Source organism: Bradyrhizobium sp. BRP23 (genome assembly GCF_020194135.1).
Classification (GTDB): Bacteria; Pseudomonadota; Alphaproteobacteria; order Rhizobiales; family Xanthobacteraceae; genus Bradyrhizobium; species Bradyrhizobium yuanmingense.
Map to the genome: position 1 here is coordinate 170050 of NZ_JADYVW010000009.1, position 112838 is coordinate 282887.

Genomic DNA, 112838 nt, shown 5'->3' on the forward strand with positions numbered 1-112838 from the left:
TCCTGACCGGTAACGGGCTGACCGTTTCTGAGGATTTGGCTCGCCGGTTCGTGACGGTCGAGTTCGACGCGCGCACCGAGGATCCGGAGCTGCGGCCCTTCTCAACGGACATCCGGCTTGAGGTGACGCAGCGGCGCACGGAGCTGCTGGCAGCGGCGCTTACGATCTGGCGCTGGGGTCGGACGGCGGGCGGCATCGAGCCGGGCTTGCCGATTGGGAGTTTCGCACAATGGGGCCGGTGGGTGCGCGATCCGCTGCTCGCTTTGGGCTGCCAGGATCCCGTCACCCGGATTGGTGAAGCAAAGCAGCGGGACGGACGCCGTCAGGTCCTGGCGGATGTGTTCGCGATCTGGTGGGACAAGCATCAGCATCATCCCGTGACTGTCCGCCAGCTGCATGACGAGGTTCGCCAGGCTTTGGATCCGCAAGGGCGCGGCCGCCAGTACCTCGCATCACAAGTCGAGAAGTTGTCGGGCACGCGCATGGCCGGCTTTGTCCTTACCCGGCAGGCAGCCGTCGGCAAGTGGGGCTCGGCTACGTATGCGCTCACGAAAACGGACAGCGCGGAAAACCATAGGGACCATAGGGGGCATAGGGACGCCCAGCTGCCGCGTGAGTTCGAGGTGGGCGCCGATACCGCCTATGCCCCCTATGGTCCCTATGCTTCTGGCGCCAACGCGACTTTGTTGGATTGCAATGCCGAAGTCTCGGAGTGTGCGCCGAACTCGGATGCAGTCGCTGATCGCCAGTCTGAGCCGGCAAGCTCGCATGGGTGGAGTGCGCGGTTATGAGCGCGGCGGAAGCTCTCAAGGCGGCCGTTGCCGCAGGCATTCGCCTAGTCCTCGACGGGGAGGATCTCTTGCTGACCGCAGCCGAGGCACCTCCGGATGAGGTGCTCAGCGCGCTTTCCCGCCACAAGCCTGAGATCGTCACGCTGCTGCGGTCGACCGATGACCGTTGGTCGGAGGTGGATTGGCTGGCCTTCTTCGACGAGCGGGCGGGCATCGCCGAGTTTGATGGTGGAATGGAGCGTCAGGATGCTGAGGCGCGCGCTCTTGAATGTTGCGTCGTCGAATGGCTAAACTGCAATCCGGTCTGCTCTCCGCCCGGACGGTGTCTGCACTGCGGCGGCGGCGAAGCCGTACTTGATGAACTGGTGCCATTCGGTACGGAGCCGAGTGGTCACGTCTGGTTGCATTCACGGTGCTGGGTAGCGTGGCATGGCAACCGGAAAGCTATGGCCGCCGCTGTTCTCTCGGCCATTCTGAGGGGCGGATGATGCGATAGCGGGAGCGACATCGATGCAAACAGGCATTATGAAGGACTCCGGGATTTGTTCGCGGGCTTCGTCGTGGCAATCAAGCTGGATCAGCTCCGCGTCGACGCCTTGGCCCTGGAGGCCTTCCCGGACGACTACTCGGACAGCACGTGGAGCAACTGGCGCCGCTGCCACCTCGATTGATTCAGCCTGCTGCTCTCGACCGTGCATCTGATCCGGCCCGCCACCTTGCAAAGGCTGACGTGGATCGCGATCAATTATGATCTCAAATTCGTGGGCGAGCGGCTGCTCGACGTATTCGGCGCGGCTTCGGCCCAGTCGGTTCCCCGGGAGACGTTGCCACCGCTGAACTCTTGCTCAAGATGTTGATCCAGGACGTTTCCGGCCGGTCCGAGGGTAGATCCATCGCACAGGACGATCGCACCCTGGTGAAGCGTTGGCTGCGCGAGACCGATCCGCTTCATAGCGCTCGAGATCAGGAATGCGGCTACGGGCCGTACCTGGGCGGGTACACCGCTTCGTAACTGCCTGGGAGATCGGCTTGAAGAGGGGCATTGCAGTAACCAGGACTGGGTGTCTCGCCGGTGAAGACGCAGCGTGCGCGCGCCACGGCGTGACCACGCATAACCACTGACAGGTGATGCATGCCGGAAGTTCAAGTGTCTGCTGGTAATCAGCATGTTCTGCTCCAAATGCCAGATGAGCCCGACTGCCACTTCGTTGCAGCGTGGCTGATAAAGGCAGCTGAGGCTCAGGCCTTCTGGTCTGAAATACTGGATAGACCGAACGGTGCGCATCGGCTGGGACTGCTTCATGCGGATGGCATTCCCAACCTCGCTGCCGCTGCCCTGGAACTCCTTGGCGAGCTTGAGCACCACCTTCACGTGGTTTCTCTCGATCTTTATCCTGACGAAAGCGGTATTTTTTACCGGGAGTTCGCGCTGCTCGTGCAGCTCGGCTTCTTCGCTCGCGAAGATCAAGGCTATCGGATTGCCTTGCCGGAACAGGTTGTCTTCGGGGCAGTTCTAACGGCTGCCCTGGAGGTAGCATCCGTCATGGGCGATATGGAAGAGGGCCTTGACCTGCTCCAGCCCGAGGTCGGGCTGACCACGCTATCCGGTGAGGAGGCCGAGACGTTGCGGGTCAGGCTTTTGGCGACGCGGCAGTTCAGCGCCGAAGGCCGGAGGTCGGGGCGCCTGCAGTGATTCAGCATTCCTGTAGTTTCAATGCAGATCTTGGCGTAAGATCAGCTGACTGTGAATTGCGATAGTGGCGGGATGCATGGGACGCCCAATCGGAAGTGTGAACAAGGAAAAGCCGTTCAACGACGCACTCCGGATTGCGTTGCGGAGTCGTCCCCTGGCGCTGCGCAGGGTGGCGGACCAGTTGCTGGACAAGGCGGAGCAGGGCAACCTCGCCTATATCCGGGAGCTCGTTGACAGGCTGGATGGCAAGGCTGTGCAGGTCGTCGATCGCCAGGACGTTCCCATTCATGAGCTCAGTGATGTCGAACTGTATCGCATCGCTGCCGGTGGCGGACTGAACCCGGACACGATGCTGCTGCTGCCGCCGGCAAAGGTTAGGCCGGACGATCCGAGCTGAGGCGGTTCTCGTCTGAGAAGTGCAGGCGACTGAGCAGCCTGATCACCTGAGTAGCCTGCCACTTGCCACCCTTCGGCGTCGTCACGCCTCGATCATTCAGGATTACTGAGATCCGCTTGGCGGGAAGATCCCGGAGCGGCTCAATAATTGACCGGAAATGCTCGGCATTCAGGTCTGCTTCCGCCTTGCGGGCTTGTCCGATTGAAGAATTGCCGAGCACCTGGCCGCGGGCCTTGGCGGCTGCCAGCGCCTCCCGAGTGCGCTGAGCGATCCTCTCGCGCTCTTTCTCGGCCACAGCAGCGTGGATGTGCAGCATGAACGGGTCCACGTCAGGCCCCAGTTCGGTGACGATGAAGGGGATACGCTGCACCATCAGGCCGCTGATGAAATGCACGTCGCGGCTCAACCGGTCCAGTTTTGCAATGACGATCGGGGCTGCACCTGACTTGCCACCGCGTCCAATCTTGCGAGCGTGCTTCATAGCTGCAGCGAGTTCGGGACGACGCTCCAACGCATCAGCGCCCTTGCCAGTCTCCACCTCGCGGTATTCAGCCTCGATGCTGTAGCCGTGCTGTCCGCAGAAGGATCGAATGGCGGATTGCTGTGCTTCGAGGCCCAAGCCACTACGACCTTGCTTCGGCTTCGACACACGAATGTAGGAAACGGCGGAGCGCATAGAATATTCATCCTCCCTGAATTTACAGACAGTCGAGCGTCTATCTGTAAACACAGAGAATCTAGCGAGCGATGTCGTATTCCGAATCCCCTACATTAGACTAATCGGAATTTTACGTGACGCTTAGTACGCGCACGAAAGCGCACGTTCATCATGCGTCGCCAAGTGATGAGACCGGGCTATATTTCCTGGCGGAGGGGGTGGGGAGGGAAAACTTGGTCTCCAAGCATGCTTACTTGCGGCTCGGTCCCATCGCCTCCACTTGCCGTAGCTTCATCGGGAGCCTCTCGCGAGATTATCGTTGTCCGAGCGTTCCACGTGAAATATCGCGCAACCGGTGCTTCCTCTGCGCCGTAGATACCGTTCGGCTCTCAATGCAATCGTTCTGGTCAGAGCGGCAGTCGTTCATTCTCAGGCAAGCGATGGTGTCGAAGAATATTCCTCGCTAAGCATCTCGGGTTTCGAGGTTGCCAAGTCCAGTCCGAGCGAACCAAGCCGGGGCGGGGCGGAATAACGCCCTTGGCCGTTGCTTCCATCGAGCCCGGTTGCCTTAGCGTCTGCTATTGACGGCAGACCAGACACTCGGCTGATTCACGTCCACAGCCGTTGTGACCCTTAGCGGACATCTAGGCGACGACCGCGATCACCGCCAGAAGCTGTGCAGGGTCCTTGCTGTGCGGCCCGAGAGCCGAACTCCTTTTGATTGCAACTTTTTCCCTATTGCAATGTTGGTGAGCTTGAGATGCCGCGGCGGCTCGCGGCTCCCAGCCCATCATTCTCTGGAGGAGGCATTGACATGAAGTGGGTTTACATCGCCGGCTTTCTGGCAGGGGCCATCGCTTTGAGCCCTGCTTCGGCGATGCCCGTCGCTAAGCCGGACGCCCTGGGTGCGACCCAAACTGGCACTATCGAGATCAAGGGCGGTCACGGACGCGGCGGTGGCCACGGATGGGGTCATCGCGGAGGTCGTGGTCATCATTACGGCTGGGGTCGAGGCCGCGGCCATCACTATGGCTGGCTGCACCGTCACCGCTGGTAAGACGGAGGCTTATGGTTGCAAAACTATCATTTGTTAACCATGAGCCGCCAAGTTGAGGCATGGACTCATCTCGCGATTCGAAGAAATCAGGCTCCGTGTGGACGCGCGAGGATTCGAGACTATTGACCCTGCTCGCGAGAAAAAGGGCCACTGCAGCCCGGGTCGCAAAGGTACTGGGGCGACGAGTTGGGGCAGTGCGTAGGCAAGCTCGCGCTCAAGGCATCCTTATCTACAAAAGTTAGGTTGGGCTGACCGCCCAGCGCGCCCATGCCCGAAGGGGGGCCCACGTCGCTTCGAGGGCTTATCAAAATGGCGACCAATGAGGAAATGCTGACAATCAGCGCTCTGTGTGGCGAGCTAGCAAAGATATTTTCGGGAGAAATCAGTGCCCGGAATCTGCCGCTTCTAAAAACAGAGCTGCTTGTCCGGCTCCGCGATCTCGCCCGGTCCTGGCCCGAACGCGATTTGCGGAACCCGCGTACTTGACTGCGTATCGCGAGAGCCTTGAGACCCTCAAGCTGCAGAAGCCGGACACTTCCTGAGCCCTTTCCCATGCAGAGCGATATAAACTTATGCCTTGGTATCTTTTGATACTTTGCACTCGGTAGAATATTGCTACTGTTTCCCGAACAGGGATGCAGGCAGTGGAACGGTTGAAGGATTCGCTGGGCCATCTAGAAGCCCCCATCTGCCCCAACTGCAACGTCGGCATGAGATGGTTTCGATCCGAACTGGTGCAAGATGATGCACAGTCGCTGATCGCTCACCTCTTCGTTTGCCCTAATTGCAAACGGGCTCAGCGGCAAGACACCATCGTTACGCCGGTTGGCGCCCCTCCCAAAAAGCTGTTGAGCCCGCGCTTACGGGTGGTTGGATGATTCAGCCACGGTGGTTTGCGCTGCTGGCCCGTAGTTGACCCGAACGGTGATGCTCGCTGAGGGCCGTTTCTGGACCCTGAGCGGACTTTGCCGCTTCATTCAAAACTGAGCGTTCGCCGACCTCAAACGTAGGCATATTTGGCCTACGCTCATGCGAATAGCAAGTCTTGGGCCGCGATTCATTCGCCGCTTGATCGTTCCTGCGGCTGCGTCTGAGCGTGCTCGTCCTCGACGGCGCGGAGCAGGGCGGCAAGGCTAGAATATTCCACGCCATCGCGGGTGTAGCGGTTGAGGCGCTCGACATAGCGGGCCGATCCGTCGGGCCTGCCGCGCCAGCTGAACAGCAGCACGGCGCTATTGTGTTGGCGCAGAACGTGGCCGGCGCCATTACCGAAATACTTGCACATGGCGTGGCGCTTCATGGCCGCGCCTCCAGCTTCGCCCAACGCGTCCATTCCCGGATGAGCGTCCGAGAGGGGAACGTTGCTATTGTAGGCGAAGAGAGATCCGGCCAAGGTGAACAGCTTCACACTTCACGGTTTTCTGACGCTATTCGCCTAGCGCATTTCGAGTTCGCTGATTGCCTGCGCTGTCTTTGATCCCGCTTTGAGCGATTTTAATGATTGTCTTCGCCACCAATTCCGTGAGCGGATCGTCACGATCCTTAACGCAGAGTGTGCGTAAGGTTTGCTCGTAAGCCTTTGTAATGCAGGCAATCTGCTTCGGTGCCAAATCGTCGGTTTGCAAATGCAGGTAGATGGCCATGTCTCGCCCTCCAGCACGCCTGAGGTCGCACGATATCATGGAACCGGCGCTTAGCGGGAGCTGGCCGTTATTCGTTCTATACGCAAAGTGGTATGCCCTACGAGAAGCCTAATCCACTTTTTAGAAATCAGTGGGAGCTTCCATCATGCAGGATCGATCCCCCCAGCGCCGTCGCATTCTCAAGGCCGGGCAAATTGTGTTCGGCTCACCGGCCGTTGATTGCATCGTTCGCGATATCTCCGCGACGGGTGCCCGCATCCAAGCGCGGGGCCCGCTTTGGTTTCCTGACAGCTTCGTGCTCGCGATAACCTCGGATGGCACTTCGAGGCGTTGCCATATTGTTTGGCGAAAGGACGGCCAGATCGGCGTAGCTTTCGACGAGTAAGGCGCCCTTCTGCTAGAGGCCCCTTGCTTCCGAATGTGGCCGATTGGCCCATCGCCGCCGCATCACACAGCCGAGGATATGTCGGCTGTCAGGGGTAGACCGCACCTAACGTAAACCGGGCCAAAACGTCGCGACTGACCCGGAGCGGACATGGCGTGATGACCGACAGAATCGTCTCAGCGCCATGACCACATAAAAAAGACCGATAAGGTAGGAGAAATTCTGCGCATTCAACGCTTCGGGGTGCGCCCGCGAATATGGTCAAAGCCTTGCTTGATTCCGGCGAAGCGCGCTTCGACCACCGGCTCAAATTCGAGGTCGGTGAAGATATAGGGCCAGTCGTTTTCGATGCCTTCGCGGACGAGTTCGCCGACATAGAGGGGGTCGATACCTTGAGCGACGCGTTCCCGGATCTGGTCGATCCGTTCGGCAATCGGGCCCGAAGTCGGCGGGGCACGGATTGCCCCGACGAAGCGCTTGGGGAGGTTGCGGCCTGAGTTCATGATTTGAGTGCGGACGTACCCAGGACACAGCACCGATACGCCAATTCCGCGGGGCGCGAGCTCTTGCCGCAGCCCCTCGGACAGCGCGACAACGCCATACTTTGAAACGTTGTATGCAGTGCTCGCTCCTGAAATGAGGCCTGCGAGCGACGCTGTGGAGACGATATGTCCGCCCTCGCCATGCTGCTCGATCAACGGCCCGAAGATCTCGATCCCCCAAATGGTAGCCATCAAGTTGACGCCCAAGGTCCAATTCCACGACGCATCGGTCCAGGTGCCGTAGGGCCCACCGCCGGCGACGCCTGCGTTATTGACGAGAATATGGACCTTGCCGTAGCGGGCGGTCGTGGCTTCTGCCGCAGCCGCGAGTTCGGCTTTGAGTGAGACGTCTGCCTTCACGCCGTCGACATCGACGTTAGTGAGCCGCAGTTGCTCGAGCGCTGCGGACAGCGCCGCCTCTTCGATATCGCAAAGCATCACTTTCGCCCCAGCCTGGGCGAAAGCGGTCGCGATCCCCAATCCAATGCCCGACGCTGCACCGGTCACGAATGCTGTCTTTCCCGCCAGTTCCTTCACGCGCATTCTCCTCCCGGCGAGCGGACACGCTCCCCTTACAACGCTAAGTTTTAGCTGAAGCTCACCGCACTTTCAACGAATCGGAAGCATGCGGGATGTTCGTTTTTGGAACGTGGCTGATCCCAGCCCAGACCGCAGCGACGTGCGCTCCCAAGAGACGAACCGACTAAGGGCGTGCGGGCTCCCCGAGGGCAGCCGTTGACCCATACCGGAAGTCGAGACCCGCTCGGATGTGTGAATCTGGTCGTCAACTCCGGCCAACCGGTCCACGCCGGATTAGGGGATCATCCCGCTCCCGATACCTCGCGGATCGATATCTCGGTTCGAAACAACGTGATCGATCTCGCCGCGCGTAGTGCCGATGTCTATCAACTCCCTATCACTTAGGCCGGACAAGGCGGAGCGCAATTTCAGACAATCGCGCCGCTCCTGAAAGGCATCCCGGTATTTCCGAATGAGACGAGAGGTGTAACGTGTCGATGCGGACGTCCTTTCCAGCCAGGTCGTGCTGTAGGTCGTGCTCATTGCGATGTCTCCCTCGGACGGTGTTTTCCACCCGCGCAGGGTGCCAGGAGATCGGCAGGCGTGCTTGACGCGCAGCTTACATTTTCCTCACCGGCAGCTTATTCTTGCCGTTTCCACCGTGGCTAAAGCGCTGACTTGTGACCGCGACCTCTGATCTAGGGAATTTTATAGCTTGCGTTATTTCTTCGAGGACTACGCATTGGATCCCGACCGTCGCGAGCTATCTCGCGGCGCCAATGTTGTCCCCGTGGCACCGCAGGTCTTTGACCTGCTAGAGTACCTTATCCGCAACCGGGAGCGCGTCGTCAGTAAAGACGACCTCATTAGTGCCATTTGGAATCGGCGCAGCGTGTCGGATGCAGCGTTGACGACCCGCCTCAATGTCGCCCGGAGCGCGGTTGGTGACACAGGGGAGGAACAGCGCCTCATCAAGACGTTGCCGCGGAAGGGCTTCCGTTTCATCGGGCCAGTGCGAGAAGAAGGGGGTGATAGCCGGGCAGTCACTGACAACAGGGTAAAACCAGAGAAACTTACACTCGCGCTCCCCGATAAACCCTCTATTGCCGTACTGCCGTTTGAGAACATGAGCGGCGATCCCGAGCAGGACTACTTTGCAGACGGAATGGTGGAAGAGATCACTACTGCTCTTTCGCGGTTCAAATGGTTGTTCGTGATCGCGCGCAATTCGAGCTTCACATTCAAAGGCAAAGCTGTAGACCTCAAGGAGGTCGGACGCAGGCTTGGCGTGCGCTATGTCCTTCAAGGATCTGTGCGCAAGGCGGCGGGGAAAGTTCGCATCGCAGGGCAGTTGATTGACGCGATTACAGCGGCGCACATCTGGGCGGACAGGTTCGAGCGCGACCTGACGGATGTTTTCGCTCTGCAGGACGAAGTCACGGTCGCGGTTATCTCAGCCATTCAGCCAAAGTTGCTTCAAACGGAAATAGGATTGGCGGTGCGGAGGCGACCGGAGAATCTCACCGCCTATGACTTCTATCTCCGTGCTATGCAGCAGTATTACCTGACAACCCGCGAAGGTTTGGCCGAGGCGATCAGGCTGGCGCATAGAGCTTTAAAGCTAGACCCTTGGTTCGGCTTTGTCGCGGCACTCGCAGCTACCTGTCACTTGCGAAACATCCTGTGGGGCTATGCAGTCGATCCTCAGTTCGACAGGAAGGAAGCAATTCGGCTTCTTCGTTGGGCTTTGAATATTGACGATGATGATCCAGATACGCTGGCGCTGGCTGCGGCGACATCAGCCTTCATGGTCGGCGACTGCGAAAGTGAGATTGAATTGGTTGACCGGGCGGTTGCGCTCAACCCAAATTCCTTTGTGGTATGGAGTTGCAGAGGCCAAGTCTACAGAATAGCAGGACTGTACGAGGAAGCGATCCGCAGCTTTGAACGGGCCATTCGCATGAGCCCGGTAGATCCGCGGCTACACCTGCTGTTTGCTGGGATGGGGAGTGCCCTTGTTGAGCTTCGTCGATTTGATGCGGCCATCGCCGCAGGGAAGAAGGCCCTTCGTCAGAACCCCTCCGATCTGGTGGCTTACCGCTATCTAGCATCCGCTTTTGCTCATCTCGGACGTGAGGCCGAGGCCCGTCAGGCGGCGGCGAATGTGCTTGCGGTTGATCCTGCCTTTACAATCTCAGCATTCATCGCGCGGGGCGGGCAGTCAAACGCGAAGCTGTTGGTCGAAGGACTTCGCAAGGCCGGGTTGCCAGAGTAAGCTCATGATCGCCTGTGCAGACGAGGTGATCGAGCGCGAGACGCAATGTGCAATTGGCCCGGGCGGACTGAGCGCCTGAGTGCACGATGTCTGCTTCCCGAACAGCTCTAGCAAGCTGCCTAAGTCAGCCTATGACCCGAATGCGAAGTTCAGGCGGCGTCCTCAGTTGTCGGCTTATCGGGCTAGACCGAGCAACCGGCCGACCTTCCAAACGGAGCTCATGACCCAACTCAGACATCGGCTCGGTGCGGCGAAGCTGATGCTGGACTAAGGGGTCGGCTCCGACGTTTGCATACTCATTGCCACTTCGGAAGCTAGTTCGGCGATAAGCCGCGATAAGTTTGCTTCAGCTTTTGGACGAGCTTCGCGCAGCCGCTTGCGAATCCGGTCCGCATCTGGGTCATGCGCGGCTACATCTGCCTGTCCAACGCCCGCGCCCGTCAGCCGATGTTCCGCCACCCATCGTTGAAGAGCCTTGTCCGCCGACCATCGGCGCCCGGCTTGCAACTCCTCAAGTGCACGTCGAACTAAGTCTTCCGGTGCGTTCGGCGATTTCATCGGCTTGCAAAGTTCATTCTTTGTCGTCTCATCGTCGTAGGCGGCTTCAATATGAGCGATGACCGCTGCGCTCAAGCAGAAAGCGCCGGAGCGCAACATTTGAATCGTGATCCGGTCACCGTCGAACACACGTACAGAAGGTCGAGTATCAAATGCCCTTGCAGTGCAATCCACATAGAGGCTGCCTGAGCAGCCTTCGATCGTCCCATGTTCGAGGATTACTGTCTGATGTTCGATCCTCAGCACGCGCCCCTTGCGCACAACGTCTTTGATGGAGCGCAGGGCTTCTACCTCAAGGCCCGAGATAGTCGCACCACGATACATGGTCGGTGTCACCGTTGTATCGATGCGGAAGATCCCGCCGGTTCGTTCCAGCCGCTCAAAAAAATCGGCTATGCATGTCGCTTCTGCTGCCGCTTCAAGTTGATTTGCTTGGCCGCCTGCCGTCTGCTTAAAAAACGCTTCGCCCGGCTGAACCCTGTCTCGGTTAATGAGCCACGAATCACGTGGCACGATCCAACGTATGCTTTCCGGCGTCGCGCCCATCTGGAGCAACCATACACCGACATCCATTGCCGTCTTGCCGCCGCCCAGAATGACATAGCTTTTGAAGTCCGGCGCAAACTTCGGAAGCACATTCGGGGTAACGAGCCTTACGCCGTCACAAAGCTCGAAGGAGGGAACGTGGGTCGATGGGACCTGGGTGTTTAGGAAGGTAGCGTCAACGAGTTTTTTGCGAAGCGTTACCTGCTGAATATCGCCGGAGAGTCGGCAGACAAACCGATTATCGCCTTGATATTCACACAACGGAAAATATTGAACGCGGCCCGAAGGCAGAAACCGTTCGTTCATTAGCCGGTCGTAATAACTGATGATCTGAGCGCCGGAGGCGAGTTCATAATAGCCCCTGTTTAAACCTGCCACATCTAGTCGACTGCTGCCGAGTGCACGGGAACCAACCCCGTAATAAGCTGACGGTTGATGAAGACGGACAAAAGGATACGCGTCGTTCCAGTGGCCCCCGGGCATGTGATGGCGGTCCACGATCACCATGTCCGCTTCAGTTTCGGTCAAAAGTTGGTCGGCGAAAGCCATGCCCAACGCGCCGCTGCCGATGATGAGGTAGTCGGTTGAAAGCATTTGTGCACCTGATGTTCGGCAGAGCCCGTTTTGGCCGCTAGTGCAGGATGTCCAATGCCCCACCACCTTGTCAGGTTCTGTTCCGAAACACCATACGTGAGTCCGCCTGTGGCCCGAATGCGAAGGGCCGACGCGGTCTGCCGGTGTCCGCTCAGCGGAGTATACCAGACCAGGTTTGCTCAGTTCGAGATCTTCTCATTTTGACCCATAGCGGACAATCAACCTTCCGGCACCCCGGCTAGGCGCAGACCCCTGTAAAATCGCTCGCGGCCGGCAAGGAAGGTCGGATTGTTACTGGGCGCGGTGTCGCGCAAGCGGCGGATGGTGAAGGTCGGATCAAGTGCTAGGGCTGCCTGCGCGGTTGCCTTCGCTTCATCCAGTTCGCCAATCCGCGTCAACGCGTCGGCGAGCCAGAAGTGCGAAAGCGGATTGTTTCGATTGGCCTCGATGCTTCGCCTTAACCAAACCACGGCTTCCTCGCCGGCACCCAAGTGCAATTTGGCTCCGCCAATGACGATCAGCCAACGGAAGGCTCTTATGTCACGAGGAGATAGCCGGAGCGCTTCAAGGATGTGCGCCTCGGCTTCCTCCGCCCGGCCGACGTATATTTTCGCCAGACCGATCCACGCGTGAGCCTCGGCCAGATTGCGGTCCAGTGCCAACGCTCGCTCGCATGCAGCAATGCCATGCGAGGCGCGATTTGTGTTGATCTCAACGAGACCGAGCTGCAGGTGCGCCATTGCGTGTTGTGGTGCCAACGACAAGGCCCTGCCCAACAGCGTTTCTGCCGCTGCGAGACGAGGGGCCGCGTCGTCCGTCATGAAATTCGCTGATAAAATCACGTCGACCTCCGCTCTGCCGACCAGGGCTTCCAAGCAGGCCGGATCGAGCGCCAGGGCACGTTCAAAGAAGCGCTGTGCTTGCGTGAGGTGCTCAGGGGTATGCCCCCGGTTGAAGATGGCTCTGCCTCGGAAATACAGATCTATCGCGTCCGGGTTTGCGGTGCTCTCGGCTCGCCGCGCCTCGGCTGCAATCAGTTCGGCATTCAGCGCGTTGGCCAGCCGAGATACGATTTCGTCCTGCAGGTCCAAAAGGTCGACGAAAAGCTTGTCGAACCGCTCTGCCCAAAGTTGGTTACCCGTTTCGGCGCTGACCAGCTGTACGTTGACGCGAAGCCGGCGACCGGCCCGCTGAACCGACCCCAGCAAGATATAGCGGACGTTCAATTCGCGTCCGATCTGTTTGAGATCGATCGGCTTGCCTTTGTAGGCAAATGCGGTGTGTCGGCCTATCACGAACGAACCGCTGATGCGCGACAGGTCCGTGTTCAGGCTCTCCGTCACGCCGTCGGCGAAATAGTCCTGCTCGCTGTCACCCCCAATGTTTGCGAAGGGCAGCACCACAATGGAAAGACGAGGTGCAGGGGCGAGGCGGGACGTGTCGGTACTGCCATGTGTAGCGGCAACCGCACGCCACTGATCTTCATGGACCGTGCCGACGAAGCGAAAACCCTTGCGCGGCAGTGTCTTGATCAAGTGCTGCTTTTCCCCGCTGTCGCCGATGGCGGTCCGGGCGGCATTGAGGCGGGTCGTCAACGCGGCATCCGAGACAATGCGGCCGTTCCAGATTGCGCTGATGATCTCGTCCTTGCTGACCACGCGTTCCCTGTTGCGGATCAGGTAATGGAGCAGGTCGAACACCTGCGGCGAGACGGGGATCAAGTCGGCGCCTCGACGCAGCTCGCGCCGCTCAGTGTTCGTTGCGCGGTGCAGTTCGCGCCGGTCGGTGTCCAGTGCGTAATCCTGAAAGAGATAACGCAAGCTGCCATTCCTTCTGGGGGGCTCTGAAGCCCTTGAGCACGAAGAATAAGCTGCCGGTAAGGAAAATGTAAGCCATCAGTTGAGCGCGCAGGCGCATCTTGCGGCAAGCAGTTCGGGGCGGACCCGAAGTGACGCTGCGGGACCGCCAGGACCGATTTTGACAAAAGGCCGACGCGGCAGACTTGCCCTGTTATTGTCACGAAGGCCCGCTCATTCTTGCCGCCAATCAAGTGAACCCTGATCCGAACCTAAACTGAATGTAAATTTGAGGGAGCCAATGGCAAAGGAGTTCGCGTACGGCGACGCGGCCGCGGTTGGGTATGATCGCGCGTTTGCACATGTGTCACGCCACTTTTTGCCGTTCCTTCTGAGTGCCGCACGTGTTGCGTCTGGCATGAAGGTACTCGACATCGCAACGGGCACTGGACTGGCAGCGGCAGAATCCTTGCTCGTAGTTGGACCAACAGGGCACGTCGTTGCGGCCGACGTATCGGAAGCCATGGTTGGACAGGCGCGGCAGCGCCTGAGCGCGGCGGCAAATATCACCTTCGCGGTGGAGGACGGCCAATCTCTCTCGTTCGCCGATAGCAGCTTCGATGCTTTGATTTGCAGTCTCGGGCTAATGTTCTTCCCTCATCCCTCGCGCGGATTGTCGGAGTTCTTGCGTGTCCTTCGGCCGGGCGGACGCGCAGCAGTTTCCGTTGCAACCGTGCCGGAACGAACCTACAACGGCAGCGTCAACACAGCTATCGCCAAGCACTCGCCAGCGATCCGCGAGGCAACGGCGAGGATGTTTTCATTGGGTGACCCGGCGCGTCTGCGACAGTTGTTCGAGAAGGCCGGATTCCAAAACATCGAATTGACGAGGCAGGCGCACCGGTTCAGTATGCCATCTTTCGACGCCTACTTTGGTCCGTATGAACGCGGCGACGGTCCGACTGGACAAGCCTATCTGACACTCCCTCAATCGGTGCGCGATATTGTTCGCCAGGAAACGCAACGCAGCCTCGGAGATAGAGGCGGGCCCGTAGAAATCGAGGTTCAATATCAGTTCGCAAGCGGCCAACGCCGCTGATGAAAGTGGTCGGCCGCTGCTGCCGTGCACATTCCGCGTGATGTCCGCACTTGGCCCTTGGCGGTCAACTCCTACAAGACCTCTCATGTCCGGTTATGAGGTACAATCCGACATTGTGATCTTTGCCGCTGGGCCATTAACTCTTGTGAATCCCAAGCCGCTCAGTGACGACTATATTTCAGAACGGCGTGGGTATTTGAATTGGTTGGGGGAGTGCTGCTGACCCTCTATGGCGGGAAAGTGGTCGCCTCCGTGAACAGTTTTGTTCGTGGAGTCAGTCATGTTGCTTTCAGAACGATTCAGTGAACGAACCATTTCCAATATGGATGTCGCATTGGAGCGAGCGTGTAGATTGATGCCGCTGGCGTTCGAAGGTCATCCAGCCCGAAAGTTCGTGGCGGAAAAGATCGTCGAGTGCGCCAACAAGCACACGCAGACGCTCGGCGGTTTGACCGAGGCGGGCAGGCGGGCGGTCGCCGAACTCGCCGCCGAAATCGTCGAAACGAATTGAGCTACTGCAAGACCTTCGGCAGCACGAGCACAATCTCGATTTCCTGCTTGAGGACGCGGCTGGCTATGTCTGCGATGAGCAGAGAGAAATCGTCCTCTATCGTAGCGGCGGCAGGTTCGTCCTTGGCGTAGACGTACAGCAGAGGACCTTCAACCTCGGCAAAACGAACACCGGCAAAAACGCGGTCAAACTCGTTTGCTCCAAGGATCGCAGCTACGCGAGCCTGAATGGCGAAATCCTGAATGTCAGTTAAGTTCATGCGAGCCAGATAGATACTATCGGTCGGGAAACAAGAGCGCTTCCAGTCACTTGGCACGACCATCTGTCCAGATGGAAAGCTGGTTTGGACGTCTTGGCAGAGCCACACACCCCAGTGCACTTCAGGAGGAATGGACGGCCGGGCCGCGTCAGCCAACCAGAACTTCCGTTTTGGCGGAGAGGGTGTTCGCGGTAGGGAACGCTCCCGGCTTGGTGTTCCCGAGCCGTTCGGCGGGCGTTCTCGTTGACGTTGAAAATACAACCGGGAATCGAGATCTCGGTTGCATGTGAGAACACGGTCGGAACGCCGCCTCAGCCCCGCGGTTGGAAAGTCGTGAGTAAGGTAGGTAAACTGCCCGCCGTTGGCCCCAACTTAACGGCGGGCTTTTTGTGAGTTGCGTAAGTGGTGAAGCGTACCAGGACGGCACCGGCAAAAAGGCCGCGTGCCGCTATTCCGGGCTTTATTAGCCCCCAGCTTGCGACCCTGAAGATGAAAGCACCTTCGGGGGCTCAATGGATTCACGAAGTCAAATACGACGGTTACCGTATCCAGCTCCACATCGACGGAGATATCCGAAAGGTCTTCACCCGCAACGGTCTCGACTGGACACATAAGTTCTCCGTCATTGCCGGTGCCTTCGAGATCGAAGGGCAGGCCATCGTTGACGGTGAGGTGGTCGTCATCCACGAGGACCGCACCAACTTCTCCGAGCTACAGGCAGACCTCGCCAGAGGCGAACAGGACCGCTTGCTGTTCTTCGCGTTCGACCTCCTGTGGCTCGATGAACAGGACTTGCGGAAGCTTTCGCAGCTTGCCCGCAAGGAGCTGCTGAAGGATCTGATCGAAAGCAATCAGCTCGAGGAGCCCATCCTCTACAGCGAGCACCATGGGGGTGACGGGCAGGCACTGTTCGAAGCCGCAAGGAAACTTAATTACGAAGGTATCGTCTCCAAGCGAGTTGACGCCCCATATCGGTCGGAGCGTGTGGAAGCTTGGCAGAAGGTCAAAGTCGTTCAGAAGGGAAAATTCCCCGTCGTCGGGTTCATCAAGGATCCAACCGGCGTCGCCGCTCTCTATCTCGGTAAGAAGGAAGGCAAAGAGCTTGTCTATATGGGCAAGGTCGGCACGGGCTGGAGCCGGACGACATCGCGCAAGATCAGAGATGTCCTCGATACTGTGGTGAGCCCGAAGCAGAAGCTCACCAAGCACATCAAAAAGCCGAAAGCCACCTGGGTCGAGCCGAAGTTCTACGCGGACATCGAATACAGAGACATCACGTCGGAGGGATTGCTACGCGCGAGTTCCTTCAAGGGATTGTCTCGAAAATAACTTATGTTCCTGAGCCTTCCGGTTGTGGACGTACAATCGTTCACGCAGCAGAAGGAAGGCCCGATGGGATTAAAGCACAGGCGATTTAAGCAGACGGATTCCTTGGAAAGCAGACTGGCACAGATTGCGGAGGATATGCGTGAACGAGCCGAGAAGGCACCCGGAGAGGAGCGGACTGACTTGCTCAAGCGCGCTTATAACGCAGATCAAGCAATTGAGCTGGAGCGGCGGCTTCGTGCGCATTTTAGGAACGCGGCCCAACGGGCAATGTTGGCCAAGTAGATCCTCCCTAACCTAAACTAGGCCTCCGCTGTCTCGGAGGCCTTTCCTTTGGGAGGACCTGGACAGAAAGTTCACTTTTGCACCAACCGAGCTCTTCAGGGAATTTGGCACAATCCCTCCTAGCGGTGCTGTTGTCGCGTCCGCTGGCCGGAACACACCGACGCCAAGATCGTTCTTCGCGTATGGCTACTTACGTCTTGGTTCTGATCGGAGCTTTTGCGATTGTGGCAGTAGCGAGCTATGCCGCGCTGAACTGGCCGACTTCTTGATTGCGGTGAACCCTCCGACCAGAGTGCATCTAAGCCGCTTCAGCCTCAAGCCTCTCCTGGCTACGCTTTTGATTGATCAGATTCAACAGATGCGCCGAGGCTCTGGCATCGCAGAGGGCCCGATGATGATTCTCGAGCTCGATCCCATAAATCTCGCAGAGCTTGCCCAGTCCGTAGGACTTGTGTCCCGGATAGCGGCGCCTCATTCCCGCGCAGGTGCAGAGCTTCGGAAACCTGAAGCGTCGCCCGATCCGCTCGAATTCGTAGGAGATGAAACCGTAATCGAAGCTGACGTTGTGGGCGACGAAGATGCCGTCCCCCATGAACTCCATGAAGCGGTCCGCCACTTCAGCGAACAGAGGTGCGTCCCGAACCATTTCGTTCGTGATGCCCGTCAGTTGAACGATCTTCGCCGGAATGGAACGTTGCGGGTTTAGGAGAGAGTGCCACTCGTCCACGACACGGTGGTTGCGGACCTTCACAGCGCCGATCTCAGTGATGCGGTCGCCGTTCGACCATGAGCCGGTCGTCTCGATGTCGACCACCACGTAATCCTGCTCAGGGTCAAATCGATAATCGACCCGGCCAATCTCCGCCTCGATGCCGGCTGCGCCGAGCTGGCGGAGGCGGGTCAGTTGGTTGCGGCGGATCACATCGCCCTCTGCCTTGACCTCCATGAAGGATGCCTTGCCGTCGCGCACAAGCATCAGGTCCGGGAAGCCGTCTCGCATCCCGCGGAAATCGTCGCACATGTTGCCCACGATGCTGGCGAGGCCGGCAGGATCGGATCCTTCGAGCAGCGCGCGCAGCGCCTCCACTTGCACGTGATCCCAGCTGAAGATCCCGTTGGGGCGGCCCCATCTCGCTGCCACGGTGCGGAGGATCAGCGGAAGGCCGGACCCGCACGCGATAGCTGCTAGTTTCTCGTCGATTATCGCCGCGAAAAGCCGACTGAAGCTGCGGTCCTTCAGGCAGTGCGGTAGCCAATCAAACCCGCTGGGCATGCGGGTGCTCTCGAACAGCTCGTCCCAGAAGAGCAGGCCGAATAGGGTGTGCCACAGCACGTTCTCGGTGAAGAAAACCTCGGTGCCGTCGCGCCGCAGCACGCCCGCGACGCCTGCTTCGGGATTGCCGCGATAGGTGTCGTCCACGGTGATCGTGCGGCCGGACCGCAAAAGTGCGGTGTAAAGGCCCGTACGCCTGCCGCCGAACTTACGGGCGTAGAAGTCGGTGGCGAAGAGATGTTCGCCATCGCTGGCGGGATCATCGATCATCCGCTGCAGCAGCGCTTCAGCCCCCGCCTTGTCGCCCATGTTGTAGAGCAGGCGAACCAAGCGCTCGTTGCAGTCCGGCGACGGACCGGCACGGTAGAGCTGCCGGGCGAGATCGTTCTCGCCCGCCTTCTCGAAGAAAAGCCCGGTCTGATGCGCGGCTCGACAGCGGAGATCGGCGGCGAACTGGGTCGGGCAGGGGGGACCGGCGAGCACGTCGATGGCGGCCCCTCTGTGGGCAGCCTCCGATCCATCCTCCAAGTTGGCCAGAACCTGGCTGTAATGGAACGAGGCCAGCGCCTCCTCGGCATCGGTGAAGCGCGCGCTGAACGAGGTCTCGCGGTTGGTGCGGAGGATTCCCAGGTCTCGCAGCGCGAAGTTCTTCAGATCGACCTCGGTCTTACCGAAGTAAAGGTAAAGGAGGAACTCGATCGGCCGCGTCCCGTCGAGCGCGATGAAGTTGCGGGCGCCGCAGTGCTGCGCGGCGACGGAAAAGGGTATGCGCTCCAGATAGTAGTCGATGAACTTCGGCTTCGACCAAGATTTCCGGACATCTCCTCGCCCGGCCGCCTGCGCGCCAGTAACGAGGATGTCCTTTGGCAGGCATGAGACGAAGGCCGCATAGTCGGCCTCGCCGAGCTCGCGAGCGTGACCGGCCGCAGTCAGGTCGGATGCCGCCCGCTCCACGTCATCGATCTCGGAATAGTTGAACAGCGAGCGATTGAATATGGCACCGCGCCTGTTAATCATGCGGACCAGCAGACATTGTGCATCTCTCGATAGGCCTTCGAACCGCGCTATGAAGGCGTGATGCTCCGGACCAAGCACGGGGGCGTACGTCCGCTGCACGAACCCCAGCATTTCGGCGAAGTGGTCGAGGTAATAGTAGACGGGCAGTTGGGGCAGTTTGGCCAAGCGGACCTTCGCGGCAGAATCGTTTGTTCTATTTCTGTTCTGACGCCGCCCTCAGAGTCAAGCGTCTCGACCGGCTAAGGATGACCAGAGCCGCCGACATCTGCCGTCGCCGGCCCCGCGTCTTCCTTCACGCCGCGCGCGACGATCTGCAGCGCGCCGTCTGGAAGCGGCCGTTGCAGTTCCAAGGCTTCATCCGCCGGAGCCGTCATCCAGATCTCGACCTCTTCGGGCGTCGTCAGGATCACTGGCATGGCCTTTGGGTGGACGGCGAAGACTTCGGCATTCGCCTCCGTTGTGAGGAACGCATAGAGGTCGTTGGTGGTCTCGCCTTCCTTGACCTTTCTGACCGAGGTCCAGTTTGTCCAGATGCCTGCGAAGCAGGCGAGGGGACGGCTCTCGTCGAGCGCAAACCAGATGTCGCCGCCCTCGGCCTTGTTGAACTCGCTGAATGAGTTGAAGGGCACCACGCAGCGGTTCTCCACGCCCAGCCAACGCGTCCAGTGCTTGCTCTTCACGTTGCGGATGTTCGTCGTGCCGCTGTCGGGCTCCATTCGGAGCAATTCCTTGAAATTGACGGTCTTGCGTTTGGCTTGCAGCTTCTCGGCACGCTTCTTGGTTGCGTCCATCAATGCTTTCGAAGATGACGGCATACCCCAGCGCGCGGTCGCGAGTTCGCGTCCGCTGGCGCCGGTGCGGATGATCGGCGCGTTGTAGTCAGGAAACACGCCCGGCATCGGCGCGAGGTTGCCGACGTACTGGTTGACCACGCGGAACAGCGCGCTGATGGCGGCCTGGTTCGTGGTGATCGAGTAGAGGTTGCACATCGTCAGGAAGCCTTTTTTCGTTCGCCGTGAGGGTGCTGCAGGTTGCGGATCGCCGGCCGGGCGCAGACCCACCAAGTCGGGCCGTCGCTTCTTGCCGAGAGTGCGCTGGCAGGGGCTGCAGTAGAGGTAGCTGCGCATCAGTGCGACCTGCCGATCGCGCGGCTGCACTACTAATGCGAGGTCGATCATCTCGGTGTGCTTGCAGTATTCGCAGCGTACCTCGAGCAACGGGAACCCGCCGGCGAGCGCCGCAGCAATCGTGGGGGAGGCGTGGTCGAGCTCACCAATGAAGAGGGCCGTGTTCCAGGCGGCGCAGTCGAGCGCGTAAGCTTTGGCACGGGCAGCATCGGCGGCCGCGTGGGCGGTCGCCGATTGCTCGAGCAGATGCGCGAAAGTGACCTCCGCCTTGTGAATCTCGCGGGCGTAGTGTTTGCGATCGCCTCCCGACATCGGCGGCGGCTTAATTATGCGGGCGGCAGACATGAGAAACACCATACGGTCGAGTCGATTGGACGGCCAGCCGCTGCAGCTTGGGGGGCCTATCACCGGAAACGCAACGGATAGGTCAATCTCGACATAAGATATTTTGATTTACCGAAATTGTCTTGTGGCGTCGGGCAAAACAGTGGTTCATAGGGTGCTGGTTCAATGCGGAAGCCAGCCCATGTCGAATGATCTTGATACGTCTGAGCTATCGAAGATTGCCAAGCTGAATGGCGATTTTCGAAGGAATTACGGCACACTGCTCGGAGCTTATTTATACCTGCGATCAATCAGCGCCGCCCGCGGCCGTTCCTAGCTTTGGGGTGGCCTTTTTTCGCTGGCGTGTTCTGCCGCGCTGACATGGCTGGCACGTCATGGTTGGCCGTCAATGTGGCCATGATCGCTTTGATCAAATCGCTCATACCCGCGCAGTAGACCCCGCGATGCCGAGCGAGGGCACCGGTTGAAAGCCAGACGTATCGGCCTGCCCGCAATTTGGGGGGCAACAAGACGTAATCTTCGATGGTCTTGTTGGTTACGTCTAGCCTCATCACTGCAAGCAGGCCCGAGGAGATGTGCCTGCGGTAGGCTTTCCACTGCGGTGCGTGATCTTGTCCTCGCGTGCGGAGCTGTCTTGCAACGAGAAATGAAACCAGGCGAGCGCCGTTGACATCGAGGGCTATGCCGTCCTGAGCAAGCTCGGGCTGAAGACCGGCATCGGCTCTGAGGACTTCGGCAAGTTCGTTCGCGTGCCTTGCTTGCTCGCTGGCCCAGTACTTCCGGGTATCCAGCCAGTCGCAATCTCGTGGTGAGACGTAGCCGATCTGCGAATAAGCGTTGCGTAGCGATCCAAAGTGCTTGACGTAAGACGAAGCATGGTTGAGCCCGAGCGTCGTGTTGATGATGCGGGAGTTGAGTTTCCCTCGTCGGCGAAGCACGACGCGGAGGCGCATCAGCATTTCGTCTTCCGGAATCTCGACGCGTCGCTCAGCGAGCAGTTTCTGAGCACGTGTGAAAATGTCTGGATCGATGATGGGCTCAATCGCAGCGGCCCCGCGGACCCAGGCATGAGAAGGGTTTTTGACGAGCTTTTGCCCTAGGCGGCGCGAGGTTCGATTATAGATGGTATTTCCGATGTAGTTTTCATTGCTGAGAATTGTCGGGATCATCCGATCGGTCCAAGGTCGATCATTATGGCTGCCGATGTTCGCGTCGTTGAGATCGCGCCGTATCTCGCTGTACGATCTCCTAGCATGGACGAATTGATCGAAGATGCACCGGATGACGGCGGCCTCCTCGGCCGAGCCTCGTCGCAGCCGAACACGATCTGATTGCAAAGCCTTATACTGGCCCTTGTTGAGCTCTGCCTTTGGGTGTTCGTTTTCGTCAACCATTATTCGGCGTAGGCCGTAGCCGACGGGAGCGCCGACGCGGTAGCCGAGGCCTGCGACCCGGCAAAGTCCGGTGTGCACCTTGACCCCGAGTTCTCGGCTCCATTCAGCGGCCATACCTCGCTTCATGTACTTGGCCATACCTGAAAGGAAGCTGCCGTCATTCTTGAAGATCTCCGCACAGTACTCGACGCGGACACCGTTCATCTTGCACAGGAACTCGTAATAGGCACTTTCGTCGGTGTCCTGGAAGCGTCCCCACCGGCTGACGTCATAGACGAGGATCTGATCGAAGTCGGCCTGACCTGATTCGACATCTTCGATGAGTTCGATGAGACCAGGCCGCCCTTTGATGCGCAGGCCGCTCCGCCCTTCATCGACATAGGTCCTTACAATTGTGAGGCCGTTAGCTTGTGCATAAGCGGCTATCGCGGCGAGCTGGTTCTTGATGGAATAACGTTGGAGGTCTCTCGACATCCGAACATATTGCGCGGCGCGCTTCGCCCGCACGCGCCGTGCCAGGTCGGTTCCTTTGCGCAGGACCAGCGAGTTGGCCATGGGTTCTCCCGAGTTAGGGAGTGCCGCGTCAAATAAACTACACTACTCGGCATGAAGGATTTCAAGACGAATTTGCCCGACGTTAGTCGGCGAAGATGCTATCGAGCAGGGCTGCCAGCCGGACTCCCGCCTTCTGAAGCTGTTCTTTCACGATGGGTTCGTTCGCAGAGAGGTATTCGGTGCTGATGGTCACGCTGCCCTCGGGCTGATCGCAGGAGGAGCCATGCATCACGCAATAGCCCGTCTTCGCGGCTTTCGAGATTGCAAACGACTCGTTGGCCCAATCACTGGGATCTGACGAAATCCACCTGGTTTTCATCGCAGGAGTAATGGCATCAATCAGGTCAGAAGCCGCGTCATCGACATCGGGCCCGACCGCGTGTGTCACAAGACAACTATCCCAGGTGCCGTGCAGATTGCCCGAGCACTCGCCGTTCACCCTTATATCGTTTCCTCCGCGGTCGTCCTCAAACGACACGTGGAGAGGCTGATGGATGTCGCCGACCCAGTGTCCAAGCGACTTTAGCGCAATAAGCCTGTCGGCCCGCTTGGCGTGCTTCGAGTTCACAACCTTGGAGTCGTTGAGGATGGCCGTGAGCACACATTCTGGAGCGTTCGGGCAGTTGTCTCCTGTGACCCCGTGCGCGTCGCGGGGCAGATTGATAAAGTGCTCTGTTCGGCGAATGCGCGGATGGTCGGGGAATACGCAGGAGGCGGAAAAGGTGTCGAACACCTTGTCCGCCTGGATCAGTTTCCGTATCGCTGCGCGCGTATCGGGCTGGGCGAGCCGGTAGGCAATCTCGCAAACGATCTTGTGGGCTTCGTCACCCCATGCCGAGGCGTGGGTGCAAAACGCGAGAAGGAAAACAGCAGCTAATGAAAATCGGCGCATGCCGATACCTCATGCCTGAGACAATATGGTCGGAGGTTATCACTTGAGGTTGTCGAGGAGAAGCGCGTCGCCCGGACAAAACCAGATGCCTCCGCGCCAACGTAAATTGAACGCCAGTTCAATTTAGTACTTCGCCAAATTCCTGAGGCTATAGGAGTTTGACGGTCACCTTCGCTTTACCTCCGTTGTTCGGGTAAAACGTGTCGCTGAGCCATGGCAGGCCGATCACTGCGTCGTTGACGTAGAGAAAAAGCTCACCGCTGCGTGCAGCCTTGAACGTTGCCTTGTACGTCTGCGGTGTGGTGTTCGGAAGCGGGAGGGGATCAAGGAAATACTCGTCCACGCCGGTCTCGCCCACCCGCGCGATGATGCGGTACCAGGGCCTGAACAGGATCCGGCGAAGGAAAATGGCGCTGCGAAACTTCCACCGGTTGGCAAGCTCGACCGTGGAGGTCCGAAAGCCAGCGGGTGTGGTCGGCCGCTCCGCATCGTTCCAAGGCTCGGTGACCGCGATCCTGATCTCATACGAGCGACCGGAAAAGACCTTCAGGCCTGTTGGCGCACAAATCGCAGATGTTGCGAAGTCCGCGCCGTCCTGGTCGATGCCCTTGTTGACCGGGATAAGCGTAGCCTCCGCCGTGCCCTTGCAGAATGCTCCCATCGAATCCGCGACGTTGAACAGGAAATGGCTCGCGACAGTCGCACCGAGCCAGACCATCACCACGACCAAAAATAGCGGCAGGATGTGCCGCTTCCCGACACGGAGAATAAACTGATAGAGCGGGTGGGTCCTGAACGCGTAAATGGCGTCGTGCATCAGGCCAGAGAGCGGCACCGGCGCCGCCCGATCCCGCCAGAGCAGGCGCATCCGGTCCTTGATTTTGGCGCTAAGGCTGCTGCCAAGAACCATAAGCAGGATCACGGCGGCGATGCCGCCGGCGAACCATTCAGGGTTCGCGGCGTACCAGTCCGTCCACCAATGGAGTGATTTCGGCAGGAAGGATTCGATGAACCGCACCAATTCGGAGACCATCCGGATTGGCGACTCGAACTCATGCTCCTTGATGCGGTCGTGGAACAGCCAGAACGCCGCAAGATGCAGCGTGGCGGCCAGGGTCGCGAAATACGCCAGCCGACGCATCCAGACGAAATTCCAGAGCTTTTCCTGAGCCACAAAGCGCGCGGTCGCGCCCGCTGGCGTCTCGAATGTCATCGGCCCGAGCGGCGTGAGCTTGCCGTTGCGGGAAACCACGAGGTACTCCGGCGGCAAGCCGATCGGAGCATAGGCATTGCAACCGCTGTCGATGCGGTCGAACACACTTTCGTGGATCTTCGGCAACTTGACGCTGACGCCTACATCCGGGTCATTGCAGAGATCAGAGACTTTCCGTGGGCCATAGCGATAGTAGGAGCCGAGGCCGGACCGCGAGTCATAAAGGCGGCCATCCTTGTCTTGCGCTGAATTGATCAGCTTGATGGAGTCGGGGTCTGCGAAGGGAGCCTCCTTGAACACGAGACCACGCTTGATGGACTCGTCGACAAGCCAGGACAGCGGCACGAACGATACGGCATCGTCGGGATAACCTCCGCCCACGTTGGCGTGCATACCGACGAACCAGACCTGGACCAGGCGCTCGTCGTCAATGGTGATGGGGACCGCGGGCTTGGATTCGCCTTCCTCGGTCCAGAGCACGGGGTGGAAGGTCGTCCGCTCATCGTCGAGTGCAAGTGCGTGCCTTGCGCATTTGACGCGTGGGTTCAAGATCCGATTCGGAAGTTCAAGGGGCCAGATCCAGTTGCTGACGCCACGCGTCATCTCATCCATAGGCAGGCCGTAGGCAGCGACCGTGTCCCACACGCCGATGAATTCTATGGAAGGGACGTCCTTGCGGTCGATTTCGGCGTAGGGTTTGTTGCCTCGCACAAGGTCGAGCACCGGCACCAGGACGTAGTCGCGCAAGGCGCGGAAGACCACCTCGATCTGCAAGATCGAATGGTAGCCCTTGGCCCGGTACGCCCTGTAAGCCTTGACTGCGCCGTTGTGCAGCTCCGCTTCGGTATCCGCCACAACCAGGCCCTGCTGAAGAATGAGCGCGCCGAGGACGCGTACGGTGAACGCGCCACGGCTGAAGCCGAAGAGATAGATCTTCGAGTGGTTCTGGTGATCGTAGTTGCGGCAGATGAACTTGTAGGCCTCGAGGATGTTGCGCTTGAGGCCATATCCGAATGCGCCGCCCAGCACCGCGAGCGGTACGAAGGACGAGGTACCTACGCCGTCGTCGTATTTCGCGGCCTGGCTGTTGCCTTGCAGGTCAAGCGCCTGAAACATCCGCCAGACGTTCGTGCGCCAAACGCTTGAGGCGGCGTTACCGGTGCCGTCAGACAGGATAATAACCTTGGGGCTGGCCATGCGAGCGCCCTCCCTGAAAAGATATAGTGAATACAGTAAGAGTAACAGGTGCCGGGAAGATTTCAACCTTGGATAGCGATCGGCGGCGAGCCGACACGGGAGCCGTTCGGCCGAGTCACGGGCTGCATGATCCGCGCGCGCGATACTTCAAATACGACACCTGCGCCTTCAACGGTTGCGAGTGGCGCGCCGTGCGCGATGATCCCGGACCGCTGCCTGGTGAAGGCTGGGTGTTGAGCGCGAAGGGCATGCACGGCAAGCCTGGTGAACCTGGCCGCGATGGCGTGCACGTTCGTTCGCTTGATGTCGTCGGCTATGAGCTCGTGGCGAGGCTGTCTGATGGCACTACCCTGCGGGCGAACCTCTTGCCAGTGATGGAGCGGTTCGAAAGGGAACGGAAGTAAAACGTGGAGATGACAGTGGGTCGGCTCCCTGTTTCAGAGCAAAAGACGGTCGCGTTGTCAGGGTGCTGGAGGCAAGCGGGGTATCATCAGCGGGCGCTCCATGTGGCCGGTGCGCTGCGCTCAAAAGATGTTTATTTCGTAAGCTTGCCAACGGGTGGCGTAAGCGTCGTCGTCTTTATCGCGGTAGGTAGTGAGCTTGCTCCTCCGTCACCTGCGCTAATCGACCTCGGCTTGCGCCAGATGCTCTTGTACTCAGGTGTTAAGGTGGACTCGAAACGCCGAACCTCGGCATCAATGCTGTCTTTAATCTCTTTCCAATGCGTTTGATCGAGCTGCCCCTCGCCGATAATTCGCTTGGCGGTCAGGTGCGCCATCTGCTGATTGATCTTTTTGACCAATTCATCATTCATGAAGCCTTTGTTGACTTCGAACCCTGTCGCAAACCAGCGGGGGTCAATTTTGCAGTTGCTATTGAGTGTGAAGAACTCGTGCACGTTGCGAGCATGAAGGTGGAACGACTCAACGTCGAGCATCCAAAGCTCGTAACCAAGATGATGCGAGAATAGTTCGTCTACGATTGCCCTCTCCGGGCGCTTTTTGCCTTTTGCCATGTTTACTCCCATGGATTCGAGCCTGTTGAAGGCGGCAGTTGAACCGTCGATGGGACGGCTTTGCTAACCGCAATCACATCTCCCAGTATTTTTTGAGGGCGGCAGTAAAGGTCTGGAAATTGGCGGACGGCCAACAAACATTCTCATTATCTCTGACCAGCCAGTGCATACCGCTCCCGGTCGTCAGGTTGGATGGGTCGTTGCTGTTAACCCAATTAAAGCACGCAGCCCACATTTCACGATAATTGCCGAAGAACCTATCGTTCGGCACGTTCCAAAGCATACCTTCAATGAAATAGGATGGAGCGATTCCCTCAGCGAGCAGCTTCTTTTCTATCATCGAATTTCGCATGTTCTTGAATACCCGAACCATACGTTTGAAGTTGTTGTTAGTTGCCTGATGCTTGGCAGTAAGATTGTCCGAGTGCTGTTTCGGAAAATTTTCGATGCGCTTGCCGCCGCTGAAGAAGGCAACGCCGTTGTGATACGAGTCGTAAGTCGAATTGTACCGACGAAAACTTTCGCAGACGAGGATATTCTCCCACTCCGATGCTGACTACACGCACGTTTTGTCTGGAATGACCAAGGGACTCCGTCGCATCCACAATCGCGTATAGTGTCGGATTGTTTGCAACAAACCCCCCGTCGCGAACCTCGATCCGCTCGCCGCGACCGGTTACGACCATCTTCTTCCTGAAAAAAGGATACGCGGAGCAGGACCCGACGACCGCCTCACCTATGGTGCAGCCGAAGCCCGGCTCAAACGTGGCTTTTCCTAAGAACGCTTGTTTCCCACCGGTTTTGAAGATGATTGGCCGTTCTTCGACCCACCTCGTTCCAACAATGCCCATCTCTGTTTTGAACGCATCGAACTTCAACTCGCCAAAAACGTCTGTCGCAAGTGCTTCCAAGGCCGCTGTTTTTTTGCTTGGTAGCCAGCGAGCCATGATGGACACGACGTGTTTACGGTAGAGTGCTTCCACTTCATCGACTGATCGACCAAGCCCAAGCAAGGCTGCAATGATGGCCCCGGTGGATGTCCCATAGATCAGGTCAAACCTTTCGTAAATCCGACATCCAAGCATGCCCTCGATTTCTTTGAGAGCGCCAAGTGTATAGAATCCTTTGGCCCCTCCGCCATCAAGGCAGAGCACTCGGAATAGCGACGCGGGCTCGGCAAGAACGTCGTTCAAGATTGGCTGCCAAAATCAAATAGCCCAAAATACTGCCTCGACCTCCGGTTACGCAAGTGGAGTAGCTCGCCATTTAGTCGTAGAGTGCCGGCTTGCTCCGGATAGAGGCTATATAGGTATGATACTGAAAACGTACGAACTCATTGCCGAAGGTTCAAACCGAGTTGCTGTCGCCGTGGCCGAGAGCCGGGACGATGTAGAAAGGTTGGCGCAACGCTGGTCTCCAAACCGAAAATGGACTTCCATTGAGGAGGTCCGTTGGCGAGCAGAATACCATTCCCAATTTTTCGGAGGTCGAAGGCCCACGGAAGAAGCCTATTGCGAGATGAACCATCCAGGTTGATTCGAAACCAACCCTGATTGAACGTCGACCAGCCGCCCGCATAGGGGTGGCGAGAGGGCCGCCGGACGCGCAGCGATCCCATCCAACTAAGTTTCAGCCAGTTGAATGGGCTCACTGATTAATGTCAGCCCTTGTAGATCACACCAATGTCGAGCCACTTCCAACATTTGATCACAATTGCGAAAAGGCGCGGGGTTCGAGGGCGTTCTCGCGGGTGATCGGGGTTTTCCGGAGTTGACGGTTTGGGCGCAGGGGTGCAGGGTCTCATGGCGATAGTTTCTCCATCATCTGTGCAAGGGTGATTGACACTGTCGTAGTCGGAGGCCCTCCCGGTTCAAACGGGAGGGTTTTTCCGTTTCGGGCTCACGTCCGAAGCGACATCACCTTATCGACTTCGGGATATGTACGGCATCACGAAGTGGCGACCTCAAACACCGGTCGATTACGGGGTGATAGTTTGCAGCGCGAGAGCACGACGAACATTGACCCGTAGACCGTGGCCACGCAACGAGCAACGTAGGCGCTCGTTCAGTTACGAACAGCCACAGCCTCGTTTCTGTGCGTTTGCGCGAATAAACCCGTGGCTCTCTCTGCGCTCGAGTGTTGCGCCAGCGCAGAGACCGACAAGCTGGATGAGCGGAGCCCAAATGCCTCGTGACGCGAGCGCGGCAAGTCGCCTGTTGAGTTCGCGGCAGTCCTCACGGCGCGACCGTCAGGCGCGCCATGGTTTGCGTCGACGGCCCGTGCGTGCCGGCGCCCATCCGGCGATAGTCGCGGTTTTCGAACGGCGGCGGCGCGTGGAGGTACTTTTCCGGGTGCTCGGCGATCAGCTGCTCGACGCGCGGCAAGGTCACGTAGACCGGCCGGACCCCGCCATAAGTGGTGGCCTGGATGGTGCGGATGACCATGTTTGCCTGCTGCATGGCTAGGGACGGTGGTCTTGATGGGGCTCAATCGCAAGGGGCTTGGACCAGCCCGACATGCAATGAAAACCCTGTAGCACCAGCACCGTCAGCACTTTTCGACACCGGCTGTACACCGCCGCGCTTACGCATTGATATAGGCGCGCCGACGATCCGCCGCAACTCGGCTGCCACGCCATCCAACACCGCGCGTTTTTCCTTCATCCGCTTGGAGTGATTGTAGACCTTGCCCGTGACGGTCGGCACGACGACGTCAGCCTTCTTGTTGGCGGCATGGTCGAGGCACTTAGCAATCCACGCGTCGTCAAAGCCGAGATCGCCAGCCAGGGTCGCTGCCGTCCGGCGGAGGTCGTGTGGTGTGAACGGCTTGAGGCCGAGCAGCTCGCACAGGCCGGCGGTCTTGGTCTTGTCCTTGTTCGTCTCGTGCTTGGTGCCGCGCAGGGCGTCGGCCATTGCCTTGCGGTGGATCGGCTGGCCCTTGTAGATCGGGCTCTCGAACACGAACTGCTGATCATCTGAGGTCAGCGCTTCCTTGATGATCTCGACTGCCAGATCAGACAACGGCTGCTGAATTACCCGCCGCTTCTTGACCCGCTTGAGGGGGACGTCCATGCGCGGATTATCGCCGTCGAGGTCAAACAGCTCATCCCGCCGCGCGCCGAGCAGCTCACGCGACCGCAGCATGGTGACGAGCTCGAACTTGAGAGCTAAGCGCGTCCGGCGGTCATAGGGCAGGTCGTTGCGGTCCAGCCCATGCCAGAAAATCCTGATCTCGTCCTCCGAGAGGACGCGGGTGCGGGGATGCTCGGGGTCGAGTTTGGGCAGGTTGACGCATGGGCTGGCCGTCACGTAGTCGCGGCCCGCTTCGGCTGCCCAGTTGAAAAGGCCAGAGGCTGCCTTGCGCATATGGCGCGCATTGCTGACCGATGGCTTGCCGAACTTGCCGGCGACAATGTCGTTCGAGAGCGTGGCGATGTCGTGCTTGGTGACCTCCATGGCCAACTTCTTGCCAAGCCGGGGTCGGACGAAGCGGTCGAGGTGACTTGCCGTGTTCTCCCAGCTTTCCAACCGGGGCCGCATCTCGGCGTCCGGCTTTTTGACCGGCGTCTTCATCCACTTGATGCGCTCGTCGATGATCTCGGCGACGGTCTTGCCGCGCTTGGCCTTCGCGGTCTTCTGGTCGCGGAAGGTCTTGGTCAGTGCCTCGCCGCCCATACCCTTGAGCCCGTAGACCTTGCTGCGGGCGTCCTCGACCGTGAAGGTCTCGGGATTATATACGCCCAGCCAGCCCGTGCGCTGCTTGCCGGTCTGCCGATCCGTGAACTTGAAGGAGAAGGTCGCAACCCCAGCGGTGGTGATGCTGACGTATAGGCCGGGGCACTTGCGGTCGTAGAACTTGGTGCGCTTGGCGACGCGCTTCTCGCACAGGCGATCGGTCAGAATGACGCTGCTATTGCGGCCGCGCTTGCCGGCGGGGGAGGGGATAGTGCTAGTATCCATATGGTTTCGGCTCCTGAGGCTTGGGACCAAAGTGCTCGGCTTCGGGGCTTTCAGTTTGTCGTGCGGTCGCTGAAAGCCTTTAGGGCCGGGCCCTTATTTTGGTGAAGCCCGCTGAAACAGCCCGGATCAGGGTAACCGAAAGCGGCTTATTTTAAAGGGTTTTCGTAGTTTCGGCGTGTTTCACCGAGTGCCAAAATATAGACGTGTGGTCCTGGCCGTCGTTGCTACGGTCAAGCTCTGGCGAATGCGGCATTGGCGTCAACCGGCGCGGTGCCGGTGACTTTCGCGGGAGCGAGGGAGGCCAGAGGGAACTCGGCTCCCGGGAGAGCGCGGCATAAGCCGTCCGACCATCGCGCAGGGAAGGCCGTGTGTTGGGCTTCACCTGTATGCTGCTGTGCGGTTCTTCCTGCGTGTGCTCTAGCGCAGCGGACCGCGGGTGCCGCCGGCACCCGGCCTTCCCTGCGCCCTCTTGGCTATGAGGGCGGCGAGACGAAGCAAAGCTCGGGCGAAGCAGCCGCGAGGCCGAGTACGCACGTCTGCGTCCACACATTCGGTGTCATCGCCCGGCTTGACCGGGCGATCCAGTACTCCGAGACGCCAGTGATTGAATCGAGAGGCCGCGGCGTACTGGATTCCCCGCTCCAGTGCGCGATTGCGTACAAGGCGGGGAATGACAGTGTTACTCGGAGAACGCACCATCGCCTCATCTTCGTCGTTCCGAACGCAGCACCACGCTCAGCTCTCGTGCCCCGGACGCAGCGCATCCGCGCCGGCGCCCCTTTGCCCGGCAATTCTGCCGGTGGACTCACCTCCTGCAATCCGGTTCAATGGCACCCAGCTTTCAGGCGATCGGGCACGCCGGGTGGCGTGCCCCAACTTATACGAGAGCCTCCCGCGCCACTTGCGCGAAACGGTCGGGAGTGCTTTTGCTGAAAGTTCCCCGTGGGCGCATCGCCCCCGATCCAGAGAGATGAGATGAGCAAACTCGTTATCCGCGCCGGCGACTTCACCTTCGATGCCCGTTTCGAGGAGCAGGCGGCGCCCAAAACCGTCGCCGCCTTCCGCAAGGCGCTGCCGTTCGAAAGCCACATCATCCATGTGCGCTGGAGTGGCGAGGGCGTGTGGATGCCGCTCGGCGACCTCGACTTCGGCGTCGGCTACGAGAACCACACCAGCTATCCCGCCCCCGGCCAGATCATCCTCTATCCCGGCGGCATCAGCGAAACCGAGATCCTGCTGGCCTATGGCGGCGTGCATTTCGCGAGCAAGATGGGTCAGCTCGCCGGCAACCATTTCATCACGCTGACCTCGGGCCTGGAGAACCTCGCAACGCTGGGCAAGAGCGTGCTGTGGAAGGGCGCGCTGCCGATCCGCTTCGAGGAAGTCTGAGTGACCGAGCCCCGCTACCCGCGCGATCTCCGCGGCTACGGCCGCAACCCGCCGCATCCGCAATGGCCTGGTGACGCGCGGGTCGCGGTGCAGTTCGTCGTCAATTTCGAGGAAGGCGGCGAGAACAACATCCTGCACGGCGACCGCGCCTCGGAAGCCTTTCTGTCCGACGTGCTCGGCGCGCAGCCCTGGCCCGGCCAGCGCCACGCCAACATCGAATCCATGTTCGAATATGGCTCGCGCGCCGGCTTCTGGCGGCTGTGGCGGATGTTCAAGGAGCGGAACTGGCCGACCACGGTGTTCGGCGTCGCCACCGCGCTCAAGCGCAATCCCGAGATTGTCGCTGCGATGAAGGAGGCGGGCTGGGATATCGCCAGCCACAGCCTGAAATGGATCGAGCACAAGGACATGACCGAGGCGCAGGAGCGCGCGGAGATCGCCGAGGCCATCCGCGTGCATACCGAGGCGACCGGCGCACGTCCGCTCGGCTGGTACACCGGGCGCTCCTCGATCAACACCAACCGTCTCTTGATGGAGGAGGGCGGCTTCCTCTATCTCTGCGACTCCTATGCCGACGATCTGCCCTATTGGGTCAAGGGCGCCAGCGGCAAGCAGCTCATCATTCCCTATACGCTCGATGCCAACGACATGCGGTTCATCAACCCGCAAGGGTTTGCCGAGGGCGAGCAGTTCTACACCTATCTGAAGGACGCCTTCGACGCGCTCTATGCGGAAGGCGAAACCGCGCCAAAAATGATGTCGGTCGGTCTGCATTGCCGCCTCGCGGGCCGGCCCGGCCGCGCAGCGGGCTTGATCCGCTTCCTCGACTATATCGGCAAGCACGAGCGCGTCTGGGTGCCGACGCGGCTTCAGATCGCGCAGCACTGGCACGAGAAGCACGCCCATCTTGCCGCCGACGCATTCGAGATCGGGTGAGATGATGTCGCAGATTTCACTCGCCGATCTCAACGCTGCAAGCACGGCCGACTTCGTCGCGGCGCTCGCCAACGTCGTCGAATATTCGCCGTGGATCGCCGAGCAGCTCGCGGCAAAGCGGCCGTTCGCCGGCATCAACGAGCTGCACGCCGCGCTGATGGCCGCGATCCAGAGTGCCGAGCCTGACGTGCAGCTGGCGCTGATCCGGGCGCATCCCGATCTCGCCAACAAGACGCAGCGCGCCGCGGGCCTCACCGCGGAATCGACCGACGAGCAGAACAGCGCCGGGCTCGACCGGCTGTCGGATGCCGAATATTCCGCGTTCGAGCGGGCCAACAACGCCTACCGCGACAAGTTCGGCTTCCCCTACATCGTCTGTGTGCGCCGTCACACCAAGGATTCCGTGCTGCGCGACTTCGAGGCGCGGCTGCTCAACATCGCCAAGACCGAGATAAGGCGTGCGATCGAGGAGATCGGCCGCATCTCGGCGCTGCGGCTCGACCAGCTGGTCGCCGCCGACGACAGGCTGAAGGTGCACGGCCGGCTCTCGACCCATGTGCTGGACAACCAGATCGGCAAGCCCGCACCTAGCATCCCGATCGAGCTCGTGGAGCTCGCGAGCCTTGGCGAGAATCGCGTCATCGCGCGCACGGTGACTAATGCCGACGGCCGCACCGACCAGCCGCTGATCGGCGGCCGTCCGCTGCCGATCGGCCGCTACGAGCTGCGCTTCAGCGTCGCCAAATATTACGCCGCGCGCAACGTGCCGCTGTCCGATCCGCCGTTTCTCGACGAGATCCCGCTGCGCTTTGCGATCAGCGAGCCGGAAAGCCATTACCACGTGCCGCTGCTGGTCACGCCCTGGAGTTACTCGACCTATCGCGGCAGCTAAACATGTTGCGCCGATGCGGCGGCTGACGCCGCGTCGGCCTCCGCGGCAGCGCCACCGCTCAACCCGTTGAAGAAGGCATTGAGCAGCACCGACACGACCGCGCAGAGCAGGATGCCGGACTCCAGCAGCGGATGCAGATTGTGCGGCAGATTGCGGAAAAAACCCGGAGCAACGAGCGGGATCAATCCAAAGCCGATCGAGATCGCGACAATGAAGAGATTGTAGCGGTTGTTGCGGAAATCGACCGAGGCCAGGATGCGTGCGCCGGTGGCCGCCACCATGCCGAACATCACGAGGCCGGCGCCGCCGAGCACGACCAGCGGCACCGCTTCCACCAGCGCGGCGAGCTTCGGCAACAGCCCGAGCACGAGCAGGATGCAGCCGGCCGTCACCGTCACCCAGCGCGAGCGCACGGCCGTGACCGAGACGAGGCCGACGTTCTGCGAAAACGAGGTATAGGGAAACGTGTTGAAGATGCCGCCGAGCAGCGTGCCGAGCCCGTCGGCGCGTAAGCCGCGGCTCAGGGCTTCGCGGTCGACGGCCTTGCCGGTGATCTCGCCGAGCGCCAGGAACATACCGAGCGATTCGATCATCACCACGATCATGACGATGCACATGGTGATGACAGGCACCAGGTGGAATTGCGGCATGCCGAAGCGGAAGGGAATCACGAGTGCGCCCCAGGAGGCGGCGGCGACCTTGTCGAAATGCATCACGCCCAGAATGCTCGCGAGCACCGCGCCGGCGATGATGCCGAGCAGCACGGCGACGTTGGCGAGAAACCCGCTGCCCCATTTGATCAGGCCGAGGATGAAGAGCAGCACGAACAGCGAGATGCCGAGCCCCTGCAATTGCCCATAGGCTGGATTGGGAAAGCTGCCGGGAACGCCGTCGACCACCTTCGTCAACGTCGGCAGGCCGCCGCCGGCCCAGTTGATGCCGACGCGCATCAGGGAGATGCCGATGATGAGAATGATGGTGCCGGTGACGACGGGAGGAAACAGCGGCAGCAGCCGGCTGACGAACGGCGCAACGACGATGCCGAACAGGCCGGCGGCGATCACGGAGCCGTAGATGCCGAGCAGGCCGATTTCCGGTGAAGCCGCCATCGACAGCATCGGGCCGACCGAGGCAAAGGTCACGCCCATCATCACGGGCAGGCGGATGCCGACGCCGGGGAAGCCGAGGCACTGGACCAGCGTCACAAGTCCGCAGGCGAACAGGTCGGCGCTGATCAGGAAGGCGACGTCCTCCGGCGGCAGCTTCAGCGCGCGGCCGATGATGAGGGGGACCGCGACCGCGCCGGCATACATCACCAGCACGTGCTGGAGCCCGAGCGCGAGCAGGCGCGGGACCGGCAGGACCTCGTCGACGGGATGGACGTCGTTGCTCATGGATGTATCCCCCGAAACATCTATCTAGCCAAATTTGTCATGGAGCGCCGGAAACAGCCGGTCCGGCTTGAAGGGCGGCGCAGTAAAGCGAATGCCGGTGGCGTCCGCGATCGCGTTGCCGAGCGCGGCGGCGACCGGATTGTAAGGGCTCTCGCTCATGGACTTCGCGCCGAGCGGGCCGATCGTGTCGGACGTCTCGGCGAAGAGGACCTCCGTGCGCGGCACGTCGGCGAAAGAGGGCAGGTGGTAGTCGCGGAATTTCGGATTGGTGACGCGCCCGCTCGCGTCGATCACCATCTCCTCGTAGAGCGCAGCGCCGAGCGCCTGCGCCACGCCGCCTTCGACCTGTCCGCGGCACTGCATGGGATTGGCGACGACGCCCGCGTCCGCGGCGTGCACGCTCCTGAGAATCCGGAGCTCGCCGGTCGCCTTGTTCACCGCGACGCGAAAGCCCTGCACGTTGAACCCCACCGATCGCGGCGTGCCGCCGGACGTGCCGCTGCCTGCGAACGGCCAGCCGCGCTCGCGGGCGAGCTTCGCCAGCTCCGTAAAAGGCATGCGGCGGACGCCGCTGACGACGGAGTCCGCATCGAGCGCGCAAGTCTCCACATCGCACAGCCAGGCTCCGGCGGCGGCCGTCTTCAGCTCGCTCGCAAGCTGCACGGCTGCCGCATGCGTCGCCTTGCCCGCAACGAAGGTGCCGGCGCTGCCATACGCGCCGGTGTCGTGGCCGCCATGGGCGGTGTCGGACTGGCGCAGACGAATCTTGTCGACGGTGGTCGCCAGCGTGGTCGCCGCGATCTGGCGATGCACGGTGCTGGTGCCGTTGCCGAACTCGGCCGTGCCGACGGTGAGGTCGAAGCCTCCGTCGTCGTTGAGCGCGATCGTCGCATCGGCGAAGTGGCCGGCCGGCGGCACGGTGTCGATCATGGTCAGCGCGATGCCGTCGCCGATCAGCCAATCCGGCGACAGCTCCGGCTGCGGGGAATCAACCTGCATGGCGCGCTCGACGAGATCGAGGCACTGGTCGAGCCCGTAGGAGCCGTAGAGCACGTCGTGATATTCGGACGGCGGCGGCGACAGCATGGGATCCCCGGGCCTCACGATATTGCGCCGGCGCATCTCGTAGGGACTGAGGCCGAGCTGCCCCGCCAGTTCGTCGATCGCCGCTTCCACCGCGATCAGCGCCTGCGGCAGGCCATAGCCGCGAAACGCGCCCGCCGGCACGGTGTTGGTGTAGACGGCGACGCCGTCGACCCGCTTGTTCGGGCAATTGTAGACGGCGATGGACTCCGCCAGCGCGTGGAACATCACCGGGCCGGCATGATTGCCGTAGGCGCCGGTGTTGGAGAGCACGTCGAGCTGAAGCGCGGTAAGCTTGCCGCCCGCATCGGCGCCGGCCTTGACGTGGATCCGCATCGGATGCCGCGTCGAGGTCGCGATGAACTGCTCCTCGCGTGTCAGCTCCAGCTTGACCGGCCGCCCGGTCTTCAGCGCGGCAAGCGCCAGGATGTCCTCGACGAACATCTCCTGCTTGCCGCCAAAACCGCCCCCGACGCGTTCGCAGAACACGCGGACCTTGTCCATGGGAAGCTGGAAGATGTCCGACAGCGCACGCCGGGTCAGGAACGGCACCTGCGTCGAGGTGCGGACGGTGAGAACGCCGGAATCATCGAGCCAGGCGAGGCCGCCATGGGTCTCGAGCGCCGCGTGCTGCACGCGGTGACTGTGGAAAGTAGCCTCATAGGTGGCGGCAGATGTTGCAAGCGCCGATGCGACATCGCCGAACTCGCCATGCGTCTCCGCGACCAGGTTGCGCTGGGCATCGGCAACGCGGTTCGCAGCTGTGCGGTCGGGATGAACGACCGGCGAACCCGGGGCCATCGCCTGCTCGGGATCGATCAGCGCCGGCAGGATCTCGTAGCTGACCTTCAGCTTGCGGCACGCAGCCTCCGCGGCGGCTTCGGTCTCGGCGACGACGGCGGCAACCTTCTGGCCGATGAAACGGACGACATCGTCGAGGACGCGGGTATCCTCCGGGTCCATCCAGTCTTTCTCATGCCGCGCCGTCGAGATCAGTACGGACGGCGCATCCTCGTGCGTCAGCACGGCGTGCACTCCGGGGATGCTCAGCGCGTCCGACTTGTCGATCGCGACGATCCTCGCGTGCGCATGCGGCGAGCGCAGCAGCTTGATGTGCAGCAGACCATCGATTGCGGTGTCGAAGGTGTAGCGTGCCGTGCCGCGGACCACATCGGGGCCTGCGGGGGCGGGCAGGCTGCGGCCGAAGGCGGCGCCGGCCTCGACGCTCGCCTCGACATTGGTCTTGCCGAGGATCGCGTCCTCGATCGACCGATAGCCGGTGCAGCGGCAGATATTGCCTTTCAGCGCCGTGCCGAGATCGGTGCGCTGCGCCTGGTTCAGCGAGGCGCAGGTCAGGATCATGCCGGCGGTGCAGAACCCGCATTGAAAGCCCTGCGCATCGAGGAAGGCCTGCTGCATCGGATGCGTGCCGTGATCGCCGTCAAGGCCTTCGATCGTGGTCACGCTGCGGCCCTCGGCCCGGAACGCCGGGATCAGGCAGCTGTGCACCGGCTCGCCGTCCAGCAGTACGGTGCAGGCGCCGCAGTCGCCGGCATCGCAGCCCTTTTTCACGCCGAAATGGCCGAGCTCGCGCAGGAACGTGCGCAGGCACTGGCCGGCGCGCGGCTCCTGGGAAAATGCCTCGCCATTGACCTCCAGGCTCATGCGGGTATCGCTCCCAGCAGCTCGACGCGAATGTCCTCGGCCAGGCGCAGCGTCATGTGCTTGCGCCAGAGTGGCGCGCCATGGATGTCCGTGTGGTACAGATCATCGGTAATCTCCTGCATGAGCGCGGCGCGCAGCGCGCCTGCGTCTGGGGCTTTGCGGAAGCGCAGCTGGATCGGCCGCACCGTCGACGCGGTGACCGTGAGTGTCAGCGTATCATCGGCTTCGAGACTGCCGATCAGCAGCGCCGCGGAGCGGCCGACGGGCGCCAGCGAGATCTGGCGGAAGGCCGTGCGGCGCTTCAGCGCGGGAAGCGGGATGTCGATCTGCCGGAGCAGGTCGCCTGGCGTCAGGCGATTGCGCTGGTTGCCGGTGACGAATTCGGTGACCGGAAGCCTCTGTTCACCGCCGCCGGCCTTCCAGATGGTGCAGACGCCGTCGAGTGCCGACGTCAGCGAGATCATCGGTCCCGCCGGCAGCGACATGCAGAGATTGCCGCCGACGGTCGCGGTCTTCCAGATCTTGAATGAGGCAAGGAAGGCCCGGCAGCACTGGTTGATCAGCGGCGCTGCGAGCCAATCAGAGGGGCAGGCGAGTCCATCGAGCTCTGCGATGGTGCAAGTGGCGGCGATCGAGAGGTGGCTCTCTGTGATCGCAAGTGCCGGCCATTTCAGATCGGTGAGATCGATCAGTCGCGTCAGATCCGTTTGCGGCTCCGAGAACAGCCAGGTGCCGCCCGCGAGCCAAGCATCACCTGCCGTCCAAACGGGCAGCTGCGCGCGCGTTTGCGGATGGGCGACGGCTGTGATGGTATTCAAGTCCATGGCTGCGCCAACGCTTCCGACGGTTGAATGGTCCGAGCGAAGTGTTGCAAGACGGGAGCCAAGTGGCAACAACAAGTCGAAGCAAGGACGCAATCGTCCTCGGCCTTGCAGGTCCGCCGTCAGGGTGGGCGAGGAGAAGCAGGATCATGACTGAGGCAAGTTCGACCTGGATCAGGGATCCCCTGGCCATCCTCGCCGACGGGGCCGAGCGCGGCATTGTCGTGAAGGACGGCCGGATCGTCGAGCTCGTGCCGGCGGGCGGTGTGCCCGCAACCGCCGATGTCGCAGTGTTCGATGCGGGCGAACACGTCGTGCTGCCGGGCCTGATCAATACCCATCATCACTTCTACCAGACGCTGACGCGGGCGCTGCTGGCCGCGATGGACCGCGAGCTGTTCCCCTGGCTCCAGGCGCTCTATCCGGTGTGGGCGAGGCTGACGCCGGAAGCGCTCGAGCTCGGCGTCACCGTGGCGATGTCCGAGCTGTTGCTCTCCGGCTGCACCACCACGACGGATCACCACTACGTCTTCCCGCCCGGACTCGAAGACGCCGTCGATATCGAGGTGGCGGTGGCGAAGCGCCTCGGCGTGCGCGTGCTGCTCACGCGCGGCTCGATGAACCTGTCACAGCGCGACGGCGGCTTGCCGCCCGACAGTGTCGTGCAGGACGAGGACACCATTCTCGCCGATAGCGCCCGCGTGGTCGCCAAGCATCACCAGCGCGGCGCGGATGCGATGGTGCAGATTGCGCTCGCGCCATGCTCGCCGTTCTCGGTGACGACGTCGCTGATGCGCGCCACGGCCGATCTCGCCGACAAGCTCGACGTGCGCCTGCACACCCATCTCGCCGAAACCGAGGACGAGAACAGCTTCTGCCAGCAGATGTATGGCTGCCGTCCGCTCGACTATCTCGAGCAATGCGGTTGGCTCAATGCGCGCACCTGGCTCGCCCATGGAATCTTCTTCAATCCGGACGAGATGAGACGGCTCGGCAAGGCCGGCACGACCGTCAGCCATTGTGCGTGCAGCAACCAGCTGCTCGCGTCGGGCTGTTGCCCGGTGTGCGACATGGAAGAGGCCGGCGTCGGGATCGGCATTGGTGTCGACGGCTCGGCCTCCAACGACGGATCCAACCTCATGCAGGAGGTGCGGGCCGCGTTCCTGCTGCAACGCGCGCGTTATGGCGTCATGAAGGTCAGCCACAAGGATGCGCTGCGCTGGGCCACCAAGGGCTCGGCGGCATGTGTGGGCCGGCCGGAACTCGGCGACATCGCCGTCGGCAAGGCCGCCGATCTTGCGCTGTTCCGGCTCGACGAGCTGCGCTTCTCGGGCCACGGCGATCCGCTCGCCGCGCTCGTGCTGTGCGGGGCGCATCGCGCCGACCGGGTGATGGTGGCTGGAAAATGGGCGGTGATCGACGGTGCGATCCCGGGTCTCGATGTGGCAGACCTCATCCGCCGCCACAGTTCCGCGGCGCGGGCCATCCAGGCTGGATAGCCGGGCGAAATAGAGAAAGAGGGGGCAGCCACAAGTGCCGGGTGCTTCTGGCCACCCCCTCCGAACCTCCTCCGGGAGGAGCAGGTGATTTAGTCAATGCAAGAAGCGTGCTACTTGCCCGGCAGCTTGTCGTCGATGCCTTTCACGTAGAAATTCATGCCGAGGATCTGGCCGTCATCCAGGTGACCGCCGCCCTTGCATTCGACCGGCTTGCCGTCCTGCCCAACGATCGGGCATTTGAACGGATGCAGCTTGCCCGCGGTGATCGCGGTCTGGGCATCCTCGGCCATTTTTTTCACATCGTCAGGCATGTTGGTGTAGGGCGCCATCGTGAACATGCGGCTGTCGAGGCCACCCCAAGTGTCCTCGGACTTCCAGGTGCCGGCGAGCTCGGCCTTGACCCGCTCGATGTAGTAGGGGCCCCAGTTGTTGATGATCGAGGTCAGCTGGGCCTTTGGCCCGAACTGGATCATTTCGGAATCCTGGCCGAAGGCCAGCTTGCCGCGTTCGCTGGCGATCTGCATGGCGGCGGGCGAATCCGTGTGCTGCATGATGACGTCGGCACCCTGGTCGATCAGCGCCTTGGCGGCGTCGGCCTCCTTGCCTGGGTCGAACCAAGTGTTGGCCCAGATGATCTTGACCTTGATGTTCGGATTGATGGTCTGCGCCGCCAGTATCGTCGCGTTGATGCCGGAGACGACCTCCGGAATCGGGAACGAGCCGATATAGCCGAGCACGCCCGACTTCGACATCTTCGCCGCAATCAGGCCTTGAATGTAGCGGCCCTGATACCATTTCGCCGAGTAGGTCGACATGTTCGGGTTGCGCTTGTAGCCGGTGGCGTGCTCGAAATGCACGTTCGGATATTTCTTGGCGACCTTCAGCGTCGGATCCATGTAGCCGAACGATGTGGTGAAGATCAGTTTGTTGCCGGCGCGGACGAGCTGCTCGATCGCGCGCTCGGAGTCCGGGCCTTCGGGCACGTTCTCGAGATAAGTGGTCTCGATCTTGTCGCCCAATTCTTTCACCAGCGCCTGGCGACCGAGGTCGTGCTGATAGGTCCAGCCGAGGTCTCCGATCGGACCGAGATAAACGAAGCCGACTTTAAGCTTGTCGGCGGCGGAGGCCGCACTGACGCTCCCAGCGAGCAAGAGCCCGGCAGCCAGTGCAAGAAGTGATTTCCTCATCATCGATCTCCAAACTTCGGGGGAAGCCACGATCCGCAGCATGCGCGCCCCATCGTGCACACTGCGGAAACGAAATCTAGCGGTCGGGCACGAACACCGTGCCGAGCGCGGCCGGTGCGGTCGAGCCGCCCGTGCGCGCACGAGAGATCAGGACCAGGACGATGACGGTCGCGAGATAAGGCAGCGCCGACATGAATTGCGAGGGAATGCCGACGCCCCAACCTTGCGCATGCAGCTGCAGGATCGTCACCGCGCCGAACAGATAGGCGCCGATGACGAGCCGGCCCGGCCGCCAGGACGAGAACACCACTAGCGCCAGTGCGATCCAACCGCGGCCGGCGGTCATGCCCGGAATGAAGAACGGCGTATAGGCGAGCGGCAGATAGGCGCCCGCAAGACCCGCGCAGGCGCCGCCGAACATCACGGCGAGGGTGCGGATGCGCAGGACGGGATAGCCGAGCGCATGTGCGGAAACGTGATTGTCGCCGCAGGCGCGCAGGATCAATCCCGCCCGTGTGCGGTACAGGAACCACCACACCGCGACGATCAGTGCGATCGAGAAATAGACGAAACCATTCTCGCCGAACAGCACGCGGCCGATCAGGGGGACATTAGTGAGACCGGGAATGGCGAGTTGCACGGCCGGCGTGATGCGCTCGCCGACGAAGCCGGCGCCGATCAGACCCGAGAGGCCAACACCCAGGATGGTCAGCGCGAGGCCGGTTGCGACCTGGTTGACGGCGAGCCCGAGTGCCATCAGCGCGAAGACGAGCGACATCAGCGTGCCCGCGACGATGCCGAACAGCGCGCCGATAAAGATCGATCCGGTCAGCCAGGCGCCGGCAAAGCCACAGGCCGCGCCGACGATCATCATGCCTTCGACCCCGAGGTTGAGCACGCCGGAACGCTCGGCCACGAGTTCGCCTGTCGCGGCCAGCAACAGCGGCGTCGACGCGGCGAGCACCGCCAGGATGATGGCCTCAACCAGCTCCACGGGCCACCACCTTGTTCGGGAACACCAGCTTGAAGCGGTAGAGAATGAGGGAGTCGCAGGCGAGCACGTAAAACAGCAGAATGCCCTGAAAGACCTTGGTGACGTCCAGCGGAATCTTCATCGCGATCTGCGCCTGCTCGCCGCCGATAAAGGTCAACGCGAGGAAGAGGCCTGCAACTAATATTCCAAGCGGGTTCAGCCGGCCGAGGAAAGCGACGATGATCGCGGTAAAGCCGTAGCCTGGCGAGATGCCGGGCTGGAGATGCCCGACTGGACCCGCCACCTCGATGATGCCGGCAAGCCCGGCCAGCGCCCCGGAGACGGCGAAGGTCAGGATGATGAGCTGGTTGGCGTTGAAGCCGCCGAACCGCGCGGCGCGCGGCGCAGCGCCGACCACGCGGATCTCGAAACCCTTGATGGTGCGCCCGAGCAGGATCGCGGCTGCCGCGACGACGAGCAGGGCGATGATCGAGCCGAGATGCAGCCGGCCGCCTTCGATCAGCAACGGCACGGTCGCTACCGGATCGAACTCGGCCGTGGTCGGGAAATTGAAGCCGTGCGGATCGCGCCAGGGGCCGCGCACGAGATAGTCGAGGAAGAGGTCGGCGACATAGACCAGCATCAGGCTGGTCAGGATCTCGCTGGCGCCGAATTTCACCTTGCAGATCGCCGGGATCAGCGCATAGAGCGCGCCCGCAGCGGCGGCGAGGACGAGCATAGCCGGCAGCACCCAGGCGCCGGCATCAGTACCTTGCGTCTTCACCGCGATCCAGCTTCCCGCGACTGCGCCGATCAGGAATTGCCCTTCGGCGCCGATGTTCCAGGCGTTGGCGAGATAGCACAGCGACAGGCCGATCGCGATCATCACCAGCGGCGTCGCCTTCACCGCGATCTCCTGGAGCGAATAGCCATCGGTGAGGGGCGCAATGAAATAGGCGTGCAGGGCAAGCAGTGGATTCTTGCCAAGGATCGCGAACAGGATGACCATGGTCACGATCGTGAGGCCAATCGCGATCAGGGGGGACACCAGCGCGATCGTGCCAGAGCGCTCGGCACGCTTCTCAAGCACCAGCTGCATGCGCGATCTCCTTTGGCTGCAGGCTGCTGCCGCCCATCAGAAGGCCCAGCTTCTCGCGGCTTGCTTCGCGTGCCGAGAGCGGAGCCGACAGCTTGCCGTGGAACATCACGGCGATGCGGTCGGCAATCTCGGCGAGCTCGTCGAGATCCTGGCTGGTCACGAGTACCGCGGCGCCTGCGGTGGCGAGATCAAGCAGCGCCTGACGGATGACGGCGGCGGCGCCGGCATCGACGCCCCAGGTCGGCTGGCTCACCACCAGTACCGCGGGATTGCGCAGGATCTCGCGTCCCACGATGAACTTCTGCAGATTGCCGCCGGACAGGCTGGCGGCCTCGGGATCGCGCTTGGCCTTGCGGACGTCGAAGGTTTCGGTGGCGCGGTCGACCGTTCTCAGCGTAGCCGCCGTATCGATGAATCCGCGACGGACCATGCCGCTGGCGGCATGGCCGGTGAGCAGCGCGTTCTCCGACAGTCTCATCCGCGGCGCGGTGCCGTGGCCGAGTCGCTCCTCGGGAACGAAGGCCGCCCCCAGCTTGCGCCGCTGGGTGATCGAAAGGTGACCGGCGGCGATGCCCTCGATCACCACCGTCCCGGGGGCCTTCGCGAGGCGCTCGCCGGAGAGCGCTGCGAACAATTCGTCCTGGCCGTTACCGGCGACGCCGGCGATGCCGAGAATCTCGCCGCCCTTCAGCTCGAATGAGATGTGCTCGAGCCGTACGCCGTGCGCTTCGACGGGAGCCAGCGAGAGATCGTTGACGACGAGCCGCGGCACGGTGGTCTTGCGGCCGGATGCGCCCTTCACCTCCTTGACCTCGCCGCCGACCATCATCCGCGCAAGTGAGGCGGCGGTTTCGAGCCGCGGGTTGCAGGTCTCGACCTTCCTGCCGCCGCGCAGGATCGTCGCGGTGTCGCAGAGCCGCTTCACCTCCTCCAGCTTGTGGCTGATATAGAGGATGGCGCGGCCCTCGGCCTTGAGGCGATCCAGCACGATGAAGAGCTGGTCAGCCTCCTGCGGCGTCAGCACCGCGGTGGGCTCGTCCAGGATCAGGAATTTCGGATCCTGCATCAGGGCGCGGACGATCTCGATGCGCTGACGCTCGCCGACGGAGAGTTGCCACACCTCACGCCTGGGATCGAGCGGCAGACCGTAAGTCTTCGACACCTGTTCCAGCCGGGCCGACATGTCCTTGAAGGATTCCTTGCCGTCGAGGCCGAGCGCGACGTTCTCGGCAACCGTGAGATTGTCGAACAGCGAGAAGTGCTGGAACACCATGCCGATGCCGCGGATGCGCGCTTCGGACGGACCGGACAGCACGATCCGCTCGCCCTGCCAGTGAATCTCGCCGGCGCTGGGCTGGATCAGTCCGTAGATCGCCTTGACCAGCGTCGACTTGCCGGCGCCGTTCTCGCCCAGCAGGGCGTGGATTTCCCTCGGCCGGATCTCGATATCGATGCAATCGTTGGCGAGGAAATCGCCATAGCGTTTGGTGAGGCCGATGGTCCTCAGGAGCGGGGACTCGCCAGAATGCTGGCCGTTGGATGTCGGATCTAACATTCGTTGATGCGCTTGCATGGGTGACGTGCCTCAATACTGGGCCAGTTTGGACCCCGGCGTAAGATGTGAAAAAGCATCATCCCTTGCTCAACGCGTCGGCAGGCTCTCGGCCCAGCGCTCGTCGTCGATTTTCGAGCGATCATACCCCGCAAGCAGCCCCGGACGGCGGGGAAGCGATCGCGTCGGCGGGCGATGCGTGTTGCAAATTTGTGACGGTCCAAGGGGAGTCGGAACCTGCTATGCAGGGGATGTGCTGCTACTTCGTCCAAACGCCGACATGCAGCGCTTCGGCTTCGTCTTCGAGCAGTGGGCCGACGACCTCCGTCGGCCGCTGGCCGCTGGCAAAGACCTCGCGGCATGGCAGGTTGAGCGTCGGATTTTCCGGATGGTTGCCGGTGATGCCGCGCAGGCGATGCTCGCTGAGGCCATAGACGACACGGCCAATACCGGCCCAGTAGATCGCGCCGGCACACATCGCGCAGGGTTCGGCTGAGGAATAGAGCGTGGCCTTCGCCAGCACCTCTCGATCGAGTGTACGGCAGGCCTGGGTGGCTGCGAGCCGCTCGGCATGCGCGGTGCCGTCGCGATCCGGCATGTAGCCGTTCTCAATCTCGATCAGCACCTTGCCGTCCGCATCGACGACAATGCAGCCGAAGGGGTGGTTGCCATGGGTGAGGGAACGGCCGGCGACCGCGAAAGACAGGCGCAGAAAGTGCTCGTCCCGCCCTGATGCATCGCTCATCGATCCTCCGTTCAGTGCCCTGCCATGTGGCGGCCGACCACCGTGAGATCGGCTTCGCTGGTCCGCGCTTCATACACGAATTCGCCGTGGAACATCACCACGAGCCTATCCGACAGTTCGAGCAGCTCGTCGAGGTCCTCGCTGACGAGCAGGACGGCGGCGCCGCGGTTGCGCGCGGCCATGATCTCGGCATGGATCTGCGCCACCGCCGCGAAATCGAGGCCGAAGCAGGGATTGGCGGCGATCAGCACCTCGACGTCGCCGCCGAGCTCGCGGGCCAGCACAGCCCGCTGCACGTTGCCGCCCGATAGCGCCGAGATCGGCGTATCGGGCGTGCGGGTCTTGATCTTGTACCGCGCAATCTTCGTCCTCGCGTCGTCGCGAAAGGCGCTGGGATTGAGCCACCAGCCGCCACTTGCAAAGGGTGCGCGGTCGAATTCTCGGAAGGCGATGTTGTCGGCGACGCTCATGCCGCCGACGCAGGCGTTCTTCAGCGGCTCCTCGGGCAGCAGCGACATCCTGTGCCGCCGCATCTCCTCGCGGCTTGCGTGATAGGGATCGCCGGCGACGCGCACCTCCCCGCTCTCGGCCTCGCGCTGGCCGGCCAGCACCTCGACGAGCTGGCGCTGGCCGTTGCCGGAAACGCCGGCGATGCCGACGATCTCGCCGGCGCGAACGGTGAGCGAGACATCGTGCACGGCAACGGCGCCCGCATCATCCAGGGCGCGGAGCTTTTGGAGCTCCAGCTTGGCCTGACCGGCTTCGCCGGTGCGCGGCGGCTGCACCGTCAACTCCTCGGCACCGATCATGGTGCGGGCCATCGCGTCCGGCGTCAGCTCGGAAACCTTGCCGGCTCCAGCGAGCTTGCCGCGGCGCAGGATGGTGACGTCATCGGCAAACGCCATGACCTCGCGGAACTTGTGCGTGATCATCAGGATGGTCAGCTCGCCCTCCACAACCATGTCGCGGAGCATGCCGAGCACCTCGTCGGCTTCCGCCGGGGTCAGCACCGAGGTCGGCTCGTCCAGGATCAGGAAGCGCCGCTTCAGATAGAGCTGCTTGAGGATCTCGCACTTCTGCCGTTCGCCGGCAGAGATGTCGGAGACCTTTGCGGAGAGCGGTACCTTGAAAGGCATGCGGCCCAAGAACGCCTCCAGCTCCTTCATCTCCTTCGGCCAGTTCACCACGGCTGGCACGTCGTCGCGCGCCAGCACGAGATTTTCGGCAACGGTCATCGCCGGCACCAGCGTAAAATGCTGATAGACCATGCCGAGGCCGAGCGCGTGGGCATCCTTCGGGTTGGCGATCGCCTGCTCGCGGCCGCCGACGAGAATGTCGCCTTCGGTCGCGTGGTAATAGCCCATGATGCATTTGACGAGGGTGGATTTGCCGGCGCCATTCTCGCCGAGCAGCGCATGGAACGAGCCCGGCCGCACCTTCAGCTCGACATTGTCCAGCGCCAGGAAGTCGCCGAAGCGCATGGTCATGGCGATGGCATCGACGCCGAAGGCGCCCGATGGCGGCGGCGTTTCGCCGATGATCACGAAATTGCTCCGATGAAGGCATCAGAGGTCGAGACTGCGCCGAACACGCCGCCCTGCATCTTGATCATCTTCAGCGCGTGGTCGTGGTTGCTCTTGTCGGTCGCGCCGCAGCAATCGTGAAGCAGGACGCATTCGAAGCCGCGGTCGTTGGCCTCGCGCATGGTGGTGTGGACGCAGACGTCGGTCGTGATCCCGGTCAGCACGATGTTCTCGATGCCGCGGACGCGCAGGATCAGCTCCAGATCGGTGGCGCAGAACGAGCCTTTGCCGGGCTTGTCGATGATCGGCTCGCCCGGCAGCGGCGCCAGATCCTCGATGATGTCCCAGCCCGGCTCGCCGCGCACCAGGATGCGTCCGCACGGACCGGGATCGCCGATGCCGGCCCCGATCTGGCGCGAGCGCCAGCGCTTGTTGGCGGGCAGGTCGGAGAGATCGGGGCGGTGGCCCTCGCGGGTATGGATGATATGGAAGCCTTGCTTGCGCATCGCGGCGAGCAGCCGTTTGATCGGCTCGATCGGCGCCCGCGTCAGCGAGAGGTCATAGCCCATCTTGTCGACATAGCCGCCGACGCCGCAGAAATCGGTCTGCATGTCGATGATGATCAGCGCCGTGTTCTCGGGGCGGAGATCACCATTGTAGGGCCAGGCATAGGGTTCGGACTTGATGTAGCGCTCGGGCATGGACGACCTCGTGCGTGTTACCGTGTGATCGAGAGTTCGGCGGGCGCGCCGGTCAGCGTCCGCTTCGGCGAGCAAGTGACGATCATGATCGCCAGCGTCAGGATGTAGGGCGCAGCGTTGAAGAGGTGATAGCCCGAGGTGACGCCGACCGATTGCAGTGCCGGGCCCAGTGCCGCCGCGCCGCCGAAGGCGAGCGAGGCCCACAGGCAGAGCAGGGGATCCCAGCGCGCGAAGATCACGAGCGCCACGGCGGTGATGCCCTGGCCCGAGGAAAGGCCCTCGTTCCAGCTTCCGGGATAGAACAGGGACAGGAACGAGCCTCCGATGCCGGCCAGGAAACCGCCGGCCATGGTGGCGCGCAGGCGGATCAGCAGCACGGAATGGCCCATCGCGCGTGCGGCATCGGCGCTCTCGCCGGCGGTGCGGACGAGCAAGCCCCAGCGGGTGCTACGGAACGCCCAATACAGGATTGGAGCCAGCATCACGCCGATCAGGAACAGCACGTTGATGCGTAGCGCTGCCCGGACTTGCGGGATGTCGCTCCACCAGCCAAAGTCGATGGCGGGCAGCCGCGGCGCTGTCGGCTCGATCAATGGCTTGCCGAGATAGAACGCAAGGCCGGTGCCGAACAGCATCAAGGCGATGCCGACGGCAACGTCGTTGACGCGCGGCAGCGAGCAGATGCCGGCATGCAGCGCACCAAGCAGCGCGCCGGCAATGCCGGCGGCAAGCACGCCGAGCCACGGGGAGCCGGTGAGATAGGAGATGCCATAGGCGCTCATCGCGCCCATCACCAGCGTGCCTTCGAGGCCAAGATTGATGCGGCCCGCGCGCTCGGTGATGCATTCGCCCAGGCTCACGAACAGGAATGGGGTGGAGACGCGAATGGCGCCGCCGAGGACGGCGAGCGGGACGGTCCAGAGGCCGATCGATCCGTCTGCCATCTCAGGATTTTCCCTTCAGGAATCCGATGCGGCCGTAGAGCGCATCGCTGGCGAGAACGAAGACGAAGATGATGCCCTGCAGCACCAGCACGGACGCATCGGGCAGCCCCAGGCGGCGTTGCAGCAGGCCGCCGCTGGCGCTGATGCCGCCGAGCAGGATCGCGACGGGGATGATGGCGAGCGGATTTTGCCGCGCCAGAAACGCGAGGAGAATGCCGGTGAAGCCGTAGCCGGCGGCGAGGTTGGCGTTGGTGCGTCCCTGCACGGCGGCGACCTCGACCATGCCGGCGAGGCCAGCCGCGCCGCCGGCAAGGAAGCAGACGGTCAGGATCAGCTTGTCGACGCCGAGGCCGACGATCTTCGCAGCGCGGATGTTGCCGCCGGCCACGCGCGCGGCGAAGCCGAACACAGTGTGATAGATCAGGATGTAAGAGGCGATCGCGGCAATCAGGCCGAACACGAGGCCCCAATGCACGTCGGTGCCTGGAATGGAGCCGATCATGTTGGCGGCGCCGATCTCGCGGGTGGACGGCTTGTTGAGGCTGGCGGGATCGCGCATCAGCCCCTCGACGAGATGATTGAGGATCGCGAGCGCGATGTAGACCAGCAGCAGGCTCGAGATGGTCTCGTTGACGCCGCGATATTGCCGCAAGCCGCCGGAGAGCATGATCCAGAGCCCGCCGCCGATCACGCCGGCGCAGACCATGGCGACCTGGACGACGAGCGGCGGCATGCCCTGAAGCGCGAGTGCGGCGCTGGTTGCCGACAATGCGCCGATCAGCAGCGCACCTTCGCCACCGATGATGACCATGCCGAGCTGTGCCGGCAGCGCGGTACAGAGCGCGGTGAGGATCAGGGGCGCTGCGCGCGTCAGCGTGTTCTGCCAGGAGAACCAGGTGCCGAACGCGCCGTAATACATGTAGAAATAGAGATCGAGCGGATTCTTGCCGAACATCGCGACGAAGATGCCGAACACCGCGAGCGCGCCGACCAGCGCCGCGGCCGGGATCAGGACATATTCGATCGTGCCGCCGTGACGCTGGAGGAAACCGGGATCGGCGGCCGGGGCGACTGTCCCGACCGCATCCGTGGAATCCGCCGCTTCCGTCGTCACGAAGTGGCTCCGAGCACGCCCTCGACGAGGTAGTCCATTTTCTCCAGTTCAGGATCCTTCTGACCGCGATTGGTGCCGGCGGGGATCACTGTCTTGCCCTTGTTGTCGACCAGCCCACCCTTGAAGATGGCGTAGCCTTCTGCCGACAGGAATTTGGCCTTGGCCTCGTCGGCCGCCTTGCGCGCTTCGGCCGAGACCGCTTCCCCATAGGGCGAGGTTTTGACGATCTCTTCCTTCAGGCCGCCGCGGTAGAAATTCGGAATGCCTTCACCGGAGGCGATCATCTTGACGAACTTCGGATAGAGCGCCTCCCAGTTCCACTCCGCGCCGGTGAGATAGGCCTTGGGTGCCAGCGCCGACTGGTTGGTGTGATAGCCACAGACGAAGGCGCCGCGCCGCGCCGCGTTCTCGACCATGGTCTTGGGCCCATCGACGTGGCAGGTGAGCACGTCCACGCCCTGATCAATCAGGCTGTTGGTGGCTTCGGCCTCCTTGACCGGCATCGACCAGTCGCCGGTGAAGATCACCTGCGTGGTGGCCTTTGGATTGACGGACTTGGCGCCAAGCGTGAAGGCGTTGATGTTGCGCAGCACTTGAGGGATCGGCTTGGCCGCGACAAAGCCGAGCTTGCTGCTCTTCGATGTCAGGCCGGCGACGATGCCGGAGATGTACTGAGCCTCGTCGATGTAGCCGAAATAGCTGCCGGCGTTCTTGGGGTCCTTCTCGCTCCAGAGGCCGCCGCAATGCTCGAAGCGGAGCTTCGGGTACTTGTTGGCCATCTTGATCATGTGCGGATTGTAGTACCCGAACGAGGTCGGGAAGAGCAGGGTGGCGCCATCGAGATTGATCATGGACTCGATCGTCTTCTCGACCGCATCGGTCTCCGGCACCTTCTCCTCCTCGACCACCTTGAGGCCGGGAATCTTCTTCAGCGCCGCCGCGCCCTGCGCGTGCGCCTGATTGTAGCCGTAGTCGTCGCGCGAGCCGACATAGATGAAGCCGATGGTGGTCTCGGCCGCGACGGCCGGGCGCAGGCCCGCTGCCGCGCCGAGGGTGAGGGCCGCGCCGCCCTGCAACACATGACGTCGTGAAATCCTGCCAGAATCCATTGCTCGCTCCCCTTGGCGGATGCCCCGCCTTGATCTCACGGCTGCGCCGGCTTGGCGGAGCCGGGATCAGGCGTCGCAAGCTTCGTGCCAGAGACTATGAAGCGTGCAGTCAGTTATAAGCCATTGAAATAAACATGGAATAATGTTTGTTCTGAACTTGGCGAGGAAAGTGGCAGGCTAATTTATGGGCAATATAAAGGTATTGTATGCAGAGGAGTTGAGCAGCCAGAAACCTGCCCGCGCATGTGCATGACCCGCGTCGGACGGTCGGCCGGCAAGGCGCATTCATGCTAACCACGCGCTGACTGGGACGGCGCCGTAGGATTTCCGCTGGCACCGAACTTGTATCGATTGTCGTCAGGACCGCCGTGTCCTCAGAAGATGGAAAGCTCGCCGAGATGGGCGCTGGTACCGTTCACGATGCATCGCTCGGCAATGAGATCGTTCGCCGGATCAACGAGCTCGGCGCGATTTCGGAAGAGCCCGAGAAGCTCACCCGCATCTTCCTCAGCAAGGAGCTGCGCAAGGCCGCGGACCTCATTATGGAGTGGATGCGCGAGGCCGGCATGAGCGCCCATCTCGATGCCATCGGCAATGTCTGCGGACGGTACGAAGGCGACCGGCCGGACATGCCCTGCCTGATGCTCGGCTCGCATTACGACACCGTGCGCGATGCCGGCAAATGGGATGGACCGCTGGGTGTGATCACGGCGATCTCTTGCGTCGCCGATCTCAACCGCCGCGGCAAGCGCCTGCCATTTGCGATCGAGGTGATCGGCTTTGCCGACGAGGAGGGGGTGCGGTTCGCTTCGACCTTGCTCGGCAGCCGTGCGGTGGCCGGCACCTTCGATCAGAGCGTGCTGAATACGCGCGACCGCGACGGCGTGTCGATGCGCGAGGCGCTCGTGCAGTTCGGCCTCGACCCCGACCATATCGGTGCGGCCGCGCGCGCGCGGCGCGAGCTGCTTGCCTATCTCGAATTGCACATCGAGCAGGGGCCGGTGCTGGAAGCGCAGAACCTGCCCGTGGGCGTCGTCACCGCCATTGCCGGGGCCACGCGTCTTGCGGCCCGGCTCTCCGGTATGGCCGGTCATGCCGGCACCGTGCCGATGGCGCTGCGCCGAGATGCGCTCGCCGGCGCGGCCGAATGCATCAATGCGATCGAGCAATTTTGCCGCACCGACGAGGGCGGCCTCGTCGGCACCGTGGGCTACATCCAGGCGAGGCCCGGCGCGACCAACGTCATTCCGGGTGAGGTATCCTTCACGATCGACATGCGCGCACCGACCGACATGCATCGCAAGCGCGCGGTGGCCGATGTCGTCCGCCAGATCGAGGCGATCGCCAAGCGGCGACAGCTGGCGCTTCAGCTCGACGTTACCCACGAGAACCGCACCGCGCCCTGCGCGCCCTGGCTCAAGCAGCAGATCGCGCAAGCGATCGAAGCCGAAGGCTTCTCCGTGTTCGAGCTGCCGAGCGGGGCAGGGCACGACGGCATGGCGATGATCGACATTGCCGATGTCGGCATGATCTTCGTCCGCTGCCGCGGCGGCATCAGCCATCACCCGGACGAGCATGTCGCGCTTGCCGATGCCGATGCCGGAGCGCGTGTGCTGCTGCGGGTGATCGAGAATTTCGGGCCGCGTAAGGCCTAGGCGAGCGTCACGAACCCGCAAGTCACCGGGTAGAGATACGAATCAGTCATGTTTAAGATGGTGGCCATCATCACGAGGGTCACGAGACAATCAGCCGATTGACGGACATGAACAGCGACATCTCTTTTCCATCACATCGTGAAAACCGGTTCTATCAGGGGATGGCTGCGACCTTCGTCGCCAACGCCCTTCAGGCGGTCAATTTCCTCGGTGATCGATTCCTGAGACAATCGCATCCTTCGTTGTCGGCGATCGAGGACCTCTATCGGCACTCGATGGACAGCGCCTTTTCGGTGACCGAGGCCTTCCTCGTCACCGGCGCACCGCACGCCTCCGCCTATTACCCCCGCGACTTCGCCTGGTTCTATCCCGACGTTCTCGATCCTGAAACCATCATGAATGCGCAGGACGCGATGCGGCGGGTCCGTCTGCTCGAGAAGAGCGTGCGCCTGCTGCTGGAGGCCGTCCGCGCCAACGTGGTCACCACGACCATCGTACCGGCCGGGCGCGGCCGGTATCTCGGCGTGAACTATTTTTCGCGACCCTCGGATACGCTGCTCGGCATTCTTGCCGGTCTGCAGCAGATGATCTCTGCCGAGGAGAGGGCGTCGTCCTACCTTGCGATGTCGCAATGCGCGCATGCCGGCCGCTTGTTGCTGGCCGAATATGGCGGAGACCTGAAGCGCGCGATCCTGAAGCTTGCGAGCGAGCTGGAGTCCTTCGACGCTGACGGCACCAGATATTTGCTGTGCGACGCCAGCGGCCCGCGCTCCGCGGCGACGGATACCCGCGCCGAGCGCCGGCGTTTCGTCACCAATGCCTGCGTCTACACGACCTTCGTGTGGGGCGTGCAGCTCGGGATCGTCGGCGAGAACGAGCTGAAGCGGCTGCTCGGGCGCGACCTTGCGCAGTACAAGAGGGATCTGCTCCGCCTCTTCGGCAAGAACGGCTACATCAGGCATTCCCTGGACGGCCCGGCGAGCTCACCGGCATCGTCGGTCGCATTGGATTTCGTCAGCGTGCATCGCGGCTTCTGGGATATGAGCGAGGCGAGCGAGCGCGCGCTGTTCGCGGCCACGACGGATGTGATCATCGCCGAGCCACGGTTACGCATTCCGAGCACGTTCCACTTCCTGGTTTCGGCGGACAACCCGCGGACCAAGATGATCCACAAGATTGCAGCTCCCGCATATCAGGGGCGTTCCTCCTGGCCGACGTTCAACGTCGAATTTGCCGACCGCATGCTGGATTACGATGAGTTCTCGGGTGGCGATACCTATCGGGCCTGCGCGCAAGGAATCCTGAAGGACATTCGCGCCGCGACCGAACTCCACGGCGGCTATCAGGAGCTGATTTCGGAGCAAGGTCTGAAGTATCGCACCTGGGCCTATAAGGGTGCCGTGGCCCACTCGTGGTTTCCGCGCTTTCTGTCGGTCTGGAGGAGGGCCTACGGCACGCCACTCCTCCAGTGGAACGATTGATCGCCGAACCTCTATCCCGCCGTCACGTCGACCACCTCGCCGCCCTCCAGCACCTTGGCCGCCTTGGCCGGTCGAGATCGCCTTCCCGGGCCGCGACCACGACGGTTGCGACGCAATTGCCGACGAGGTTGCCGAGCGCGCAGGCCACGGTGCCAGATTGTCGCGGTTTCACCCGAGAAACCGGCTTATTCCGCCGCCTTCGCCGTCTTGCCGAACATCCGCGTCGGGCCCGGGAAGCCGCACGAGGTGCCGTCGGTGACCTTGACCTGATTTTCCCACGGCAGTCGGAAGGTGCCGGCGACCATGTCCTGCATGAAGGTGTAGGGGCAGTCCATCGCGCCGCCCTTCACCGCGACATAGCCGCGGTGCCAGAGCTGGTAGATGTTGTTTTCGACGCCCCAGTTGATGCGGGCTTCGCGCACGAGATCCGGCCGGACCTCTGCGGTGATGATCTCGTCGGCACGGCCGGTCGTACCATGCGCCAGGACGGTGCCGTCGAAATTGACGATCATGCCTTCGCCCATGGAATCGAACGAGCCGTCCGAGCCGCACATGCAGACATTTGTGGTGATCATCAGATTCTGAAACGAATTGGCCTGGTTGGTGAAGCGCCAGGCTTCGCGGATCGGCGCGGTGTAGCCGGCGGTGCGGATCATGATCTCCGCGCCTTTGTAGGCGCATTCCCGTGCCATCTCCGGGAACATGCCGTCATGGCAGATGATCAGCGCGATCTTCGCGCCCTTCGGTCCCTCGATCACGGGAATGCCGATGTCGCCGGGCTCCCACGGCTCGACCGGAATCCAGGGATGAAGTTTGCGATAGTAGAGCTTGATCTCGCCCTGATCGTCGATGATCAGGCCCGAGTTGTAGGGACTGCCATGCGGGTTGAACTCCATGATGGAGAAGCAGCCCCAGATCTTGTTATCGACACAGGCCTGCTTGAAGGCCGCAACCTCCGGTCCGTCAAGCCGACACATGATCTCCGGATTGGTGTCCATCGACAGGCCGTGCAGCGAGTATTCGGGGAAGACCACCAGATCCATGGTGGAGAGATTGCGGCGGGCCTTGCCGACCATCCAGACGATGCGCTCGGTCTGCCTAGCGAGATCGGCCGCGCTCACCACGCTAGGCAGCTGCAGCTGCACAAGTCCGATAACCACACCGTTGGGGGATTTGTTCAGCCCGCCAAGCCCGTTCATGATCAGCTCCCTTGCCTGTCTGGCGCAGCGTCGTTGCGCGCCAGATCTTGTCGCAAGAAGCAAATCCGATTTCGATGAAGAGCTAAAGGTTATTTTTCAGGCGATGGCGCAGTTACGCGGCAGCAGGCGATCTCGTCACGCCACGAGATCGAGCAGCCGGCATGAGCCGCGCACCAGCACCTTGCGTCCTGTGGATGTTATCGCAGGCACGCCGTCATTCATGACAACGAGGCCGAGCTTGGCGAGGCTTTCGACGAGATAGGCCTTCGCGAGGCGACCGTTCGACACCGGGTTGCGAAGCGCCTTTAGCGCTTCCCACTGGTCGGTCGATAGATCAAGGTCGAAATCGTTGCTCATGGTGCCTCAGCCGATCGTCCGGTTCGCGTGCCCCTGTTAGCGGCGCCGCATGAAGACCATGCGACGACAATGAGTCGGGAATTCGGTCAGCTGTTTAGAACATCTCTTCACAAATTGCGGCACTTCGTTGCGCCACAAGAGTTAACGTCGTTGTGCATGACTACCGTCACGATCTCCGATCACTAATTGATGATCCGCACTTGATGTTGCGATGCGAGCTGCCGCAGTGCACGGCAAGCATCACTGTCCTATTTGGCGTCGCGATATGCACAGAAATGATGAGGCGGGAGGTTAAGGACTCTGTTACCTTGGCCTGCGGGGAATGGCTTCACACGGCCGGAGTGGAGTGCATGAACAGGCTGGTGGAAATTCGCAGTCAGGAATTCCTTTGCCGAGAGCGCGCGGCGCTCGATTCGAAGCGCCGGCCGTTCTGGCTGGCGCAGGCAGAAGAATGGGAGCAGCGCGCGCTCGACGAAATCGCGCGTCACTTTCGGGAGTGCAATCAGGCCGAGCTGAACGCCGCCTGACGGAGGTGGCTGTTATTGCTTATTGATAAGTCGCCACAATATCGGAAACAGCGCGTTCGAGCTGTTGCGCGGTGGCGCATTGGCGCACGATGCTGCAAAAAGTTGCGTAGCGCGGCATCTCGGAATCGCCAAAGCCCCAGGCGAGCCGCCCCTCGGGATTGAGCCAGACCAACCGCTTCGAACGCTCGGAGATCCGGCGCAAAATGTCGGCGCGTGGGTCGAGATTGTTGCTGCGGGCATCGCCGAGCACGATCACCGTGGTCTGCGGCGTCAGCGCGCTCATGAACTCCTTCTCGAAATCGACCAACGAGGCGCCGTAATCCGACGAGCCGAAACCGACCTTGGACATGATCTCGGACATCGCCTCCTCCGGCGACTTCGTCTCCAGGATCTCGCTGACCTCGATCAGGTGCGAAGAGAAGGCGAAGGAGCGGACGTCGTCGACCACCTCGTGCAGCGAGTGGATCAGCAGCAGGAAGAAGTCGGAGACTTGCGCAACGGAGCCCGAGACGTCGCACAGCGCGACGATCTTCGGCCGGTCGCGATGCTTGCGCTTCCATGCCGTGAGGAAGGGCACGCCGCCCCAGGCCGCGTTGCGGCGGAGCGTTCGGCGAACGTCGAGATGGCCGCGGCGCTGGCGCTTGCGCGGCTTGGAATAGCGCTCGCGCAGCCGGCGTGCGATCTGGCGGATGAGGGCACGCATCTCGGCGACCTGGCGCCGCTCGATGCGGGCAAGCGGCGCGTTGCGCAGGATCTCGTTGCGGAGGTTTTCGGCCTCCTCGCGGGCATAAAGTGCGAGCCCTTGCGAGACCGTATCGCGCACGGCTTCGCGCAAGGCATCGAGCGCGGCGCGCAGGCGCTCGGCCAGCGACGGGTTGGTCGCGGTCAGTTGGTCGAGATCGTCGCGCAGGCGCTGGAGGCCCATGGCGTCGAGGATGCGGCTGGAGAATATGCCGCGCTGGGTGGAGTAGCGGATGTCGGACAGGGAGGCCGCGCCGGAGGCGCTGGCAATCGCGGCAGCGATCGCGTTGCGATCCTGCGACAATAGCATCTGCGCCAAGGGACCCAGGCCCTGGGAAGGCTGACCTTCGCCCGCCTCGCTCGCCGAGCCGGCGGAGGGCGGCTGATCCTCGCCTTGCGCAGCATCGTCTTCGCCGGCAGCCTCAGGCTGCTCCTGTCGCGGCTCCGGCTGGCTGAAGAACAGATCAAAGCAGTCGCCGAGCGCGAGCTTCTCGTCCTGCGACTTGGCGAGCGTCAGCAGCAGCGCATCGCGTAGCACGGCGCGGTCGGAGATGCCGACCTGCGCGACGGCGCGCATCGCATCGATGCTTTCGGCCGGCGAGACGTGAACGCCAGCGCCGCGTGCCGCCCGAAAGAAGCGATGGAGATTTTCGCGCATCGGCGTGTCAACCGAAGACGTTGGACCGGGCCGCCTTGGCAATGAAGGTCGTCACCTGCGGCGTCGCGGCCTCGATGTCGGCTTCGTATTTCAGGAGCACGTTGAGCGTGTCCTTGACGATCTCAGTATCGAGTTCGGAAGCCTGGAGCAGCACCAGCACACGCGCCCAGTCGATGGTCTCGCTGACCGAGGGCAGCTTCTTCAGATCCAGCGAGCGGATCTCGTGGATGAAGCCGACCATCTGCCGGCGCAGCGTCTGCGAGATGCCGGGCACACGGCTTTCGACGATGCGCTCCTCGAGCCGCTGCTCGGGGAAGCCGATATGCAGATGCAGGCAGCGTCGCTTCAGGGCATCGCCGAGGTCGCGCTCGCTGTTGGAGGTGAGGATCACCGTCGGCGGCGTGATCGCCGAAACGGTTCCGAGCTCGGGGATCGTGACCTGGAAGTCGGACAGGATTTCCAGCAGCAGCGATTCGAATTCGGCGTCCGACTTGTCGATCTCGTCGATCAGGAGCACGCAGCCGCCCGGCTGCTCAAGCGCCTGGAGCAGCGGTCGCGGCTCGACGAATTCCTTGGAGAAGAACACGTCGCCGAAATCGTGGAGCTGGTCGAGCGCGGCATGCAGCGTCTGCGCGCCGCCGAGAACCTCGCCGAGCTTGTCCTTGAGGATCTGCGTGTAGAGAAGCTGCTTGGCGTATTTCCACTCGTAGAGCGCCTTGGCCTCGTCGAGGCCCTCATAGCATTGCAGGCGAATCATCTTCATGCCGCGCCAAGCCGCGATCGCCTTGGCGAGCTCGGTCTTGCCGACGCCCGCGGGGCCCTCGACCAGGATCGGCTTCTCGATCTGCTGCGACAAATAGACGGCAGTCGCGATCTGCCGGCTCGCGATGTAGCCCTGCGCGGCGAGGCCGCTCTCCACTGCCTCGATCGAGGTCGAGGCCTTCTGATCAGCCACGAAAGCCGCTCCCAAAGGTCTTGCGTGAGGCTTGTTCTGCCTGCGTTCCAGGCAAAGGACAAGCCACGTTTGGGAGACATCTGACCCGCGTGAACGGCGTTTTTTCCGCTAAGCGCAAATAGTTAAGCGCTTCGCTGTTGGCGCGATCAGTGCCGCAGCAGCTCCGGCTTGCGGATCGTCTGCCTCAGCTCGGCGCCGCAATCGGCGCATTCATAGACGAAGTCGATCTTGGCTAGGCTCCAATGCGGCTCGACCTCGCGCACATACATCGGCAGGAACCCCATACAGGTAGGGCAATTCACTGGCGCGATTTCGACGTCCTGATGATGCTGAACGTAAGCTGGCATCTCGGCTCTCCTTCGCAGGCGACCATCAAACCCCGCGCAAGGCTACTGCGGGTCGCCGCGGGGCCCTCATCAACTCTTTCGAACGGAGGCGGAACGGCGGCTGTTTGTGGTTCGCTGTGACATTCTTGTTACGGCTTCTATACTGTAACGGGCGGACCAAATGCCTATTTCACAGGCCGATGCGGTGTTCGAACTTTCATTTCAACGATAAAGGAGCACGCCCATGACGCATGCCATTCGCTTTCACAAAACCGGCGGTCCGGAAGTCCTGGTCTGGGAGGAGGTCAGCGTCGGCAAACCTGGGCCCGGCGAGGCGCGCATCCGCCACACCGCGGTCGGCCTCAATTTCGTCGACATCTATAACCGTTCCGGCCTCTATCCGGCGCAACTGCCGAGCGGGCTCGGCAGCGAGGCGGCTGGCGTCGTCGAAGAGGTCGGGCCTGGCGTCACCGATCTGAAGCCGGGCGATCGCGTCGCTTATGGCGCCTCGCCGCTCGGGGCGTATGCGGAGGCGCGGCTGATCCCCGCCGACCGGCTGTTGAAATTGCCCGACGGCGTCGACGACAAGACGGCGGCGGCGATGATGCTCAAGGGGCTCACCACGCAATATCTGATCCGCCAGACCTATCGGGTGAAAGCCGGCGATACCATCCTGCTGCATGCGGCCGCCGGCGGTGTCGGCCTGATCTTGAGCCAGTGGGCCAAGCATCTCGGCGCGACCGTGATCGGCACCGTCAGCAACGACGAGAAGGCGAAGCTCGCCAAGGCGCATGGCTGCGACCATGTCATCATCTATACAAGGGAAGATTTCGTGAAGCGGGTCGACGAGATCACCGGCGGCAAGAAAGTGCCAGTGGTTTACGACTCCGTCGGCAAGGACACGTTCCTGAAATCGCTGGATTGCCTCGCCCCGCTCGGCGTCGCCGCGCTGTTCGGCCAGTCCTCCGGCGCGGTGGAGCCGCTTAATCTTGGCCTGCTCGCCCAGAAGGGCTCGCTCTACGTCACGCGTCCGACGCTGTTTACCTACGCCGCCAAGCGCGAAAATCTGGTGGCGATGGCGAATGAGCTGTTCGACGTCGTCAAGTCCGGCGCGGTCAAGATCGAGGTGCACCAGACCTACCCGCTGAAGGACGCCGCCAAGGCGCATGCCGAACTTGCGGCACGCAAGACCACGGGATCGACCGTTCTCCTGGTGTAATGCCCAACGGGACGGTGGCGCGAGCTCTAAAGCGCGATGTGATTAGGATGAATCGTCACGTCATCGCGCTTTAGGCTGTTGATTGATCATGATCGTTTCGGAAAACCGCTGCACACTTTGCGCTAACGCGGCCCTTCAGGTCCGGATCATGCTCTAGGCCTGCGTCACGTCCTCTCGTGCTTGCGCAGATCGCGGACGTGATCGAGGCGGATTGCCTGGAGATCGACGTCCTCGGGCTCGATCCGTGGGAGGGCCGCCTCGGCCAGGATGGCCGCGGTGACATCTTCGACCGAGTTCTCCACGATCTCGTGGATGAACGAGACGTTCCGATACTCACCCGAGGCGAGGCGGGAAATGACCTCGCGCCGGGTGATTTCGGGATCGACGACCGCCTCGCGGCCCCGCCGTCCGTAATCGATCATCACGACGAAGTATTGCATGAAACGACCCTGCCGCGCCCCATGGTCGGGACGCGGCACATTATTTCCGAAAATCGGAACTATGTCAAGTGTGATTTCTATTAATCAGAAGCGGCGGCTCTCATTTGCCCTTCTTGCGCGGCCGCGCCGACTTCGCACGCAGCCGCTCAAGCTGTCCCTTGGGCATGGACAGGCAGATCTCCCCGACCCAGTCAAGCTTGACGCCGACGATCGGCTTGGCATTGAAGCTCGTGAGGTTGACCACTGAGGGAGATTTGCCCCGCTCGATGGTCTTCAGATAGCGCTCGCCGGTCTTGAGGCGGACCACTGCCTCTTCGCCGTAGAAGCTCGACAGCGGGTGGCGCTGGTCCTTGTAGACGACGATCACGTCGCCGCTTTCGTATTTGGGCAGCATCGAATCGCCCACGATCTCGAATGCGATCGTCTCTTCCATGATCGGGAAGGGCAACGCGACGTCGCCGAGACCTTCCGGCGGAACCTGTTCGTAGTCCGGCTCGATCACGGCGCCGGCTCCGACGCGCCCCATGATCGGCGCGAGATTGAGCTCGAGATATTCCATGATCGGAATGATCTCCGAGGCCTTCACCAGGCGCTCGCCGCCGAGAATCTCCGAGACCGCGCCGGGCCGCACGCCCATGGCCGCAGCCAGGCCGCCCTTGCTCTTGCCCGTCTTCTCCAGGCCCCGCTCGATCATTGCTACGTCCAACATGGCGATTCCCTCGATTGCGCACCGTCTCGCCTCTTGTAATCCGAAATTCGGAATTGATGCAATTATGAATATCAGAAATACGGCTTGACTCTATATTCGGAATAACGGAATGTGCGTCTCGCCCTCCCGGGTGGAGGCGCATCACAGGACAGCAGCATGGAACCGGGCCATTGGCCGTCGGAGCACTCCGACGCGCTTCGCGACTATTTTCACAAAGGCATGTCTTATGCGGAGATCGGAAGACAGATAAACGCAAGGTTTGGAACGGCTTATACGCGCAGCGCGGTGGTCGGCCGCGCCAAGCGGCTCCGGCTCATCGTGCCGCAATGGATGACGAGCCCGGCGCTCGCGCCGGCCTTGCCGGGTGAACCCAGCCTGCTTTCGCCGCGCCGGGTGGCGTGGCCGAGCCTCAATCTGCCGCCGAAGTCCGCCATGAAGCCTGCGGCGCGGGTGAAGTTGCGCTGTGTCGGCATCCAGCCGCGCCTGATCCAATTGGTCGAGCTCGAGCCGGCCGACTGCCGCTATCCCTATGGCGGCGACAAGGACGGTGAGGAGATCACCTTCTGCGGCCACCCGCGCCAGCCGGGCTCGAGCTATTGCGCGCCGCATGGCCGTCTGACGCGCCGTTCCGAGGCTGCGTCGGCGGCCCGTGCCGCAGGCCCGGTCGTGCTGAAGCTGGTCTCGGCGATCTGACGGTGCCGCCCTCCGTTCAACTCTCAGTCTTGCAAGGAGATCCGAGTGGCTCATGCCCGACGCAACAAGTCCTACAAATTGGCGCAGATCTACGACCGGCGGTCGCGGGAGGTGCCGTTCAACGCCGAGATCGCGGAGGTGGAGGTCGACAATCCGCTCACGCTCGATTCCGGCGAGAAGATCCTGGCGATCCGGTCGGTCCGCGGCGATCCGCTTGGCCGGCTGCACGCGCACCATCAGATCGACGAGGCGCAGTACCGCGGCGGCCGCGCCTTCCAGAACGATTGGGAGCGGGCGGAGCGCGGCCCGCAGGCGGTGGATACGACGCGCGAATATGTCGATGGGACGGGCACGCGTGAGCCCGTCACCGAAAGCCAGCGCCAGGCGGTGCTGCGGCTCAACAGGATCGAACGAGAGCTCGGCACCGACGGCGCCGCGCTGGTGCACGACGTGCTGGTGCTGGGTCTGACCATGGATCAGGTTGGGCAGCGTCGTGCCGTCCGCACGCAACGCTGGAACGATTACTTCGCGCGGCGTTTTCGCGAATGCCTGGACCGGCTGGCGCTGATCTACGGCTTCGCGACGGAGACGGGAACGGCGCGCGGGGGCCGACGTGGATGATTGCGGAGCGTCGGCGGTCTCGGCCGCCGGCGCTCCGCCCATTGCTTACGGGTGAGGGACGATCTGGTAAGGCGTGGTGTAGGGCTCGACGCGCAGCGAGGCATGCGCCAGCAGCCCGATCTTGGCTGTCGGTGCCTGCTGTAATTCGCCGTTGGGGCCACGATGCACGTTGTATTGCCAGACGGTGAGATCGCCCTTCTGTGCCAGCGCGTGTGCAACGGCGCTCGCATCATTGCCGCCGAGCGCCTGAAGCTCCTGCGCCGACAGTCCGACGACGATTTCGTCCTTGACGGTGACGATCTTGAACAGGTTCATCTTGGTCTCCTGCGCCCATGCGCCTTGTGTCGAGAGGGTGAGAAGCGCGATTGCGGCGCCCTTGATGAGATCGCAGCGAGAAAGCATGCCGTCGTCCTTTTGGTGCTGAGGCGCGCCCAAATCGAAGAGTTTTCAGCCATGGCGCCCGTGTCTGCGTGGCCGTGCCGCAACGGCTTGGTCGCTCGCGCGTGGACGGCGGTTCACGGTGGACCGGCCGCGAGATCGACTTTCACGCGCTTAATGCAACCGCCGGGACGGATTCAACAAATGCGTGTATCTTGCTGAAGAATCGCCAATTCGTGCGCGCTAACGTGCATTTGACATCGGAAACACGACGAAACCCCGTGTTGATTGACAGCAAGAGGGGCTGTGCGCGTGATTGATGACGCTTCTTGACGCAGGTGGGTGACGGCGATCGATATTCCTGTTATCCGGAAAACGCTGTGGCGCGATGCAGACCAAGCATCGCTATACCCACGGTTGGGCTTGCCGGATGGGTTGTTGCTTGGCATAGTTGCAACCAAATGGAAGCCGTCGTTTGGACGCGGTTCAGCCTGCAACCCGGCGGGTCCCTTCGGCCGAACGTTCGTCGCCATAGTTCTGTTGCGGCGTTCGGTTCTCGAGCGGATCACGACCGATGCTTGTCATAGGTGCGAGATGAAAAACCTCAATTTCGCGGCTGAGCTGCATCTCAAGCTCGGTGTGCCTGCAGGCAGCACCGTGGAAAGTCTGCGTCTGCTCCGGGCCTTCCTGAAGCTCGCGCCGCGACAGCGCTTCGAGGTGATCAAGCTGGTCGAAGATCTCGCCACCGACGAAGCTCTTCCCGAGCACCCCTTATCCTAGAGCCCGGCCGCGCGCCCATCCTGCCCATTTTCCTGCCAGAGCAGGCTCCCCGGCATCGTTCGCCGGAGCGCTGGCGGCTGGATGGCGGTCAGGCAAATGTGGTATTCAGACGGAAAAAGGGAGGAGTGAGACCATGATCGAACCGAAAATCGAAGTTCCGGCCGAACTGCGTGATTTGGCCGAGAAGACCATCGACCAGGCCGAAAAGGCCTTCGGCATGTTCTTTGAAGCGGCGACCAAATCGATGTCGTCCGTTCCGGGGGCGGGGACAGAGGTGTCGAAGCAGGCGTTGGCTTTCACGGAGCAGAACATGAAGTCGGCCTTCGAGCATGCGCGCAAGCTGGTGCATGCCACCGACCTCCAGGAGGCGATGCGAATCCAATCCGATTTCCTCCGCAGTCAGTTCACCAGCGCCGGAGATCACATGCGTCAGATGACCGGCAGTCTCATGCAACCCGGCAAGGGCAAGTCCTGATTTTCGGTCTGTGTACAGCGTGCCCACAAATTGATCTTGTATGACGTGAAGATCCGCGCTTCGATACCGGTGCAGGTCCATGATGGGCCACCGAATGATCTCATTCGCCGTCTGTCATCCTTTCTGCTGATCCCTGCCGGTCCACCGGCAGGGATTTGCATTTGCAGCCTTCGTGCAGCCCTGCGTGACCATCCGGGATGAAGCTCAGACTATTGCTGAAGTATGACCTTCGGAAAAGCGCGCCGCTCAGTTTGCGCGAGCGCGGCCTTCGGCGGCCGATCAGGCATCTAACGCAGCGATGCGATGTAGGCCGCGATATCGCCGGCTTCGGTTCGGCTCAGGGGAAAATTCGGCATCTTCGGGTGCGGATCGAGCAGGAAGAATGCGAGCCTTTCCGCACTGAAATCCGGCCTGCGCGCGACGGACGCAAAGGAAGGGACGTCGGCGCTCGCCTGAGCCTGTCCGTTCGCCACGACATGGCAGCTCGCGCACCAGCGCCTGGCGAGTTCGGCGCCGTGACCGGCATCAGCACCGAGAGCGGACGACGAGCCGAAGCCAGAGACGAGGCCAAGCAGCAGGAAAATCCGTCTCACATGTCGGAGCATAGGGCAATCTTTCTGCATTCGCTTGCGGCTGCCGCGCTCATCCGCAGCAGGATCCTGGAAATTGCGAGAGATCGATGCGAGCGACGATCGAGCGCAGCAGCCTGCGGGTCGAACGATAGAGATGCCGCATGAATGCCGGCACTCTCGCCGCGGGCAGGCCCTTCGGAACAAGGCTTTTCGTACCAAGACTTCCGGTATAGTGCGACACGTGTCTCTCCGACAGCATGTGGTTTCTTACCGTGCCGTGTCGGAGCCGCCTTGATCTGCCGCAAAGCGTCCCGGCCAATAGTCGCCCGGGTTCATGATCATTGGGCTCTTCGTATCCGCAGGCGTGAGCGCGCTGCTGGCGCTGTCACACAGGAAGCGGTCGAGCGTCTCCTCACGATGAGGCTCATCAGCGTCTGTGCCCGTGGAAACTCCGGCCGCGCACTCCGGCCTCATTCTGAGGAGCCCGCCTCAAGCGGGAGTCTCGAAGGATGGCCGCGGGGAAAAGCTGTCAGGATGCGACATCCCGCCCGAAGGACCGGGCGGCTAGAGACAGCTCGCCCGGCCGCGTTCGGGGCAGAGCCGGAACGCGCTCGACAGCGTGAAAAGAAAGCGTGGGCTGCGACGCTCGTTGTCCGGCGCCCGGTAGCTTAAGGGGACGGCGACGCCGAAATCGGCCTGGAGGTCGTCCGGCAGGAAGAAGCGCACACCGGCTCCGGCCGATGTCAGCGACAGCCCGTCGCTCAGGCGATAAGCGTGGTTCCAGACTGCGCCAGCGTCGCCAAAGGCATAGAGCTGGTAGCCGGTCCAATAGCGGAAATTGAGCTTCTGGTCGAAGCGCAGCTCGAGCGAGCCGGCAAGGCCGTTGTCGCCGCTGATCTCGGCTGCGCCATAGCCACGGCCGAAGGCCGCGCCGCCGAGATAGAATTGTTGCGAAGTGAACAGCGGGCGCGACGCCGTCTGGCTCGCGGCAGCGAGCTTGAGCGACCAGACATCGTTGAGTGTCTGGTAGCGCGTGAACCAGAGGTTCAGGACCGAGAAGTTCGAGGAGGCTCCGTCGCGTGACAACAGATCGTCCTCGAAATGTGAGGCGCCAAAAACGTCGAGCCCCTGACGATAGGTCAGAGTCGCGAAATTGGTTCCGCCAAAAGGATCCAACAGCCGGTAGTCGGCGGTCAGGCTCGCCGTCCTGATGTGGTCGTTGTACCAGGGCCCGTAAAGGTCATGCTCGGACACATTGCTGAAGGTCGTGGCGGCGGTCAGCGTGAGCGTGGAGGATTGCGACTGCAACGGGACCATGCTGGCACGCAGCTCGAACGCGTGGGTCGTGGTGATGTCGCTATCGAGCCGGCGCATATCGCCCGGCCTTACCGCGCTGTACAGCACGGAAGCACCCAGGCGGACACCGTCGACGCCGACGGGCGCATCGTACGACAGCCGTGCGAAGCCGAGCTGGCGGGGGTCGTTGGCAATGGTCGACAGGTTGACCGCCAATGCATCGCCGGGCGCGAGGTAGGAGTTGAACGCGCCGGTGGCGTAGGTCTGCCAGGGACCGACCGACGAGGATCCGAGATTGTCGAGGCCGAACGAGGAGAAGACGTGCCAGGTTTTCAAGTAGATGGTCAGGCGGAAGCGGCCCGTCGTACCGCCGATCTCCTCCAGCGCAGTGTCGGTGATCCGGACGCCCGGCCTGCCATTGATCAGGAAGAGCTGGCGTTCGAGCGTTGCCAGTCGCGAAGGATGTTCGGTCAGAACCGGCGCCAGCATCGGCCTTATGCCGAACCGCTCTGCACCGTCGCCCTTCAACTCGGCCTGCACGATCGCACCTTCCAGGACCTGAATCCGGACACGGCCGTCGGCGATGTCTTGTGGTGGCACGATGGCGCGGCTCAGATGAAAGCCGGCTTCGCGGTAGAGGTCGCTGATGGCGCCTGCGATCGCGGCCAGATCCGCCTGCGAGACCTTCCGGCCGAGATAAGGCTGGTAGACAGCGGCGATGCGATCAGGGGAAACCGCATGGGCGCCGCCGACGCTGACGCCGCGCAGCACGAATTGCGGCTTGGTATCGCCGCCCGTCGTGGGCTGTCCGACGCTCGGCAACCGGACCGGCGGCCGGCCGAGCGATTCCTGCTCGGTCTGGTTATCAAAATATTTCTCGGGCTGGCGCGGATCGAAGCCCGGCTGGTTCGCCTGTTGAGCGAGTGCCGCTGGAGTCGCCGCGAAAATTACTGCCGCCGATACCAATGCGGTAAGGAGATGCCGCTTCTCACCGCGCGCGGCGACTTTGTCTCCGTAGTTCGACGGAGGATCTGCCACGGGGCGGTAAGGGTTCGTTAGCCGCATGATTTTTCATAGGTTTTTATGGTCAACGATTGGTTAATCCGGCCGCTCCGCTGGCCGCTTTCCGATAATCCTATCTTGAGTGATTTCGGATACCCCTCAGGCTTGGCTGTAAACGCGGGCTGAGGATCATCATGTTCGGCAGAGTTGGAATGCGGCGCGCCCTGGCGGCGGCGCTGATCCTGGGGACGGCTTCCAGCGCATTCGCGGCGGACGACGGTCTGTGGTCGGTCAGCAAATCCTCGGGCGAGGTCTGGCTTGCGACGAGCGGCGCCCAGCAGGTGTCGTTGACGTCAGAAGGAACGCTGAAACCTGGCGATACCATTCGCACCGGTCGCAACGGGCGCGTCCTCCTCGTCCGCGGCGAGGAAACGATCCTGATCTCTCCCAATTCGGTGGTGGGCCTGCCGGCCGAGAAGAAGGACGGCCTGTCGACCACCATCATCCAGCAGGCGGGTTCGATCCTGCTCGAGGTCGAGAAGCGCAACGTCAAACATTTCGAGGTCGAGACGCCCTATCTCGCCGCCGTGGTCAAGGGGACGCAGTTCAGCGTCACGGTCGGTGCCGGTAGCACCAAGGTCGGCGTGCTCCGCGGCCAGGTCGAAGTCTCCGATTTCAAGACGGGACAGATTGCGCAAGTGATGCCCGGACAAGCGGCCACCGTGTTCGAACACGGCAAGCCCGGTCTCAGCCTCAGCGGTGCGGGGACGCTCAATCCGATCGAGCAGGGCAAGCCCCGTGCACCCACGATCGAGCGTGTCCCAGTGCCGAAGTCGGGCCTGTCGGCGCCGCGCCATGCGGCCAATGGCCATGCCATCCATGCGCTCGGCCCAGTCGACAAGGGAAGCAAGGCGGCCGGCGCACCCAAGGCCTCGGGGCAGGCGGCCGGGGGGCATGCCCCCAAGGCAGGAGCCGTGCGCATTTCGGCCGCGCTGGGAGAGGTCAAGCTGAACGTCCACAAGGCGACGCGCGGCCTTGCGCACGGCGGCGTTCCGCCGGGGCAGGCACGTAACGCGAATGCCAGGGGCGACAGTCAGACGGTCTGGAACGATGGCCAGACGAGCCCGGCTGCATCCAACGGTGCGGCAAGCAGCGGTGCCGCCAGCGCGAACGCCACGATCGCCGCAACGACGGCCGGGGCATCCAGCGATGCCCCGCGAGCAAACAACGGAAATGCCGGCGGCAACGGTAATTCGGGTAATAACAACGGCAACGGCGGCAACAGCGGCAACGGCGGCAATCCAAACAATAGCGGTAACGGCGGCAGCAACGGTCACGGTAACAGCAGCCATGCCGACAACGGCGCCACCGGCAATGGCAGAGGCAACAACGGCCACGGCCATGGAAATGGCAGCAATGGGCACGGCAGACGCTGAACTCTAGGTGGACGCGTCCGTCGGGGCGGGTGTGGGGGGAGGCTCGGGTGAAACGCTATCGGCCGCATATTCTTGTCGTGATCGCGCTCGCGGTGGTGTTGTCCACGGGCTGGCACGCTGCGCTTCGCAATGCGCTCACCGATCTTCGATTCAAGTGGCAAACGCGTGCGGCCACCGGCGACATCGTCGTGGTCGGTATCGATGCGCCGTCGATCGACCAGATCGGGGTGTGGCCCTGGCCGCGGCGTCTCCATGCCGAAATGCTGCAAAGGCTGGAAGCGGCAGGCGCGCAGGACGTTGCCTTCGATGTCGATTTCAGCACGCCGTCGGATCCCGCCTCCGACGCGGCCTTCGCCAAGGCATTGCGAGACGTCGGCGGTTCGACGATCCTGCCATCCTTCAAGCAGCCGACACCGAGGGGCGGCCCGGCTCACGTCAACCGGCCGCTGAAGTCGTTCAGCAACCAGTCGTGGCCGGCCGTCGTCAATGTCGCAATCGAATCCGACGGGCTGGTTCGCCGCTATCCGTTCGGCGAGAAGCTCGGCGATGCTTTCATGCCTTCGATGGCCGTCGTGCTGGCGGGACAGGACGCCAATCGGCGACCGCCCTTTCTGATCGATTTCAGCATTCGCGCACCCTCCATTCCCGCCGTCTCCTATGTCGACGTGCTGCGCGGCGATAGCGCCACGCTCGACAAGCTGAAAGGCAAGAAGGTCATCATTGGCGCCACGGCGCTCGAGCTCGGCGACCGTTTCAGCGTTCCCAACGGCAGTATCATCTCGGGGCCAGTCCTCCAGGCGCTCGCCGCTGAATCGATCCTTCAGAACCGGACCCTGCGCTGGACCTCCGATGTCGGCATGGTGGTCGGACTGGTCGCAATCTGCCTGCTGATGCTGTATTCGTGGCGCCGTATCGCGCCAGGACTTCGCGTCGCAATCCTGATCGCAGCCGGGGCGGTGGTCGAACTGGCCGCAATCCTTGTGCAGGCAAGATGGCCCCTGGTCATCGATACGTCGCTGTTCCACATCGCCATCGTCGCTTACCTGACCGCGATTGCGCTCGACGAAATCGACTTCCGCAGCCTGCTCGGACGCATCGCCGAGAGCCGCTTTCATCGCATCGCGATGTCGCTCGGCGACGGGCTGGTCTGCACCGACGAGGATCACCGCATCACGGTCTGGAATCCCGGCGCCAGCGCGATTTTCGGCTACATGCCGGCCGAGATCATCGGCCGCCCGTTCGAAACGCTGTGCGCTTTGCCGGCACACGCCGGTGCAAGACCGTCCATGCACGACGCCGCGCGCCAGGCGCTCCTGGTTCCGGGCGGCGCCGTCGTCGTCGAGTTCGAAGGCCGGCGCAAGAACGGCGAAACCTTCCCGGTCGAGGCGAGCTTTTCGGGCTGGCAGGGAACCGACGGCTTTCAATATGGTGCCATCCTGCGCGATATCTCCGTGCGCAAACGTGAAGCCGAACGCATTCGATATCTCGCCGAACATGACGCGCTGACGGGGCTGGCCAACCGGAACATGCTGCATGTGGGCCTGACCGATCTGATCGCCGCGGCGGAGCGACGGTCTTCGAGCGTCGCGTTGCTCGTGCTCGGGCTCGACGGCTTCCAAGAGATCAACAACATGCTAGGGCACTCCGCCGGCGATCTCGTGCTGCGCGCGGTCGCCGAGCGGCTGCGGAGCGAAGTCGGTGGCAAGGCGATCGTCGCCCGGCTCAGCGGCGACGAATTTGCCATCGCGATCGATTGCGCAGAGATCACCGAACCGGTCGCGGCGGTGACCGAGCGAATCGCGCGCGCGTTCGAAGCCCCTCTCGCAACCGGCACGCGCCAGCACCGGGTCAAGACCAGCGTTGGCGTCGCCGTCTATCCTGAAGGCGGGAGCAACGCCGATGATCTCCTGAGCAACGGCCATCTCGCGCTGACGAAAGCCAAGGCGACCAGGCGCGGCGGCCACGTCGTATTCGAAGCCGCGATCCGGCAGGAGCTCGAGAACCGCTTGAGGCTGGAGGGCGAGCTGGCGCTTGCCGCCGATCGCAGCGAATTCGAGCTGTTCTACCAGCCGCAGGTTCGTCTGATCGACGGCAGCCTGGTCGGAGCCGAAGCGCTGATCCGCTGGCGGCATCCGGTGCGCGGCTACGTCTCGCCGGCCGAATTCATGCCTGTTGTCAACACCTCTGCGCTGTCGGAGCGGATCGCGAACTGGGTGATGGAGACCGCTTGCCGCCAGGCGCGAGCCTGGGAATTGTCCGGCAACGACGTGCGCGTGGCGATCAACCTCTCACCCTCGCAGCTTCAGTCCGGCGACCTCGCGCATTCCGTTGCAGCGCTGCTCGAAGAGACCGGGCTGACGCCGTCGCTGCTCGAGATCGAAGTCACCGAAGACATCCTGCTGCATGACGAGCGCCGCGTGCTTGAAATGTTCAAGCGAATTCAGGAGCTCGGCGTCCGGATCCTGTTCGATGATTTCGGCACCGGTTATGCGAGCCTGAGCTATCTCAAGAAGTTTCCGCTCGACGGCCTCAAGATCGACCGGTCGTTCGTCTTCGGTCTTCTGTCGAATTCCGACGACGCCGCCATCGTCGGTTCGACCATCGGCCTCAGCAAGCAGCTGGGTCTCACCGTCGTGGCCGAAGGCATCGAGAACCGCGCAACCGCCGACTTCCTGGTCAGCATGGGATGCGAGGAAGGGCAGGGCTATTTCTTCGGCCGTCCGATGCCCGCCGAGGCGTTTGAGAGACAGTTCCTGGCGGCTGAGCTCGAGACTGTCAGCGCCGCCTGAGCGAGCGGCTTTGGCCTGCGCGTTGACACCAGCACTCCGAATGGAGGCTGGTTGTCTTGGCGAGCACCGTCGCGCGGGTCAACATCCGGTATTCAGCGTCCAGTGACGGTGCCCACATTCCTTGCTTCCCGCGAGTTCGCATGGCGATCTGAGCGCGGAAATGCGCCACGGGGATTGGCCTCGCATGGTCTGCTTTCGAAAGCTGAGCGGAGAGGCCTCTTGAAGTGCGCAGGGCAGCTTTTGACCCAACTCGGACATCGGACCGCGGCGAAGCCGGTTTCATCCCTACCAAAACGCTGGCCTCAGTCATATGATGCCGTCGTCTGCGGTTGAGGTAGGTATGAGGCGCCGGGATTTGCTTGGTGCTCTTGCTGGTCTGGTGGCCGTGCGGCCGGTAACGGGCCGCGCGCAGCAATCCCCTCGATTGCCAACCATCGGGTTCTTGGGTCAGAGCACCCCTTCGGTCGAGCGCCAACGGCTTGCTGCATTCTTGAAGCGACTGAGTGAACTCGGATGGATCGAGGGGCGAACAGTCGCGATTGAGTATGCGTGGGGCGAAGGAAACAGTGAACGCTTCGCTAAATTTGCGACGGATTTCGTTCGGCTTAGAGTCGATGTCATTGTAACCTCGGGGACCGCAAACGTTATCGCGGCGATGCAGGCAACATCGGTTATCCCGATCGTGTTCGCGGTGGCGGGAGACCCAGTTGCAAACAAACTGGTTGCGAGTTTGGCGAAACCTGGCGGCAACGTCACGGGCCTCTCGACGGTAGCAACCGATCTTGCCGGCAAGCGCCTAGAACTTTTGCGCGAGGCCATTCCAAGTCTTCGGCGTTTGGCAGCTATTGGGAACATTGGCAATTCCTTGTCCGCACTGGAGCTTAGTGAAGTGCAAGCGGCGGCGGCGAGGCTTGGTCTTGAGACCGACATCCTCACAATTCGTCAAGCAGAGGACATCCCGTCTGCCTTCGAGGCGCTAAAAGGTGGTGCAGGGGCATTGTATATAGTTGCCGATCCGCTTGTGAATACCCACCGCGATCGGATCCAGACTTTAGCAATGGGAGCGCGACTGCCAACAATCTACAACGCCAGAGAGCACGTCGAAGCGGGTGGCCTCATGTCTTATGGGCCGAATTTTACGGATTTGTATCGCCGCGCTGCCGAATACGTCGACAGGATTTTGCGTGGAGCAAAACCCGCTAATCTTCCGGTGGAGCAGCCGGCCAAGTTCGACTTCGTCGTAAACTTGAGGACCGCCAAGGCCCTCGGCCTAGCTTTGCTGCCGTCGATGCTTGCCCGCGCAGATGAAGTGATCGAATAGAGCTGTTGTTTGCTGCGGCGCATGAGTCCGTTCATGGCCCTTCTGCGAAGTTGCGCCTTGGCGGTCGGAAGTCCGCTCGTTGAGCCAGAGCGGACCAGAGTTGCTCAACCTGAGTTCTTCGCATTGTGACCCTAAGCGGAAGTCGTCCAAAGATTCAGGCGTCTTTTCCGGACGCACGAGATCGTGTACTCTTTAAATAGCTGTCGTCGCAGGCGGGAATGCCGAATTCCTCGCGGGACTGAACGGACAGCAGTCGTGCCATCGGCAGCATTGCACTCGAAAAACCGACTTCCTTTTTCGCCGGTCCTTCAGCATTCGCATTCCAACGCGGGTGCGCACAAGGCGCGCCCGGATGCTTTGAATCTGAAACGCGGGCCCCAGAGCGTGCCTGCGAGGGAGGAGATCTCCATGGCTGACCACCCCACTATTTCGACTGAATATGACCTGGCATCGCCGACCCTGCCGACCACGGCGGTCACTCGCCGCTCGCTCCTCGGCGGGGCCGGCATCGCAGTTGGCGCCGCCGTGCTTGCGTCTCCGCCGGGTATGTCCGGAGTAGCCCCGGCCGCGGCGCAGACCGTGGGCGTGGGCACGGAGGCGCGACCGCTCGACGCGGCGCTCAAGCGCCGCGCCTTCGAAGTCCGAGCGGCCTGCGCGAGCAATAACGAGAAAATTCCCATCGCGCCCCACCCGGCGAACGGCGATGAGGCGCGCTACACCAACAAGATCGGTTCCGATACGCGGGGCCTGCCGCACGACAAACGCGGCGAAGTGGAACAAGCTGCTTGGCAGGCTTTCTATATTGCTTGTCAGTCGGGCGATCCCGCTGATTTCGAGAAAATCCCGCTCGGCGGCACGCGCAAACTGGTCAATCCGGTAGGCACGCTGGCCGTCAGCCTGAGCGGCATGAACCCTACTCAGATTGCGCTACCGCCGGCGCCGACCCTTGCAAGTGCGGAGCGCGGCGGCGAGGCGGTCGAGGTATACTGGCAATCGCTGCTTCGTGATGTTCCGCTTACCGAGTTGCGCGACGACACCTCCAACCGCGACGTGCTTGCAGCGACCGAGGAAATCAACAAGCTTGCGGATTTCCGCGGGCCGAAGTCTGGTGGTCGGGTCACACCCGGTACGCTGTTTCGTGCCAATGCGCTTTACTTCGACCCGGCTGACCCGAAGGGCCGCTCCGTCACGCCTCCAGGCGTTCTGGACGGCCCGCTGATCTCGCAATTCCTGCTCCGGGACGTGCCCTATGCCGCACAGTGGATTAGTGCTCAAATTCGCGCCGCGTTGCCCGCGAGCGAATTCCTGACCGAATACGAAGAGTGGCTGGCGATCCAGAACGGCGCCGCGGCGAAACGCCGGTTGCAATTCGAGGCGACACCGCGATACATCACGACAGGAAGAGATCTCGCGGAGTATGTCCGCGCTGGTCCCGCACTCGGGTGGGCAGCAGCGCTGATGCTTGCAACCCCCGGCGGCGGAACGGACCAACGGTACTCCGGGATGTATCCAGTGACGGAGCCCGTATCCTACCCGTCTAGCCCCTATCGGAAATCGAAAACACAGGGCCCTGGAGGAGGCACATTCGGATTGGCCTATGTGCAGGCACTACTCACCACCGGGATCAGCAACTCCGTCCGCGCGTCCTACTGGCAGAAGTATTTCGTGCACCGGGCCGTGCGACCGGAAGCCTATGGCGGTCTGGCGCACCATCGCCTCGCCAATGGCGTGAGCGACTACCCGTTGCATGACAGCTTCCTGAAATCGGAAGCCCTCGATCGCAGTAAAGCGAAATACGGCACCTACCTCTTGTCACAAACCTATCCGGAAGCCGCGCCCCTTCACTCCACCTATCCCGGCGGTGCCACGGGCGTCGGTGCCGTTACGGCTACCATATTGAAGGCGTTTTTCGACGAGAGCCGCGTCATCATCAACCCGGTACAGCCCGATCCGGCTGACCCGACGAAGCTCATGCCCTATGACGGCCCGCCACTCACGGTTGGTGGAGAGTTGAACAAGCTCGCGGTGAATTTCGGTTTCGGACGGAATTGGGCGGGCATCCACTGGCGTTCCGACGCTTCGGCCTCAATGGCGATCGGCGAAGAAGTGGCTATCGGCATGCTGCGGGACGAGCGCATGACCCTCCGCGAACCTTTCGACGGCTTTTCCTTCACGCGCTTCGACGGCAGCCGCGTGACGATCTGACAGCAGTCGGGCGACGCCCCCCGCCGTGGGGCGCCGCCCCGGTCCTGTGCAGAGTAGTGGAAGCGTTTATGCCCGATAGCCTATTGGTGGGAGCTGAGCGCGGCGCCTGCTCAATCAACGAGGACCCAAGCCGGGGGCGACTCTCGTTCTGATCATCTTATGATGCGTGGTTGACCTGACCCGTGAACCGCAAACTTTCAATGACCGGAGCAGCCCACCAAATGCTTGCTTACCAACAATCTTAAAGACAGCGAAATTGCTCGGCATCGAGATTCCGGCATTCTTTCTCGACTGTGCCGACGCGGTGATCGAGTAGGCACAGTCCACTTCAGGAATTGGCCCATCGTGTCACATTGCATCGCCGCACCAACTCGGTAGCTTTCGGGACGAAGCCGACATCAAAGGGTGAGCAAGATCGTCCGGACCGGTCGCGTTTGACCCGAAACGCACATCGCGGCCGCACCTGGTTCCCCAGTCGCGCCGGTACTTACGGGTGGGCGGCAGCCAAATTCTCCACCGAATTTCGCTAGCCTGACGCGGAATGAGGTGCGACACTCGCGCCCGCGGTTTGTCACGCAGTAGGCCACCATGGCTGACATCCCGGCCACTCACTATGTCAAAAGTGACGACGTCCATATTGCCTATCAGGTGATGGGCGACGGTCCGCGCGACCTGCTGTTCGTCCCAGGTTTTGTCTCCAATGTCGAAGCGCTCTGGCAATCGCCGGCACGCGCTTCCTTTTTCCGCAAGCTTGCAACGTTTGCGCGGGTCATCACGTTCGACAAGCGCGGCACCGGAATGTCCGATCGCGGTTCCCAGATCTTCACGCTTGAACAGCGGATGCACGACGTGCAGGCGGTGCTGGACCAGGTTGGTTCTCAGCGGGCCACCTTGTTTGGCGTGTCCGAGGGCGGTCCGATGTCGCTGCTCTATGCAGCTACGTATCCCGAACGCACGTCAGCTCTGGTGCTTTGTGGCACTTATGCGCGACGCTCGTGGGCCCCTGACTACGCATTCGCGTGGACCGATGCGCAGTGGAGCGCTTTCCTCGATGACATTGAGCACCATTGGGGTTCGGCAGATGCGATGAGTTTGCTGATGTGGGCGCCTAGCCTCGCTGGCAATAAGCAGGCACTTGAGCAAACCGCCGCCTACTTCAGGGCCTCGGCAAGCCCAGGCGCGGCATCGGCGATCATGCGCATGAACCGGGAGATCGATGTCAGGGACATCCTACCCGTGACGCGTGTGCCGACCTTGATTTTGCATCGCACCGATGAGCGCGTCATTGACGTGAAGCATGCGCGCTACATGGCGCAGCAGATTCCTTGCGCCAAACTGATTGAGCTCAGCGGTCAGGACCATATGGTCTGGGCTGGCGATCAGGATGCAATTATCAATGAGGTCGAAGAGTTCGTCACCGGGCATCGGCAAGCAGCGGAGCCGGACAGGGTGCTTGCAACTGTGCTGTTTGTCGACATTGCGGGATCGACGGAGCGCGCGGCCGCTCTCGGCGACGGCGCCTGGCGCGTGCTGCTGGATGCGTTCTATGCCAAAGCTCGGGGCGTGCTCGGCCAGTATCGCGGCCGCGAAGTCAATACCGCCGGCGACGGTTTCCTTGCCACGTTCGATGGCCCTGCGCGCGCTGTGCGTTGCGCAAGCGCAATCGGCGACGCGGTGCGCCCACTCGATCTGAAGGTCCGTTGCGGTTTGCATACCGGCGAGTGCGAATTCGTCGCTCACGATATTGTTGGCATTGCCGTGCATATTGGTGCACGTGTGGCGGCGCTAGCTGCCCCGGGTGAAGTTCTGGTCTCACAGACGGTTCGCGATCTCGTGGCAGGCTCTGGATTGACGTTTGAGGAGCGCGGCCGCCACATTCTCAAAGGCGTGCCCGACAAATGGCGTCTGTTCCGTGCGGTAACGACCTAGCACGTCTTCACCCGCCATGCGGTCAACGCACCGATGACCGCTTTTGGCCCACCGCTGACTTCGCCTCTTAGGCTCGCAGCGTCCGCTTCCGAGGGCTGAGGGGAAACCGTCGCCGGAGCCGCCGAGGGCAGCCTTTGCCCCAAAGCCGACCTGCCGCAATGGAATGAATGCAGACGACAAGGAGCTGCCCGAGCCAACACGGCCTTACTCGAACGTACCCGGCTAGGCTTTCCTGCCTGACGACGGATCACCGGTCGGACGTCAGCGACTGGGGTCCGGACGGAGTACATCAGTCCTGATTCAAGCCGGTCCGAGTCTCAGCGGTGGCGTCCGCTGGGCGTCGACTCGCCGGACAGCCGACCCTCACGTACCAAAGCCTCGCTTCGTACCCCGCTGTGCCTTGAAACCTTGCATCTCAAGCTGCAGAATTGCCAGGCACCCCAAAGGCTGACGATGGATGCCGCTGCGGCAGGAACAACGGGTTGAGCGGCACCTTGCCGCGATTTTTGCGGCGGACGTCGCGGGCTACTCGCGATTGGTAGGCCTGGACGAACTTGGCACCTTGAAAAGCCTCGCCAGCGCGCGTGAGGTCATGGACACTCTCATTGAGGAGCATGGGGGCCGGATTGCCAACACTGCGGGTGACAGCGTCCTGGCGGAGTTCCCGAGCGCGGTCGATGCCGTTCAATGCGGCGTTGCGGTCCAGGGTCGACTGCTAGAAATGGGACGAGAGATCGCTCGAGACCGGCGTGTCCAGTTCCGGATCGGTATTCACGTGGGGGATGTCGTAGCGCGCGGGCGAGATCTGCTTGGAGATGGGGTCAATGTCGGCGCGCGGCTCCAAGAAGTCGCCGAGCCAGGGGGCGTGTGCATCTCGGGCGCCGTCTACGAGCAGGTCCACAAGGCGCTCCCATTCTCTTTCAAGAATCTGGGTCTTAAAAAACTCAAGAACATCGACCGAGCGGTCCAGGCCTACGCTGTTTCGAGCGAGAGCCTGGGCTCGGCGCGGACGGGCGTCGCCGACCCGACCGCGCACGATGGCGCGTCGCAGCGGGCGCGAAGCATTGCCCTTGCTGCGATCGCCGTCGCTTCCCTGGTGCTTGCGAGCGCGGGCGGAGCCGTGTGGTGGATGGGGGCCCAGCAGCGAGGCGGGGTGCAGAACGCGGGCGACAGCACCCCGGTGCGGTCCGACAAACCCTCAGTTGCCGTGCTGCCGTTCTCCAATCTCAGCGACGACAAAGCCCAAGAATACTTCTCGGATGGGATTACCGATGACGTGATCAACGAGCTTTCCAAAGTGGCCGGGCTCTTCGTCGTCGCCCGCAACTCCACCTTTACCTTCAAGAACACTGCCGTGGACGTGCGAAAGGCCGCTGCGGATCTCGGGGTCCGCTACGTGGTGGAAGGCAGCGTGCGCCGAGCCGCGGACCGGATTCGCATCAACGTTCGACTGGTCGATGCGGCGAGCGGCGGGCAGCTCTGGGCAGATCGCTACGAGGGCGCGATGGGAGATGTTTTCGGGCTGCAAGACGAAATCGCCGGCAAGATCACGCGAACATTGGCGGTTCAGTTGACATCCAAGGAGCAGGGGCAAATCGGCGCCAAGCGCACCGAAAACCCGGTGGCCTACGACGAATTCCTGAAGGGTTGGAACAGGTACCTTCAGCAGAATCCGAAGGCCGCGCGCGAGGCGATCGGCCACTTCGAGCGAGCGATCGAAATCGAGCCGAATTACTCTCGTGCTTTTGCTGCGCTCGCGGCCACATACTGGCAGATTGCAAGGAGACAATGGCAGGAAGAGAGGTTCGGGCTAAGATCGGTGCACGATGCGCGCTTGAAGGCTGAAGAGTACATCACAAAAGCACAACAGTCTCCGATTTCCCTCAATCATCAGGTCGCTTCGGCCATTCTGTCTCAGCAAGGAATGCACGAGAGGGCGATCAAAGAGGGAGAGCGAGCAATCAGCATGGATCCCAACGACGCGAACGCCTACGTCGCGCTCGCTGGAGCGTTGAGCTTAGCCGGTCAGCCGGCCAAGGCTCTTGAGCTCGTCCTCCATGGCATGCGGCTCAATCCATTCTCCCCACCTTCTTACTTTTATGAACTCGGATTGGCCCAATTCGGGTTGGAGCAATTTCAAAGTGCAGCGGCAAGCTTGGAGCGGGCTATCGCTCTCAATTCAGACGACCGATGGGCTTATCGTGTGCTTCTCGCCGCCTACGGCCATTTGGGCCGGAAAGCGGACGCTGAACGGATCTTTTCGTTGGCCGAGAAGAATCGACAGGGACTAGACCCACTCTCTATTCGAGGAACTGCTTTCTGGTATCCCTTCAAGGATTCAGCGGATTGGGAACGCATGGCGACGGGCCTTAGACTCGCCAACGTGCCCGATTAGCGGCCTCAAAATCTCATTACCTGACCTGGGGCGACGTCCAAGACCTGGACACTAGTAGATCCTAAAGCTTTCTTGAATTCGGCCGGGGTTCGGTTCAGCACCGGAAAGGTGCCGTAGTGTATTGGTATCACCGCTTTCGGCTTGATCAGCTCCCGAACCGCGTAAGCGGCTTCGTCAGGCCCCATGGTGAAAAAGCCCCCGATGCACACCAGCGCGAGGTCCGGGTTGTGGAGCTCCCGAATGAGCGCCATGTCGCCAAAGGCGCTGGTGTCGCCCGTGTGGTAGACCTTGAAGCCGTTCTCCATCTCAATCACGTAGCCAACGGAAACTCCGGCCCCTCCGCCTTGCCGGATGGATGCTGACTGGTCAGGGTTCCTTATGCCGAGAATATTGTAGTCGAGCGACGAGCTGTGATCGGCCGGCACCATATGGATCTTGACGCCCCGGCCGAGCGGCTCGGCCATGCCGCCCCTATTCATGGCAATGACGTTGTTCTCTTCAAGGAGACCCAGCGCGACAAGATTTCGTCCGAACTCGTAATTGGCAAGAACCTTGGCGCCCGTCAGACGTGCCAGATCGAGGAGATCGGAAATATGATCCTGGTGGCCGTGCGTCACTAGGATCAGGTCCACTTTTCCAATCGCCTTCAAGTCCCGGTACTCAGGCGGCGTCTTCGGGTTTCTGGTGAGGAAGGGATCAATCACTATCACTTTGCCGGCGACACTAGTGATGCGGGTCGTTGCGTGCCCAAGCCAAAGCACTTCCACCGGTTGGGCTGCGGGATAGCCCGGGACGATCACGAGAAAGAAGCTCACAAAGAGAGCCCACTTGGCTTTCATTGGAAACTCCGAACAACCGCTTCTGCTTTCGTGATTACTCTATCACGGTATTCGACGGAGTCGCACGCGATCCGACTGAGAGCCCCGCGGAACTTGGAACCATGTTCAGGCGATCTAATTGGAACGTTGTCCATCCCAGCTGAGGACCAGCGGTTTCTTGGCAAGCATCTTGATGAGGGAGGAGCCAAAATGGACGACGAACGAAAATCATCAAAAGCGGGGAAACGGGCCGCTGAAGGCTTGCGCGAAGCAGCTTCCAAGGAGGAAGAAAAAACCGAGAGCAAGATGGGGCAGGATCTAGCTAAGGGCGCTGATCGTTTCGAAGAGCGCTCGAAAAGCTCTGATGGAAGAAGCGCAGGCGAGAAACAAAAAGACTGAATCCACCAGCAGACCCGTCCCGGCTTTCCGGCTTTCTGACAGAACGCACCCTCAAACGACTGCGCGGCATCTGCCTGCGCTGGCTATTCGTGCCAAGGAAAGGGGCGGCTCGCGCGTGAAGCGCGCTTATGACCCCACGGCAGACGTTAGGCTGTTCGCATTGGCAAGTTGCTCAAGCGGCCGTGCTGCTGCCTAAAGCACGGCGACATCGCGAACGCAATCGGCGGACGCTTGCGCGAGCCGCGCTCAGCATCCGACCCTCGAGGTGAAGTCTACCGTTGGCAGGTGCCACCGCGGCAATGCGACGAATAGTGCCTTCGGTACTCGGCTCCGGGACCGAACCGCAGCGCGAGCCAGTTCTGACGGAGGACGGTCTCACTAGGGACGGTCGCAGACAACAGCGTTGAGGGACATTGGTTCGCGTCAGCTTTGGCTCCGGAGCGATTTTCACGATGCACCAAAGCGCGATGCGATTAGGATGAATCGTCATCGCGCTTTAGGTTATTGTTTGAGTATGATCTTATCGGAAAACCGCTACGCACTTTTCCGGATCATGCTCTAACGCACAGAGGCGTCGAATGCCGTCACCCGTTCAAGGCTGTAACAGCGAAAGGAGGCGTTGTCGGTCCTGATCAAGAACACGCTGGGCTCTGCGCAATGTGTCCAACTCTATTCAGCGGTAGCGGTATCCTTTCCTTCCCGCTTCAACTGAAGGATCGCTCTCTCTTGCTCTGCAAGGCGTCGTTCTCCTTCAACTACATCGCGCTCGACCTGCCTCAACACATCATAGACGAAGGTCTTGTCCATCAGTGTGCTCAGCTGGCGCCGCCAATCTCTTCTTTTTCGATCAACCTCAGCTCCGTCTCAACGTTCCCGCTCGCCACCGCTTTTCGCCGAAGCCAATCTCATGCGCCGGGCAGATTAAAGCTGCTTGTGCCCGCAGAGCACTGCGCTGGCGCCGGGCTGGTTCCTTGTCTGGCGATTCTTCAGAGCCGCCTCATCGATCCAGGTACCGCTTGGTCCCTCGGTGCCATTGCGAGAGAGAGAGCAGCCGCACGCGCTCGTTGTCACGCATGCCAGCATTCGGTCATCGTCTTGGATCCAGTCAGGCCCCGAGGAGGCTTGCTTGCCGGCTGTCGCCAGCCACAGCTTGTGTCCCTCGCATGCTCGGGTAGATAGATAGCTCGCCGTAAAGAAACTAATTCCCCAGCGGACTGCATCGTTCAAGTCCTGGCGCAATTAAATATTAATATAATACGCCATTTTAAATGAATTAAATGATGGACGAGATTTAAATTTGGATTAGAATGAGGGCCGCTTGGCGCCGGATGAACGCGTCAAGGACCTCCTAGAAGCGGCCCCATCATCCCGCCCTGTCGCCCCGTTCCAAGGATGTAAGGGCCGCTTCTAGGGCAAATTGTGAGGCAAATCATGCACCTGTCATTAGGTGATTTGTTTCTCATCTCCGCGGCAACGGCTACGCTCCTCATGATTGAGATCGGAGTCTTGATGATCGTGGGTCTGATCTGAGCCAGTTAAGAAGAGCGTAGGGACTGTTCTGAGGACCACCTACATATCACGTCTCGTTGTAAGCGTGTTCGGCCTCGATCGCGCGGAGCAGGGCGGCAAGGCTGGGATATTCCGCGCCATTGCGGACGTAGCAATTGACGTGCTCGGCATAGCGGGCCGATCCGTCGGGCTTGCCCTGCAAGTGAACAGCAGCACGGCACTGTTGGCGGAGCTCCGGCTCGTTGCTTTCCGGAAAGCATCCGGAACGGAGACGTTCCTATTATAAAGCGAGGAGATTTTCGCCGGGGGCGAGCAGCTTCACGTAAGTGCCGCTTTCGTGAAGCATCAGCTAGATTAGCCGTTCTCGACCGTATAAGGCGATGCTGGCGCCACACTCTGTGGCGCTGACCTTTCGTTGGTAAAAGTAGCACTCCGCTTGGCTCTGACGTAGATCGGCTCCGAGGCCGGACCGCAGCGCCGAGCCAGGCCTGACGCAGGACGGTTTCACCCAGAGGGCGATCGCAGAACAGCTACCGCCGGCGCGCCACCGCGACGCCAAACAGGAAGGCGACGAACAGGCTGGCAAGCGGTGCTTCGCGCGTGATCGCGGAAACCGTCGCGAGTGCCCCGCCGGGCTTGCGCGATTCCTCGACTGCGGAGGTGAGGCGATCGACCGCTGCGTGCAGGCCTCCGGCGACTTCACCAATGGTGCGGGAGACGTCCGCGGCCGTATCGATGGCACGCTCGGCCATGCCGGGCTGGGACGAGGATTGCGGTATCTCCGTGCTCAAGGACGCGACCTCCTGGCGTGATGATCGAAGCCGGCACCTTTGGCTATCCGCGCGAGCGCTCGTTTTGAACAGCGGGTCTGGTGACCTTTGGCTATCCGCGACAGGCGCCGTGATTGACGGCGGGTGCCGGCCTTGGATGAGAAATTCAGCGCAGGGGATTTTGTTCCGGATGATATGCCGGCGGCTTGCGCGCTCCCCGGGAAACGACGGGTGCGAATCTCTGTTAGGCTGGGCGAAGCTTGCTGACGTCAGGAGACAGCCGTGACCGACCGGACCATGACGGATCGAGCCCGGCACATCGCCTTGCTCGGCGCTCCCATCGACATGGGGGCTTCGCAGCGCGGCACCTTGATGGGGCCTGCGGCGCTGCGCACCGCCGGCCTTGCGACATTGCTGGAAAGCCTTGATTTCGAGGTCGTCGATTATGGCGATCTGTCCATAGCCGACGTCCGGGACCTCACCGACAGGCCGCCCGAACAGGCCAATCATTACCGCGAGATCCAGCGCTGGACGCGCGTTCTGAGCCGCAGAGGCTACGAGATCGCGACATCAGGTGCGCTGCCGATCTTTCTCGGCGGCGATCACACGTTGTCGATGGGGTCGGTCAATGCCATGGCGCGGCATTGGCAGGAGCGCGGCCGCGAACTGTTCGTGCTCTGGCTCGACGCCCATGCCGACTACAACACGCCGGAGACGACGATCACCGCGAACATGCACGGCATGTCAGCCGCGTTCCTGTGCGGCGAGCCCGGGCTCGACGGCCTGCTCGGCGACGATCCACGCGCCCCGATCGGCCCGGACAAGCTCGATCTGTTCGGTGCGCGTTCGATCGACAAGCTCGAGAAAGAGCTGATGCGCACGCGCCGGATCAGGATCGTCGACATGCGCCAGATCGACGAGTTCGGCGTCGCTGTCCTGATCCGCCGCGTCATCGAACGGGTCAAGGCCAGCAATGGCGTGCTGCATGTCAGCTTCGACGTCGATTTCCTCGATCCTTCCGTGGCGCCGGGCGTCGGCACCACCGTGCCGGGTGGCGCCACCTATCGCGAGGCGCACCTGATCATGGAGCTGCTGCACGATTCGGGCGTGGTCGGATCGGTCGACATCGTCGAGCTCAATCCGTTCCTGGACGAACGCGGTCGGACCGCGCGCACGGCAGTCGAGCTGATCGGCAGCCTGTTCGGCCAGCAGATCACCGACCGGCCGACGCCGAGCAATGCCATCGCACCAGGCGAGTGATGGCCGCTGGCCTGCAAGCGAAAGGCCGCGCCCATGTCGAGCGCGGCTCTCGTGGCGCCTGATCGGCTGCTCTCACCAATGGCGGTGGTGCCGATGCCAGTGGTGCCGAACGACCGGATAGGACCCGCCGTAATAGGCGTAGGCGGGGCGCACGACGCGGCGATAGCGATAGCCGTAGGATACAGGCGCCGTGTAGTAGGTGGTGGTGTAGCCACCGCCCCATCGATAGGGTTCGTCGTATCCGTAGCCGTAGGCGTAGGGGCCGCCGTAGTAACCGGCACTGTAATAGCGGGGACCGCCATAGTAGCCATAGCCAGGTCCCCAGCCGTAGGCGGAGGAGGCAAGGCCACCGATGACGGCGCCTGCGACCAGGCCGCCGGCGATGCCAGGTCCCCAACCTCGCCAATGGGCTTCGGCGGGAGACGTTGCTGCGATCGAGCTCAGGCCCAGAGCGCCGGCCATCAGGGCTGACATTGCAATCTTCTTCATCAACATACCTCTCACGTCACATTGCCCCAGGGAATAACGGGAAGAATAAGCAATGGTTGCTGCTGGCCGGTAACGACGCCAATGGGTGCTCGGCGTCGGGACGGCGTCACCGAGAATTCGGCGACGCCCGCCGATCCCATCAGTTTGGCCCAATGCCTCTAAGAGGTTCGGGACTGCCCCGAGCGGCGCGCGGCGCGCCGAGAAAGAATTCGATCAAATCGCCCCTGAATCATTAAATGGTCGAATGCCGGGAAAAACCGGAAACTTTGGAACGTGTCCTTAAGTTGGGACGCCACGAGGTTCGGCTTCTCGGGAGTGCAGGCATGGACGACGACATGGCCTTGAAGAACGCCGCGGACACCGCCTGGACGGTGTACCGGGCGCGGCACCCCGAGGTCGCCGCGCACGACACAAGGCGCTGTCTGCTGGAACGCCATCTGCAGAGGAGGTGGGAAGAGCACCAAAGCGATACCGAAGAGCTCGCCTCTTTCGGGATAGCCTACCTGCACCGCCTTCCCAGGGATGAATGTTGACGTGCATGAAGATGCTCGTTGTCCGTGTGGCCCGCACGAGCACGAGGCCGAGTTGGACCCTGCTTGCGATTTCATGTCTCATCTCAGCAATCATCGTGGTGGTCTTGCGCGTCGCGTTCGACGCTTAATAGGGGCGTCTTTCACCGGGAACCGCTCACGGTCAGGGGAACCGGAGGGGGCTCGACCGAATTAACCTGCGATAGGAAGATTGCGGACCCTTCGATGACATATGGTCGCTTCGCGTACTCCATGTCCAGAGCCCTGCGTCACCCCGGCGTGATGGCGTTGATCGTGGCGGGCGTGACGATTGCGGCCATGCTGATCGTCGACCACGGCCCGTGGAGCCGGGCCAAGACACAGCCGGCCCACGTCGCGATGTACGCGACCACGGGCGAAGCGGCACGGGCCGCTGGCGCCCTGGTGCTCCCGACCGATCCGAAATCGCCGATCGAGCCGCAGCGGCCGAAGACGTCCCCAACCGTCAATCCCGTGACGCCGTAAAGCGCGATGAATCGTCATCGCGCTTTAGGTTATCGTTTGAGCATGATCTTTTCGGAAAACCGCTAGACACTTTTCCGGATCATGCTTCAGCCTCTCAGCTCTTGCGGCCGTAGTTGAGGAGCCCGCCACTCGTCTTCGGCGGATGGGCCCGCAAGGCGTCCTCGTTCGGCTCGGTGCCCCAGCCGGGCCGGTTCGGGATGATGAGATGGCCGTTCTCGATCTCCGGCTCGTGCGTGAACAGCTCGCGATCCCAGGACAGACGATCGATGTCGATCTCCATGATGCGCAGGTTCGGCACCGCGGCGCAGAAATGCGCGTTCATCATCGAGCAGAGATGGCCGTAGAAATTGTGCGGGGCGACGTTGACCTCGAAGGCTTCGGCCGCCGCGGCGATCTTCATCGACTGCCAGACGCCGTTCCAGGGCGTGTCGATGATCGCGACATCCATGGCCTGCGCGTGGAAGTAGGGCAGGAATTCACGCAAGGAGAGCAGCGTCTCGCAGGACGAGATCGGGTGCGGGCTTTGCTTGCGTATGTAGGCGAGCGCTTCCGGATTGAAGCTGTCGATCTCGACCCAGAACATGTCGAGGTCGGCGATGGTGCGCAGGATCTTCAAGTAGCCTTCGGTCTTGGCGTTGAAGTTGCAGTCGAGCAGGATGTCGACGTCGGGGCCGGCGCCGTCGCGGATCGCTTCCAGATGCATGTGCAGGTCGCGCAGGATCTTGCGGTCGACGTTGATCTCGGGCGCGAAGGGCGAGCCGAAGCCGGGGCGCCAGCCGGTCGGCTTGCCCTCGTCATAGGAAAAGATGTTGGTCTTGAGCGCGGTGAACTTCTTCTCGCGCACCTCGCGCCCCATCGCCTTGACGCCGTCGAGAGTTTCGATCGCCGGCTTGTACCAGGACGGGTGGTTGATGCGCCACGTGGCGCAATGCGACCAGTAGACCCTGACGCGGTCGCGGAGCTTGCCGCCGAGCAGCTCATAGCAGGGGACGCCGAGCGATTTCGCCTTGGCATCGAGCAGCGCATTCTCGATCGCCCCTAACGCCTGCGCCACCACGCCGCCGGCCGCAGGACGCGTCGCCGCGAACAATTCGGCAAAGATGCGCTCGTGCTGGAAGACGTTCTGCCCGACGACACGCGCCGAGAGGCGCTGGATCGCCGCACCGACGCCGGGCGAGCCAAAGCCTTCGTCGAATTCGCTCCAGCCGACGATGCCGTCCTCGGTCGTCAGCTTGACGAAATGATAGTTTCTCCAGCCGGCATCGCAGGCGAGGATCTCGAGGCTCGTTGCTTTTGAAGATTTGGTCATGTCGCTCCCTGTCGCCCGGCCGGGCTTTTCTTGTCGCCCGATCTTGAGCCGGGCCCGGACCGCATTGTTAAGCCAAGCGCGGGGCGGCGGGAAGATGCAGAGATGCGGCGCGGCAGCGCGTCCGAAGCAGGCCTTGCGTCAGCCGATCACCGACGAGCCGAGCAAAGCGAGAACGGCGAGCGCCATGACTGCGGTGCCGAGCCAGCCCAGCGCGATCAGCCAGGAGCGGGCCCTGAAGCGGCCCATGATGGTGCGGTTCGAGACGATCAGCATCATCATCGCCATGATGGGGACGGCGACGATGCCGTTGAGCACCGCGCTCCACACCAGCATGTTGATCGAGTCGATGCCGGTGAAGCCGAGGCCGAAGCCGATGAGGGTTGCCGCGGCGATGATGGTGTAGAAGCCGGCCGCCTCGTCCGGCTTGGCCTCCAGCGTGGCGCGCCAGCCGAAGATCTCGGCAACGCCATAGGCCGCCGAGCCCGCCAGCACGGGAATGGCGAGCAGGCCCGTGCCGATGATGCCGGTCGCGAACAGGGCGAAGGTGAAATCGCCGGCCAGCGGCCGCAGCGCTTCGGCCGCTTCCGTCGCCGAGCCGATATTCGTGATGCCGTTGGCGTGCAGGACCGATGCGGTGGTCAGGATGATGAAGAAGGCGATGCCGTTCGAGAGCAGCATGCCGGAGATGGTGTCCGTCTTGATGCGGTCGAGCTCGTGATCGCCGCCGCGCTTGAGCTGGCGAAGCGGCTTGTCGCGCTCGCCCTGGTTCATCTCCTCGACCTCCTGCGAGGCCTGCCAGAAGAACAGATAGGGGCTGATCGTGGTGCCGAGCACGGCCACGACCATCAGGAGATAGTCGGCGCTGACATTCGGCTTCGGCCAGACCGCGGCGAGCAGCGCCGTGCTCCAGGGAATCTGCACCGTGAAGGCGGTCGCGACATAGGCGAACAGCGCCAGCGTGAGGAATTTCAGCACCGGCGAATAGCGGCGATAGGGCACGAACACCTGCAGCAGGGTCGAACCGGCCGCGAAGATCAGCGCGTGCTCGTGGTTGAGGCCGCCGATGACGAGCGAGAGCGCCTCGGCCATCGCGGCGATGTCGGCGGCGATGTTGAACGTGTTCGCGGCGACCAGCATGGAGACCAGCGCCAGCACCGCCCAGCGCGGCGCGACGCGCATGACGTTGGCGGCGAGCCCCTTGCCGGTGACGCGGCCGATCTGCGCGCTGACGAGCTGGATCGCGATCATGAACGGCGTGGTCAGAAACACGGTCCACAACAGACCGAAACCGAATTGCGCGCCGGCCTGCGAATAGGTGGCGATACCCGACGGGTCGTCGTCGGCAGCTCCGGTGATGAGGCCGGGCCCCAGCCGTTGCAACAGCGTCGGCGCGGATTTCGTCGGGGTGAGGGCGCTGTCGCTCATCAACGGGCTCGAACGGGTGCGGAACGTCGTCTTTAGCAAATGCGAATCGAATACCATAAGTTCCCGCTGCCGAAGCGGGCGGCTGGTTTCCGAAAATGCTAAGTCGAGTTTGCTCCGTCGGGCAAAACAGGGCTATATTGCCATCATCGGCCTACCTGATGCTGACGAACATGCCCCAGGCCGCGGCCAGCGCCGCGCCGGTGAAGAGAACCACCGGGTTGTCGCAGAACGTGCCGCCATACCTGCACACGTCCGCGCCGAATTGGCCGAGCTCATGACGGCTCGCGGAATAGAACAGTCCCGACAGCACCAGCAATGCAGCGGCGACGTAATACATCGAGGGTCTCTCCGGCTTGCCCCGTCCAGGCGACATGCCCCAGCATGAGGCGAAGAGATTTCACTTCGGCCAATCCGCTTTGCGGCATTTGAGATAAAGTTTGACCCGTCGGGCAAAACACCGGCAAGATGGCACAATCGACCGTGCCGGCGTCACGATGACAAAAAGGCCCCGCATCGCGGGGCCTTTGTCGTGTCGGAGCTCTGCCGCTCTATCGCCGTGAGCCCATTCCGTACAATTCGCGCTCGCGGACGACATCCTCCGGCGACAATGGCGGGCTTGCGGCGTCGAAGTCGGTCCAGCCGGACTTCTGCCATGCGGCGCTGCGCTCCTGAAGGTTGACCGATCGCTCGTGCAGAAGCGCATCGAGGCGCGCGCGGTCCTGGTCCGGCACCCTCGCGGACACCAGCGTGCCGCCGCGGCGGACGCCCTCCGCGTAACGCGATGCGTCTTCCCTGGAGACGCCGGCCTCGGTCAGGGCGCCGATGATTCCGCCGGTGGCCGCGCCGGCAGCCGCGCCGGCCGCGGTCGAGGCGAGCCATCCGGCCGCGACCACCGGACCAAGGCCCGGGATGGCAAGGAGGCCAAGGCCTGCGAGCAGGCCGGCGGCGCCGCCGAGCCCGGCCCCGATGCCGGCACCCGTGCCGGCGCCTTCGGCGCGATCATCGGTGCCGTCGCGGTCACGATCGACCTTGCCGGAGCGTGAGCCGTACCAATTGTCCGAATTGTTGGCGACGAGGCTGATGTCGGAATGCGGCACGCCGGCGCTTTCGAGCCGGGTCACGGCCCGCTCGGCATCGGCGTAATTGTCGTACAGGCGAGAGATGGTCGTCGTCATGTCTGGATCTCCTGATGTCGCGGATGACTTGCGCGAGTTACTTGCGCGAATTACTTGGCGGGGTTGACGTTGCCCTGGAAGTCGACGCTGACGTCGGTCTTGGTGCCGGCCTTGTCGGCCTTGCCGCGCCAGACGCCGTTGTCGTCCTTCTGGAGGCCGGAGACGTTGGAATAGCCCGCGCCCTCGATCCGCGATTTCGCCTGTCCCTCGGTGAAGCTGTTGCGGCCCGCGACCGGTGCGTTGGAGTTGTTCTGGTCGGAGCTGTTCACGGCGTTGTTGCCCGGCCCGCTTTGCGCCGGCTGCGATTGGGCTGCCGCGGGCACCGAACCGAGCAGCACCAAGGTTGCGGCCAGCACTGTCATACGTTTCATGTTGTTGTCTCCTGCAAGTGATTGTGCGGGCGACAACAAGTGAGAGTCGGATTGGTTGCTATTGGTTTGAATGAGTTTGCTGCGGCTCTTCGGCCGCGGCTCTTTGGTCACGACGACGAGCGAGTTGCCGCCGCGGCCGCAGGGACATGCGTCCGCCACCTGCTACTTTGAAGATTGCACAGACTCGGCTTGGCCCTTGGTGGGCTCCCACGGCGCCGGAAGGATCACGCGGATGGGGCGGGCTTCAGCGGCGCTTTGAACCACGGGTGCGGCCTGTTCCTTGACGGGCTCGGCCAGCGCTACGCTCATCAATGCAACCAGCAGCGCCAGGGAAGTTGTCATCAGCCGCACGTCCAGCATCGAAGCCTCCTGTTTGCGTGCTAACGCAATCCCCCGGAGTTGGTTCGGGGGCGATGGCCGGGAACAAGTGGCAATTTGTCGGGTTTGTAGAACACACGCCTGGAGGACCGGGCTGCTGGAGGAGGACACGATGAACATCAAAGCGATCATTGCTGCCGCCGTGCTGACGTCGGTTGCGGCTCCCGCGTTTGCGCAATCGTTCTACGTTGTGCAGGACGTCAAGACGAAGAAGTGCACCATCACCGAGTCGAAGCCGACGACCACGGAAACGACCGTCGTCAGCGGCGACACCGTGTACAAGACCAGGTCTGAAGCCGAGGCCGGCATGAAGACCGTCAAGGTCTGCACCTCGAACTGATGCACTGAGAGCGAAAGTCTCACCCGAGCCTGCGCTCGAAACAAAGCCCGCGCGGAGCGATCCGCCGCGGGCTTTATTTTTGCAAAGTTCATTAGTGTCGGTCCGCCACGCGCGGCCAGATAGGAACTTGGTCCGTCCCGGTCGATTGTCGTCGCACTTGAATGACGGGAGAGCCAGCTCCGAGCATGCAATCACGCTATCCCTTGCTGAAGCGTTGGACGGCGGACGAGCATGAGCGGCTGAAAGCGCTGGCCGAAGCCGGACGCCGCCCCGACGAAATTGCCGCAGAGCTCAACCGGAGCGAAGCCGCCGTGCGGGTGCGGGCCTGGCAGCACCGCATCGCGCTGCGCGGCGTCATGCAGAGGCGCGGCAAATAGCGCGTGCTGGGGGCGTGGACTCGTCGACACTCGGTCAGCGGGTCGATGTCTGCTTCACGCTCAAGGCGGATTGGGACATCAAGCGAAAAACCCGGCGTGTGAGCGTCCGGGCCGATCGCAAGTAAGAATTACAAGTCCAATGCAGGAGCTAAACCAAACCTCAACGGCCCTGTCTGTCCACTTTTGCACACCCGCGGCGAGCAACAAGTACAAGCTGCGTAAACAGCTCATGGACATCGCAATCGACCGTTCTTCGTGTGGTGCGCGTCTCGCAGGAACGACAGCGCAGCGTTTTCGTTGTGCTCGTCTTCTAGACAAGGAGGATAACGATCATGGACCGTGAACATGTGAAGGGCGCCGCTGACAAGGCAAAAGGCGCGATCAAGGAGGGGGCTGGCAAGCTTAGCGGGGACAAGGACCTCGAAGCCGAAGGCAAGATGGATAAGGCCAAGGGATCCGCCCACAACGTCGCTGGAGATGTGAAGGACGCAGCGCGGGACGCCTCTGACGCCCTCAAGAAATAGCCAAAAAAGGAAAGTCTGAAACTGGCCGCCTCAGGGCGGCTTTTCCTTTTCTGCCAAGCCCACGGCGATGACGAAACACGCCTGAAACAGTGCTGAAACCAGATCGTCCTGAACTCGGCGCCCGCCGGGGCCGACCAACCAAGCGAAACGGAGAGACAATCATGATCCAGATCGGTTCGAAGGAAGAAGTCGCGCTGCTGCTGGCGCTGTTTGGAACGCATACCCAGCCGGCGCAGCGGCCGAAGCCGAAATCGCAGCAGAGGTGAGAGACGCCATGCCCGGTTTGGCCGAATGCCAGAGCCTGCTCCGGCTCCTGATCGCCAGGGGCGATCCCAAGGCCATCCCGCTTGCCAAGGGCGCCATCGACCAGTTTCTGAACACCGCACCGTTAAGCATGCGCGGGCGGGGCCTGCGCGTGCTGCAGCGCGACGCGCTCGACCAGCACGATGCCGCGGTCGGCGTGCAGCGCTCGTTCGCCGAGACGGTGGACGCCTATATCGAGCGCAAGCTCGCGGAGGAGTGAGCCGTCGCGGCCCGATCGCGTGCCGACCGGTGTTCCCGGAACCTGCTGATTTCCAAGTGATTTTTTGCGGTTCTTTGAAACCTTCGCTCGCCCTCTGCGCTATAGGGGCAGAGGATGACGCGATATTACTTTGACCTTCGCGACGACAAGGGAATTGCGCTGGACGAGGAGGGACTGGAATTGTCCAGTGCGCGTGCGGTTCAGGCCGAGGCCGCCAAGTCCGTTGCCGACCTTGCGCGCGATGCGATGCTCGGCGCGCCGCCCACCGGCGACCGGCAGGAAATGGCGATCGAGGTGCGCGATGCGAGCGGCCCGGTCATGCAGGTGAAGTTCAATTTCCAGATCGAAGATCTCAGGTCGCGCCCGCAGTCACGCGGTCATTGACGCGTCAGCGTCGGCCGGGACGGCTCGGGCAGGGGCGGGCAGAGCTGCTCGGAGTCCAGCACCGCGATCTTTCGGCCGAGCTGCCAAACCTCGACCTTGCCGAGCCGTGTGAACCGCTTCGCAAAATCGACCGCGGAGGAGTCGGACGGGGCTTCAAACGCTTCGGCGGAGCGGAAGACGCCGTTCTCGCCGATGAGATAAGCGCGATATTGCATCATGTCGGCGCCCTCAGGCCGGGCGAGCGCAGCCAGGAATCGATCTGCATCGCGGTTTCGTCGCGGCGCGCCTGGCGCAGCAGCATGTCGCGGCGGGGGCCTGGGGCCAATTTGCGCGCTTCCTCGCGGCAGCGCTCCGCTTCGTCCGCGAGTCTCTCGCGCAAAGTAGTGGTCTGTTTGAATCGACGCCGCTTCTGCATGGGCGTGCTCCCTCATGAGAGTAGGGCGGGAGCGCAACTGGCGTTCTCATCACCGATCGATGCCACGGGCCTTGCGGTGATGAATTTACCTTACGCCTCCGGCACAGCGGAGTCACATCATTTGATATGTTGCGCGGATTAATTTTCGCGAGAAGCTTGAGCGTGTTGAGCGGCTTACTCAATTTGCACCGCGCGAGTCCTAAAGTTCAATATTGAACAGAAGCGACCTCTGTTAGTTGATGTTGCATCACCGGCCAAGGCTTTGTCCGTAGGCGTCGGTGGCTGAGAGACCGAGCGCGCTCCCGCCTGCAAAGCAAGGGGAGCACCGCGATGACCGTCTATCGGCCGTTGCCAGCCGACCACGAGCAGACCGAATACATGCGCCAGATCGTGCGCGAATGCCGCGAGCTGTTGAAGCAATCGCCACCCGATACGTTTCTGGGACGCAGGACGCACGAGCCGTTCCAGCGCGAGCCCGACGCTACGCCGAACGAGGAGCGTTGACCGTCAACGCTATCGCGATGGTTGGCAGCAGGCCGGCCTGCAGGGTGCGGGTTTGCTCGGCGTCGTCACAGATCGCGCGGGCGATCGCGCGCTGACGTCAGGGCGAGGCGAAGCCGTTCTGCTTAGAGGAGGGCGCGCGCGCCAACAGAGGATCGGCCATTGATCCGTGCATGGGCGGTGCAACGCGGTGTGTTGCCGGTTGTTCATGGGAGGGCGGCCCCGGTGTGGCTCTGGCGACGGCGCGCGCGGTATTTCTTGTTGTTGCGTGAACCCCTCTATCTTGCGCTCACTCGGAGCGCGGAAAACGCCGATTGACATTGTTCCCTATTTGTTCTAAAGAGGGTTTCAACCTCTGGGCGAACAGCCGAAGTTTGACTCACACTGGAATTTCTGCGGGGTCGTTGATGAGTAGCTCGCTTCTCTCTTTTGTCCTGTTGAGCAGACCGGTGACGCCTGACATGTCAGCAGTCGCCAAAGTTCTTCACGCCCGCCATCCGGAATTGGCAGCAGAGGCGCCGGACGATGACGAGCTGCAACCGGCTCAAGCGAATTTGCCGCTCATCCGCTGTGGCAACGAGCTTGTTGCGGTCATGTCGATGCCGGCGCCCATCCCGCAGGATCCGGGGCTTTGGGCGCGCGCTGCGCGAACTTGGCCCGAAAGCGAGGCTGTGGCAACGAACCATCAAGGCCACATCATCGTCTCGCTGCTCGGAAAATCTGAGCAGCCGCTGGTCGCCGCCCGCCTTACGACTGCAGTCATCGGTGCATTGATTGCCACCGTGCCGGAATGTTGCGGCGTGGTGTGGGCGGGCCGGGTGGCACAGCCGGCCGATCTATGGCTCGATGCGTCTCGCTGGTCGCTCGCACCGTATCCGGACTATCCCTTTAGACTATGGGTCGACATTCTTCCGTTCCGGTCAGGTGCGAAGATCGGAGCGATCACGATGGGCTTGTCCGCGTTTGTCGGCCGCGAGATCGAATTCGTGACCGGTAAGCTCGCGCTTCCGGCGTTGTTCGACAAGGTGGCAGGACTTTCCGTGTATCTGATCGAGCACGGAAACGTGGTGAAGGACGGTGATACGATCGGAGCAACTGCGAGCGAGCGGATTGCAGTGCGCTACAAGAACTCTGATGTTTTTGGAGGTCTGCCGGTGTTCTATTGTACGGATGAATTCGAGCACTAGTCTCCCAAACTTCTTGCACGTGTCGAATGGTAGTTGCACTGCTCGAAATCGCTTTGACACGTCGGGCAAAACACTGGCAGAATGGCATCATGGAGAAAGGCCGATCAAGCTCGCGGGAAGCCGCGGGCTTTATTGTTGCGCGCAAGCCTTGTTCCACGTGCAAGTCCATGGTGCGCAAAGAAATCGGCTTGAGAACTTCAAAGCTCTGAGAAGCGCCGTGGGCCGAGCGATAGGCAAGGGAGCGACAAACGATGCCCGAGTCAGGTATTGCAGCGCGAAACAAAAAGTCGTCAAAGCTATACAAGTTCGAACGGGATATTAGAGTTAGCACGTCGCCCGGTTGGAACATGGAAAATTTCGACGCCTTGGGCGTTGGCCCCGTGCTGTATTCACCACGAGGCAAGCGAAGCTTTCCTCCGCTCCTAGAAACGCCGCGGCTGCTGATCGCCAGATCTCTCGGGCGGCCGCCGGCCGACTGGGAGCCATTTCACGACTTTTGGCTCGTGTCCGATCGAATGAAAAACGTTCTCGAGTCGGTGGACAGAGAGGGGGTTGCTTTTCTGAGATGCGAAACGCGGTCATTGAGAGGAGAAGCACCGGTATATTGGCTTTGCGATATCGTCCGTGAGCTCGATGTCATCGATGAGGAGAAGTCGAACTTCAAAGTCCTGTACGATGGGACTGATTTCAGGCAGTACGACGGTGCGGCGCTGGATTCCACGTTCGTCTTTCGCGAAGAGGTCATCGGTTCGGCTCATATCTTCCGAGCCCGCTTTTTGAACGAAGTTGTTTGTGATCAAGCAATGAAGGACGCTTGTAAGGCTGCCGGCCTGAAAGGTCTTAGATTTGGAAATCCCTACATCAATTGGGGTTAATCTCAGCCGTAGCGTTCTTGCACTGAGATGCCGTCGGAAGTCTCCCAAGACTCAATGATCTATCAACGCACCTGAAACCGCCCGCGTCCGAAGGTGCTTGCGCGTTGTTGGCGCGGGGGATTCCCCCGATCTACGTGATGTAGCCAAGCCCTCCGCTGTCCCGAAGCCTTCCGGCAGATGCCGACATCGGCAACAGCTTCGTGCCACAACGTTTACCGGCACGTCGGACGATACAACCCGCAAATCCAGCGGCCGGCCTCCCCCGCTGCAGGTCATCTAAACAGCATTCAAACCAGAGCGCCGGCTGCACCTCGGGAGCAGCTCGGATGCCGGCGCACGGCAGGAGCCGCAATTTCATGTTTCATAATCACCACATTTTACTTCAGCATTTCGCCGGCCACCCAGTCATCCGCTTTTTAGGTGGACGGTTCGAAGTTGACGCAATTCGAAATCGTATGAATTTGCCCTCCGCACAATCGGTGGCAACCGATCTGACTGCGAGCCCTCATACTGGCGGCCATCTCGGGGCGTATCATCAGGGGTTCGGCGACTACCTTAAGAAGGTAGAAGAATCTCCGAGGTACGCGGCGGCTCTCGCGGGTGACTCGCACGAGCTCGATGAGCTGGTGTCGGACGTAAACGCACTCGTGGCGGCCGCCAAGTACGCGCTGGCGAGCGGTCATCTATTTGCCAATACTCCTACGGGAATGACCACCGAAAACGCAAATGCGGTGAACAAGCAATGGTTCGACAACTGGAGAACATACGCCGCCGATCATCAGACGCAGATCCGGGAGATGCAGGAGACAGTGGACCAATTCCTCGCTGCCGGTCGCGCGGACGCGGCCTTGGACTTTCCGCTTCTCTCTCCAACCAGCGGTCTCAGCATGGCAGAGAGGATCGCCATCCTGAAGCGTTTGCCGAAAGGCTCTCCTATCTCGCTGCAATTTACTAACGTTGGACCCGTCCCCGACCTTCCGGGCCTGGTGCCGCCCTTCGTCAATACGCGTTTGCCAGGTTTTATTCCGCCTTCGCTTGAGGAAATCAACGAACCGGAAGGATTTACTCCTAGCAATCCACTTATCACGTACGGGCTGCCGGGATTTCCGGCGACCAATCCTCAAGGCTTTGGACAACTACCTCCGACCACCGGGGTGGCCGAGGATCCTTTAGTGCTCAAGTATGATCCAGCAACCGGTTGGCCCCTTCCATTCTCCGAACGCTCACCGATATTGGACCCTGGCGCTCCGTCTCATGCAACGCCGCCGGCTGGCCTCTACATGGGAGCGGGACTTGCCGCGGCCGCGGTGTTAGCGCCGCAATTCTCGCCTGTCTGGGCTCGGGCAGCGGTCGCTGGGCTAACTGCTAGCGCACCTACGCTAGCAACTGCTCGGACCGGCGACGGAGGCGTGTTCTCCACCGGAGCGCCCAGATATGATCCATTCAATCGCGACCAGACGAGCAGCTATGTTGGCGGCTTGAATGCGGGCCCTTGGTCGAACGAAGATGCCAAAACGATCGCAACGCCCTTAATGATGGATCACCGCGGAAATCAGGACGAGACCTCTGAGGGACCGACTGAGCAGCCGCAAGCGCTTCAATCAGGAGTCTCGCGCTTAAGCGCATCAGTCGCGCCCGAAGATGTCCGGCGTCTCGCCCGTGTGAATGAGACGAACGCGGGCAACGTGTTTATATCGGGCAGTGCGCCAGTCCCGTATCTGCCGTCTACCGCATTCGACGATCGGTATGGCAATTGGACTATCCCGGCCGCTCGCGGCCAGCAGCCGCAACCCAGCAAGCCGATCGGCGTGTTTGCAGACGAGCCGAGTTATCTCATTCCTCCACAGATCTTCGGAGTGGACGGCTCCCTCCATCCGCGCGATGATGGCGAGGAATGGTTCTCGCGCTGGATACGGCCTTTGCTTCCGCCGCAATGACGTTTGTGTAGTGGAGCGAGAGTGGTCGTTTGACACGTCGGGCAAAACACTGGCAGAATGGCATCATCGAAAAGTTCGGAACAAGCCCGCGGATTTGCCGAGGGCTTGTTTGTTTTGGCGGGGCACGAGACGTTCGCGCCCTACGCACCACCCGGCCCGAACCACTGCGTCAGCGCCTCCGCAAGTCCGTGTCCGTTCTCGTCGCCCACCCAGGCCACATGACCATCGGGCCGCACCAGCACCGCGCTCGGTGCGGTGACCTCGCCGATCGCCGGAAGCAGCCACCGGCCATCGTAATCGGCATCGACGATCCCTATGCGCTCCGTCGAGAGAGAGATGTCGAGGCCGCCCGGCTTGCCGAAATTGAGCAGCACGCCGCGCGCGCCGTGCAGCAGCGTGAACAATTTCAGCGGCTGCCCGTCCGCCACGAGATCGAGATCGGGCATGCGGCGGCCGAGCAGCGCGTGGCCTTCGCCGAGGTCGTAAGCAATGTCGAGCCCGCTCATCATCGCACCAAAGCGCTGTCGCGGCTCGTCCATGGCGAGCAGCTCGGCGATCACCTCGCGCGCGGCCTTGCGGCCGTCGTCGCCGCGGCGGAGCAGGGTGATCTGCGCCATGGTGTTCTTCAGGACGCGCGCGGCGACGGGATGGCGCTCCCTGTGATAGGTGTCGAGCAGGCTCTCGGGCGAAATGCCCTTGACCACCTGCGCCAGCTTCCAGCCGAGGTTGACCGCGTCCTGCACACCGAGGTTGAGGCCCTGGCCGCCGACGGAATGATGAATGTGCGCGGCATCGCCGGCGAGCAGCACGCGGCCTCTGCGATAGGACGCGGCCTGCCGCGCCGCGTCGGTGAAGCGGGAGATCCAGGCGGGGTTGTTGACGCCGAAATCGGTGCCGTACACGGCTTCGAGCGCCTCGCTGAGATCGCGCAAGCTCGGCTCGCCGCTGCGCGCGAGCTCGGCTTCCGTCACGACGACCAGCACGCGCCCGCTTCCCGTCTTGCTGAGGCCGTGGAAGCCGAGCGCGTCGTGACGCAGGCCGAATTGGGGCTCTTCGCGCATCTCGACCTCGGCCATGAGGTTGCTGAGCGAAGGTTCTGAGCCGGCGAAGTCGATGCCGGCGTTCTTGCGCACCAGGCTGCGGCCGCCGTCGCAGCCGACGAGGTAAAGCGCGCGCAAGCGCATCCCGCCGGACAGTGTGATGTCGAGGCCGCTCGCGTCTTCCGCAAAGCCCGTCACCTCGCGGCTGCGATAGATCGGCACCGCGAGCTCGGAGGCCCATTCGGCCAGCAGGCGCTCGATCTGGTTCTGCCGCAGCGCGAGCCCATAAGGATGGCGGGTGGGGAGATCGCCGATGTCGAGCCTGGTCCAGGCGAAGCCGGCGAGCTGGGTGATTTGCCCTTCGCGCAGGAAGCGCTCGGCAATGCCGCGCTGATCGAGGATCTCGATGCTGCGCGCGTGAAGTCCGCCGGCGCGCGTCTCGACGATGTCCTGGCTCGCGCGCCGCTCGACGATTGCGACGTCGATTTGAGCCAGCGCGAGCTCGGCGGCCAGCATCAAGCCGGTCGGGCCGGCGCCGGCGATGACGACCTGATGGCCGGCGGCAGTTGCGCGTTCCGCGCTGGTTCGGCCGCGCGAGCGTGACGTCGGAAGCGGGAAAGGCATGTCGTGACCCCTCGACTGGTTGTTCAGGCCGAGGGGTCTTACGCCATCACCGGGGGCTTGAAGCAAGCCCCTTGCGCACCACATATCGAGGTGGGAGATGAGGCTCTCGCCTGTTCGGCGCGTTGACACGTCGGGCAAAACACCGGCACAATGGCATCATCGAGATGCGCGCCGCTTGTGCCGCGGGCTAATCGTCCTTCGCCAAATCGCCGGGTTGTGTGGGCAGATCGATGCTGCCGCCCTCGCCATGCGCGAGATCGCGGCCGTCGTCCGCCGTCGCGTCGGCGCCTTCGACGATCTGCGTGGAGTGTTCCTTGTCGATGCGCGGCTTCGAGCCCGGACGATTTCGCGACGTCTCGTCTTGCGATGTGCCGGGTGAGGTCGTCTTGATGGTCATGGCCGGTCGCTCCTGATTGTCCAACGCGGCTCGTGCGAATTCGTTCGTTTGACACGTCGGGCAAAACACTGGCAGAATGGCATCATCGAAACGAGTTTGAGTTGGCCCGCGCGGGACGCGATCCGCCGCGGGTTTTTTCGTTCTCGATTTTGGAATCGGACGGCGGCGGCGCATTGCGGCCACGCACTCGCTTGATAACGCGTTGAGAGAGCGCCGATCGGCGCGCCGTCGTCCGAACCATTGCTGGCCGTGCACGCGCGAACGTGCCGGCCCGCGGCGCCGGGCCAATGCCTGCGCCGCTGCGGTCTCCGGGACCGGAGATAGGGTTCGCGCCCGAAACGATCGCGCTCTTCGCGCGATCTGCCGCGCATTTTCTTGACAAGGAGAGATGATGACCGCCTACCTGATATCGCTTGCCGTCGCGGGCCTCGTTGCCATCGTGCTGTGGGAGACGTTTGCGTGAGCGAGGACATCGTCGATGGTGAACCCGAGCGCGCACCGGTCCGCTTACCCCCGCGAGCGAAGGCGTCGCGCCCGCGCAACCTGACCGAGATCCGCTCGCTTGCGCGCAGCCACACCCGAACCGCCATCAGGGTGTTCGTCGGCATCATGCGTAGCGAGGATGCGACGCCAGCGGCGCGCGTCTCGGCGGCCAACGCCATCCTCGATCGCGGCTGGGGCAAGGCCGCACAGCCGGTCGAGAACGGCGAGGACGGCGTGCTGGAATTGATTCACCGGATCGAGCGCATCATCGTGCATCCGGGAAGCTCGAACAGCGGCGACGCCGTCACGACGCTCGAGACAGTGGATATCCCGATCTGCAACCGCGTCTCGATTGAGCGTTGACCCGTCGGGCAAAACACTGGCAGAATGGCATCATCGACAGAAGTTGCTGTTACCCGCGCGGATGCAATCCGGCGCGGGTTTTTTGTTGGTGCCTTCGGCTAATTCCTGGTCTGCTTGCCAGCCCTGTGCTGCACGGCATAGGCGCGCTGCACCTGGTCGCTGCAATAGGACAGCTTTCGGCCGTCACCGGTGAAGCGCCCGTCCTTGATGATCCAGAGGACGACGGTCTTGTCGTCGATCTTCTTGAACATCAGGTTCTCGCGGTCCGGGGTGGTGCTCGGGTCCTGCACACTGACGGCGTCAGGGCCGGAAGCCGCCTGTAAGGTGCAGGTAGCGTTGATCCTGACGGTGTCTGGGAGTTGAACACGCATCCGGCGGATATCGCACTTGTTCGAGGCCGTGACGATCGACTTCTTGGCGAACGCAACGACGGTATCGCTGAGTTTCGCGCAACGGTCCTCGAAATCGGCACCCAGTGCGGCGTAGACGCCATCTTGCGGATGAGCGCTCTTGAGAGCGAGCTCCTCTTCGGCCTTCCGCTTGGCTTCCTCGGCCTTTTGGTTGGCCTCTGCCTCGGCTCTTAGCCTCGCTTCAGCAAGCGCGCGCTGTGTACTGAGAGGGCAGTAAGCCGCGCGCCAGGGAGGATCCTTGAGCTTTCCGTTCAGGCTTTTCTGGACCGAGATCGCCGCCGCATCCAGTTGTTTGATGAACATGATCTCGTTGAATTGTCTGCTATCCCAGTTGGGATCGCGCGGGTTGAGGTTCTGCGCCAGATTGTAATCGTCACAGACCATTTCAACCTTCAGCGAGCCCGGGCCGAGATCGTTGATCTTCTTGACCTTGCAGCTCCATTCGTAACCGCTGACCGATTTCCTGCCGAGATCGATTGTCAGGCCGCCACTTTCATCACAGTCTAACTAGAAGTTCTTGCCAGGTTCGGCATAGACGCCGGCCTTGGGACGCCACTTGTCGGATGTCGGAGCAGGTGGTTCCTGTGCGAAGGCAGGAAGTGCGAGAGCGACCGTCGCGGCCGCAGTGAGAACGCGGCGGATAGCTCTTTTCATGTCAGCCCCTCATTCCTCGGCCACGCAAGATCGGCTCGATCAAGACACCGCACGCGAACTAGTTAGTCAACTACCGCAAAGGATATTCAAATGTGGGACGACATGATGCGGCGCATTCTTCAGCCCGTCGAGGGCATCTCGCCCCATGTCACGAGTCCATACGGCGCGGAGACAGGCAGGCCACGCGGATCAAGCAACCCACACCGGGGCATCGATTTCAATTATGTTGGTGGTCAAAGTGCTCGGCTGAACACGAGTCACCCAGAATTGCGATCTCCCGTGAATGGCGTCGTCGAGCGCGCCGGTGATGATCAATGGGGGACAATCTCGATCAGAGACAATAACGGCTTACGTCACCAGATACTGCATACCAACTCTCGGAAGGTGAAGGTCGGCGATGTGGTTGCGGCGGGTCAGGTGATTGGCACGATGGGTAATACCGGTCTTTCTGACAAGAAGGGCAATCCAGGGCACCACCACGTCCATTATCAAATCAAGGATCTTGCAGGTAATGTTCTTGACCCAGGTGCGTTTGCGGATGCACTGGGACCGTTCGATCCAGTTCCCGCGCCGGCCTACATTCCGGAGTACAAGCGATATCTGCAAAACGCGGATATGATGCCGCGGTCCCGTTCCAAAGATGTGCGGGTTTTGAGGAGGATGCCTGCCGGAAACTCCGATCGATCTGCTTTCGACTCGAATGATCCCGCACCGATACCCGCTATTCCGCCTGATGCTTCGTTTCCGTCAACGACAATCCCACGCCCCGGGAAACGAAGACTGGCCCGCGATGTGGCGCAGGCGCACCGGCCTGCCCTAGGGCGAGCGAGCGCAGCCATTGTCCATCCTGAAAATTCCGACCGCTAAAATCTTCGAGCCGCTGCTCAAGCCTGCGCGCTACAAGGGCGTTTACGGCGGACGCGGCTCGGGCAAGCTCCTGGTCTGGGACAAGGTTCTCGGATTGGGCTCGACAGACGCCCTGGCGGGATTTGCGGCGGTCACCGCCAATCTTGTGGTCTCATTCTATTTCGCCAAGCGCGGCTTCGAGAATGTCGCAAGGATCATCAAGCGATGAGGATGCAAGACGACGAGATCAGGGCCATTGTGGCCGAGACGCTGGCCGAGCAGCACAGGCTCCAGCAGGAGAGCATCGATGCGATCGTGTTGAAGGCGGTCGCCTCGGTGCTGGCTTCTTTTGGCATCGAGGATGACGACCGAAAAGAACTGCGAGCCGATTTCCAGCACCTGCGGAGGTGGCGAAAGAGCGTGGAGCAGGCCCAGAGCTACACCTTCAAGGCAGTGATCACCGTGCTTGCCACTGGCCTGATGGGGGCCGTTTGGCTTGGTGTCAAGGTCGTGCTGGGCAAATGAGCCTTCATGGCGCCGGTGACGTCGCTCCGCGCCCGATCATGATCTGCTGCCAACGAGTTGCTCATGTACAGAATTCGTATTGTCGATGCCTCCGATGATGACGTTGCCGAGACCCTCGCCGATCTGCATCGGCTCACGTTCTTCGATACCGCGGCGATGCCCGCGTTCGACCTCGGCGCGTGGTGGATGGCTTATCACGACGAGGAAGCAGTCGCCTTCGCCGGAATTGTGCCCTCGACTCACGTTCGAAATGGCGGCTATTTCTCCAGAGTTGGCGTGTTACAACGGCATTGGGGACGCGGCCTTCAGCGCAGATTGATGCGTGCGGTGGAGGCGAGGGCGCGGCGTATGGGATGGGACAGCATTGTCTCCGATACGACGGACAACCCGGTATCAGCGAACAACTTCATTCAGGCGGGCTATCGGCTGTTCGAGCCCGAGACCCCTTGGGCTTGGGTGCATACGCTCTATTGGCGGAAGTGGCTTCACTGAGCAGGTTTGCCGCCGCACGGAACGCGCCGTTTATCTAACGGCCAGTACGCGTCTGGAACGTCCGAGGACCCGGCAGCCTGAGCGCTGCCGGGTCCTTTTTGCGTATTGAAGCGATGCCGGCGTGGGACTTGCGAAGTCGGCGGCGTCGGGCTTTAAGTTTGCTCTTGCAGGAAATTCGGCGGCCATAAGCCGATGTAAGGGAGAGCGCGATCGATGCCCACCAAGCCTCAATTGCCGGTACGTGCCTCGCATGGGATGGGAGGCCCGACCGCGCTGGATGGCCTATTGGTCGTTGATTTCACGCGTGTGGTCGCTGGCCCGGCCTGCACCCAGACGCTCGCCGACTACGGTGCGCACGTCATCAAGATCGAGAATCCCGATGGCGGCGACGACACGCGCGCCTATGAGCACGCGGAGATTGGAGGCGAGAGCGCCGCCTTTCTCAGCCTGAATCGCAACAAGCGCGGCATCGCGCTCGATCTTGCTGTGCCGGAGGCGCGCGAGATCGCGCTGGATCTGATCCGCAAGGCAGATGTGGTCGTGGAGAATTTTTCGAGCGGGGTCATGAAGAAGTTCGGGCTCGACTATGAATCGGTCGCGCCGCTCAACCCGCGGCTGGTCTATTGCTCGATCTCCGCCTACGGACGCAGCGGACCGTTTGCCTCCCGGCCAGGCTTCGATCCGATCACCCAGGCGGAAAGCGGCTTCATGTCGCTTAATGGATTTGCCGACGGCCCGGCGGTTCGCACCGGCCCGCCAATTGTCGACATGGCGACGGGGATGTCCGCCTGCAATGCCATCCTGCTGGCGCTGCTCGCGCGGGAGCGGCTCGGCCGGGGGCAGCATGTCGAAGTTGCCCTGTTCGACGTCGCAATGGGAATGACCGGTTTCTACGGCATGGCCTATCTCATCAACGGCGAAAACCCCGGCCGGTTCGGCAATTCGCCGAGCGGGTCTCCCACCGTCGGCGTCTACGAGGCCTCAGATGGGCCGCTCTACATGGCCTGCGCCAACGACCGGCTCTACCGCAGGCTTGTGGTCGAGGTGCTGAATCGGCCCGATCTCATCACCGATCCGCGGTTTGCGACGCGCAAAGCCCGCTCGGAGAACAAGGAGCTCCTGCGGGCAGCCATCGCCGAAGTCTTCGCCAGTGATACGCTCGAAAACTGGATGGCGAAGATGAAGATGGCAAATATCCCCGTCGGCTATCTCCGGACGGTCGAGGAGGGCTTCAACGCCCCCGAGGCTCGCGAGCGCCATCGTTTGAACCGGATTCCGCATCCGACAGCCGAGTGGGTGCCCAACATCGAGCCACCGATTACGATGAGCCTGACAGCCGCGGTCGACCCCGTCGCGGCACCTCTTTTGGGCGAGCATACCAAGCAGATCCTGCAAGATACGCTCGGCTACGACGAACGTCGGATCGCGGATTTTGGCGAGAAGGGCGCCTTTGGCCCGGTCAAGCCTCCAAGGTCGACTTGAGGCACTGGCTCGGCTTGATTTGGCGAAGGTCCCGCCGCATAAATGTGTGAAAGCGAGGGACACGAATGGCGCCTGGCCAGGAGCCGAGCATGACCCAGCCCGCAGGCTTGCAAGCCGGCGGTGAGATCTATGCGTCAATGATCGCGAGGGCCCGGGCGCTTCTGCCGCGACTCCGTGAGCGGGCGGCACGGACGGAGGAGCTGCGGCATCTTCCGGCGGAAACCGAAAAGGATCTCCACGATGCCGGCCTGTTCCGGATGCTGCAACCGGCCCGGATTGGTGGCGCTGAGCTCGACTATGTCGCCCTCGTCGATTGCGCTGAGCTGCTCGGGCAGGCGGATGCGTCGGTTGCCTGGAATCTCGCCAATCTGGCGAGCCATCACTGGATGCTCGGCATGTTCCAGCCGAAGGCGCAGGATCTGGTCTGGGGCCGCAATCCGGATACTTTGATCGCGTCCTCGTTCATTTTCCCCGCCGGACGCGCCACGCGGGTCAAGGGCGGATACCAGTTGCATGGCAGTTGGCCATTCTCCTCGGGCGTTGCCTCCTGCGAATGGAATATGCTTGCGAGCGTGGTCTATTCCGACGACGATGCCGACGGCATCGAGTATCGAATCTTTCTGCTGCCGAGCGGCGATTACAAGGTGCTGGACACTTGGAACGTCGCCGGATTGCGCGGGACGGGGTCGTGCGACGTCGAGGTCAGGGATGCCTTCGTGGCTGACCATATGACGGTCGCCGTAGGGAACCTCTCAGGTGGCCCCACGCCGGGAAGCGCGGTCAATCCGAATCCTCTGTACACGCTGCCTGTCTTCTCGCTATTTCCTTACGTCCTCTCCGGTGTCGCGCTGGGGAATGCACAGGCGTGCCTCGACGACTATACGGAGGTCGCGCGTCATCGTATTTCGACGTACAACCGCGCCAAGCTGAGCGATTTTCAAAGCACGCAGATCAAGATCGCGGAGGCCTCGGCCAAGATCGACGCTGCGCGCCTGATCATGCGGTCGGCCTGTCTCGATGCCATGGAAGCCGCACGGCGCGGCCATATTCCTGACATGGCGACCAAGACCAGATATCGCCGCGACGGATCCTTTTCCGTGAACTTGTGCACGGACGCGGTCTCGATGCTGTTTGCCGCGAGCGGCGCGCGCGGGCTGTTCACGAGCGGCGTGTTACAGCGGCAGTTCCGCGATGCGCACGCGATCAACTCACATCTCGCGTTCAACTTCGATGCGGCCGGGACCAACTACGGACGGGTGGCCCTCGGCCTGCCCTCCGAGAATCTCACGCTGTGAGGTCGGCCGATGAATGACCTGCCGAAGCAGCCTCGCGCGCCGGATCCCGCCAATGAGTTCGCGAGCGACAGCTCGCAGATTGATCCTCGCGACTTTCGCAACGCGCTCGGAACTTATGCAACGGGCGTCACGATCATCACAGCGGCAGCGCCCGACGGCAAGCCGTACGGACTGACGTGCAATTCCTTCGCCTCGGTCTCGCTGAATCCGCCGCTGGTTCTGTGGAGCCTCGTCGTCTATTCCTCGAGCCTGACCATCTTCCAGAACGCCAGCCATTTCAGCGTCAACGTTCTTGGCGCTTCACAACAAGCGCTTGCGAACAAATTCGCAAAATCGTCGGATGACAAGTTCACCGGCGTCGACTGGACCCCCGGCCTTGGCAACGCGCCAGTGCTCGCCGAGAGCGTCGCCAACTTTCAATGCCGCTCCGTGAATCGCTATTATGGCGGTGACCATGTGATCTTTCTCGGCGCGGTCGAGGCATATACCTACAATGCGAAAGAGCCGCTGCTCTTTGCGCGAGGAGCGTTCGGTCGCTTCATGGCCGACGATGAGCGCAAGAACGGGCGGTAATGCGCCCCTAGAGCGCTTTGCGCTCTGCCGCCGAAAGCTTGTAGATCTCCAGCGCGTCCGCGTCCGCACCTCGCGCGGCCTTCGCCAGCCTGAAAAGCTGTCCGGCAAGCGCGGCCATCGGCACTGGCGTCGAGGTTGCCTGTGCAACATCGGCGACCGTATCGAGATCCTTGAGCATCGTGGCGATGTGGCCGAGCGGCGGGCTGTGAATGCCGTTGACCATTCGCGGCACGAACAGCTGGAGCGGGATGGAATCCGCAAAGCCGCCTGCGAGCGCTTCGGGCAATCGGTTGGCGTCAATTCCGGCGTTCACGGCAAGGCGGGTTGCTTCCGCGAGCACGGCCATCGCGCATCCGACGATCACCTGGTTGCACAGCTTTGTGGTCTGGCCGGCGCCGAGCGGGCCCATATGCGTGAACCTGCGCGCCATGGCCAGCACATAGGGCCGCACCCTCTCGATGTCGCCAGCTTCGCCGCCCGCCATGATGGCGAGCGTTCCTTCCTCGGCGCCCTTCGTGCCCCCGGACACCGGCGCATCGATCCAGCCCGCCCCGTTCGCGTCTTTCAATCGCGTTGCGAGGTCGCGCGCCGCGTCGGGATGAATTGACGAGAAGTCGACCACAAGCTTGCCCGCGCCAGGGGCCGCTGCCAGACCTTCGGGTCCGAAGATCACCTCCTCCACCGCCGCCGCATCCGTTACGCACATAAAGACGATATCCGAGCTCGCCAGGAGATCACGCGGCGTGACCACGTGCTTGGCACCAGCCTCGACCAGCGGCGCCACCTTGCCCTCCGAGCGATTCCAGACAGCGACCTGATAGCCGGCCTTCAGCAGGCGTCGGGTCATCGGAGTTCCCATGAGTCCGAGGCCGAGATAGCCGAGCTTCTCGGTGCGGTTCTTGCTGTCGTCAGCCATAGGTTGCCTCCTTCTGTCGTAGACGCCGCTTTACCATACATTGCCCATCTGCCGGCAAGACCGCCCACCTCGCATGGCTTGCCTGATTGTTTGAACCATGAAACATTTGAGGCGGTCGGGTTGGGGGCGCCAGTCGGCGCCGGAGCAGCGGAGTGGCACGATGCGAACCGTTTCGAAGTGGATCCTGGCTTTGGGGGCGGCAGCCGCCGTGAGCGCGGACGCAAGCCCGTCATGGGGGCAGCAGACGATCCGCGTCGGCTGGACCATCCCTGCGGAGGAGTCCAAGTACTGGATGATGCGCAGGCCGGCAGAGTTTCCCAATCTCGGCAAGACCTACAACATCGAATGGACCCAATTCCAGGGCACCGCGCCGATGACGCAGGCCCTGGCGGCAGGTGCGCTGGACTGCGCGACGCAGGCGCCGCTCTCGCTCTCCAATGGGGTCGTCGGCGGCAATCTCAAGGCCTATATCGTCGCGCAGCATGTTTTCGAGATGCCCGGCGGCTTCTCGGTCTACTGGGCCGTCAAGGATGACTCGCCCATCAAGACAATTGCGGATCTCAAGGGCAAGACCGTCGGCATTTCCGTGATCGGTGGCGGTACGCAAGGGCCGTTCAATCTGCTCTTGAAGCAGAATGGCGTCGATCCGGCCAAGGACATCAAGCTGGTCGAGGTCGGCTTTGCCGTCTCCGAGGACGCGCTGCGCCAAGGCCGCGTTGACGCGGTCAATATGAACCAGCCGTTTGCTGCGCGCGCGGAGGCAAAGGGCGGCACAAGGAAGCTGTTCTCGCTCTCCCAGGCCATGCCGAACATCGTGCACATCCTGGAAGCCTGCCGTGCCGATTTCGTCGACAAGAACCCTGAGTTGGTCAAGGCCTATGTCCGCGATATTACCTCGGGCATGAAGAAGGCACTCGCGAACCGCGAGGAGACTCTCAAGGTCGTCAATGAAGTGCTGAAAGCCCCCATTCCGGTACTCGAGACCTACTTGCTCAAGGACAATGATTTCGGCCGCGATCCGGGTGCTGCGCCGAACTTCCCGGCGATCCAGAAGATGCTGGATATCTATGCAGAAACAGGAATGCTGCCGAAGCTGGATGTCGCACAGTTCAAGCATCCGTCGATCGTCGCGCCGCTGCAATAGAAGCGGGACGAATTACCGAACCAACATCGTAGCGTTCCGGATCATCCGGGACGCTGCACGAAGAAGATGCATATATGAAGAAGTTGCGTTCCCGAGTCACCACAGACGGCCTCGACCGAGCGCCGCATCGTGCATTCATGCGCGCCATGGGGCTCGACGACGCTGCGATTGCGAAGCCGATGGTGGGCATCGTCAGCATGAAGGGTGAGCAGACGCCCTGCAACATGACCCACGACTTCCAGGTAGCTGCAGCCAAGACCGGGATCGATGAGGCCGGCGGTACACCGCGTGAATTCTCGACTGTTTCGGTGTCCGACGGCATCAGCATGAATCATGAGGGGATGAAGTTCTCCCTCTTCTCGCGTGAGCTGATCGCCGACTCGATCGAAGCCGTGGTCCATGGGTTGGCCTACGATGCGCTGATCGGATACGGCGGGTGCGACAAGACCCTTCCTGGCGTGATGATGGGAATGGTCCGCTGCAACGTGCCATCCATCTTCATCTATGGCGGCAGCTCGCTGCCCGGGCGCGTGGATGGACGTACGCTGACGGTGCTCGATTCCTATGAGGCTGTCGGCAGCTTCATGACTGGCGAGATCGATGGCGCCACGCTCGAGCGCATTGAACGCGCCTGCCTGCCGACGATCGGTGCGTGCGCCGGCCAGTTCACCGCGAACACCATGGGCATGGTATCGGAGGCGATGGGGCTGACCATTCCCAACGTCTCGATGGTGCCCGGTGTCTATTCCGAGCGTGCGCAGATTTCGCGACGCGCCGGCCGACTGATCATGGAGATGCTGGACCGCGGCGGGCCGCTGCCGCGCGACATCGTGACGCGGAAATCCCTGGAGAACGGAGCGGCGATCGTGGCAGCGACGGGCGGCTCGACCAACGCCGCGCTGCACCTGCCGGCGATCGCGAATGAGGCCGGAATTGCATTCAGCATCGATGACGTGGGGGAGGTCTTTGCCAGGACGCCGTTGATCGGCAATCTGCGCCCCGGAGGCAAGTATACGGCGAAGGATGTCTACGATATCGGCGGCGCTGCGGTCATCATTCGCGAGCTGATCCAGAGCGGTCATATCGATGGCGGCTGCTTGTCAATCACCGGCCGCACACTTGCCGAAGAGTACGGTGTGGCCAACGCACCCGACGGAGAGGTTGTGTACACGGCTCGCGCGCCGATCATGCCTGACGGTGGTGTCGCGGTGCTGAAGGGTAACCTCTGTCCCGATGGGGCGGTGATCAAGGTGGCGGGCTTGAAGAGCCAATTCTTCGAAGGCGTCGCGCGTGTTTTCGAGGATGAAGAAGCCTGCGTCGCAGCCGTTCGTGACCGCAGTTACAAGGCGGGCGAGGTTCTCGTGATCCGCAATGAAGGGCCAGTCGGCGGACCTGGCATGCGTGAGATGCTTGGCGTCACCGCACTGATCTACGGGCAGGGCATGGGTGAAAAAGTGGCGCTGATCACCGATGGCCGGTTCTCCGGCGCGACCCGCGGGATGTGCATCGGCTACGTGTCCCCCGAGGCATTTGTTGGCGGTCCGCTGGCGCTCGTCCGGAATGGTGACAGAATCCGGATTGATGCCGCAAATCGACGGATGGATGTCCTGCTCGAGGAACAGGAGCTTGCCGCACGGCGACGCGATTGGAAGCCGCGCCCGCCTCGCCACCGCGCAGGTGCGCTGGCAAAATATGCCCGGCTGGTTGGGCAGGCGCCGGGCGGAGCCGTAACGCATGAAGGCCCGGCAGAATGGCCGTGGTTCGAATGACGCACCGCACGGGCGCGAAAGTGACAGCCTGTCTGGCAGGCTTCTTGCTAAGCTGATGCCGCTGAATCCTCGTGCGAGTGGGACGGAAGGCGGGATGACGGTAGTATCTGCGAGATCGAGCGAATGGGTGAGACCGGTGACGCAACAAGACCCGGCTTCCGCAATCATCGAGATCGACCGCGTGTCGCAGGTCTTTAAAACCTCGGCACGCAAGAATCACGTTGCGCTTTCGGACATTTCGCTGACGATCGAGGAAGGAGCTTTCGTCTCCATCCTTGGTCCGTCCGGCTGCGGCAAGTCGACACTGCTCTACATTGTCGGCGGCTTCGTCAGTCCAACCAGCGGCGCGGCGAAGATGAAGGGACAGGCGATCACGGGGCCCGGTCCGGATCGTGGACCGGTATTCCAGGAATTTGCGCTCTTTCCCTGGAAGACTGTGCTCGGCAACGTGATGTATGGGCCGCGTCAGCAAGGAATTCGCGGCACCGAGGCCGAAGCGCAGAGCCGGGCCCTGATCGAGATGGTCGGCCTCAAGGGCTACGAGAACTTCTATCCCAAGGAGCTGTCGGGCGGCATGAAGCAGCGCGTGGCGCTGGCGCGGACGCTTGCCTACCATCCCGAAGTGCTGCTGATGGACGAGCCGTTCGGGGCACTCGACGCGCACACGAGGACGCGCCTGCAGAACGATCTTCTGAACATCTGGGAGCGTGACCGCAAGACGGTGCTTTTCGTCACCCATTCGGTCGACGAAGCCGTCTTCCTCTCGGACAAGGTCGTCATGATGTCGAAATCGCCCGGGCGAATCCGGCAGGTCATCGACATCGACCTGCCGCGGCCGCGCCGCCGCAACGAGCTGTTGCTCGATCCGCGTTACCAGAAGTACGTCGTCGACATCGAGCGCATGTTCGACGAGAGCGACGAAGCCGGAGCGCCCGCGTGATGTCGGCGGCCGGCATGACCAAGCGCGCTGCCCCGGTGCTCGCCTGCATCGGATTGCTGGTGGTGTGGCAGGTCGCGTCACTGGCGCTGAAGAATGACAGCTTTCCGACCGCGATTGGAGCGATGAGAGCGATTCCGGACATCCTTGGCGACAGGGAATCCCTGATCAATATTCTGGCCTCGCTCCGGCGCATGGCGATGGGATTTGGCGCGGCCGTGCTCGTGTCGATTCCGCTTGGGCTGTTGATGGGACGTAGCGCCGCGATTGCTGCCTTCTTCAATCCGCTGCTGATGGTGATCTATCCGGTGCCGAAGGCGGCCTTGATGCCGATCATCATGCTCTGGCTCGGCGTCGGCGACATCACGAAGACGCTCGTGATCTTCCTCGGCGTCAGCCTGCCCGTGATTTATCACAGCTTCGAAGGCGCCAAGGCGGTCGAAGAGAAGATGCTGTGGTCGGGCGCTGCGATGGGGCTCTCGCCGGTGCAACGCCTGGTGCGTATCGTGCTGCCGGCGGCGCTGCCGGAAATTCTGACGGGGTGTCGTACAGGATTGGTGTTGGCGCTGATCACGATGATCACCAGTGAGATGATTGCCCGTCAGTCCGGTGCCGGAAACATCCTGTTCAACGCGCTCGACATGGGCCAATACGAAACCGTCTTTGCGATGATCATCATCGTGGGAGCGATGGGAATCTGCCTCGACGCGATTTTCGAGAAGGTTCGTGCCAGGCTCGTGCGCTGGTCCGAGCCGCAGTTCGACATGCCGCTGAGCTTCTCATGATGTCGCGGCTTCTCGCCCCTAATTTCGTTCTTGGAATTGCTCCGATCGCACTGGTGATCGCGCTGTGGCAAGGCTTGGTATCTTTCGGCTTCGCGCCGGCAGTTCTGCTGCCGCCGCCTGGCTACGTCTTCGGCCGGCTGCTCCAGCAACTCGTAACCTCGACGTTCCAGCACGAGATCGCGGCGACCCTGATCAGGCTGTTTGCCGGCTTCGCGATTGCTGTCGTGCTCGGTGTCAGCATCGGCATTGCCGCCGCCGCCAATCCGGCGATCAACGCCGTGGTTCGGCCCATCGTGCGCGTATTGGCGCCTTTGCCCAAGGTCGCGCTCTATCCGGCCTTGCTGCTGCTGCTCGGATTTGGCCACGGATCGAAGATCACATTAGTGGCTGCCGACGC

114 protein-coding genes (2 of these 114 only partly in view) are annotated in these 112838 nt (G+C 62.0%); 55 read left to right on the forward strand and 59 right to left on the reverse strand.

Going from position 1 to position 112838, the window contains the following annotated elements; genetic code table 11:
- From I6F24_RS24490 to I6F24_RS24505, 5 genes are all read left to right on the forward strand, one after another.
- Positions 1–791, forward strand: partial view of a hypothetical protein gene (locus I6F24_RS24490; protein WP_225150428.1) — the end only. The gene continues 1027 nt to the left of window position 1, outside the view; the window shows 791 of its 1818 coding nt (coding positions 1028–1818); its start codon lies off the left edge, out of view; its stop codon occupies positions 789–791.
- Positions 788–1279 (forward strand): hypothetical protein, encoded by a 492-nt coding sequence (locus I6F24_RS24495; protein ID WP_225143420.1) that lies wholly within the window; start codon positions 788–790, stop codon positions 1277–1279. The genes I6F24_RS24490 and I6F24_RS24495 overlap by 4 nt, the downstream gene beginning before the upstream one ends.
- Before the next feature lie 54 nt (positions 1280–1333).
- Positions 1334–1462, forward strand: coding sequence for a hypothetical protein (locus I6F24_RS37645; protein ID WP_276573677.1), 129 nt, complete (start codon positions 1334–1336; stop codon positions 1460–1462).
- 461 nt (positions 1463–1923) lie between these two features.
- Complete coding sequence (locus tag I6F24_RS24500) at positions 1924–2484, forward strand: hypothetical protein (protein WP_225143421.1); 561 nt, start codon at positions 1924–1926, stop codon at positions 2482–2484.
- Positions 2485–2581: 97 nt separating this feature from the next.
- On the forward strand, positions 2582–2881 hold the full coding sequence (locus I6F24_RS24505) for a hypothetical protein (protein WP_225150430.1): 300 nt from the start codon (positions 2582–2584) through the stop codon (positions 2879–2881).
- On the opposite strand, the gene I6F24_RS24510 is transcribed toward I6F24_RS24505, so the two are convergent.
- The 3 genes from I6F24_RS24510 to I6F24_RS24520 all read right to left on the reverse strand — a co-directional run bounded on the left by I6F24_RS24510 (position 2859) and on the right by I6F24_RS24520 (position 6239).
- A complete protein-coding gene (locus I6F24_RS24510) occupies positions 2859–3557 on the reverse strand; it encodes a recombinase family protein (protein ID WP_225143423.1) in 699 nt (232 codons plus the stop codon). The genes I6F24_RS24505 and I6F24_RS24510 overlap by 23 nt on opposite strands.
- A 2096-nt stretch (positions 3558–5653) precedes the next feature.
- Positions 5654–6004, reverse strand: a complete 351-nt coding sequence (locus I6F24_RS24515; protein ID WP_225156502.1) for a hypothetical protein — start codon at positions 6002–6004, stop codon at positions 5654–5656.
- 19 nt (positions 6005–6023) lie between these two features.
- Entirely contained in the window at positions 6024–6239 is a 216-nt protein-coding gene (locus I6F24_RS24520) for a hypothetical protein (RefSeq protein ID WP_225143426.1), read from the reverse strand.
- Positions 6240–6384: 145 nt separating this feature from the next.
- Between I6F24_RS24520 and I6F24_RS24525 the strand changes: the two genes are divergently transcribed.
- The gene (locus I6F24_RS24525; RefSeq protein ID WP_225143427.1) at positions 6385–6624 is read left to right on the forward strand and encodes a PilZ domain-containing protein; all 240 of its coding nucleotides are present in this window, start codon (positions 6385–6387) and stop codon (positions 6622–6624) included.
- 230 nt (positions 6625–6854) lie between these two features.
- Here I6F24_RS24525 and I6F24_RS24530 read toward each other — a convergent pair whose 3' ends face one another.
- Together I6F24_RS24530 and I6F24_RS24535 are read right to left on the reverse strand one after the other, a co-directional pair.
- Positions 6855–7703: an SDR family NAD(P)-dependent oxidoreductase gene (locus I6F24_RS24530; protein ID WP_225143430.1), complete on the reverse strand. Its 849-nt coding sequence runs from the start codon at positions 7701–7703 to the stop codon at positions 6855–6857.
- 276 nt (positions 7704–7979) lie between these two features.
- On the reverse strand, positions 7980–8228 hold the full coding sequence (locus tag I6F24_RS24535; RefSeq protein WP_225143432.1) for a DUF1127 domain-containing protein: 249 nt from the start codon (positions 8226–8228) through the stop codon (positions 7980–7982).
- A 172-nt stretch (positions 8229–8400) separates the two neighbouring features.
- Between I6F24_RS24535 and I6F24_RS24540 the strand changes: the two genes are divergently transcribed.
- Positions 8401–9960 carry a winged helix-turn-helix domain-containing tetratricopeptide repeat protein gene (locus tag I6F24_RS24540; RefSeq protein WP_225143434.1) on the forward strand — a complete coding sequence of 520 codons (1560 nt, stop codon included), beginning with the start codon at positions 8401–8403 and terminating at the stop codon, positions 9958–9960.
- A gap of 267 nt (positions 9961–10227) precedes the next feature.
- Here the strand turns inward: I6F24_RS24540 and I6F24_RS24545 are convergent, their stop codons facing one another.
- Together I6F24_RS24545 and I6F24_RS24550 are read right to left on the reverse strand one after the other, a co-directional pair.
- Entirely contained in the window at positions 10228–11658 is a 1431-nt protein-coding gene (locus I6F24_RS24545) for a hypothetical protein (protein ID WP_225143435.1), read from the reverse strand.
- Positions 11659–11876: 218 nt separating this feature from the next.
- Positions 11877–13478, reverse strand: coding sequence for a winged helix-turn-helix domain-containing tetratricopeptide repeat protein (locus tag I6F24_RS24550; RefSeq protein ID WP_225143437.1), 1602 nt, complete (start codon positions 13476–13478; stop codon positions 11877–11879).
- A 277-nt stretch (positions 13479–13755) separates the two neighbouring features.
- On the opposite strand from I6F24_RS24550, the gene I6F24_RS24555 reads away from it, so the two are divergent.
- Both I6F24_RS24555 and I6F24_RS24560 read left to right on the forward strand, forming a co-directional pair.
- The gene (locus I6F24_RS24555) at positions 13756–14553 is read left to right on the forward strand and encodes a methyltransferase domain-containing protein (protein WP_225143438.1); all 798 of its coding nucleotides are present in this window, start codon (positions 13756–13758) and stop codon (positions 14551–14553) included.
- A 280-nt stretch (positions 14554–14833) separates the two neighbouring features.
- Entirely contained in the window at positions 14834–15064 is a 231-nt protein-coding gene (locus I6F24_RS24560) for a hypothetical protein (RefSeq protein WP_225143439.1), read from the forward strand.
- 1 nt (position 15065) lies between these two features.
- Here the strand turns inward: I6F24_RS24560 and I6F24_RS24565 are convergent, their stop codons facing one another.
- Positions 15066–15479 carry a hypothetical protein gene (locus I6F24_RS24565; RefSeq protein WP_225150432.1) on the reverse strand — a complete coding sequence of 138 codons (414 nt, stop codon included), beginning with the start codon at positions 15477–15479 and terminating at the stop codon, positions 15066–15068.
- 246 nt (positions 15480–15725) lie between these two features.
- On the opposite strand from I6F24_RS24565, the gene ligD reads away from it, so the two are divergent.
- Complete coding sequence (ligD, locus tag I6F24_RS24570; RefSeq protein WP_225143441.1) at positions 15726–16652, forward strand: non-homologous end-joining DNA ligase; 927 nt, start codon at positions 15726–15728, stop codon at positions 16650–16652.
- Positions 16653–17232: 580 nt separating this feature from the next.
- Here the strand turns inward: ligD and I6F24_RS24575 are convergent.
- From I6F24_RS24575 to I6F24_RS24595, 5 genes are all read right to left on the reverse strand, one after another.
- Positions 17233–19389, reverse strand: a complete 2157-nt coding sequence (locus tag I6F24_RS24575; RefSeq protein WP_225150434.1) for an exonuclease domain-containing protein — start codon at positions 19387–19389, stop codon at positions 17233–17235.
- A 74-nt stretch (positions 19390–19463) separates the two neighbouring features.
- The gene (locus tag I6F24_RS24580; protein WP_225143521.1) at positions 19464–20213 is read right to left on the reverse strand and encodes an SOS response-associated peptidase family protein; all 750 of its coding nucleotides are present in this window, start codon (positions 20211–20213) and stop codon (positions 19464–19466) included.
- 773 nt (positions 20214–20986) lie between these two features.
- Positions 20987–22645, reverse strand: a complete 1659-nt coding sequence (locus I6F24_RS24585; protein ID WP_225150436.1) for a recombinase family protein — start codon at positions 22643–22645, stop codon at positions 20987–20989.
- 82 nt (positions 22646–22727) lie between these two features.
- Positions 22728–23537: a S1/P1 nuclease gene (locus tag I6F24_RS24590; protein ID WP_225143444.1), complete on the reverse strand. Its 810-nt coding sequence runs from the start codon at positions 23535–23537 to the stop codon at positions 22728–22730.
- Positions 23538–23685: 148 nt separating this feature from the next.
- Positions 23686–25947, reverse strand: coding sequence for a DUF2235 domain-containing protein (locus tag I6F24_RS24595; protein WP_225143446.1), 2262 nt, complete (start codon positions 25945–25947; stop codon positions 23686–23688).
- 68 nt (positions 25948–26015) lie between these two features.
- On the opposite strand from I6F24_RS24595, the gene I6F24_RS24600 reads away from it, so the two are divergent.
- Positions 26016–26351, forward strand: a complete 336-nt coding sequence (locus I6F24_RS24600) for a hypothetical protein (protein WP_225143447.1) — start codon at positions 26016–26018, stop codon at positions 26349–26351.
- Positions 26352–26482: 131 nt separating this feature from the next.
- Here I6F24_RS24600 and I6F24_RS24605 read toward each other — a convergent pair whose 3' ends face one another.
- The 5 genes from I6F24_RS24605 to I6F24_RS24625 form a co-directional block, all read right to left on the reverse strand.
- Positions 26483–26962 (reverse strand): hypothetical protein, encoded by a 480-nt coding sequence (locus tag I6F24_RS24605; RefSeq protein ID WP_225150438.1) that lies wholly within the window; start codon positions 26960–26962, stop codon positions 26483–26485.
- 73 nt (positions 26963–27035) lie between these two features.
- Positions 27036–27302 carry a hypothetical protein gene (locus I6F24_RS24610; RefSeq protein ID WP_225150440.1) on the reverse strand — a complete coding sequence of 89 codons (267 nt, stop codon included), beginning with the start codon at positions 27300–27302 and terminating at the stop codon, positions 27036–27038.
- 49 nt (positions 27303–27351) lie between these two features.
- Complete coding sequence (locus I6F24_RS24615) at positions 27352–28155, reverse strand: patatin-like phospholipase family protein (protein ID WP_225150442.1); 804 nt, start codon at positions 28153–28155, stop codon at positions 27352–27354.
- A gap of 1041 nt (positions 28156–29196) precedes the next feature.
- Positions 29197–29406: a hypothetical protein gene (locus I6F24_RS24620; protein WP_225143451.1), complete on the reverse strand. Its 210-nt coding sequence runs from the start codon at positions 29404–29406 to the stop codon at positions 29197–29199.
- Between the two features lie 42 nt (positions 29407–29448).
- Positions 29449–30951, reverse strand: coding sequence for a site-specific integrase (locus tag I6F24_RS24625; RefSeq protein ID WP_225150452.1), 1503 nt, complete (start codon positions 30949–30951; stop codon positions 29449–29451).
- 945 nt (positions 30952–31896) lie between these two features.
- On the opposite strand from I6F24_RS24625, the gene I6F24_RS24630 reads away from it, so the two are divergent.
- The 3 genes from I6F24_RS24630 to uraD are packed head-to-tail and all read left to right on the forward strand — an operon-like array spanning position 31897 to position 34138.
- Positions 31897–32310 (forward strand): DUF3830 family protein, encoded by a 414-nt coding sequence (locus tag I6F24_RS24630; protein WP_036045261.1) that lies wholly within the window; start codon positions 31897–31899, stop codon positions 32308–32310.
- Complete coding sequence (gene puuE / locus I6F24_RS24635) at positions 32311–33246, forward strand: allantoinase PuuE (protein ID WP_225150454.1); 936 nt, start codon at positions 32311–32313, stop codon at positions 33244–33246.
- 4 nt (positions 33247–33250) lie between these two features.
- Positions 33251–34138, forward strand: coding sequence for a 2-oxo-4-hydroxy-4-carboxy-5-ureidoimidazoline decarboxylase (gene uraD / locus I6F24_RS24640; protein ID WP_057028791.1), 888 nt, complete (start codon positions 33251–33253; stop codon positions 34136–34138).
- Here uraD and I6F24_RS24645 read toward each other — a convergent pair.
- From I6F24_RS24645 to I6F24_RS24655, 3 genes are read right to left on the reverse strand one after another with little or no spacing between them, the layout of a single operon-like run.
- Complete coding sequence (locus I6F24_RS24645) at positions 34135–35532, reverse strand: nucleobase:cation symporter-2 family protein (RefSeq protein ID WP_036028820.1); 1398 nt, start codon at positions 35530–35532, stop codon at positions 34135–34137. The two genes, uraD and I6F24_RS24645, sit on opposite strands and share 4 nt — an antisense overlap.
- A gap of 24 nt (positions 35533–35556) precedes the next feature.
- Positions 35557–38280, reverse strand: a complete 2724-nt coding sequence (locus I6F24_RS24650) for a molybdopterin cofactor-binding domain-containing protein (protein WP_225150457.1) — start codon at positions 38278–38280, stop codon at positions 35557–35559.
- Complete coding sequence (locus tag I6F24_RS24655; RefSeq protein WP_225150459.1) at positions 38277–39104, reverse strand: FAD binding domain-containing protein; 828 nt, start codon at positions 39102–39104, stop codon at positions 38277–38279. The genes I6F24_RS24650 and I6F24_RS24655 overlap by 4 nt, the downstream gene beginning before the upstream one ends.
- A gap of 146 nt (positions 39105–39250) precedes the next feature.
- Here I6F24_RS24655 and I6F24_RS24660 point away from each other — a divergent pair, with 146 nt between their 5' ends.
- Positions 39251–40600 (forward strand): 8-oxoguanine deaminase, encoded by a 1350-nt coding sequence (locus tag I6F24_RS24660; protein WP_225150461.1) that lies wholly within the window; start codon positions 39251–39253, stop codon positions 40598–40600.
- Positions 40601–40710: 110 nt separating this feature from the next.
- Here I6F24_RS24660 and I6F24_RS24665 read toward each other — a convergent pair whose 3' ends face one another.
- The 10 genes from I6F24_RS24665 to I6F24_RS24710 all read right to left on the reverse strand — a co-directional run bounded on the left by I6F24_RS24665 (position 40711) and on the right by I6F24_RS24710 (position 51547).
- Positions 40711–41787 carry a BMP family ABC transporter substrate-binding protein gene (locus I6F24_RS24665; RefSeq protein WP_225150700.1) on the reverse strand — a complete coding sequence of 359 codons (1077 nt, stop codon included), beginning with the start codon at positions 41785–41787 and terminating at the stop codon, positions 40711–40713.
- Between the two features lie 76 nt (positions 41788–41863).
- On the reverse strand, positions 41864–42781 hold the full coding sequence (locus I6F24_RS24670; protein ID WP_225150463.1) for an ABC transporter permease: 918 nt from the start codon (positions 42779–42781) through the stop codon (positions 41864–41866).
- Positions 42768–43859, reverse strand: coding sequence for an ABC transporter permease (locus I6F24_RS24675; protein WP_109142970.1), 1092 nt, complete (start codon positions 43857–43859; stop codon positions 42768–42770). The genes I6F24_RS24670 and I6F24_RS24675 overlap by 14 nt, the downstream gene beginning before the upstream one ends.
- A complete protein-coding gene (locus tag I6F24_RS24680; protein WP_225111996.1) occupies positions 43843–45414 on the reverse strand; it encodes an ABC transporter ATP-binding protein in 1572 nt (523 codons plus the stop codon). The genes I6F24_RS24675 and I6F24_RS24680 overlap by 17 nt, the downstream gene beginning before the upstream one ends.
- A 256-nt stretch (positions 45415–45670) precedes the next feature.
- Positions 45671–46156 (reverse strand): nucleoside deaminase, encoded by a 486-nt coding sequence (locus I6F24_RS24685; RefSeq protein ID WP_225150466.1) that lies wholly within the window; start codon positions 46154–46156, stop codon positions 45671–45673.
- A gap of 11 nt (positions 46157–46167) precedes the next feature.
- A complete protein-coding gene (locus I6F24_RS24690) occupies positions 46168–47700 on the reverse strand; it encodes an ABC transporter ATP-binding protein (protein ID WP_225150467.1) in 1533 nt (510 codons plus the stop codon).
- Positions 47697–48380 (reverse strand): isochorismatase family cysteine hydrolase, encoded by a 684-nt coding sequence (locus I6F24_RS24695; protein ID WP_225150469.1) that lies wholly within the window; start codon positions 48378–48380, stop codon positions 47697–47699. The genes I6F24_RS24690 and I6F24_RS24695 overlap by 4 nt, the downstream gene beginning before the upstream one ends.
- A 17-nt stretch (positions 48381–48397) precedes the next feature.
- The gene (locus I6F24_RS24700; protein ID WP_225150471.1) at positions 48398–49324 is read right to left on the reverse strand and encodes an ABC transporter permease; all 927 of its coding nucleotides are present in this window, start codon (positions 49322–49324) and stop codon (positions 48398–48400) included.
- A 1-nt stretch (position 49325) separates the two neighbouring features.
- Positions 49326–50438 carry an ABC transporter permease gene (locus I6F24_RS24705; protein WP_225150472.1) on the reverse strand — a complete coding sequence of 371 codons (1113 nt, stop codon included), beginning with the start codon at positions 50436–50438 and terminating at the stop codon, positions 49326–49328.
- Positions 50435–51547: a BMP family ABC transporter substrate-binding protein gene (locus I6F24_RS24710; RefSeq protein WP_225150474.1), complete on the reverse strand. Its 1113-nt coding sequence runs from the start codon at positions 51545–51547 to the stop codon at positions 50435–50437. The genes I6F24_RS24705 and I6F24_RS24710 overlap by 4 nt, the downstream gene beginning before the upstream one ends.
- A gap of 398 nt (positions 51548–51945) precedes the next feature.
- On the opposite strand from I6F24_RS24710, the gene I6F24_RS24715 reads away from it, so the two are divergent.
- Positions 51946–53202 carry an allantoate amidohydrolase gene (locus I6F24_RS24715; protein ID WP_225127872.1) on the forward strand — a complete coding sequence of 419 codons (1257 nt, stop codon included), beginning with the start codon at positions 51946–51948 and terminating at the stop codon, positions 53200–53202.
- Between the two features lie 107 nt (positions 53203–53309).
- Complete coding sequence (locus tag I6F24_RS24720) at positions 53310–54683, forward strand: hypothetical protein (RefSeq protein ID WP_225150476.1); 1374 nt, start codon at positions 53310–53312, stop codon at positions 54681–54683.
- A gap of 185 nt (positions 54684–54868) precedes the next feature.
- On the opposite strand, the gene I6F24_RS24725 is transcribed toward I6F24_RS24720, so the two are convergent.
- Together I6F24_RS24725 and I6F24_RS24730 are read right to left on the reverse strand one after the other, a co-directional pair.
- A complete protein-coding gene (locus tag I6F24_RS24725; RefSeq protein ID WP_225150478.1) occupies positions 54869–55882 on the reverse strand; it encodes a formamidase in 1014 nt (337 codons plus the stop codon).
- Positions 55883–56017: 135 nt separating this feature from the next.
- Positions 56018–56239 carry a hypothetical protein gene (locus I6F24_RS24730; protein WP_225127624.1) on the reverse strand — a complete coding sequence of 74 codons (222 nt, stop codon included), beginning with the start codon at positions 56237–56239 and terminating at the stop codon, positions 56018–56020.
- 350 nt (positions 56240–56589) lie between these two features.
- Here I6F24_RS24730 and I6F24_RS24735 point away from each other — a divergent pair, with 350 nt between their 5' ends.
- Positions 56590–56766 carry a hypothetical protein gene (locus I6F24_RS24735; protein ID WP_192893126.1) on the forward strand — a complete coding sequence of 59 codons (177 nt, stop codon included), beginning with the start codon at positions 56590–56592 and terminating at the stop codon, positions 56764–56766.
- Between the two features lie 19 nt (positions 56767–56785).
- On the opposite strand, the gene I6F24_RS24740 is transcribed toward I6F24_RS24735, so the two are convergent.
- The 3 genes from I6F24_RS24740 to I6F24_RS24750 all read right to left on the reverse strand — a co-directional run bounded on the left by I6F24_RS24740 (position 56786) and on the right by I6F24_RS24750 (position 59467).
- Positions 56786–58165, reverse strand: a complete 1380-nt coding sequence (locus tag I6F24_RS24740) for a VWA domain-containing protein (RefSeq protein ID WP_225150488.1) — start codon at positions 58163–58165, stop codon at positions 56786–56788.
- A gap of 7 nt (positions 58166–58172) precedes the next feature.
- Positions 58173–59120 carry a MoxR family ATPase gene (locus I6F24_RS24745; protein ID WP_036007771.1) on the reverse strand — a complete coding sequence of 316 codons (948 nt, stop codon included), beginning with the start codon at positions 59118–59120 and terminating at the stop codon, positions 58173–58175.
- A gap of 146 nt (positions 59121–59266) precedes the next feature.
- Positions 59267–59467 (reverse strand): hypothetical protein, encoded by a 201-nt coding sequence (locus I6F24_RS24750; protein WP_036007702.1) that lies wholly within the window; start codon positions 59465–59467, stop codon positions 59267–59269.
- Positions 59468–59690: 223 nt separating this feature from the next.
- On the opposite strand from I6F24_RS24750, the gene I6F24_RS24755 reads away from it, so the two are divergent.
- Complete coding sequence (locus I6F24_RS24755; RefSeq protein ID WP_225150498.1) at positions 59691–60665, forward strand: quinone oxidoreductase; 975 nt, start codon at positions 59691–59693, stop codon at positions 60663–60665.
- Between the two features lie 164 nt (positions 60666–60829).
- Here I6F24_RS24755 and I6F24_RS24760 read toward each other — a convergent pair whose 3' ends face one another.
- Together I6F24_RS24760 and I6F24_RS24765 are read right to left on the reverse strand one after the other, a co-directional pair.
- The gene (locus tag I6F24_RS24760; RefSeq protein ID WP_057028627.1) at positions 60830–61105 is read right to left on the reverse strand and encodes a hypothetical protein; all 276 of its coding nucleotides are present in this window, start codon (positions 61103–61105) and stop codon (positions 60830–60832) included.
- A gap of 100 nt (positions 61106–61205) precedes the next feature.
- Entirely contained in the window at positions 61206–61814 is a 609-nt protein-coding gene (locus tag I6F24_RS24765; RefSeq protein ID WP_036045323.1) for a S24 family peptidase, read from the reverse strand.
- Between the two features lie 156 nt (positions 61815–61970).
- Here I6F24_RS24765 and I6F24_RS24770 point away from each other — a divergent pair, with 156 nt between their 5' ends.
- Positions 61971–62507 carry a GcrA family cell cycle regulator gene (locus I6F24_RS24770; protein WP_225142916.1) on the forward strand — a complete coding sequence of 179 codons (537 nt, stop codon included), beginning with the start codon at positions 61971–61973 and terminating at the stop codon, positions 62505–62507.
- Between the two features lie 45 nt (positions 62508–62552).
- The gene (locus I6F24_RS24775; RefSeq protein WP_225142915.1) at positions 62553–63128 is read left to right on the forward strand and encodes a hypothetical protein; all 576 of its coding nucleotides are present in this window, start codon (positions 62553–62555) and stop codon (positions 63126–63128) included.
- A 45-nt stretch (positions 63129–63173) separates the two neighbouring features.
- On the opposite strand, the gene I6F24_RS24780 is transcribed toward I6F24_RS24775, so the two are convergent.
- On the reverse strand, positions 63174–63530 hold the full coding sequence (locus I6F24_RS24780) for a hypothetical protein (RefSeq protein WP_036007687.1): 357 nt from the start codon (positions 63528–63530) through the stop codon (positions 63174–63176).
- A gap of 570 nt (positions 63531–64100) precedes the next feature.
- Here I6F24_RS24780 and I6F24_RS24785 point away from each other — a divergent pair.
- Together I6F24_RS24785 and I6F24_RS24790 are read left to right on the forward strand one after the other, a co-directional pair.
- Complete coding sequence (locus I6F24_RS24785) at positions 64101–64286, forward strand: hypothetical protein (protein WP_036007684.1); 186 nt, start codon at positions 64101–64103, stop codon at positions 64284–64286.
- A gap of 133 nt (positions 64287–64419) precedes the next feature.
- Positions 64420–64761, forward strand: a complete 342-nt coding sequence (locus I6F24_RS24790) for a phasin (RefSeq protein WP_036007681.1) — start codon at positions 64420–64422, stop codon at positions 64759–64761.
- A 287-nt stretch (positions 64762–65048) separates the two neighbouring features.
- Here the strand turns inward: I6F24_RS24790 and I6F24_RS24795 are convergent, their stop codons facing one another.
- A complete protein-coding gene (locus I6F24_RS24795; protein WP_036007678.1) occupies positions 65049–65366 on the reverse strand; it encodes a cytochrome c in 318 nt (105 codons plus the stop codon).
- 531 nt (positions 65367–65897) lie between these two features.
- Positions 65898–67694, reverse strand: a complete 1797-nt coding sequence (locus I6F24_RS24800; protein WP_225150500.1) for a POTRA domain-containing protein — start codon at positions 67692–67694, stop codon at positions 65898–65900.
- A gap of 131 nt (positions 67695–67825) precedes the next feature.
- Between I6F24_RS24800 and I6F24_RS24805 the strand changes: the two genes are divergently transcribed.
- The 6 genes from I6F24_RS24805 (at position 67826) to I6F24_RS24830 (ending at position 79706) form a co-directional block, all read left to right on the forward strand.
- Positions 67826–69067 carry a FecR domain-containing protein gene (locus tag I6F24_RS24805; RefSeq protein WP_225150502.1) on the forward strand — a complete coding sequence of 414 codons (1242 nt, stop codon included), beginning with the start codon at positions 67826–67828 and terminating at the stop codon, positions 69065–69067.
- 47 nt (positions 69068–69114) lie between these two features.
- Positions 69115–71856: an EAL domain-containing protein gene (locus tag I6F24_RS24810; protein ID WP_225150504.1), complete on the forward strand. Its 2742-nt coding sequence runs from the start codon at positions 69115–69117 to the stop codon at positions 71854–71856.
- 340 nt (positions 71857–72196) lie between these two features.
- Positions 72197–73177: an ABC transporter substrate-binding protein gene (locus I6F24_RS24815; protein ID WP_225150506.1), complete on the forward strand. Its 981-nt coding sequence runs from the start codon at positions 72197–72199 to the stop codon at positions 73175–73177.
- 408 nt (positions 73178–73585) lie between these two features.
- Entirely contained in the window at positions 73586–75382 is a 1797-nt protein-coding gene (locus I6F24_RS24820) for a vanadium-dependent haloperoxidase (RefSeq protein ID WP_109145698.1), read from the forward strand.
- A 588-nt stretch (positions 75383–75970) separates the two neighbouring features.
- Positions 75971–77311 carry an adenylate/guanylate cyclase domain-containing protein gene (locus I6F24_RS24825; RefSeq protein WP_225111977.1) on the forward strand — a complete coding sequence of 447 codons (1341 nt, stop codon included), beginning with the start codon at positions 75971–75973 and terminating at the stop codon, positions 77309–77311.
- A 457-nt stretch (positions 77312–77768) separates the two neighbouring features.
- Positions 77769–79706 carry an adenylate/guanylate cyclase domain-containing protein gene (locus I6F24_RS24830; RefSeq protein ID WP_225150508.1) on the forward strand — a complete coding sequence of 646 codons (1938 nt, stop codon included), beginning with the start codon at positions 77769–77771 and terminating at the stop codon, positions 79704–79706.
- A gap of 5 nt (positions 79707–79711) precedes the next feature.
- Here the strand turns inward: I6F24_RS24830 and I6F24_RS24835 are convergent, their stop codons facing one another.
- Positions 79712–80545 carry a metal-dependent hydrolase gene (locus tag I6F24_RS24835; RefSeq protein ID WP_050992072.1) on the reverse strand — a complete coding sequence of 278 codons (834 nt, stop codon included), beginning with the start codon at positions 80543–80545 and terminating at the stop codon, positions 79712–79714.
- A 189-nt stretch (positions 80546–80734) separates the two neighbouring features.
- Between I6F24_RS24835 and I6F24_RS24840 the strand changes: the two genes are divergently transcribed.
- Positions 80735–80923, forward strand: a complete 189-nt coding sequence (locus I6F24_RS24840) for a hypothetical protein (protein WP_225130304.1) — start codon at positions 80735–80737, stop codon at positions 80921–80923.
- A 669-nt stretch (positions 80924–81592) separates the two neighbouring features.
- Here the strand turns inward: I6F24_RS24840 and I6F24_RS24845 are convergent.
- The 3 genes from I6F24_RS24845 to I6F24_RS24850 form a co-directional block, all read right to left on the reverse strand.
- On the reverse strand, positions 81593–81730 hold the full coding sequence (locus tag I6F24_RS24845) for a hypothetical protein (protein ID WP_225150509.1): 138 nt from the start codon (positions 81728–81730) through the stop codon (positions 81593–81595).
- A 769-nt stretch (positions 81731–82499) separates the two neighbouring features.
- Positions 82500–82634 carry a hypothetical protein gene (locus I6F24_RS37650; protein ID WP_260343353.1) on the reverse strand — a complete coding sequence of 45 codons (135 nt, stop codon included), beginning with the start codon at positions 82632–82634 and terminating at the stop codon, positions 82500–82502.
- Positions 82635–82962: 328 nt separating this feature from the next.
- Positions 82963–83223 carry a hypothetical protein gene (locus I6F24_RS24850; protein ID WP_036007657.1) on the reverse strand — a complete coding sequence of 87 codons (261 nt, stop codon included), beginning with the start codon at positions 83221–83223 and terminating at the stop codon, positions 82963–82965.
- Between the two features lie 261 nt (positions 83224–83484).
- On the opposite strand from I6F24_RS24850, the gene rocF reads away from it, so the two are divergent.
- Positions 83485–84462, forward strand: coding sequence for an arginase (gene rocF / locus I6F24_RS24855; RefSeq protein ID WP_225130308.1), 978 nt, complete (start codon positions 83485–83487; stop codon positions 84460–84462).
- A 72-nt stretch (positions 84463–84534) separates the two neighbouring features.
- On the opposite strand, the gene I6F24_RS24860 is transcribed toward rocF, so the two are convergent.
- The gene (locus I6F24_RS24860; RefSeq protein ID WP_063888446.1) at positions 84535–84951 is read right to left on the reverse strand and encodes a hypothetical protein; all 417 of its coding nucleotides are present in this window, start codon (positions 84949–84951) and stop codon (positions 84535–84537) included.
- Positions 84952–85274: 323 nt separating this feature from the next.
- Between I6F24_RS24860 and I6F24_RS24865 the strand changes: the two genes are divergently transcribed.
- Both I6F24_RS24865 and I6F24_RS24870 read left to right on the forward strand, forming a co-directional pair.
- Positions 85275–85484 carry a hypothetical protein gene (locus I6F24_RS24865; RefSeq protein WP_225150511.1) on the forward strand — a complete coding sequence of 70 codons (210 nt, stop codon included), beginning with the start codon at positions 85275–85277 and terminating at the stop codon, positions 85482–85484.
- A 222-nt stretch (positions 85485–85706) separates the two neighbouring features.
- Entirely contained in the window at positions 85707–85985 is a 279-nt protein-coding gene (locus I6F24_RS24870; protein ID WP_036028856.1) for a hypothetical protein, read from the forward strand.
- Between the two features lie 94 nt (positions 85986–86079).
- Here I6F24_RS24870 and I6F24_RS24875 read toward each other — a convergent pair whose 3' ends face one another.
- From I6F24_RS24875 to I6F24_RS24900, 6 genes are all read right to left on the reverse strand, one after another.
- Positions 86080–87294, reverse strand: a complete 1215-nt coding sequence (locus tag I6F24_RS24875; protein WP_225150513.1) for a mandelate racemase/muconate lactonizing enzyme family protein — start codon at positions 87292–87294, stop codon at positions 86080–86082.
- Positions 87295–87432: 138 nt separating this feature from the next.
- Entirely contained in the window at positions 87433–88719 is a 1287-nt protein-coding gene (locus I6F24_RS24880; protein WP_036007761.1) for a divalent metal cation transporter, read from the reverse strand.
- Positions 88720–88870: 151 nt separating this feature from the next.
- Positions 88871–89056, reverse strand: a complete 186-nt coding sequence (locus I6F24_RS24885; protein ID WP_036007759.1) for a hypothetical protein — start codon at positions 89054–89056, stop codon at positions 88871–88873.
- Between the two features lie 211 nt (positions 89057–89267).
- Entirely contained in the window at positions 89268–89894 is a 627-nt protein-coding gene (locus I6F24_RS24890) for a hypothetical protein (protein WP_036007643.1), read from the reverse strand.
- A 50-nt stretch (positions 89895–89944) separates the two neighbouring features.
- Positions 89945–90265, reverse strand: a complete 321-nt coding sequence (locus I6F24_RS24895; RefSeq protein ID WP_225150515.1) for a hypothetical protein — start codon at positions 90263–90265, stop codon at positions 89945–89947.
- Between the two features lie 162 nt (positions 90266–90427).
- Positions 90428–90625, reverse strand: coding sequence for a hypothetical protein (locus I6F24_RS24900; protein WP_225111970.1), 198 nt, complete (start codon positions 90623–90625; stop codon positions 90428–90430).
- A 130-nt stretch (positions 90626–90755) separates the two neighbouring features.
- Between I6F24_RS24900 and I6F24_RS24905 the strand changes: the two genes are divergently transcribed.
- The 5 genes from I6F24_RS24905 (at position 90756) to I6F24_RS24925 (ending at position 92791) form a co-directional block, all read left to right on the forward strand.
- Positions 90756–90983: a hypothetical protein gene (locus I6F24_RS24905; RefSeq protein ID WP_024343260.1), complete on the forward strand. Its 228-nt coding sequence runs from the start codon at positions 90756–90758 to the stop codon at positions 90981–90983.
- A 185-nt stretch (positions 90984–91168) separates the two neighbouring features.
- The gene (locus I6F24_RS24910; RefSeq protein WP_109142990.1) at positions 91169–91360 is read left to right on the forward strand and encodes a Myb-like DNA-binding domain-containing protein; all 192 of its coding nucleotides are present in this window, start codon (positions 91169–91171) and stop codon (positions 91358–91360) included.
- Between the two features lie 332 nt (positions 91361–91692).
- Positions 91693–91884 (forward strand): CsbD family protein, encoded by a 192-nt coding sequence (locus tag I6F24_RS24915; RefSeq protein WP_225111968.1) that lies wholly within the window; start codon positions 91693–91695, stop codon positions 91882–91884.
- A 274-nt stretch (positions 91885–92158) separates the two neighbouring features.
- On the forward strand, positions 92159–92407 hold the full coding sequence (locus I6F24_RS24920; RefSeq protein WP_057028647.1) for a hypothetical protein: 249 nt from the start codon (positions 92159–92161) through the stop codon (positions 92405–92407).
- 114 nt (positions 92408–92521) lie between these two features.
- Complete coding sequence (locus I6F24_RS24925) at positions 92522–92791, forward strand: hypothetical protein (protein WP_036043973.1); 270 nt, start codon at positions 92522–92524, stop codon at positions 92789–92791.
- Here the strand turns inward: I6F24_RS24925 and I6F24_RS24930 are convergent.
- Both I6F24_RS24930 and I6F24_RS24935 read right to left on the reverse strand, forming a co-directional pair.
- A complete protein-coding gene (locus I6F24_RS24930) occupies positions 92785–93009 on the reverse strand; it encodes a hypothetical protein (protein ID WP_036043971.1) in 225 nt (74 codons plus the stop codon). The two genes, I6F24_RS24925 and I6F24_RS24930, sit on opposite strands and share 7 nt — an antisense overlap.
- Positions 93006–93206 (reverse strand): hypothetical protein, encoded by a 201-nt coding sequence (locus tag I6F24_RS24935; RefSeq protein ID WP_036007627.1) that lies wholly within the window; start codon positions 93204–93206, stop codon positions 93006–93008. Before I6F24_RS24935 ends, I6F24_RS24930 begins: the two co-directional genes overlap by 4 nt.
- A 330-nt stretch (positions 93207–93536) precedes the next feature.
- On the opposite strand from I6F24_RS24935, the gene I6F24_RS24940 reads away from it, so the two are divergent.
- The 4 genes from I6F24_RS24940 (at position 93537) to I6F24_RS24955 (ending at position 97706) form a co-directional block, all read left to right on the forward strand.
- A complete protein-coding gene (locus I6F24_RS24940; RefSeq protein ID WP_225150517.1) occupies positions 93537–93710 on the forward strand; it encodes a hypothetical protein in 174 nt (57 codons plus the stop codon).
- A gap of 458 nt (positions 93711–94168) precedes the next feature.
- On the forward strand, positions 94169–94894 hold the full coding sequence (locus I6F24_RS24945) for a DUF4261 domain-containing protein (protein ID WP_225150519.1): 726 nt from the start codon (positions 94169–94171) through the stop codon (positions 94892–94894).
- Positions 94895–95145: 251 nt separating this feature from the next.
- Positions 95146–95769 carry a DUF1629 domain-containing protein gene (locus I6F24_RS24950; RefSeq protein WP_074448218.1) on the forward strand — a complete coding sequence of 208 codons (624 nt, stop codon included), beginning with the start codon at positions 95146–95148 and terminating at the stop codon, positions 95767–95769.
- A gap of 326 nt (positions 95770–96095) precedes the next feature.
- A complete protein-coding gene (locus tag I6F24_RS24955) occupies positions 96096–97706 on the forward strand; it encodes a hypothetical protein (protein WP_141697695.1) in 1611 nt (536 codons plus the stop codon).
- Between the two features lie 140 nt (positions 97707–97846).
- On the opposite strand, the gene I6F24_RS24960 is transcribed toward I6F24_RS24955, so the two are convergent.
- Complete coding sequence (locus I6F24_RS24960; protein ID WP_225150524.1) at positions 97847–99370, reverse strand: FAD-dependent monooxygenase; 1524 nt, start codon at positions 99368–99370, stop codon at positions 97847–97849.
- A 187-nt stretch (positions 99371–99557) separates the two neighbouring features.
- Positions 99558–99767, reverse strand: coding sequence for a hypothetical protein (locus I6F24_RS24965; protein WP_225150526.1), 210 nt, complete (start codon positions 99765–99767; stop codon positions 99558–99560).
- Positions 99768–100310: 543 nt separating this feature from the next.
- On the opposite strand from I6F24_RS24965, the gene I6F24_RS24970 reads away from it, so the two are divergent.
- A complete protein-coding gene (locus tag I6F24_RS24970; RefSeq protein WP_225150702.1) occupies positions 100311–100613 on the forward strand; it encodes a hypothetical protein in 303 nt (100 codons plus the stop codon).
- A gap of 98 nt (positions 100614–100711) precedes the next feature.
- Here I6F24_RS24970 and I6F24_RS24975 read toward each other — a convergent pair whose 3' ends face one another.
- Complete coding sequence (locus tag I6F24_RS24975) at positions 100712–101326, reverse strand: hypothetical protein (RefSeq protein ID WP_225150528.1); 615 nt, start codon at positions 101324–101326, stop codon at positions 100712–100714.
- 204 nt (positions 101327–101530) lie between these two features.
- Positions 101531–101677 (reverse strand): hypothetical protein, encoded by a 147-nt coding sequence (locus I6F24_RS24980; RefSeq protein WP_225150530.1) that lies wholly within the window; start codon positions 101675–101677, stop codon positions 101531–101533.
- Positions 101678–101767: 90 nt separating this feature from the next.
- On the opposite strand from I6F24_RS24980, the gene I6F24_RS24985 reads away from it, so the two are divergent.
- The 7 genes from I6F24_RS24985 to I6F24_RS25015 all read left to right on the forward strand — a co-directional run bounded on the left by I6F24_RS24985 (position 101768) and on the right by I6F24_RS25015 (position 106890).
- Positions 101768–102544, forward strand: coding sequence for a M23 family metallopeptidase (locus tag I6F24_RS24985; RefSeq protein ID WP_225150532.1), 777 nt, complete (start codon positions 101768–101770; stop codon positions 102542–102544).
- Positions 102545–102557: 13 nt separating this feature from the next.
- Positions 102558–102752 (forward strand): hypothetical protein, encoded by a 195-nt coding sequence (locus I6F24_RS24990; protein ID WP_225148185.1) that lies wholly within the window; start codon positions 102558–102560, stop codon positions 102750–102752.
- A complete protein-coding gene (locus I6F24_RS24995) occupies positions 102749–103048 on the forward strand; it encodes a hypothetical protein (RefSeq protein ID WP_057028655.1) in 300 nt (99 codons plus the stop codon). Before I6F24_RS24990 ends, I6F24_RS24995 begins: the two co-directional genes overlap by 4 nt.
- A 63-nt stretch (positions 103049–103111) precedes the next feature.
- The gene (locus I6F24_RS25000; protein ID WP_225150534.1) at positions 103112–103540 is read left to right on the forward strand and encodes a GNAT family N-acetyltransferase; all 429 of its coding nucleotides are present in this window, start codon (positions 103112–103114) and stop codon (positions 103538–103540) included.
- Between the two features lie 213 nt (positions 103541–103753).
- Positions 103754–105022 carry a CoA transferase gene (locus tag I6F24_RS25005; RefSeq protein ID WP_225150535.1) on the forward strand — a complete coding sequence of 423 codons (1269 nt, stop codon included), beginning with the start codon at positions 103754–103756 and terminating at the stop codon, positions 105020–105022.
- An 89-nt stretch (positions 105023–105111) separates the two neighbouring features.
- Positions 105112–106317: an acyl-CoA dehydrogenase family protein gene (locus I6F24_RS25010; RefSeq protein WP_192893130.1), complete on the forward strand. Its 1206-nt coding sequence runs from the start codon at positions 105112–105114 to the stop codon at positions 106315–106317.
- A 9-nt stretch (positions 106318–106326) separates the two neighbouring features.
- Positions 106327–106890: a flavin reductase family protein gene (locus I6F24_RS25015; RefSeq protein WP_036007598.1), complete on the forward strand. Its 564-nt coding sequence runs from the start codon at positions 106327–106329 to the stop codon at positions 106888–106890.
- A gap of 7 nt (positions 106891–106897) precedes the next feature.
- Here the strand turns inward: I6F24_RS25015 and I6F24_RS25020 are convergent, their stop codons facing one another.
- Entirely contained in the window at positions 106898–107806 is a 909-nt protein-coding gene (locus I6F24_RS25020) for an NAD(P)-dependent oxidoreductase (RefSeq protein WP_225150537.1), read from the reverse strand.
- Positions 107807–107966: 160 nt separating this feature from the next.
- Here I6F24_RS25020 and I6F24_RS25025 point away from each other — a divergent pair, with 160 nt between their 5' ends.
- The 5 genes from I6F24_RS25025 to I6F24_RS25045 form a co-directional block, all read left to right on the forward strand.
- Positions 107967–108950 (forward strand): ABC transporter substrate-binding protein, encoded by a 984-nt coding sequence (locus tag I6F24_RS25025; RefSeq protein WP_225150539.1) that lies wholly within the window; start codon positions 107967–107969, stop codon positions 108948–108950.
- Positions 108951–109024: 74 nt separating this feature from the next.
- Entirely contained in the window at positions 109025–110719 is a 1695-nt protein-coding gene (gene ilvD, locus I6F24_RS25030; RefSeq protein WP_225150541.1) for a dihydroxy-acid dehydratase, read from the forward strand.
- 94 nt (positions 110720–110813) lie between these two features.
- Positions 110814–111659: an ABC transporter ATP-binding protein gene (locus I6F24_RS25035; RefSeq protein WP_050996053.1), complete on the forward strand. Its 846-nt coding sequence runs from the start codon at positions 110814–110816 to the stop codon at positions 111657–111659.
- Positions 111656–112441: an ABC transporter permease gene (locus tag I6F24_RS25040; RefSeq protein WP_036028933.1), complete on the forward strand. Its 786-nt coding sequence runs from the start codon at positions 111656–111658 to the stop codon at positions 112439–112441. Before I6F24_RS25035 ends, I6F24_RS25040 begins: the two co-directional genes overlap by 4 nt.
- Positions 112438–112838, forward strand: partial view of an ABC transporter permease subunit gene (locus I6F24_RS25045; RefSeq protein ID WP_225111951.1) — the 5' portion only. The gene runs 367 nt beyond the window's last position; 401 of the gene's 768 nt are visible here — the first part of the coding sequence; the start codon lies at positions 112438–112440; its stop codon lies off the right edge, out of view. Before I6F24_RS25040 ends, I6F24_RS25045 begins: the two co-directional genes overlap by 4 nt.

Coding starts and splice junctions, on each gene's coding strand:
- I6F24_RS24510 (WP_225143423.1), bottom strand. CDS start 3,557: ATGCGCTCCGCCGTTTCCTACATTCGTGTGTCGAAGCCGAAGCAAGGT.
- I6F24_RS25015 (WP_036007598.1), top strand. CDS start 106,327: ATGAATGACCTGCCGAAGCAGCCTCGCGCGCCGGATCCCGCCAATGAG.
- I6F24_RS24720 (WP_225150476.1), top strand. CDS start 53,310: ATGAACAGCGACATCTCTTTTCCATCACATCGTGAAAACCGGTTCTAT.
- I6F24_RS24835 (WP_050992072.1), bottom strand. CDS start 80,545: ATGAAAGCCAAGTGGGCTCTCTTTGTGAGCTTCTTTCTCGTGATCGTC.
- I6F24_RS24580 (WP_225143521.1), bottom strand. CDS start 20,213: ATGTGCAACCTCTACTCGATCACCACGAACCAGGCCGCCATCAGCGCG.
- I6F24_RS24590 (WP_225143444.1), bottom strand. CDS start 23,537: ATGCGCCGATTTTCATTAGCTGCTGTTTTCCTTCTCGCGTTTTGCACC.
- I6F24_RS24770 (WP_225142916.1), top strand. CDS start 61,971: ATGGAACCGGGCCATTGGCCGTCGGAGCACTCCGACGCGCTTCGCGAC.
- I6F24_RS24905 (WP_024343260.1), top strand. CDS start 90,756: ATGAACATCAAAGCGATCATTGCTGCCGCCGTGCTGACGTCGGTTGCG.
- ilvD (WP_225150541.1), top strand. CDS start 109,025: ATGAAGAAGTTGCGTTCCCGAGTCACCACAGACGGCCTCGACCGAGCG.
- I6F24_RS24545 (WP_225143435.1), bottom strand. CDS start 11,658: ATGCTTTCAACCGACTACCTCATCATCGGCAGCGGCGCGTTGGGCATG.
- I6F24_RS24900 (WP_225111970.1), bottom strand. CDS start 90,625: ATGCTGGACGTGCGGCTGATGACAACTTCCCTGGCGCTGCTGGTTGCA.
- I6F24_RS24760 (WP_057028627.1), bottom strand. CDS start 61,105: ATGCAATACTTCGTCGTGATGATCGATTACGGACGGCGGGGCCGCGAG.
- I6F24_RS24535 (WP_225143432.1), bottom strand. CDS start 8,228: ATGAGCACGACCTACAGCACGACCTGGCTGGAAAGGACGTCCGCATCG.
- I6F24_RS25025 (WP_225150539.1), top strand. CDS start 107,967: ATGCGAACCGTTTCGAAGTGGATCCTGGCTTTGGGGGCGGCAGCCGCC.
- I6F24_RS24875 (WP_225150513.1), bottom strand. CDS start 87,294: ATGACCAAATCTTCAAAAGCAACGAGCCTCGAGATCCTCGCCTGCGAT.
- I6F24_RS24610 (WP_225150440.1), bottom strand. CDS start 27,302: ATGATAGAAAAGAAGCTGCTCGCTGAGGGAATCGCTCCATCCTATTTC.
- I6F24_RS24710 (WP_225150474.1), bottom strand. CDS start 51,547: ATGGATTCTGGCAGGATTTCACGACGTCATGTGTTGCAGGGCGGCGCG.
- I6F24_RS24960 (WP_225150524.1), bottom strand. CDS start 99,370: ATGCCTTTCCCGCTTCCGACGTCACGCTCGCGCGGCCGAACCAGCGCG.
- I6F24_RS24655 (WP_225150459.1), bottom strand. CDS start 39,104: ATGGACTTGAATACCATCACAGCCGTCGCCCATCCGCAAACGCGCGCG.
- I6F24_RS24660 (WP_225150461.1), top strand. CDS start 39,251: ATGACTGAGGCAAGTTCGACCTGGATCAGGGATCCCCTGGCCATCCTC.
- I6F24_RS24985 (WP_225150532.1), top strand. CDS start 101,768: ATGTGGGACGACATGATGCGGCGCATTCTTCAGCCCGTCGAGGGCATC.
- I6F24_RS24995 (WP_057028655.1), top strand. CDS start 102,749: ATGAGGATGCAAGACGACGAGATCAGGGCCATTGTGGCCGAGACGCTG.
- I6F24_RS24605 (WP_225150438.1), bottom strand. CDS start 26,962: ATGGCAAAAGGCAAAAAGCGCCCGGAGAGGGCAATCGTAGACGAACTA.
- I6F24_RS24795 (WP_036007678.1), bottom strand. CDS start 65,366: ATGCTCCGACATGTGAGACGGATTTTCCTGCTGCTTGGCCTCGTCTCT.
- I6F24_RS24495 (WP_225143420.1), top strand. CDS start 788: ATGAGCGCGGCGGAAGCTCTCAAGGCGGCCGTTGCCGCAGGCATTCGC.
- I6F24_RS24820 (WP_109145698.1), top strand. CDS start 73,586: ATGGCTGACCACCCCACTATTTCGACTGAATATGACCTGGCATCGCCG.
- I6F24_RS24890 (WP_036007643.1), bottom strand. CDS start 89,894: ATGACGACGACCATCTCTCGCCTGTACGACAATTACGCCGATGCCGAG.
- I6F24_RS24800 (WP_225150500.1), bottom strand. CDS start 67,694: ATGCGGCTAACGAACCCTTACCGCCCCGTGGCAGATCCTCCGTCGAAC.
- I6F24_RS24955 (WP_141697695.1), top strand. CDS start 96,096: ATGCCGGCGCACGGCAGGAGCCGCAATTTCATGTTTCATAATCACCAC.
- I6F24_RS24695 (WP_225150469.1), bottom strand. CDS start 48,380: ATGCCCGAGCGCTACATCAAGTCCGAACCCTATGCCTGGCCCTACAAT.
- I6F24_RS24965 (WP_225150526.1), bottom strand. CDS start 99,767: ATGACCATCAAGACGACCTCACCCGGCACATCGCAAGACGAGACGTCG.
- I6F24_RS24680 (WP_225111996.1), bottom strand. CDS start 45,414: ATGTTAGATCCGACATCCAACGGCCAGCATTCTGGCGAGTCCCCGCTC.
- I6F24_RS24765 (WP_036045323.1), bottom strand. CDS start 61,814: ATGTTGGACGTAGCAATGATCGAGCGGGGCCTGGAGAAGACGGGCAAG.
- I6F24_RS24730 (WP_225127624.1), bottom strand. CDS start 56,239: ATGAGCAACGATTTCGACCTTGATCTATCGACCGACCAGTGGGAAGCG.
- I6F24_RS24920 (WP_057028647.1), top strand. CDS start 92,159: ATGCCCGGTTTGGCCGAATGCCAGAGCCTGCTCCGGCTCCTGATCGCC.
- I6F24_RS24650 (WP_225150457.1), bottom strand. CDS start 38,280: ATGAGCCTGGAGGTCAATGGCGAGGCATTTTCCCAGGAGCCGCGCGCC.
- I6F24_RS24950 (WP_074448218.1), top strand. CDS start 95,146: ATGCCCGAGTCAGGTATTGCAGCGCGAAACAAAAAGTCGTCAAAGCTA.
- I6F24_RS24735 (WP_192893126.1), top strand. CDS start 56,590: ATGAACAGGCTGGTGGAAATTCGCAGTCAGGAATTCCTTTGCCGAGAG.
- I6F24_RS24750 (WP_036007702.1), bottom strand. CDS start 59,467: ATGCCAGCTTACGTTCAGCATCATCAGGACGTCGAAATCGCGCCAGTG.
- I6F24_RS24555 (WP_225143438.1), top strand. CDS start 13,756: ATGGCAAAGGAGTTCGCGTACGGCGACGCGGCCGCGGTTGGGTATGAT.
- I6F24_RS24700 (WP_225150471.1), bottom strand. CDS start 49,324: ATGGCAGACGGATCGATCGGCCTCTGGACCGTCCCGCTCGCCGTCCTC.
- I6F24_RS24885 (WP_036007759.1), bottom strand. CDS start 89,056: ATGTATTACGTCGCCGCTGCATTGCTGGTGCTGTCGGGACTGTTCTAT.
- I6F24_RS24815 (WP_225150506.1), top strand. CDS start 72,197: ATGAGGCGCCGGGATTTGCTTGGTGCTCTTGCTGGTCTGGTGGCCGTG.
- I6F24_RS24785 (WP_036007684.1), top strand. CDS start 64,101: ATGAAAAACCTCAATTTCGCGGCTGAGCTGCATCTCAAGCTCGGTGTG.
- I6F24_RS24620 (WP_225143451.1), bottom strand. CDS start 29,406: ATGGTCATCCGCACCATCCAGGCCACCACTTATGGCGGGGTCCGGCCG.
- I6F24_RS24825 (WP_225111977.1), top strand. CDS start 75,971: ATGGCTGACATCCCGGCCACTCACTATGTCAAAAGTGACGACGTCCAT.
- I6F24_RS25035 (WP_050996053.1), top strand. CDS start 110,814: ATGACGGTAGTATCTGCGAGATCGAGCGAATGGGTGAGACCGGTGACG.
- I6F24_RS24725 (WP_225150478.1), bottom strand. CDS start 55,882: ATGAACGGGCTTGGCGGGCTGAACAAATCCCCCAACGGTGTGGTTATC.
- I6F24_RS24980 (WP_225150530.1), bottom strand. CDS start 101,677: ATGAAAAGAGCTATCCGCCGCGTTCTCACTGCGGCCGCGACGGTCGCT.
- I6F24_RS24595 (WP_225143446.1), bottom strand. CDS start 25,947: ATGGCCAGCCCCAAGGTTATTATCCTGTCTGACGGCACCGGTAACGCC.
- I6F24_RS24585 (WP_225150436.1), bottom strand. CDS start 22,645: ATGGCCAACTCGCTGGTCCTGCGCAAAGGAACCGACCTGGCACGGCGC.
- I6F24_RS24845 (WP_225150509.1), bottom strand. CDS start 81,730: ATGGACAAGACCTTCGTCTATGATGTGTTGAGGCAGGTCGAGCGCGAT.
- I6F24_RS24830 (WP_225150508.1), top strand. CDS start 77,769: ATGCCGCTGCGGCAGGAACAACGGGTTGAGCGGCACCTTGCCGCGATT.
- I6F24_RS24740 (WP_225150488.1), bottom strand. CDS start 58,165: ATGCGCGAAAATCTCCATCGCTTCTTTCGGGCGGCACGCGGCGCTGGC.
- I6F24_RS24880 (WP_036007761.1), bottom strand. CDS start 88,719: ATGAGCGACAGCGCCCTCACCCCGACGAAATCCGCGCCGACGCTGTTG.
- I6F24_RS24895 (WP_225150515.1), bottom strand. CDS start 90,265: ATGAAACGTATGACAGTGCTGGCCGCAACCTTGGTGCTGCTCGGTTCG.
- I6F24_RS24910 (WP_109142990.1), top strand. CDS start 91,169: ATGCAATCACGCTATCCCTTGCTGAAGCGTTGGACGGCGGACGAGCAT.
- I6F24_RS24915 (WP_225111968.1), top strand. CDS start 91,693: ATGGACCGTGAACATGTGAAGGGCGCCGCTGACAAGGCAAAAGGCGCG.
- I6F24_RS25020 (WP_225150537.1), bottom strand. CDS start 107,806: ATGGCTGACGACAGCAAGAACCGCACCGAGAAGCTCGGCTATCTCGGC.
- I6F24_RS24525 (WP_225143427.1), top strand. CDS start 6,385: ATGCAGGATCGATCCCCCCAGCGCCGTCGCATTCTCAAGGCCGGGCAA.
- I6F24_RS24925 (WP_036043973.1), top strand. CDS start 92,522: ATGACGCGATATTACTTTGACCTTCGCGACGACAAGGGAATTGCGCTG.
- I6F24_RS24975 (WP_225150528.1), bottom strand. CDS start 101,326: ATGTTCATCAAACAACTGGATGCGGCGGCGATCTCGGTCCAGAAAAGC.
- I6F24_RS25000 (WP_225150534.1), top strand. CDS start 103,112: ATGTACAGAATTCGTATTGTCGATGCCTCCGATGATGACGTTGCCGAG.
- I6F24_RS25010 (WP_192893130.1), top strand. CDS start 105,112: ATGACCCAGCCCGCAGGCTTGCAAGCCGGCGGTGAGATCTATGCGTCA.
- uraD (WP_057028791.1), top strand. CDS start 33,251: ATGTCGCAGATTTCACTCGCCGATCTCAACGCTGCAAGCACGGCCGAC.
- I6F24_RS24685 (WP_225150466.1), bottom strand. CDS start 46,156: ATGAGCGATGCATCAGGGCGGGACGAGCACTTTCTGCGCCTGTCTTTC.
- I6F24_RS24665 (WP_225150700.1), bottom strand. CDS start 41,787: ATGAGGAAATCACTTCTTGCACTGGCTGCCGGGCTCTTGCTCGCTGGG.
- I6F24_RS24715 (WP_225127872.1), top strand. CDS start 51,946: ATGGGCGCTGGTACCGTTCACGATGCATCGCTCGGCAATGAGATCGTT.
- I6F24_RS24500 (WP_225143421.1), top strand. CDS start 1,924: ATGCCGGAAGTTCAAGTGTCTGCTGGTAATCAGCATGTTCTGCTCCAA.
- I6F24_RS24755 (WP_225150498.1), top strand. CDS start 59,691: ATGACGCATGCCATTCGCTTTCACAAAACCGGCGGTCCGGAAGTCCTG.
- I6F24_RS24860 (WP_063888446.1), bottom strand. CDS start 84,951: ATGAAGAAGATTGCAATGTCAGCCCTGATGGCCGGCGCTCTGGGCCTG.
- I6F24_RS24940 (WP_225150517.1), top strand. CDS start 93,537: ATGACCGTCTATCGGCCGTTGCCAGCCGACCACGAGCAGACCGAATAC.
- I6F24_RS24630 (WP_036045261.1), top strand. CDS start 31,897: ATGAGCAAACTCGTTATCCGCGCCGGCGACTTCACCTTCGATGCCCGT.
- I6F24_RS24870 (WP_036028856.1), top strand. CDS start 85,707: ATGACATATGGTCGCTTCGCGTACTCCATGTCCAGAGCCCTGCGTCAC.
- I6F24_RS24645 (WP_036028820.1), bottom strand. CDS start 35,532: ATGAGCAACGACGTCCATCCCGTCGACGAGGTCCTGCCGGTCCCGCGC.
- I6F24_RS24865 (WP_225150511.1), top strand. CDS start 85,275: ATGGACGACGACATGGCCTTGAAGAACGCCGCGGACACCGCCTGGACG.
- I6F24_RS24520 (WP_225143426.1), bottom strand. CDS start 6,239: ATGGCCATCTACCTGCATTTGCAAACCGACGATTTGGCACCGAAGCAG.
- I6F24_RS25005 (WP_225150535.1), top strand. CDS start 103,754: ATGCCCACCAAGCCTCAATTGCCGGTACGTGCCTCGCATGGGATGGGA.
- I6F24_RS24805 (WP_225150502.1), top strand. CDS start 67,826: ATGTTCGGCAGAGTTGGAATGCGGCGCGCCCTGGCGGCGGCGCTGATC.
- I6F24_RS24780 (WP_036007687.1), bottom strand. CDS start 63,530: ATGCTTTCTCGCTGCGATCTCATCAAGGGCGCCGCAATCGCGCTTCTC.
- I6F24_RS24945 (WP_225150519.1), top strand. CDS start 94,169: ATGTCAGCAGTCGCCAAAGTTCTTCACGCCCGCCATCCGGAATTGGCA.
- I6F24_RS24930 (WP_036043971.1), bottom strand. CDS start 93,009: ATGATGCAATATCGCGCTTATCTCATCGGCGAGAACGGCGTCTTCCGC.
- I6F24_RS24675 (WP_109142970.1), bottom strand. CDS start 43,859: ATGCAGCTGGTGCTTGAGAAGCGTGCCGAGCGCTCTGGCACGATCGCG.
- I6F24_RS24560 (WP_225143439.1), top strand. CDS start 14,834: ATGTTGCTTTCAGAACGATTCAGTGAACGAACCATTTCCAATATGGAT.
- I6F24_RS24935 (WP_036007627.1), bottom strand. CDS start 93,206: ATGCAGAAGCGGCGTCGATTCAAACAGACCACTACTTTGCGCGAGAGA.
- I6F24_RS24840 (WP_225130304.1), top strand. CDS start 80,735: ATGGACGACGAACGAAAATCATCAAAAGCGGGGAAACGGGCCGCTGAA.
- I6F24_RS24790 (WP_036007681.1), top strand. CDS start 64,420: ATGATCGAACCGAAAATCGAAGTTCCGGCCGAACTGCGTGATTTGGCC.